This is a genomic window from Rhodoferax sp. (assembly GCF_030653815.1).
Classification (GTDB): Bacteria; Pseudomonadota; Gammaproteobacteria; order Burkholderiales; family Burkholderiaceae_C; genus Rhodoferax.
On the sequence record NZ_JAURYQ010000042.1, the window covers coordinates 1 to 114,176 of the forward strand.

Below are 114,176 nucleotides of genomic sequence, written 5' to 3' on the forward strand. Positions count from 1 at the left end.
ATAAGGTGTGCTGAGTCCATGGCGAACGCAGTTCTGGTGATGCTCGACACCGCGCCTCGGCGCGTTTTTGCATTTTTAAGCGCGACCTGCGTCGCCATGTTGGCGTTTGGCATGTACCTGCAGCACAGCCAGGGGCTGGAACCCTGCCCGATGTGCATCGTGCAGCGTTATGCGCTTTTCGCGGTCGCACTTGTGGCTGGGCTGCTGAGTGCGAGCGGCAGCAAGCGCGTCCATGTTGGGGGCTCGTTTGCGCTGTTGCTGGCGGCCGGCTTTGGCGCCTTTGTGGCAGCACGGCAAAGCTGGCTGCAGTGGTATCCGCCCGAGGTGGCCACCTGTGGCCGTGATTTTTACGGCATGATCGAAAACTTTCCACTGAACCGCGCCATCCCCATGATTTTCAAGGGCAGTGGCGACTGTTCAGCCATTGACTGGACCTTTTTGGGCGGCTCCATTGCCAACTGGGCCTTTGTTATCTTCAGCCTGGTGTTCGTGCTGGCCAGTCTGATGATCTGGCGCAAGCGTTAAACAGTTGGGGTTAGAGCACGCAGCGATGCGAGTGGTCTGACCCGCAAGGTCTCAGATAGGCAGCGCGTCAAACGACTCGTAGCTTTTACGCAGCCAGTTTTTCACGCGCTGGCGTTCCAGCAGGCCCAACGCATCGTCATCCGTTCGATTGTGGATAGCGGCCCAGAAACTGGCGTTCTGGCGGTCGATCTTGCGCATGCTGGCTTCGTGCAACTGCGTCAGGGTGACGATTTTGGCGCCCATGTCCAGCGCTCTGGCCATGGCAGGTGATGTCTCCAGCTCTGAAAAATCGCTGCCACGCCCCATGTTTTTGACAATCAGGTAATTAGGCCCTTGGCCATAGGCGTCCAGCAGGCGCTCCAGCAGGTCGACCGAGTCTTTGCCGGCGTCGGCCACATGCCAGAAGTTCACCGCAACCCCCATGTCGGCCAGCAGGCTGAGCAGGTCGGAGTCCTTGATCCAGCGCGCCAGCGGGGCCGCCGTTTGGGCTGCCAGGTCAACGATCACGCGCGGCGTGTCAGCCTCGTTGGCGGCCTCGAACACGCTGACCACCCGGTCCAGACCCTCGTAACTGTCGACCAGCACCGGCGCGGCGTAATCGGCATAAAAGCGGGTGAACGAGGTGTGCGAGCGGTCGGTGTCAAAACCCATGAAAGGCCGGTCCTTGTCGATCAGGTACTGGGCCAGCAAGCGCGCCACCACCGATTTGCCGACACCACCTTTTTCGCCGCCGATGAAATTGAGAGAGCTCATGAATTTCCTGTTGTGTGGGTTGAAATTGTTGCTGTAGCGAGGGAGAGCAAGCAAGAGTCGTGCACAGCGCCTGAAGGCGGGCGGTTTCAGTGCCTCAGGTGATTTTTTTGACCAGCACCTGGCTTTTGCGGTCCCAGTTGTATTTGCGTTTGCGCGCCTCGGGCAGCCAGTCGGCATCCACCTGGACAAAACCGCGCTTGAGGAACCAGTGCATGGTGCGTGTGGACAGCACAAAAATACTCTCCAGGCCGGCCAGTTTGGCACGCTGCTCGATGCGTTTGAGCACGCGCTCGCCGTCACCCTGGCCCTGCACCTGCGGCGACACCGTGAGTGCAGCCATTTCGCCAGTGCGGGCTTCGGGGTAGGCGTACAGCGCGGCGCAGGCAAAAATCACGCCGTCGTGCTCGATCACGGTGTACAGGCCGACATCACGCTCTATTTCGGTGCGGCTGCGTTTGACCAGGGTGCCGTCGTTTTCGAACGGTTCGATCAGTTGCAGGATGCCGCCAACATCGTCCACCGAGGCCTCGCGCAGGCTCTCCAGCTTTTCGTCGACCACCATGGTGCCAATGCCGTCGTGCACATAGACTTCCAGCAGGATCGAGCCGTCGACGGCAAACGGGATGATGTGGCTGCGCTCGACGCCGCCTTTGCAGGCCTTGACGCAGTGCTGCAAATAAAACGCCGTGTCGCGGGGCGTGTTGGCACCGGGCAGGTCGGCCAGCAGCTTTTCAGCGGCGGCCAGCGGCAACTCGGTGTCTACGGGATTGTCTTCACTCACCGGCTGACCGACCTGGGTCGGAATGCCGGCCACCTCGGTGACAAAAATCAGCTTGTCGGCTTGCAGCGCGGTGGCGACCGAGGTGGCGACCTCTTCCATGGTCAGGTTGAAGGCTTCGCCGGTGGGTGAGAAGCCAAACGGCGACATCAGCACCAGCGCGCCCATGTCAAGCGAGCGCATGATGCCCGCGGTGTCGATCTTTCGCACCACGCCCGAATGCTGAAAGTCCACGCCATCGACAATGCCGACCGGTCGCGCCGTCAAAAAATTACCCGAAATCACCCGTACCGTGGCACCCGCCATGGGGGTGTTCGGCAGACCCTGGCTGAACGCAGCCTCGATTTCATAGCGCAACTGGCCGGCGGCTTCCTGCGCACAATCCAGCGCCACTTCATCCGTGATGCGAATGCCCCGGAAATAACGCGGTGTGTGTCCCTTGGCTGCAAGTTGCTCATTGACCTGCGGCCGAAAGCCGTGCACCAGCACCACCTTGACGCCCATGCTCTGGATCAGCGCCAGGTCCTGCGCCAGATTCGGCAGCTTGCCCGCCGCAATCGCCTCGCCACAGACCCCCACCACAAAGGTCTGATGGCGGAACTTGTGGATGTAGGGTGCCACCGAGCGGAACCAGGGCACGAAGGTGAAGTTGAAGACAGATGGCATGACAGCGTACTGAAGTGAAAAGGGTTGGGATAATCACCGATTCTCTACGAAGTTATTGCCTTGACTGCTCCACCCCTGAAAATCGAGTTTCCCGAATCGCTGCCGGTCTCCGCCCGCCGCGAAGAGATCATGGCCGCCATTGCTGCGCACCAGGTCATCATCGTCTGCGGTGAAACCGGCTCGGGCAAAACCACCCAGTTGCCCAAGATCGCCCTGGCGCTGGGGCGCGGCAAGCTCAATTACCCGGCGCTCAACCCGGATGGCACGCGCGCGTCGCCCGGCAAGCTGATTGGCCACACCCAGCCCCGGCGCATTGCCGCCAGCAGCGTGGCCAAACGGATTGCCGAAGAGCTGCACACCACGCTGGGCGACGTGGTCGGTTTCAAGGTGCGCTTTCAGGACCGCTTGAGCCGGGACAGCTCGGTCAAGCTCATGACCGATGGCATTTTGCTGGCCGAAACACAAACCGACCCGCTGCTCAAGGCTTACGACACGATCATCATCGACGAGGCGCATGAGCGCAGCCTGAACATCGACTTTTTGCTGGGTTACCTCAAGCAGATTTTGCCGCGTCGGCCTGACTTGAAGGTCATTGTGACGAGCGCCACGATTGATGCCGAGCGCTTTGCCGAGCATTTCGCTTCAAGAAAAGGGCCGGCACCCATCATCATGGTGTCGGGGCGCATGTTCCCTGTGGAGCAGCGTTACCGGCCGTTTGAAGAAGCGCGTGATTACGATTTGAACAACGCGATCGCCGATGCGGTCGACGAGCTCTGGCGCGACGCCCACAACAGCGGTGATATCCTGGTGTTTCTCCCGGGTGAGCGCGAGATCCGCGAGGCTGCGGATCACCTGCGCGGCCACCTGAGCCACCAACCGGTCTTTCGGGGTGCCGAGGTGCTGCCGCTGTTTGCCCGCCTGAGCCAGGCCGAGCAGGACCGTATTTTTGACAGCCACAGCGGGCGCCGCATTGTGCTGGCCACCAACGTGGCCGAAACCTCGCTCACGGTGCCGGGCATCCGCTACGTCATTGACGTCGGCACGGCGCGCATGAAGCGCTACAGCTTCAGAAGCAAGGTCGAGCAGTTGCTGGTCGAGCCGATCAGCCAGAGTTCGGCGAATCAGCGTGCCGGTCGCTGCGGCCGGGTGGCCAACGGCATTTGTATCCGGCTCTATGACGAAAAGGATTTCAACAACCGGCCCAAATTCACCGACCCCGAAATTTTGCGCAGCTCACTGGCCGGGGTGATTTTGCGCATGAAGTCGCTGCACCTGGGTGTGGTCGAAGACTTCCCGTTCATCGAGAAACCCTCGGGCCGCGCGATTGCCGACGGCTACCAGTTGCTCAACGAGCTCGGCGCCGTGGACGACGCCAACGAGCTCACCGCCACCGGCCAGGAACTGGCCAAATTGCCGCTGGACCCGCGCGTGGGCCGCATGATTTTGGAGGCGCGCACACGTGAGGCGTTGGACGAGGTTCTGGTCATTGCCTCGGCACTGTCGGTGCAGGACGTGCGCGACCGTCCGATGGAAGCCCAGCAGCAGGCTGACCAGGCACACGCCAAGTTTGACGACGAGAAGAGCGAATTCAGCGGCTACCTGAGGCTTTGGAAATGGATCAACGATGGCAAGGGCGGGGTAGGGCAGCACAAGCTGAGCAACCGCCAGTATGAGCAGCTTCTGCGGCAAAACTTCGTCAGCATGCGCCGGGTGCGCGAGTGGCGCGACATTTACTCGCAGTTGCACACCGTGGTGGCCGAGCACAAGTGGCGGCTCAACACCTTGCCGGCCAGTTATGAGCAATTGCATTTGTCCATGCTGGCGGGGTTGTTGGGCAACATTGGCTTCAAGCTGGAAACGGAAGGCGCTGGCAGCGGCGGCGAATATCTGGGCGCGCGCGGCATCAAGTTTTACCCGCACCCGGGCGCCCATCTGGTCAAAAAGCCGGGGCGCTGGATTGTGGCCGCCGAGCTGGTCGAGACCACGCGCCTGTTTGGCCGTGGCATTGCATCAATAGAGCCGCAGTGGCTGGAGCAGGTGGGTGGCCATTTGCTGAAAAAACAGCTGCTCGACCCGCATTGGGAAAAGAAGACGGCCGAGGTCAACGCGCTGGAGCGCGCTACGCTTTATGGCATCGTGGTCTACAGCGGCCGGCGGGTCAATTACGGCCGGGTCGACCTGGTCGGTGCGCGCGAGATTTTCATCCGCGAGGCTCTGGTCAACGGTCAGTGGGACTGCAAGTGGCCGTTTTTGCAGGCCAACCAGAAACTCATCAAGCAGGTGGAAGACCTGGAGCACAAGGCACGCCGCCAGGACGTGCTGATCGACGACGAGTTGATCTACGCCTTTTACGACCAGCAGTTGCCCGCTGACGTGTGCAGCGGCTACAGCTTCGATGCCTGGTACCGGGACGCCTGCAAAAAGCCCGAGTACCTGATGCCCATGCCGGTGCGCGGTGCGGCGCCCACCGGCAACAGCAAGTTGCTGCTGTTGACGCGCGAAGAGCTCATGCGCCATGAGGCGGCGGGCATCACCACGCAGTCGTTTCCCAAAGTCATCCGCCTGGGCGGTGTCGACTGTGCGGCCACCTACCTGCACGAGCCCGGCGACGCCCGGGACGGCCTGACCGTGACCGTGCCGCTCTTTGTGCTGAACCAGGTCAACGAGGAACCCTGCGAATGGCTGGTGCCCGGCATGCTCAAGGACAAGATCCAGGCGCTGCTCAAGACCCTGCACCAACGGCCGCGCTCAAGGCTGGTGCCGCTGCCCGAAAGCGCCCGCAAAATGGCTGAAACCTTGAATGCGCCCGAAGTTTTTGGCCATGGCGCGCTGCTCGATGCCGTGCTGAAACTGGTGCGCGCCGCCACCGCAGTCGATGTGGTGCGCGCCGACATCAAGGCAGACATGCTCAGCCCGCACTTTTTCATGAATTTCCGGGTGGTCGATGAACATGGCCGCCAGCTGGGGCAGGGGCGCAACCTGGGCGCGCTCAAGGCCGAACTGGGGGCCAAGGCGCGCGGTGCGTTCCAGGCGCTGGCCGGGCTCAAGCTGGGGCAGAGTGGTGGCAGCGCTGGCACCGGACCCGTCATGGCGAGCGAAGCGCGGCAATCCAAGACATCCGCAGGCATGGATCACCACGGCCTGCGGCCTCGCGATGACGGACCTGAGCGCACCTCGGTAGCCAGCCAGCGCTACACCGCCTGGACCTTTGGCGAACTGCCCGAGCTGCTCGAAATTCAAAAAGGCGGCCAGACCCTGATCGGCTACCCCGGCCTGATTGACGCGGGGGATGCGGTGACCATCGAGGTTTTTGACGAGCCTGATGTGGCCGCCGCCAAACACCGCGCCGGCCTGCGCCGGCTGTTTGCCCTGCAGATCAGGGACGCGCTCAAGTACCTTGAAAAAAATGTGCCCGACCTGCAAAAAATGGCCGTCACCTACATGCAGGTGGGCAAACACCCCGACGGCACCAGCACCGGCGGCACGCTGGAAGAACTGCGCGAACAGATCATCCAGGTGGCACTCGACCGCGCCTTTTTGCTCGACCCCCTGCCCACCGATGAATTTGCCTTCAAGAAACGCATCGACGAGGGCCGCGGCCGCCTGACCCTGATCGCCACCGAAGTGGCGCGCCTGGCGGCGGCCATCCTGGCCGAATACGCGGTGGCGGCGCGCAAGATCAAGGACACCAAAAATGCCCCCGAGGCCACGGCTGACGCCGCCCAGCAACTGGCGCGCCTGATGCCCAAGCGTTTTTTAAGCGTCACGCCCTGGGCTTCACTGCACCACTTCACGCGCTACCTGAAAGCCATCACGGCGCGGCTCGACAAATACCGTGCCGACCCGGCGCGTGACTTGGCGCGCCTCAAAGAACTGCAGCCGCTGGAGCAGCGCTACATGCGCCTGCTGGCCGAGCGTAAGGGCGTGGTCGACGAGCGCCTGCAGGAATTCCGCTGGTTGCTGGAAGAACTGCGTGTGAGCTTCTTCGCGCAAGAGTTGCGCACGCCGCAGCCGGTCAGCGTGAAACGGCTGGAGAAAGCCTGGGCGCAGCTGGGGTGACAGAGTGCTGCGGCGTCATCGGCTTAGGAGAAGGAAATGGCTGGAATACCGTTGTCATGCCGGACCTGATCCGGGGCCGCAATGACAAACCGGGGGACTATGGGTGCTTTTGCAATGGCCATCTCCCTTACACCCTCTGCTTCATCGTGCCGAAGCAATGCCCCGCGTTGTACTGCAAGATCAAATCCGTCACTTGTTCAGCAAGCAGCGGCCGGGCAATGTGGTAGCCCTGTATTTCGTCACACCCCTCGGTACGCAGAAAATCCAGATGATCACGCGTCTCGACCCCCTCGGCAATCGTCTTCAAGCCCAGGGCTTGCGCCATCGCGATGATGGCCCGGACAAGACTGGCGTCATTGGCGTCTGTCAACACCTCACGCACGAATGACTGGTCGATCTTGAGCTTGTCGATCGGAAACCGCTTGAGATAGCTCAAGGACGAGTAGCCGGTCCCGAAATCGTCGAGCGAGATCATGATGCCGGCCTGCTTGAACTCCCGCAAAATCGTGCTGACGGATGTCAGGCGATCGACCAGGATGCTCTCGGTGATCTCCAACTCCAGGTACTGGGGGGCCAGTCCTGTTTCATTCAATATTTCCAGAACGCGTTGGGAAAACTCTTTCTCCCTGAACTGGCGGGCTGACAGGTTGACGGCCATATGCACGAACGCCACCCCCTGTTCCTGCCAGGCTTTGGCTTGTAGACAGGCGGTGCGCAACGCCCATTCCCCCAGTGGCACGATCAGGCCGCTTTCTTCGGCCACAGGAATGAACTCCGCGGGCGGTATCAGCCCCTTCTGCGGGTGCTGCCAGCGCACCAGCGCCTCGACGCCGATGATGCGGTGGCTCACGATGTCAAGTTGCGGCTGGTAGTGAAGAATGAACTCGCCGCGCTCCAGCGCGCGGCGCAGCCCGGTCTGCAAGGCCAGATGCTGTGTGGCGCGTTCGGTCATGGCGGTGGCATAAAACCGGTAGCCGTTGCGGCCCGTGGCCTTGGCCGCATACATTGCAGAATCAGCATTGCGCAGCAGCTTGTCAACGTCGCCGTCATCGAAGGGGTAGAGGGTGATGCCTATGCTGAACGTCACGAACAGCTCCTGCCCGAGGATGTCAAAGGGTTCCTTGAACCCGTCAGCCACGTGTTGCGCCACCCGAACCACATCGTCCACGTGCCCGACATCCGCCAGAACCACGGCGAATTCATCGCCCCCGAAGCGCGCCACCGTGTCACCGGGCCGCAAACAGCCCTGCAGCCGCCCGGCCACCGCCTGCAACAACACATTGCCCACTTCATGCCCCAGGGTGTCGTTCACGTCCTTGAAGTGGTCGATGTCCATGAACATGACGCCCACCAGGCGTTCCTTGCGGTTCGCCTCGATGAAGGCCTGGGACAGGCGGTCTTTGAACAGCATCCGGTTGGGCAACCCGGTCAGGTCATCGTAGTAGGCCAGATAGGTGATCCGCTCTTCGGCATGTTTGCGCTCGGTGATGACTTCAGAAAACATGATCAGCCCGCCGATGTCTCCCTGATCCGTGTACCAGGGACGGACCTCCCAGCGAACCCAGTCGGTGGAGCCGTCCGCGCGGGGAAACACATCCTCCTCTCTTTTTTCAACCGCGCCGCCGAGACAGCGCCGATGGATGTCCTTCCAGCGCTGCGGGATATCTGGAAAAATATCGTAATGACTGCGGCCGATGATGTCCTGTTCGCCGAGCCGGTAGTCGGTCAGCCACCGATGACTGGCCTTCAGGTAGCGCATGCTGCGGTCCAGCATGGCGATGGCCGCCGGGCTATGTTCGATGAAGAGGTGAAGCTGCTTCTCACTCGCCTCCAGTTGTGCTGTCCTGTCGCGCACGCCCTGCTCCAGCAGTTCGTTGTGCTCGCGGATCGTCCGTTCGGCCTGCCGCTCAAGGGTCACGTCGCGAAAGACCAGCACCACACCCTTCACCCGCCCGCCGACATCGCGAATCGGTGCCGCGCTGTCGGCGACCGGGCACTCATGACCATCGCGCGAGATCAGCACGCTGCGGTTGGCCAGGGCCTGGGTTTTACCGGTGGCGAGCACCTGCGCCACCGGCACCACAGCAGGCGCGCGCGTTTGCTCGTGGATGATGCGGAACACTTGATCGATGGACCTGCCCTGCGCCTGGCCGAGGGGCCAGCCGGTGAGCCGCTCGGCCACCGGGTTCATGCGGGTGATGCGCCCTTGGGTGTCGGTCGCCAGCACCGCGTCGCCGATCGAGTGCAGCGTGGTGGACAGGTTTTCCTCGCTCTGGGCAAGCGCCTGGCGGCTGGCCTCGGTCGCCCGCAGTTGCCGCCGTATCAGGATGTAGGTGGCCCCGAGCAGCGCGGTCAGTGCCAACGCAGAGAGGGCGCCGGAGGCAACCACGATTTGGCCCGCGCGCTGTTGGGCAGCACTATGTTCATCCAGCAGCCGGAGCTCCTCTTCATCCATCTCGCGAAACAGCTGGTACAAGCGCTCACGCGTTTCCTGCAGCGGAGCGCTGGCCACGTAAGCGCTTGCCGCTGTGAGGCCTTCGGTTGTGCGCAGCAATTCCGTGCGCCTGGCAATCGCGAGGCGCTCGTCGACCACCTCGCGCAGTCGCATCCAGCGCTCTTGCTGGCGGGCGTTGGCGGCGGTGAGCGCCTGGATGCGGCGCAGCGTGGTTTCCCGCGCTGCAATCGCCGCGTCGCGCTCGGCGAGTTGCGCCGCGTCGCCCGAAAGCTGGTAGCTTTGCGTGCTCAACTCGATTTGAAGCGAGTCTGCCTTGATGTGGTCGAGGCTTTCCAGCACTTCATGGGTGTGCGACACCCGGCGCGCCGCAACGACCGCGTCTTGCGACATCTTCCAGGTGGCGAAGGCGAGCCCCGCGACCACCAGCACGGCGGCGGCAAACGCGGCCAGCACCCTGGTTTCGAAATTAAAGGCGGCTTTCATCGGACGCCCCTTTCCTCACGTTGCCACACGTCCCAAGACCCTAACGTCGTGCGTACAGAAGGAAGGCAGCCATAAAACGGCCTTCAGGTTGAAAACTGCGACTGCCTGCGCTGATTGCGCTCATGTTTGATTTCATACCTCCCCCTATTCCTGCTCAACTGTATAAAACGAAAGAGAGTTCAGACCCCATTCAACAATGCCCGGAAATCGACAGGGGTGCGTTGATATTTATCAACGTGGCAACGTCAACAAATTGGACATCCCAACTCAATGATCCGAATTCATCCATTTTGGGCCATGACCGTCCGCTCCCAATTCATCACAAGCCCTGCGGAAAATGACAATCGTCAACCGCTGAATCAGCCGTTCGTCTTTATGATGACCCTTGTAAGAAAATGGGTTCAATAATGACAAAAGAATTCACGCCTCCCGATAAAAATATTGCCTGGCACACCTTGGAACGAGATCAGGCGCTGGCGCATTTGGCAGCTAACGCGAGCACCGGCCTGGCGAGCGACGACGTTGCCCGGCGTCTCGCCACTTATGGGCCCAACAGCCTGCCCGAATCACGCCGGCGCGGCCCCTGGCTGCGCTTTGCCCTGCAGTTTCACAACCCGCTGATTTATGTGCTGCTGGCCGCGGGTATCGTCACCTATGGCTTGAAGGACTACGTCGATGCGGGCGTGATAGCCGCCGTGGTGCTGATCAACGCGCTGATCGGCTTCATTCAGGAGGGCAAGGCAGAAAAAGCGCTGGACGCCGTGCGCGCCATGCTGGCCAGCCGGGCCATGGTGATCCGTGACGGCGAGCGGCAAGAAGTTGATGCCTCGCAGTTGGTGCCGGGTGACATCGTGTTGCTCGAATCCGGCGCCAAAGTGCCTGCCGACCTGCGTTTGCTGCATGTCAAAAACTTCCGCGTCAACGAGGCCGCCCTGACCGGTGAGTCGGTGCCGGTCGAAAAAAATGAAGCGCCTGCGGCTGCTGCGGCCGCGATTGGCGACCGAAGTGGCATGGCCTTTGCGGGCACCGTGGCCAGCTTTGGCCAGGCGCAAGGTGTGGTGGTGGGCACCGGGCGAGACACCGAAATTGGCCGCATCAGCACCCTGGTGGGTGAGGTGCAGTCGCTTGACACTCCGCTGACGCGCCGTCTGGCGCAGTTTGCCAGCCAGATCACCGTCTTTATTCTTGGCGCGGGGCTGCTCACCTTTGTGTTCGGGTATTGGGTGCGCGACATGCCCATGCTGGACATTTTCCTGGCGGTGGTTGGCTTGACGGTGGCCGCCATTCCTGAGGGTCTGCCGGCCATCGTGACCATTGTGCTGGCCATTGGCACCCGCAACATGGCGCGCAACAAGGCCATCATCCGCCGGCTGCCGGCGGTTGAAACATTGGGTTCGGTCACGGTGATCTGCTCGGACAAAACCGGCACACTGACCAAAAATGAGATGACGGCGGTGCAAGTGATGCTGCCTTTGAACACCCTTGAGGTGAGTGGCGCAGGCTACGCGCCGGAGGGCGGCTTTCATCAGGATGGTGCGGTGGTGGATGCCGCCCAGGAGGACGCCTTGCAAGCGCTGGCGCAATGTGCGCTGCTGTGCAACGACGCCAGCCTGCGGCACAAGGCTGGCACAGGCTGGCATCTGGTGGGTGACCCCACCGAGGGTGCCTTGTTGACGTTGGGCCACAAGGCCGGACTGGACCCGGTGGATGCTGCCGCCGCTGCGCCCCGTCTGGATGCCATTCCGTTTGAGTCTGAACACCGTTTTATGGCCACGCTGCACCACGACCATGCGGCCCATGCCTTTGTGTTGCTCAAGGGCGCACCCGAACGCGTGCTTGACTTGTGCCAGACCGACGCCAGTGGGCAGCCGCTTGATCACGCGGCGTGGAACGCTCGTATGGACGCTGCAGCCCGTGTCGGCCAGCGTGTGCTGGCGCTGGCGCGCGCTGATATGCCCGCTGGCACCACGGCGCTGTCCATGGCCGACATCACCCAGCGCTTCACCTTGCTCGGGCTGGTCGGGCTGATTGACCCACCACGCGAAGAAGCCATTGCAGCCGTAGCAGAGTGCCAGGGGGCAGGCCTACGTGTCAAGATGATCACCGGCGACCACGCCGTTACCGCTGCCGCCATTGGGCGGCAACTGGGCCTGAGTGCCGACCACGCCGTCACTGGCGACGCGCTGGGTAGCCTGGACGCTCTGGCATTGCAAAAGGTGGCGATTGAAACCGATGTGTTTGCCCGCGCCAGTCCGGAGCACAAGCTGCGTCTGGTAGCCGCCATGCAGGCCCAAGGTGAATTGGTGGCCATGACCGGAGATGGGGTCAATGACGCCCCGGCGCTCAAGATGGCCGACATTGGCGTGGCCATGGGGCACAAGGGGACGGACGCCGCCCGCGAGGCGGCTGACCTGGTGCTCACCGATGACAACTTTGCCACCATCGCCCATGCCGTGCGCGAAGGCCGGGTGGTGTTTGACAACATCAAGAAGTCCATTTTGTTCATGTTGCCCACCAATGGTGGCGAGGCCGGGGTGATCTTGCTGGCGGTGTTTTCCGGCCTGGCGCTGCCGGTTACCGCGGGCCAGATTTTGTGGGTCAACATGGTCACCGCCGTCACCCTGGCGTTGGCGTTGGCGTTCGAGCCGGCCGAGCCGGGTGTCATGCAGCGCCAGCCGCGCAGCCCCTCGGAGCCGCTGATCACGCGCGCCCTGGGGTTTCGCATTGCCTACGTGAGCCTGTTGATGATCATCGTGACATTTTCGGTTTTTGAATGGGAGCTGTCGCGCGGCAGCAGTCTCGAGATGGCGCGCACCGCAGCGGTCAACATGCTGGTGGTGGGGGAGCTGGTGTACCTGTTCAACGTGCGGCATTTCACCAGCTCGGCCTTTGTGCGCGGTATCCTTACCGACAATCCGGTCGCGCTTTGGATGAGCGTGCTGCTGATCGGCTTGCAGTTGCTGTTGACTTATGCCCCGCCGATGCAAGGTGTTTTTCAGACCGAAGCGCTTGATGCGACGTCCTGGGCCGTGATTTTGGGACTGGGTGGGCTCAAATTTTTGGCAGTCGAGGCCGAGAAAGCGATTCTGCGACGCATGAACATCAGGAATTTTTGAATGCGCTTGTTGCAACGCCTGAAAAGCCGCTTGCCCAGCCGTGAGCAGATCGCCCGCAACCGCTGGCTGGCCTGGCTTGGTCCCTGGTTGCACAGCCCCAAGTTGTGGCATTGGTCGCGGCGCGGCGTGGCCATGGGCGTGGCGCTCGGGGTGTTTTTTGGTTTGCTGATCCCGATTGCGCAAATTCCGCTGTCGGTGGCTGCCGCCATCGTCATGCGGGCCAACATCCCCACCGCCGTGGCCAGCACCCTGGTGACCAACCCGGTCACCTTTGGGCCGATTTATTACGGCGCCTATCGGCTCGGGGTCTGGGTCACGGGCAGCAAGGAACACCCCAAAAATATCGACCTGAACCATCCGCAGTCCGCCGTGGCAGATAAAGACGCCAGTTTCTGGCAGCGCATCACCAACCTGGGCAAGCCCCTGCTGGTGGGTCTGGCCCTGAGTGCCGTGATGATGGGTCTGCTGACCTATGCTCTGATCTCGCTCATCTGGCGCTGGCGCACGGTGGTCAAGCGGCGCGGCAGAATGCGCGCGCCCCCAAGCTAGCAGCAGCCACCCGGACATCGAACACCATGAACAGCGTGTACCACGAATTTGCCTTGTTGCTGTTGCTGTCCGCGGTGGTTGGCGCCATCGCCGTGCGACTGCGCCAACCGCTCTTGATGGCCTACATCATTGTCGGTATCCTGGTCGGGCCGTCTGTTTTTGGCTGGGTCGGCGCGCACGACCAGATCGACCTGCTGGCGCAGATCGGCATCACCGTGCTGCTGTTTGTGGTGGGCCTCAAGCTCGACCTGCGCCATGTGCGCCAGATCGGCCCGGTGGCGCTGGCCACCGGCCTGGGGCAGCTCGGCTTTACCATTTTGTTCGGCTTTTTCATCATCCTGGCGCTGGGGCGCGGCTGGCTGGAAGCGCTTTACGTGGCGGTGGCGCTCACTTTTTCCAGCACCATCATCATCGTCAAGCTGCTGTCGGACAAGCGCGAGCTTGAATCCCTGCACGGCCGCATTGCGGTGGGTTTTTTGATTGTGCAGGACCTGGCCGTGGTGATCGCCATGATGGTCATGAGCGGCCTGGGCGGCATCGGTGGCGAGGCTGTCAGTGGCAGCACACTGGCTCTGAGCTTGCTGGCCCGCCTCGGTGGCGCTGCGCTGCTGCTCTACCTGCTGATGCGCTTTGTTTTGCCGCGGGTCGTCGACACGTTGGCGCGCTCGCAGGAATTGCTGCTGATCTTTGCCATTGCCTGGGGCACAGCGCTGGCCGCTTTGGGTGAATACGCTGGTTTCAGCAAGGAGGCGGGCGCTTTCATTGCCGGTTTTTCTTTGGCCTCCACCGCTTACCGCGAGGCCATCAGCGCCCGCATGGCCAGCATTCGCGATTTTTTGCTGCTGTTTTTCTTCATCGACCTGGGTGCCAAACTCGATTTTTCCACACTCGGCGCTGAAGTTGGCACCGCCATTGCGCTGTCGTTTTTTGTGCTGATCGGCAACCCGCTGATCGTGATGGCCATCATGGGCTACATGGGCTACCGCAAGCGCACCAGCTTTTTGGCGGGCCTGACAGTGGCGCAAATTTCCGAGTTCTCCATCATCTTTGTCGCCATGGGCATCAGCCTGGGCCACATTGGCGCCGGCGCGCTGGGGCTGACCACGCTGGTGGGTCTGATCACGATTGCCCTGTCGTCCTACATGATCCTGTACTCGCACCGCCTTTACGGCTGGCTGGCGCCCTGGCTTGGCATCTTTGAGCGCAGCACTCCCTTTCGGGAACTCGCCGTGGAAAGCGCGCCCAGCCAGACGCAGCGCCCCGACGTGCTGGTGTTTGGCCTGGGCCGCTACGGCAGCCGTCTGGCCCTGAAACTGCAGGCGCAGGGCATGCGCGTGCTCGGCGTTGACTTCGACCCCGAGGTCGTCAAGGAACAGCAGCGCAGTGGTCTGGATGCCCGTTTTGGCGACTGCGAGGCACCCGACTTCATCGAGAGCCTGCCGCTTGCCGGCGTCCCTTGGCTGGTCAGCAGCCTGCCCGAGGTCGAGGCCAACCGTGCCTTGCTGCATGCCCTGGCTGAAAACCATTACCGGGGCCATCTGGCGGTGGTGGCACGCCACGAATCCGATGTCGAGGCGTTGTCGGCGTTGGGCCCGCTGGAGCTGATCATGCCGTTCCACCAGGCCGCCGACTTTGCCGCGCTCGACATTGCCGCCCGCATTGCCGCTGCTGAAGTCAACCAAGCCACCCAAGCCAAGGAGTCCTCATGAACATGGTGTTGTTACCGCTGGCCGCCACCGATTTGTCTGCCCCCTCGCGCCATGCGGCCCAGCGCGCCGCCATGCTGGCGCGCCAGTCTGCCGGCAAACTGGCCTTGCTCCACGTACTTGAAAAAAATGCGCTGATTGAACTGCGGCGGCTGTTTGCCCCCAACGCCGAGGCGCTGGAGCAAAGCATGCACAAACAGGCCCAGCAGGCGCTGGCGGAGCTGGCCGTCGAACTCGGGCGCGTGCAACCCGGCGCGCAACCGTTGTGTGTGGACTGCCACCTGCATGAAGGCACGGTGCTGACCAGCATTGCCGAACAGGCTGAGGCACTGGGCTGCAACCTGGTGGTGGTGGGTGCGCATGGCGCGGGGTTCATGCGCCACTGGCTGCTCGGCGCCACGGCGGAGCGCCTGCTGCGCAAGACCCTGCAACCTGTGCTGGTGGTCAAGCAGGCACCGCAGCTGGGCTACCGCAAAGTCCTGGTGGCGGTGGATTTTTCACACTGGTCCTTGCGCGCCATCGCGTTGGCGCGCTCAATCGCGCCGCAGGCCCCACTGGTGCTGCTGCATGCCTGTGAAATTCCTTTCGAGGGCAAGATGCGTTTCGCGGGTATCGAGGAGGAAACCATCCAGCAGCACCGGCAAACCATCAAGCGCGAGGCACTGGCCCGGCTGGATGAACTGGCGCTTGACGCCGGCCTGACGCCGGCGCAATGGCAACCCCTGGTGGCCTTTGCCAACCCGCCGGACTTCATTCTGGAACAAGAAGAAGAGCAGGGCGCCGACCTGATCGTGCTGGGCAAGCACGGCACGGGCATGACCGAGGAACTGCTGCTGGGCAGTGTGACCAAGCATGTGCTGGGCCAGGCGCGCGCCGATGTGCTGGTGGTGCGCTGAAGCCCGAGGGGGCCGACTTGCCTGGGCCATCTCGCCCGGCCTTGATTATTCGCACGCCCTGTTGCGCTGAGCGGACTATTCTGGTGCCCTAAAGCGGAGTTTTCCGCAAAAGGAGTCACCATGGCAACGAAACTCAAGGAGTTTGCGACCACCCTGGTCGCGGTGGTTGAGCCGGAGACCTCGGCGCGGGTGGTGGCGCAGCTCATGCGTCGTCACCACATCGGCGCTTTGGTGGTGGTGGATGCGCTCGACAAAAACAAGCCGGTCGGCATTGTCACCGACCGCGACCTGGTGCTTGAACTCATGGCCGAAGGCCTTGACCCCGCGGTGTTCACGGCGGGCGACATCATGTCGGTCGATCTGGTCACCGCCAGCCCCGAAATGGACGCCATGGATGCCGTGCAGTTGATGCGCAAATACCGCTTGCGGCGTCTGGTCATCACCGACACTGACGGCCATCTGGCCGGTATCGTGACCCTCGAAGATGTGCTGGCCCTGATGACCCGTGAGTTGGCAGACTTTGCGGTCGATCTGGGCAGCGCCCGGGACCGCGAGACCCGTGCGCGGGCGACTGAAACCCTCTGAGGGTGGTTAGCCATGACCAGACCCACCGTCATTCACAAGGAGCCTGTCAGGCGGGGCCTGTTGCCCAACTGGACTGACTACGCGCAAGAACGCAGCCGGTTTTCGTGGGACCAGGCGCGCCTGGCGCTGCAAGGACTTCCCGGGGGCGGGCTCAACATGGGTTTTGAGGCGGTGGACCGGCACGCGGCCGGGGTGCTGCGCTACCACGCCGCGCTGCGCTTTGTGTCAAAAGATGCCCCGGCCATTGAGCTGACTTACGCCGAATTGGCGCGCCAAACCAACCGCTTTGCCAATGTCTTGCAAAGCCTGGGTGTCGGCAAAGGCGACCGGCTGTTTTTACTGGCCGGACGCATCCCTGAACTCTACGTGGGGCTGCTCGGCGCGCTCAAGAACGGCACCGTGGTCACGCCGCTGTTTTCGGCCTTTGGCCCGGAGCCCATTGCCACCCGCATCCAGTTGGGTGCCGGCCTGGTGCTGCTGACCACCGACACCCTCTACCGCCGCAAGGTGCGCCAGCTGTGTGACCAGTTGCCCAGCCTGCGCCATGTGCTGCTGGTGGCCGAGGAAGGCGGCGTCACCCACGAACCCGACACGCTGGACCTGGCCACCCTGATGGCCGCTGCGTCCGACAGTTTCACGACCGTGGAGACCACCGAGGATGACCCCGCGCTGCTGCATTTCACCAGCGGCACCACCGGCACGCCCAAGGGCGCACTGCATGTGCACGGCGCGGTGGTGGCGCACGAGGCCAGCGCGCGTTATGCGCTGGATCTGCACCCGCAAGACCGCTACTGGTGCACCGCCGACCCGGGCTGGGTCACCGGCACCAGTTACGGCATCATCGCGCCGCTGCTGCAGGGTGTGACCACCCTGGTGGACCGCGAGGAGTTTGATGCCGAGCGCTGGTACGGCCTGCTGGTGCAGGAGCATGTGAGTGTCTGGTACACCGCGCCCACGGCCATCCGCATGCTGATGAAAGCCGGCCCCGAGTTGGCGCAGCGTTACCGTTTCCCCTGCCTGCGCTTCATTGCCAGTGTGGGTGAGCCACTCAACCCCGAGGCGGTGTGGTGGGGCCAGGAGGTGCTGGGTCTGCCGATTCATGACAACTGGTGGCAGACCGAAACCGGCGGCATCATGATTGCCAACACGCCGGCCTTTGACATCAAGCCGGGCTCGATGGGGCGCCCGCTGCCGGGCATTGACGCCTGCATCGTGGAACATCTGGAGGCCGAGGGCGAGCTGCCCCGCGTGCGCGTGATCGAGGCGCCCAACGTCGAAGGCGAGCTGGCGCTCAAGCGCGGCTGGCCGTCGATGTTTCGTGGCTACCTCAACAACGAGGCGCGCTATGCCAAGTGCTTTGCCGGCGAGCTGTACCTGAGCGGCGACCTGGCGCGGGTGGACGAAGACGGCTACTTCTGGTTTGTCGGGCGTGCCGACGACGTCATCAAGTCGGCGGGCCACCTGATCGGCCCGTTTGAGGTGGAGAGCGTGTTGATGGAGCACCCGGCCGTGGCCGAGGCCGGCGTCATCGGCAAGCCCGACCCGCTGCTGGGTGAAGTGGTGAAGGCCTTTGTCTCGCTCAAGAGCGGCCTGGAGCCTTCAGACGCCTTGCGTCTTGACATCATGGCCCATGCGCGCAGGCGCCTGGGCGCCGCGGTGGCGCCCAAGGAAATCGCTTTTCTGGCGGTGTTGCCGCGCACCCGCAGCGGCAAAATCATGCGCCGCCTGTTGAAGGCGCGCGAACTCGGTCTGCCCGAGGGCGATACCTCGACGCTGGAGGCTGGCGGATGAACCTGAACACGACCCGGCAAGCGCATGCATTTGACGTGCCCGCACCGCCGACTGGCCCGGTGCCCTGGGAAAAACATTTTTCAATAGCCACCTTGTCCGACATGCTGCGCATTCGCCGCATGGAGGAAAAGGCGATCGAGCTGTACGGGCAGCAAAAGATCCGTGGCTTCCTGCACGTCTACATTGGTGAGGAAGCCGTGGCCACGGGTGCCCTGCGCGCCCTGCAGCCGCAGGACAACGTGGTGGCGACCTACCGTGAGCATGGCCATGCGCTGTTGCGCGGCCTCAAGATGAACGCCATCATGGCCGAGATGTTCGGCAAGCAGGAAGGTTGCTCGCGCGGCCATGGCGGCTCCATGCACCTGTTTGACCGGGCCGCCCGCTTTTATGGTGGCCAGGCCATTGTGGGCGGTGGCCTGCCGCTGGCGGTGGGGCTGGCGCTGGCTGACCAGCTCAGCGCCCGAAATGCCCTGACCGCCTGCTTTTTTGGTGAAGGCGCTATGGCCGAAGGCGCCTTTCATGAGGCCATGAACCTGGCCGCCTTGTGGCAGCTGCCGGTGCTTTTTTGCTGCGAAAACAATTTGTACGCCATGGGCACGGCGCTGGCGCGCTCCGAGTCGCAGACCGACCTGTGTGCCAAGGCTGCGTCCTACAACATGGCCGCAGTGTCGGTCGACGGCATGGACGTGGTGGCGGTGCACGAGGCCATGCTGGGGGCGGCGCAGCAGGTGCTGCAACTTCAGCGCCCGGTGTTCCTGGAGTTCCGGACCTTCCGCTTTCGCGCCCACTCCATGTTCGACCCTGAGCTTTACCGCGACAAGCAGGAAGTTGCGGCCTGGAAAACCCGTGGCCCGATCCACACCTTCAGCGCGCGCCTGAAAGCGCAGGGCGACCTGAATGAGGACGAATTTTTGGCGCTCGATGCCGCCGCGCAGGCCGAGGTCGACGCCGCCGTGGCTTTTGCCGAAGCCGGCAGCTGGGAGCCAGTGGCCGACTTGCTGCGCGATGTGGTCACCGCGCACGGAGCTGCATGATGACCCAACGCATGAGCTACCGCGAAGCCCTGCGCGAGGCCCTGCGTGAAGCCTTGCAAACCGACCCGCGCGTGTTTTTGATGGGCGAGGATGTCGGGCGTTACGGCGGCACTTACGCGGTGTCCAAGGGCCTGCTCGATGAATTCGGCCCTGAGCGCATCCGTGACACCCCTTTGTCCGAGCTGGGTTTTGTCGGTGCCGGCATTGGGGCTGCCTTGGGCGGCATGCGCCCGGTGGTGGAGATCATGACGGTCAATTTCAGCCTGCTGGCGCTCGACCCCATCGTCAACAGCGCGGCCATGTTGCGCCATATGTCGGGCGGCCAATTTTCGGTGCCGGTGGTGTTTCGCATGGCGACTGGGGCCGGGCGCCAGGTGGCGGCCCAGCATTCCAACAGTTTCGAGGCCTGGTACGCGCACGTGCCGGGGCTGCGTGTGCTGGCGCCCGCCACCGTGGAAGATGCGCGCCACATGCTCAAACCCGCGCTGGCCGACCCCGACCCGGTGCTGATCTTCGAGCACGCCCAGCTCTACAACCTGGAAGGTGAATGGCCCGAACCCGGCGGGGTCGACATTTGCAGCGCGCGCGTGCGCCGCGCTGGCAGCGACATCAGCCTGATCACCTATGGCGGTAGTCTGTTCAAGACCCTGCAGGCCGCCGATGAACTGGCCAGGCTCGGCGTCTCGGCCGAGGTGATCGACCTGCGTGTGCTGCGCCCGCTGGACGATGCCACCGTGATGGCCTCGGTGCGCAAGTGCCACCGCGCCGTGGTGGTGGCCGAGGGCTGGCGCTCGGGCAGTCTGGCTGCTGAAGTGATGGCGCGCATCAGTGAGCAGGCATTTGCCGAGCTGGATGCACCGCTGGCCCGGGTCTGCAGCGAGGAAGTCCCCATTCCCTATGCCCAGCACCTGGAGCAGGCGGCCTTGCCGCAGGTCGACAAAATTGTGGCGGCGGTGCAGGCCGTGATGGAGCAGATCACATGATCGAGTTCAAGTTGCCTTCGCTCGGCGCCGACATGACGGAGGGCAAGCTGCTGGCCTGGCATGTGCAGCCCGGCGACAGCGTCAAGCGCGGCCAGGTGGTGGCCGTGGTCGACACTTCCAAGGCGGCCATTGACGTCGAGATCTGGCAGGACGGCGTGGTGCAGGAACTGCGGGTGCCGGTGGGCGACAAGGTGCCGGTGGGCACCGTGCTGGCCACGCTGCTGGCGCCCGGTGAAACGCCTCAACAAGCCTCCCCGGAGGTTTTAGCCGTGGCCACACAAGCATCGCCAGCCAGGCCGGGGGGTGACGTCGCCACCGCGGCCGACGGGAAGATGGCGCCGGCGCCGTCGCAGCGTCAACAAGACATGCGCCAGGCCATTGCTGCGGCCATGAGCCGCTCCAAGCGCGAGATTCCGCACTATTACCTGGCCGAAACCTTTTCCCTGCAGGCGGCGCTGGACTGGCTGCAACAGCGCAACGCCGGCCTGCCCATCACCGAGCGCCTGCTGCCGGCTGTACTGCTGCTCAAGGCCGTGGCGGTGGCGCTCAAAGACAGGCCAGAACTCAATGGCATTTATCTGGATGGCCAGTTCCATCCGGGCGCGGCGGTGCATGCCGGCGTGGCCATTTCGCTGCGCGGTGGCGGGCTGGTGGCGCCGGCGATTCACGACGTGCAGCGCAAATCACTGGAACAGCTGATGCATGATTTATCGGACCTGGTGAAGCGCGCCCGCGCAGGTTCACTGCGCAGCTCCGAGATATCGGATGCCACCATCACCATCACCAACCTGGGCGAGCAGGCCATCGGGTCGGTGTTTGGCGTGATCTACCCGCCCCAGGTGGCGCTGGTGGGCTTTGGCGGGATCGTGGCCCGGCCCTGGGTCGTGGATGGCGTGGTGTGTGCCCAGCCAGTGCTGTGCGCCACGCTGGCCGCCGACCACCGGGTCTCCGATGGCCACCAGGGCGCGCTGTTTCTGGCCGAGCTGCGGGATGTGCTGCAGCAGCCGCACATGCTGGCAGGGGCTGTGCCGTGAACCCGGAACCCCTGTCCACCACCGTCATGAACCTGCTGCGTGCCATCGCGCCCGAGCTGGAGCCTGACACGCTCGACCCAGCGCGGCCGCTGCGCAGCCAGGTGGACCTGGACTCGATGGACTGGCTCAACTTCCTGGTGAGCTTGCACGAGCACTTCGGGGTGACGATCCCCGAAACAGACTACGCCCGATTGGTGTCGTTCAACGACGTGCTCGACTATTTGGCTGGTAAAACAGCGTAGGGCGCCTTGCGTCCCACCGTTTGCGACAACAGCACCTGTTGTTCATGACCCAGCCCCATGGCCTTGGCCAGGGCGTCGCGGTCGAGCCAGGCCCGGATCACGGTGGCCAGGTTTTCCGAGGCGCAATACAGGTAGACGTTTTGCGCGATGGCGCCAGCACTGGCATAGGCGTAAGCCATGCGTTGCGCCACCGGCACCAGCTTCATGCGCGAAGTGTCGGCCACCAGGATCAGGTCCAGCGGCGCGGTGTCGACAAAGTCCTGGTAGCCGGTGATGCGGCGCACGTCCATGGCACGCACCAGATGCAGCGCGTGGCCCAGCGCGGCGTAGCGGTACAAGCCGGCGGGCAGGGCCACATAGACATCCACTTCCTGCGCGTTCATGGCGCTGGGTATGGTGCGCCCGCCCAGCTCCGGGCGGTTCAGGCCGGCGGCGGCCCACAGCAGGTTGGACAGCAGGTTCAGGGGCAGGGGCTCGGGGGCAAACTCGCGCAGCGACTGGCGCTGCGCCAGCGCCTGCATCAGCGGCAAGCCACCGTGTGTGTTCGCTGCCGGCAGCGTGATGCTGTCGGCGGCGTCACCCTGGGCTGGCCCGGGCTTGTTTTGTCCGAGCAGGCCCAGGGCCAGTTTGGTCAGGGTGTTCATACGTTGATGTCGCCGCCTGGCCTACTGGATGTCCAGTTTTTTGGACGACGAGGTGGCCTTTTTGGGCAGATCCAGCGTCAGCACGCCATCTTCGTATTTGGCTACGGCCTTGGCGTCGTCCACTTCCTGTGACAGGGTAAAGACGCGTGACACCGTGCCGTAGTAGCGCTCGCTGCGCACCACTTTGCCTTTTTCCTTGACGTCTTTTTCACGCTTGGCTTCGGCGTCGATGTGCACCCGGTTGCCGTCGATGCGCACGTTGATGTCTTCCTTTTTGACGCCCGGCAGGTCGGCATGGACCTGGAACGCGTCATCCTTCTCGACCACATCGACCCGAATGTCAAGCTCGTCAGCGCCGCGATCAAAACGTACCGGCGCGAGGAAGCCGCGGAACATGGATTCAAAGGGATCATTGAGGGCCGGGTCAGTGGTTCGCAAGTTGTTCATGATGCACTCTCCTTCGGTTACAGGTTAAAAGTTTGCCGGACCCTGGCGCGCTGGCCAGAGCCGCACCCGAAGAATAAGATTCGCCCTGGCTGTCCAGATGACAATTCTCAATCGCGCTGCAGTCTGCCACCAGAATTCATGAAAATCACCTTGACGCCACTTCCACGCAGGCGTTCCCGCATGTACCATGTTCACCAACAGGAAGCCGGAGGTCAGGATGCTTGCCAGTATCAACAGGGTCAGTGGGCGGGGGAGTCAAGTCAATGAATACGCTTGCTAAGGCCGGCGCCTTGCGCCTGCGCAAAGCGCGGCAGGGGCGCGAGCACGACTTGCTCGATGCCGTCCTCAAGCTGGTCCCTGACGCCGTTATCAGCGTTGATCTTGCCGGGAAAATCAAAACTTTCAATCCGGCCGCCGAGCGCATCTTCGGCCGCAGCAGCGCCAGCGTGCAGGGTGAACCGCTGGACATGCTGATGCCCGAGCGTTTCCGCGCCGGTCACCACGAGGCTATGCAGCGCTTTGCCCGCCAGGGCACTGACGCACGCATGATGGGCTTGCGGCGCATCAAGGGCTTGCGCGCCGACGGCCAGGAAATCGAGCTCGAGGGCCTCATCAGTCACGTTAGCCTGCCGCAGGGCGATCGCTCGCTGGTCACGCTGCACGATGCCACGACGCGGGCGCAGGCCGAGATGCAGTTACAGCATTCGCGCGCCCAGCTGGCCGAGCTGACGCGCAAACTCATGACGCAGGAACGGGTATTGGTGAAGCGCCTGGCGCAGGTGCTGCACGACCAATTGGGGCAAACGCTGGCCGCCATCCGCATGTGCCACGAGACCATTCTGGCGCTGCAGACCGCCCAGGCCGCCCCTGACAGCCAGCACCTGCATGATCGCATGGGCATGCTGATCGGACAGGCCATTGCGCAGGTCCGGCAGGTGCTGCAAGACCTGCGCCCCCCCTTGCTGGAGGAGCAGGGACTCAGCGTGGCACTGGACAACGAGCTGCGCAACCGCGCGCAGGGTGCACCGCGAATGGACATCTCGGTCACCGTACCGCACAAGCTCGAGCTGATGCGCTGGCCCGCCGAAGTCGAGTACGCCGCCTTCATGGTGGTGCGCGAGGCCGTGGAAAACGCCTTGCGTCATTCGGGCGCCAGCGCCATTGCCGTCGAGTTGAGCGGTAACGCCTTGTCGCTGCATGTGACGGTGAGCGACAACGGCGTCGGGCTCCCCGAAGGCGTTGGCCTGGGTGTGGGGCACCTGGGCATTCTGGGCATGCAGGAGCGAGCCCAGGCCGTGGGCGCCAGTGTCAGCTACGGCCGGGGTCCGGAGCCGGGCACCCGCGTGGCTTTTCATTGGCAGTGCGCGTCATGAGTCGGGTCTACCTGGTGGAAGACCATCAGATCATGCGCGATGGCCTGCGTGCCCTGCTCGAGGCGCGCGGCCACACGGTGGTGGGTGAGTCTGCCGACCCCACCCAGGCCCTGGCTGACCTGCTGCGCCTGGAGCCCGAGGTCCTGCTGCTCGACCTGAACCTGGGCGGTCGTTCCGGCTTGGAGCTGCAGGCCGAGTTGCAGCGCCGGCATTTGCCGGTGCGCACCGTGGTCCTGACCATGTCGGCGCAGCCGCATCAGGTGGTCGAGGCGATGCAGCTGGGGGTCAGCGCCTATGTGCTCAAGGGCTCGCCGGCCAGTGAGCTCATGCAGGCCATCGAGCTGGCCGTGAAAGGCAAGAAGTTTCTGGGGGCCAATGTGGCCGATCTGGCGTTGGATGCACTCACCCAGCCTGACGCCGACCCGCTGAACCTGCTGTCGCCGCGTGAGCGGCAAACCATTTTGATGGTGGTGCAAGGCAAGTCCAGCGCGGCGATCGGTGCCACGCTGCATTTGTCGCCCAAGACCGTGGCCACTTACCGCTGCCGGCTGATGAAAAAACTGGGTGTGTCCGATGTGCCCAGCCTGGTGCGGCTGGCCGTGCGCCACAAACTGATCGACGCGGACGACACCCTTGCGACGTATTGACCACTTGCCAGTTGTTGGCTTGCGCTGTTGATGCTTGCCGGCGTGCCTTGTTTAACTCTCCCTACAGACGATTGGCTGGCTGCGACCTAAAGTTATCTGCAAGGATCGTCTTGCTGCCCGTTGGGCGCAGCCTCCTGCCAAAGACACAGAGAGAGGTTTCCCATGCTGAACGTTCAGGCCATGCCCACACCCGCTCAATGGCAACCCACCGGCGGACGCCACGCCATCGAGCCCGCTCCCGATGCGCACTACTCCCCGCTGCAGGAAATTCATGACTTGCTGCGCTACGACAGCCCGTTGCGCACCAGTGGTGAGACGGAATTATTTCAGCGCCGGCGCCTGAAGGCCGGCCAGTCGGCACTGGTCATGGGCCAGCCCTTCGACGGGCTTTATGTGGTGCGTCTTGGCACCCTCAAGACCCTGATCACCAACGTCGATGGTGGCGTTCATGTGCTGGGCTTTCCGATGAAAGGCAACCTGCTGGGTTTCGATGGCATCTACCAGAATGCCTACATGAGCGAGGTGGTGGCCCTGACCGACTGCGACCTGATCCGCATCCCGGCGGCAGAGTTGTTTGCCGATCGCATCAGCAACCATCTGGAGCACATGGCCTATTGGGCCAGCAGCCGTGAGATCACCCAGGAGCAGGAGGCTTATTCGCTGACCCGCTCGGTCAAATCCGAGGCCCGCGTGGCGCGCTTTCTTCACACCATGTCGCGGCGCTTCGAGGCCATGGGCTGGTCGCCCAGCCGCTTTATTTTGCCGATGACCCGGCGCGACATTGGCCACCACCTGAGTGTGACCGTGGAAACCGTCAGCCGGGCATTTTCGGCTTTGGTCCAGGTCGGTATCATCGAAGTGGAGTTCCGCGAAATCCGGATTCTTGACCGTGATGCGCTGCGCAACTTTGAGCGCTGAGCGCGCTGCCCGTTGAGCCATGCCGTCGCTGCGGGCGACTCGCGGCGCCCGTGTTGCCGCCACAGATTTCCTGACAGGCCGTGTGATTAATTGTTCCGCGCTTTTGCTGGCTGCGCTTACAATTTTGTGAATGCTCAGGGTGCAAAACGATGAACCATCACAGGGATTGATTGCGTGAACAATGACGACATCTCCGCGGCTGTCAGTGCGGCCTTTCCAATTGTCGGCATTGGTGCCTCGGCTGGCGGCCTGACGGCCCTTGAGCAATTCCTGTCGCACGTGCCGCCGCTGTCCGGCATGGCTATCGTGGTGGTGCAGCACCGCGACCCGCACAGCGAAGGCATGCTGGTGGAACTGCTGCAGCGCCACACCCCCATGCCGGTGTTGCAGGCGCTTGATCAGATGCCGGTCGAGCCTGACCATGTTTATGTGATTCCGCCGGGCTGGGATTTGTCGCTGTTGCACGGGGTGCTGCATCTGTTCGAACCGACCGAGGCACGCGGTTTGCGTCAGCCCATCGACTTTTTCTTCAAATCGCTCGCCGATGACCGCCAGCACAACAGCATTGGCGTCGTTTTGTCGGGCATGGGCTCGGACGGCACAATCGGCCTGCGCGCCATTCGACAGGCTGGCGGTGCCTCGTTTGCGCAATCCCCGGCTTCGGCCCAGTTTGACAGCATGCCGCGCAGCGCCATTGACGCCGACGTGGTTGACGCCGTGGCACCCGCCGATGAATTGCCCGCCAAGGTCATCGCCTTTGTCAAGCGCATCCGCCTCGTGGGCGACGTCCAGGCCCAGGTCGAAGCCGAATTTCAGCGCACGGCGGCGGGTTTTCTGGACAAGATCCTGGTCTTGTTGCGCACCCACACGGGGCACGATTTTTCAGCCTACAAAAAAAATACCATCATGCGCCGGGTCGAGCGGCGCATGGGCCTGCACCAGTTGCACCGCATCGACGACTACCTGCGCTACGTGCGCGAAAACCCCAAAGAGGTGGACCTGCTGCTGGGTGAGCTGCTCATTGGGGTCACCAGTTTTTTTCGCGATCCCGGGGTCTGGGAGCAGGTTGAACGCGAGGTGCTGCCGGCGCTGCGCGCCAATCACCCCGACGGTGCCTTGCTGCGTGCCTGGATCCCCGGCTGCTCAAGTGGCGAGGAGGCCTACACACTGGCCATGCTGTTCCGGGAGTCGCTGGATGCGCTCAAAACGGCACAACGCTACAAGTTGCTGATTTTTGCCTCCGATCTCGACAAGGAGGCGATTTCCCGGGCGCGCGCCGGGGTGTATCCCGAGAGCATTTCTGCCGACGTTTCCGAGGCCCGCCTGAAGCGTTTTTTTGTGCCCGAAGCGGCCGGCTACCGTGTCAGCAACGAAATTCGCGAGATGGTGATCTTTGCCGAGCAAAATGTCATCGTCGACCCGCCCTTCACGCGCATCGACTTCCTGAGTTGCCGCAACCTGCTGATCTACCTGGAGGCCGGGCTGCAGGAAAAATTGCTGCAGTTGTTCCATTACAGCCTGTCGCCGGGGGGCCATTTGCTGCTGGGCAGTTCGGAGTCGGTCGGTCCGGCCAGTTCGTTGTTTGCAGGCCTGCCAGGGCGCTCGCGCATTTACCGCCGGCTCGATGTGCCAACACCGGCCCTGCCCCCGGGCATGCCCGCGGCCTTCAGCCATGCGGGTTCACGCTCGGCGGCCAGCACCCCGCTCGGGCAGGGCGTATCGGTCATGGCACCCGACCTGGAAATGCTGGTCGAGCAACTGGTGCTGGCCAACTATGCGCCAGCGGCGCTGCTGGTCAGCGCCAAGGGTGAGATGCTGTACGTCAGCGGCAAGACCGGCAAATACCTGGAGCCTGCTGCGGGCAAGCCCAGCCTGAATCTGTTCGCCATGGCCCGTGATGGGCTCAGGCAGGCCCTCAGCGAAGCGTTTTACCGCGCGGTGCGCGAAAACAAGGCCACCACCCTCAAGCGGGTCAGAATCAATAATGTGGGCCCTGCAAATTACGTCGATGTGGTGGTGCAGCCACTGAGCGAGCCCGTGGCGCTGAGCGGCACCGTCCTGATCGTGTTTCGCGATGTGGCCGCTCCCAGCACGCGCCGGCCGCGCCTCGCGACCGCAGAGGTGGTTGTGGGTGAGGGCCAGCGCATTGAGGCCGTATTACAGGAACTGCAGCACGCCCGCGAAGACGCCCGCTCGTCCCGCGAGGAAATGCAGACCTCGCAGGAAGAACTCAAATCGACCAACGAGGAGCTGCAGTCCACCAACGAAGAGTTGCAGTCCACCAACGAGGAGCTGACCACCTCCAAGGAAGAGATGCAGTCGATGAATGAAGAGCTGCAAACCATCAACAATGAGTTGCGGCTCAAGGTGGCCGAGATCTCGCGCGCCAGCAACGACATGCGCAACCTGCTTGACAGCACCGAGATTGCGATCCTGTTCCTTGATGAGACCCTGCATGTGCGCCGTTTCACGCCCTCGACCACCAAACTTTTCAAGCTGATCCCGGGCGACGCCGGGCGCAGCATCACCGACATCGTCTGCGACCTTGACTACCCCGGCCTGGCCGATGACGCGCTTGAAGTGTTGCGCACGCTGGTGTTCAAGGAAAGTGATGTGCCGGCTACCGATGCGCGCTGGTTCAGGGTGCGCGTCATGCCCTACCGCACCCAGGACAATCGCATTGACGGCCTGGTCATCACGTTTGCCGACATCAGCGCCAGCAAACGGCTTGAAATCGAGCTGCAGCAGACCCAGGTGCGCTTGCAGGCGCTGGTAGCCGGGTCGGTTTCGGACTCGAAAGACAGCGGTCATGCCTTACCGTAAAAACCCGCCTGACCTCGATGCCTTGCGCCAGTTGGCCACAGCGCGGCTGTCCGGGCGCAGCGGCGGGCAGGCGGCGGCCTTGCTGGACATGCAGCAGGTCCAGCGTTTGCTGGAAGAGCTGGAAATCCACCAGATTGAACTGGAATTGCAAAACGAGCACCTGAACACAGCCCGGGCGCAACTGGAGCAGGCACTCAACCAAAGCAACGAACTCTACGACTTTGCCCCGGTTTGCAGCGTGCTGATTGATGCTGAGGGCAACATCACCCGGCTCAATCTGGCCGCGGCGCAGCTACTGGCGTCCGAGCGTGCCCGGCTCATCGGCAGCCGCTTCGCCCTGTTTGTGGCCGAGGATCAGCGTGCCCGGTTCAGCGCCATGCTGGCCCAGGCCCAGGCCGAGCACGACAGGCAGACGGCCGAACTGGCCCTGCAGATCAATGGCTGGGAGCCGCTACTGGTGCAGCTCAAGGTGGTCTGGATCGGGCCGGAGCTGGGATGGCAGTTGGTGCTGGTGGATGTGTCCGAGCGCCATCGCATGGAGGTGCAGCTGCGCGCCAGCGAGGAGCGCCTGACGCTGGCGCTGTCGGCCGTGGGTGACTGGGTTTTTGACTGGCAGGTCAGCAGCGGCGAGGTCGTGATTTCCGATACTTATGCCCCGGCCTTGGGTTGGTCCCGCGAGGAGCTGGGCAGCACGGCGTCAGACCTGATGCGCGTTGTTCATCCGGATGACAAATCCTCGCTGATGCTCAAACTGCAGGATTGCATCAATGGCATCAGCGATCGTTATGCCATTTACTACCGCGTGAAACATCGGGACGGCAGCATCCTGTGGCTGCTGGCCCGTGGTGCCGCCGTGCTTCGGGACACGAATGGCAAAGCCTTGCGGGTGCTGGGCACCCTGGTGAATGTGACGCATAACAAGCAGGCTGAAGCCAAGCTGGCTGAGGCCGCGCAGTTCCAGCGTGCCATTCTTGATTCGATCTCGGCACAGGTCGCCGTGCTGGACCGGGACGGCACGATCCTGCAGACCAATGCAGCCTGGCACAAGCACATGGCAGACTGCGCGTTCGAAGAATCCGTGGGCAAAAACTACCCGGCGCTGCTGGCGTCTGTTTTTACCGTTGACCCGGCCCTGGTGAATGCCGTGACAAGCGGCATGGCGGCGCTGCTCACAGCCGGGGATTCCCATTTCAGTTTGCCCATGCCGCTTCAGAGCCGTTGTGGCCGCTGGTGGTTCACCGTCAAAATCACGTCGGTCCAGGACGCCGCGCACCGCATGGTGGTGACGCATGAAGATGTAACGGCCCTGAAGTTCGCCGAACTGGCCAGTCTGGCCCTGGCCAATGTGGACCATCTGACCGGTGCCTTGAGTCGGCAGAATTTCATGGCCCTGGCCGATCAGGAACTGGCGCGCGCGCTGCGCTATGCCTTGCCGCTGGTGGTGCTGATGCTGGATCTGGACCACTTCAAGAACGTCAACGACAGCTATGGCCACCCGGCAGGTGATGCGGTGCTGCGTGGTTTTGTGGAAACCGTCAAGGAAGTGCTGCGTGAGTCGGATGTGATCGGGCGCATTGGCGGCGAGGAGTTTGCCGTGCTTTTGCCCAACACCACACAAGACGGCGCCTGCGCACTGGCGAACCGCATTCTCGCCGCCGTTCGCGCATCTCCTGTGAGCTTCGAAGGCCACAGCATCGCCTACACGGTGAGCATTGGCGCCAGCGACCTCGCCGTGCAGAAGTCGTTTGGTGCGCTTTTGGCTGAAAGCGATACGGCGCTGTACCGCGCCAAAAAAGCCGGCCGCGACCGGCTTGAGGTGAGCTGGGACAACACTTCGCTGCAGAGTTCCGGTGACTCGCCGCACCATGTGGCGATCTGACGAGCTGCCGCTTTATTCTGTCTCTGTGGCTGCGACAGCGGATTCGTTCAGGCAGTCGGAGCGCCAGGCGCAATCAAGCTGGTCGCAGTCACCGCTGCTGGCGCTGCCATAGCAGTCGAAATTGCCCTCCGCCAGCTGGATTTTCCGGATCAGGTTGGTCTTTGACAACTGGCCTGTGTCGACCTGGAGGGTCTTGGCCAGTTGGCGAATCGCTTTCATGTTCATGCGGGTCTCCTGTGTGGGTTGGCTCGTTGAAAAAAGATCGAACGTGAACTTTAAGCAGCCAAGCGCCCCACACCCTTGCGAATTCGCATGTTCCCGGCCCCGCAGGGTCAATTTACGGCAGCAGCAGCCGGATCAGGCTGCCCTGCGCCTGGTCGGTCAGCACATAAATCAAACCATCCGGCCCCTGGCGCACATCACGGATGCGTTGGCCCAGCCCGGCGAGCAGTTTGTGCTCGCGCAGCACGCGCCCACCAAAGGGTTTGGTGAGCTCGATCCGGTTCAGGTAACCAAACTTGAGCGAACCCACCAACAGGTTGCCCACCCATTGGCTGCCGTAGCGCTTGCTGGTGACAAACACCATGCCCGAGGGCGCAATCGAGGGCACCCAGTAGTGCAGCGGCTGGTTCATGCCGGCCTGGGCACTGAGCCCGGCACCAATCGCGCCGCCGCCATAGTTCTCGCCATAGGTGATGACGGGCCAGCCATAGTTGCGACCCGGCGCAATCAGGTTGATTTCGTCGCCGCCCTGGGGCCCGTGCTCATGCGCCCAGAGCGCGCCGTCGGGCGCCACGGCCAGGCCTTGCGGGTTGCGATGGCCATAAGACCAGATTTCCGGCAGCGCCCCGGCGGTGCTGACAAACGGGTTGTCCGCTGGCACCCTGCCGTCCTTGGCCACGCGGATGAGCTTGCCGTGGTGGTTGCCCAGGGTTTGCGCGTCGTCCTTGCGGGTGTAGCGTTCCCCCAGGGTCATGAACAGCAGGCCGTCGGGCTGGCCTGCGGTCTGGCTTTCGGCGATGCGGCAACCAAAGTGCGCGCTGCTGGCCAGCTTGGGACGGGCGCTGAAGATCACCTGCACGGCCTCGAGCCGGCTGCGGTCGCTTGACAACTGGGCGCGTGCCAGCGCCGTGCTGTTGCCGCCCGCACCAGGCTCTGAAAAACAGAAAAACAGCGTTCGGTTGCGGGCAAAGTCGGCGTCCAGCAGCACGTCGAGCAAACCGCCCTGGCCACCGGCCGCCACCTCGGGCAGGCCGGCCAGCGCCGGGTTGAGCCGGCCGTCGGCCTCGATCACGCGCAGGCGCCCCGGGCGCTCGGTCACCAGAAACCGGCCCTCGGGCAAAAAGGCCAGCGCCCACGGATGCGCCAGGCCAGCGCTGACCACCTGGTGCTGCAGCGGCTGGGCAAGAGCGGGCAGCGCCATGCAGGCCAGCAGCAGGTTTTTGATCCATCGCGCCATGGTGAGCCTCCTGGGGTTGTGTGCAGTGGCATGGTAGCGCAGGCGTCGTGCGGGGAGTTGTTGTTGACCATGGTGCCCTCGCAATCAGCCGGGCAATGCGCTTTGCTGCGTGTCCCCCGCCCGCTGCGCGGTCTCCGCCTTGACCTGCGCAAAGCGCATCACCCGGCTGATTCCACCCGCTTGTGGGATCAGTTTGCATCGCCCTTGTCAGCCTTGTGCAGTCTTCGGAATCGACAATAGGCCATTTTCAAACGAGATCGAGTCTTGAGATGCTAAAAGTACTGATAGCGGGTGGCGGTATTGGTGGCCTGAGCGCCGCGCTGGCCTGTGTCCGCGCGGGGACTGAGGTCGCGCTGTTTGAGCGCCATGCCGAGTTTTCGGAGTTTGGCGCGGGCATTCAGCTGAGCCCCAATGTGGTCAAACTTCTGTATGGCTGGGGCTTGCAGGAGTCGCTGACCGAGGTGGCGGCTTTTCCTGACCGGCTGCAGGTGCGCAGCGCCAGCTCGGGCGCCGAACTGGGCATGTTGCGCCTGGGTGAGGTCATGGCCCAGCGCTACGGCGCACCCTACCTCACCATTCACCGTGCCGACCTGCACACACTGCTGTTGTCGGCTTTGCAGCGGCGGGGTGGGGCGGCGCTGAGGCTAGGCAGGCCGGTCATCAGTTTTTCAGAGACCGACCGTGATGTGGCGGTGCTGTTGGCCCAGGATCAGATCGAGCGTGGTGACCTGTTGGTGGGCGCCGACGGTGGCTGGAGCGGCGTTCGCCAGCAGTTGCTGGCCGACGGCACGCCGCAAGCCACCGGGCACCTGGCTTACCGCGCGCTGATCTCGCAGGCGCGCCTGCCGGTGCATTTGCGCAGCTTGCAAGTAACGGCCTGGCTGGGGCCGCTGATGCATGTGGTGCAGTACCCGGTGCGCGGCGGCGAATGGCTCAATGTGGTGGCCATCGTGCATGGCCAGGTGCAGGGCGACATGTCGCATTGGGACCACAGCGGCAACGCGTTGGAGCTGCAGCAGCGCTTGCAAAGCTGCTGCAAGCAGCTCAGGGACCTGGTGCAGGCGGTGCCGGACTGGCGTTTGTGGGCCTTGAGCATTCGCCCGCCCATGCGCAGCGGCCGCGAGCAGGCCGGTGGCCGCGTCGCCCTGCTGGGTGATGCCGCCCACCCGATGGTGCCCTACCTGGCGCAAGGTGCCGGCATGGCCATTGAAGACGCGCACGTGCTGGCGCGTGTGCTGGAAGGCGGCGGTCCGGAAGCCCATGCCCGGGTGCCGGCCCTGTTGCGCTACTACGCGCTGCAGCGCTGGCAGCGCAATGCCCGGGTACAGGCCACAGCCATCCGCAATGGCAAGATCTTTCACGCCCGCGGGCTGATGGCGTTTGGCCGCAACGCCGCCATGAAAATTCGCGGCGAAGGCCTGATGGACCAGCCCTGGCTCTACCGTGGTGTCTGATGGGTAGTTAAAATCCGGCTACTTTTTGCATGGTGACGCCCTGTTGCCGTGCTTTTTAATCCATTCGTCAGTCTCTCCCTGAGGCCCTCCAATTGACTCTGCACATCACCCCTTTTGAGGGCGGTAGCGCTCTTGGCGCTTTCCGTGTCCAACAACTTCTGCCGGGTCTGCAAGCCGTGCATGAAAAAATCAGTGGCATCGCCGCGCGCCATGTGCACCTGGTGTGCTCGGACCAGGCCCCCAGCGCCGCGCTGCAACAGCAACTGGCCGCCTTGCTGACCTACGGCGAGCCCTACGCCGGCCCGCAAGACGGCCCGCTGATTGTGGTGACACCGCGTTTTGGCACCGTGTCGCCCTGGGCTTCCAAGGCCACTGACATCGCCCACAATTGCGGCCTGACGCTGCACCGGGTCGAGCGCATCACCGAATACCGCATCAGCCTCAAAGCCGGATTGTTGGGTAAGCCCACGCTGACCGAGGCGCAGCTGGCCGAGGTGGCCGCCTTGCTGCACGACCGCATGACCGAGAGCGTGATGTTCGAGCGCGGCACCGCTTTCAAGCTGTTTGCCAGCCTGCCGGCCGCGCCGATGGCCCATGTCGACGTGCTAACCGGCGGCAAGGCGGCGCTGCTGGCCGCCAATGCAGAGTTCGGCCTGGCGCTGGCCGACGACGAAATGGACTACCTGGTGCAGGCCTTCACCCAGCTGCAGCGCAACCCCACCGACGTCGAGCTGATGATGTTCGCCCAGGCCAACAGCGAACACTGCCGCCACAAGATTTTCAACGCCCGGTTCACCATTGACGGCGAGGCCCAGCCCAACAGCCTGTTCGGCATGATCCGCCATACCCACCAGACCAACCCCCAGCACATGCTGGTGGCCTACTCGGACAACGCCTCGGTGATGGCGGGCGGCCAGGTCGAGCGCTTCAGCAGCCAGGCCAGCCTGACCGACGCTGGCATGCGGGTTGGCAGCTACCAGAAAAGCAGCGCCCTGCAACACATCCTGATGAAGGTGGAAACCCACAACCACCCGACCGCCATTTCACCGTTTCCGGGGGCCTCGACCGGCGCCGGCGGTGAGATCCGCGACGAAGGTGCCACCGGCCGCGGCTCCAAACCCAAAGCCGGCCTGACCGGTTTCACCGTTTCCAAAATCAATTGGGGTCAGACTCCAATTAATTACGGCAGGCCGGCGCACATTGCCAGCCCCTTGCAGATCATGGTCGAGGGGCCGCTGGGCGGGGCGGCGTTCAACAACGAGTTTGGCCGTCCCAATTTGCTGGGCTACTTTCGCGAGTACGAGCAAAGCCTGAATTACACGGTGAAGGACGCCGCTGGTCTGGCGCAGCCGCAGACCGAGCAGCGCGGCTACCACAAACCGATCATGCTGGCCGGCGGCCTGGGCGTGATCGATGCCACGCAGACGCACAAGATTGCGTTTCCGGCTGGCACGCTGTTGATCCAGCTCGGCGGCCCCGGCATGCGCATCGGCATGGGTGGCAGTGCCGCCAGTTCCATGACCACCGGCGACAACGCGGCCCACCTCGACTTCGACTCGGTGCAGCGCGGCAACCCCGAGATCGAGCGCCGGGCGCAGGAAGTCATCAACCAGTGCTGGCTGATGACCGAGGCCAACCCGATTCTGGCGATCCATGACGTTGGTGCCGGTGGTTTGAGCAACGCCTTCCCCGAGCTGACCAATGACGCCGGTCGCGGTGCGCGTTTTGATTTGCGCGCCGTGCCGCTCGAAGAATCCGGCCTGGCCCCCAAGGAAATCTGGTGCAACGAAAGCCAGGAACGTTATGTGCTGGCGATTGCGCCCGAGTCGCTGGACCTGTTCCAGGCCTTGTGCGAGCGCGAGCGTTGTCCGTTTGCGGTGGTGGGTGTCGCCACCGAGGAACGCCAGCTTCAATTGGTGGACGCGGGTGCCGAATCACCCGTCAACATGCCCATGAACGTGCTGCTGGGCAAGCCGCCAAAGATGCAGCGCGACGTCAAAACCGTGCAGCGCACTTTTGCGCCTGTCAATTTGACCGGGGTGACTTTGCAGCAGGCGACGATCGATGTGCTGGCGCACCCGACGGTGGCGTCCAAGCGTTTTCTGGTCACCATTGGCGACCGCACCGTGGGCGGCCTCACGCACCGCGACCAGATGGTCGGCCCCTGGCAGGTGCCGGTGGCCGACTGCGCTGTCACTTTGGCCGACTTCAAGGGTTTTGCCGGTGAGGCCATGGCGCTGGGTGAGCGCACGCCGCTGGCCACGGTCAATGCCCCTGCCAGCGGCCGCATGGCGGTGGCCGAGGCCATCACCAACCTGCTGGCCGCGCCGATGGAGCTCGACCATGTCAAGCTGTCGGCCAACTGGATGGCAGCCTGCGGCGAACCCGGTGAAGACGCTGCCTTGTACGAGACTGTGAAAGCGGTGGGCCTGGAACTGTGCCCGGCGCTGGGCATCTCGATTCCCGTGGGCAAGGACTCCTTGTCGATGCGCACGCAGTGGAAAGATGAGGCCGGTGAGGCGAAAAAGGTTACCTCGCCGGTGTCATTGATCGTGACCGCCTTTGCCACCCTGGCCGATGTGCGCGGCACCCTGACGCCGCAGCTCAACGCAGCGGACGACACCTCGCTGATTTTGATCGACCTGGGCCGTGGCCAGAACCGCATGGGCGGCAGCATCCTGGCGCAAACCCTGGGCCAGATGGGCGACGAAGTGCCCGACCTGGACGACCCGCAAGACCTGGTGAACCTGGTGAATGCCGTCAACACCCTGCGTGCCCAGGGCCGGATTCTGGCCTACCACGACCGCAGTGACGGCGGCCTGTTTGCCAGCGCCTGCGAGATGGCTTTTGCCGGCCATGTCGGTGTGGCGCTCAACGTCGACATGCTGGTGACCGAGGGCGACGGGATTTCCGACAGCCGCATGGACTGGGGTGACGCCAAGAACTGGGCCGGCCAGATCAGCGGCCGCCGTGATGAGCTCACACTCAAAGCCTTGTTCAGCGAGGAGCTCGGCGTGCTGCTGCAGGTACGCACCGCTGAGCGCGACGCGGTCATGCAGGTGCTGCGCGAGCACCATCTGAGCGCCTTCAGCCATGTGGTGGGCAAGACCCGCCCGGCCGATTCCAGCATCAGCGCCGGTGTGGGTGAGGTGCAGGTGTGGCGCGACGCCAAGACCATTTTCAGCGCCAAGCTGGCTGACCTGCACCAGGTCTGGGACGCCACCAGTTGGAAGATTTGCCAGCAACGCGACAACCCGGTTTGCGCCGATGCCGAGCATGCCGCGGCCGGTGACCCGACCGATCCGGGGCTGCATGTGCACCTGGCCTTGCTCGAACCCACAACCCGCCCCCGGGTCTCAGCCCCAGCCCTCATGTTGTCGCGCCCCAGGGTGGCCGTGCTGCGCGAGCAGGGCGTCAACTCCCATGTGGAAATGGCCTACGCCTTTACCGAGGCGGGTTTCGAGGCCTTTGACGTGCACATGACCGACTTGCAGACGGGGCGCGCCAAGCTGGCTGATTTCACGGGCGTGGTGGCCTGCGGCGGCTTCAGTTATGGCGACACGCTGGGGGCCGGCATTGGCTGGGCCCGCTCCATCACTTTCAATGCCGTGCTGGCGGATCAGTTCAAGGCCTTTTTTGGCCGCACCGACACTTTTGGCCTGGGCGTGTGCAACGGTTGTCAGATGTTTGCCGAGCTGGCCGACATCATCCCCGGCGCTGCCGAGTGGCCACGCTTCACCACCAACCAGAGCGAACGCTTCGAGGCGCGCCTGAGCATGGTCGAAGTGCTGGATTCACCGTCCCTGTTCTTCAAGGGCATGGCGGGTAGCCGCTTGCCGATTGCCGTGGCGCACGGTGAGGGCTATGCCAACTTCAAGCACCGGGGCAATGCCGCCAAAGCCATTGCCGCCATGCGCTTCACTGACAACCATGGCGCCGCCACCGAGGCCTACCCGTTCAACCCGAACGGCAGCCCGGGCGGCCTGTCCGCAGTGACCACGGCGGACGGCCGCTTCACCGCCATGATGCCGCACCCCGAGCGCGTGTTCCGCAACATCCAGATGAGCTGGACCAGCCAGGACCGTGATGCCTTCAGTCCCTGGATGCAGTTGTGGGAGAACGCCAGAAGGTGGGTGCGCTAACCCCCATCGTTCGCAGCCTGTCTGGCGCCGTGGTGGCGCTGGAGACAGTGGCCATTGTGCTCACGCTGGGCTTGCTGGCGTTTGCGCCCCTGGGTGCGTCGGCGCCGCTGGGGATTGCTGCGGCTTTTGTGGCGGTGATGACAGGCGGCCTGGTGTACGCCCTGCTGGGCAGCGCGGCATCGCCGTCGGCAGGACCCACTTCGGCCACGGCGCTGATTCTGGCTGGCCTGGTGGCACAGTTGGTGCAGGATGTGCGCTTTGACCTGCAAAGTCCTGAGGGACTCGCCATGCTGATGGCGCTGGCCGCGAGCAGTGTCGTGTTGATGGGCCTGTTCCAGATTTTGATGGGATGGGCGGGCTTGGGACGCCTGGCCCGGTTTGTGCCACAACCGGTGCTGGCTGGCTTCATGAACGGCGTGGCGCTGTTGATCCTGTTTTCGCAAATTCCGATCCTGCTGGGACTGCCACCGCTGACCCGGTTGACCGACCCGACCGTGCTGTCGCAAGCGCAACCGTTGGCCCTGTTTGTCGGGCTTGCGACGGCGGGCACGGTCTGGCTGGTTAACTGGAAATGGTCCCGGGCTTCTGCCAGTTTGATCGGTTTGGCGTTTGGTTGCATTTTGTTCGCGATCCTGTTGGCCGCTGTCCCGGGTTTGCACCTGGGTGACGTCGTTGGTCCTCTGCCCCTGGGACAGGTCAGGCTCGACGGCCTGCAACCGCTGGCAGACAGTGGCGCCTGGGAACTGCTGCGGGATCACGGCAAATCGGTGTTTTTAACCGGTGCCATTCTGGCTGTCATTGGCTCGCTGGAGTCGCTGCTGGTGGCGCTGGCCTCGGATCAGCGTGGTTATTCCCAACATGATCCGGGTCGTGAACTGCTGTCGATGGGGGCGGCCAATATGGTCAGTGGATTGTGTGGCGGTGTGCCACTGGTGCTTTCCAACGCGCGCTGTGTGTTGCTGTTCAAAAATGGCGCCGTTGGTCGCGGTCCGGCGCTCGCCTCGGTCATCGTTTACTTTCTCATTTATGTCCTGGCTGGTCCATTGCTGGCCATGCTGCCCAAGGTGGTGCTGGCCGGCATGATGGTGACCATTGCCGTGGCGCTCAGTGACCGCTGGACGCGCCAGTTGCTGGGCCAGTGGTGGTCTGGCGAACGTTCGCCAGACTTGCGGCACAGTCTGGTGGTGGTCGCCTTGGTGGGTGTTGTCACGGTGCTGTTTGGCTTTGTGGCGGCGGTCGGCATGGGGTGCTTGCTGGCCATGCTGATGTTTATCAGTGCCATGAACCGTTCCCTGATCCGCGGCCGCTTCAGCGCTTTGGAGCGGCCCTCGCGCCGGATCTATGGCCCTGCGCAAGCCCGGCTGCTGCAGCTTGAGCGCCAGCGCGTGGTGCTGATAGAACTGGAAGGCGCCTTGTTTTTTGGCAGTGCCGAGCGACTGGGCATTGCAGCGTCGGCACTGGCGCCCGATTGTCGTTGTCTGGTGCTCGACCTGAGCCAGGTCAGCATGATCGACGCGTCGGGTGCCATGCTGCTGCAACAACTCTCGGCCCAGCTTGAACACCGGGGGGTGTCCCTGCTGCTGGCCGGTGTCAGCGCCGACAACGACCGTGGCAAACGACTGCGCAACTTTGGCTGTTTTCGTGCGAGTCTGCCCGGTGGTGGACGGGCCGACTGGTGGCCGGATGCCGATCGGGCCATTGAGGCGGCCGAGCAGATGCTGCTGAGCGCGGCGGGTATCGACGCGTCGCAGACGGTCGTGCCCCTGGCCGACGCCTCATTGATGCGAAGCCTGAGCGCAGATCAATTCGCGCGCGTACGGCAACACATGCAAGCGCATTCTTTGCGCGCTGGCGAAATCCTGTTTCACCAGGGTGATCCGGGCGACCGGCTTTATGTGCTGACGCAGGGGTCGATCTCGATCATCGGTGGCAAGGGCCCGGTCAGGCCACGTTTTGTGAGTTTTTCACCCGGCATCATGATTGGTGAAATCTCGATGCTCGACGGCGCAGGACGCAGTGCCGATGCCATCGCCGACACCGATGCCGTGGTCTGGTCGCTGACGCGTGACAGCTTTGACGCCCTGGCCCTGGCCGACCCGTTGCTGGGCGAGCGCCTGACCCGCAACATCGCGATCCATCTGGCGGATCGCCTGCGCGGACCCCGCTAACGCGCTTCAGTGGCCGAATTCGCGGCCGCCAGCCGCCGGGCGGGTCTTGAAAAATGTCAGCGGGGTCGTCGTCCCTGCCCGTGCGCTGGCCAGCTCCTGGCGGGACTGTTTGGCCACCGCCGGTTTCATTTTGCCCACCACATGCATTTCGCAGGGTTTGCAGTCAAAGCGCAAGGTGAGTTTTTCTTTGCCGTTGATCAGTTGCAGGGGCTCGGCCTTGACCGTGCCCTGCACGCCGGTCACGCCCTTGGCCTGCTTGGGGCACAGGCTCAAGGAAAAACGCACGCAGTGCTTGGTGATCATCAGGCTGACCTCACCCGGCTCTTCGATGGCCTCATAAGCAGCAGCGATCAGCTTGACGCCGTGGCGCGCGTAAAACGTGCGCGCGGCGCGGTTGAACACGTTGGCCAGGTAGCTCAGCGTATCTTCGGGGTAGGGTGCCGGGGGCGCCACCGCCTGGCCCGGCAGGAAGCGCACAAAACCGGCGCTGCGCGCTGCCTCCAGCGCTTGCACCGCTTCACGGCGCAGCGGATTCAGGATGGAGGCCGGCACAAACCAGGGTTGGGCAAAGGCCACCTGCACGTCACTGGCGGAAAAAATCGTGTTGCCGAGCTTGGACACGTTGTCCACCAGCGTCTCCAGCGCGCCGCTCTTGTCCTTGGCCGGCGTGAGCGCCAGGGTGGCGTGCGCGCTGGCACTGAAACCGTCTTCGTCGGTCAGTGTCAGGGTGATGCCATGGGTGTCGTCCGTCAGATGCGCCCAGAGCTGGATGCGCCGCTCACTGGACTTTTTGTCGAGCCCATGCAGCCAGTCGACGTCGCGGTTGCGATTGACCTCCACACCCTTGCGCAGGTCTTTCAAGCCCGCCAACTCGTCTTTGGGGAAGACACGCCAGCTGCCTTTTTTGGCGCTGACGAGTTCGGCGCGGTTGATGGCCAGGCCGACCAGTTCTTTTTGCAGGTCGTAGTAACACAGGCCGTCACCGTTGTGCAGCACAGTCTGGCGGTCGTTCAATTCCAGGTCGACCCAGTTGGGGCCGACCTGGGTGACAAAACCGATGGGCTGACCCGGGTTTTTCGGCGTGTCGAAGGCGCCAATGGTCTCCTGGCGGCCGTTGACAAAGTAGTCGGTGAATTCGCGGTTGAAGTTCTGGTTCGGGTCAGGCGTGAAGCTGAAGGTGGTGAGTCCGCTGCTGGACCGAGCCAGCGGGTCGCCCGAGTGCTGGCGTGCCTCGATGACGTCGTCGAGCAGCTTGCGGTAATGCGCCGTGATGTTTTTCACGTAGGCCATGTCCTTGTAGCGGCCCTCGATCTTGAAGCTGCGCACGCCCGCATCGATCAGCGCGGCGATGTTGTCACTCTGGTTGTTGTCTTTCATGCTCAGCACATGCTTGTCGTGCGCGACAAAACGACCCTTGTCATCGACCACCTGGTAGGGCAGGCGGCAGGCCTGGCTGCATTCGCCGCGGTTGGCGCTGCGCCCGGTGTGCGCCGCACTGATGTAACACTGGCCGCTGTAGGCCACGCACAGCGCGCCATGGACAAAAAATTCCAGCGTGCTGCGGGCCGGGTCGGTGGCGGCGCGAATGGCCGCAATTTGCGGCAGCGTGAGCTCGCGCGCCAGCACCAGCTGGGTCAGACCCACATCCTGCAAAAAGCGCGCTTTCTCGGGCGTGCGGATGTCGCACTGGGTGCTGGCATGCAATTGCAGCGGTGGCATGTCCAGGTTGAGCAAGCCCATGTCCTGCACGATCAGCGCGTCCACCCCGGCCTCATACAGTTGCCAGGCCAGGCTGCGTGCGCCTTCCAGTTCGTCGTCGCGCAGAATGGTGTTCATGGTGACAAAAATGCGGCTGTTGAAGCGGTGCGCGTGTTGCACCAGCCGGGCAATGTCGGCCACCGAGTTGTCGGCGCTGGTACGCGCGCCAAACGACGGCCCGCCGATGTAGACCGCGTCAGCCCCGTGGTTGACGGCTTCGATGCCAATGGCGGCATCGCGTGCCGGGGCTAACAGTTCGAGTTGGTGGGGCAGGAGTGACATGGGGCATGATTATCGGGGCTTGCAACTCGTCACGCGATGGCGCTTGAATTGACTTTAAAATGTTTGTCAATACACTGTCCCTACATCTGAAGATTCAAAGGAAGCACCATGGCACACGACACGACCGTTCAATTCCGGATTGATTCGACTGTCAAGGAGGAGGCATTTGCCGTCTTTCAGAAAATGGGTATCAGCCCGTCTGAGGCGGTACGCGTCTTCCTGAAACAAGTTCAACTGACTCAGACCTTGCCTTTCCCCGTGGCGGTGGCTAACGAGAAGGACCTCGATGTGGACGATGATTACACACAATGGTTGCGCGAGCGCCTGGCCACTGCCGTCAAGCAGCTTGACAGTGGCAAGATGAATCGCTATGACCTCCCGCTTGCAAGGACCCTGCTTCGCGAGCGTTTGGTTGCGCGCCGCAGTGTTTTGCTTGCCAATGGCGCACCTGGTCACTGAATCATGGCCTTGCAATTGTCAGAACTTGCCTTGCAAAGCATCGAAGAAATCATTCTTTATTACGAGCTTGAGGCGGGGCTGGCAGTGGCAGATGCCGTTGAACGACGCATCTTTGAACAAATTGAAGCCATCGAGCCTTGTCCGATGAGCATTCCCGAGAGTGAAATTTTCCCCGGAGCCCGCAAATTGGTGATCAGCAAACTGCCTTACGTGGCATTTTTCCGGCAAATCGATGCGCAATTGTGGGAAGTGGTGGATGTGGTTCACACCTCACGCAAGCTACCCAAAAGCGCGCGGTAGAAACCCCTCGAATCCAAGCCAATCATCGTACTTGTACGCCACAGGACAACCCATCGTTTTACACCCTGGATGCCCTGCGCGGCCTGGCCATGGTCTGGATGACGGTGTTCCATTTTGTCTTCGACCTGAACCACTTCAAGCCGGTCACCGAAGACTATGTGCCGCTGTTCCCCCGGCTGGGTGTGATGTGGTGGGCGCGGAAACGGGCGCTGGAGTCTGAGCTACTACTTGCTGCACAAACCGGTGCTGATTGCGCTGGTAGGTGGGTTTAGTCTGCTTTTCTGAAGCAAAAAAAGCCGGCGCAAGCCGGCTTTCCGTGGGCGATCAAGTGACCGGCTTATTCAACCTTGGCTTTGGCGCGCAGCGCTTCCTGGTATTGGGTCAGTTTCTGTTGTTGCAGTTGTTGCGACACTTGGGGCTTGACTTCTTCCAATGCAGGCAACTGGGCCTCGCGCACGTCATCGAGGCGAATGACATGGTAGCCAAACTGGGACTTGACCGGGGTTTCGGTCAGCTTGCCTTTGCTCAGTGCGGTCAGGGCCGTGGCGAATTCAGCCACATAGTTGCCGGCAGGTGCCCAGTCGAGGTCGCCGCCCTTGGCGCCGGAGCCCGGATCCTTGCTTGATTTCTTGGCAATTTCTTCAAACTTGCCGCCCTTTTTGAGCTGGGCAATGATGGCCTTGGCTTCTGCTTCTTTCTCGACCAGGATGTGGCTGGCGCGGTACTCCTTGCCCGCATTGGCCGCCTTGAACTTGTCGTACTCGGCCTGGATGTCGGCATCGGTGACCGGGTTGGTCTTTTGGTAATTGGCGAACAGTTCGCGGATCAGGAGGGTCTGGCGCGCCAGTTCCAGCTGGTTCCTGAAGTCGGCCGTGGTGTCCAGGCTCAGTTTCTGGGCTTCCTGCATGAAGATTTCACGGGCAATGACTTCGTCCTTGATCTGCTGCTGGATTTCCGGGGTCACCGGGCGGCCGGAGCGGGCCACTTGTTGGCTCAAGGCCTCAACGCGGGTGAGGGGCACCGCCTTGCCATTGACGATGGCCACATTTTGCGCCACGGCCGCGCCAGACATACCGCCCAGAAAGGCGGCCAAGGCAAGACCGGATACCAGTTTGTTTTTCATGCAAATTTCCTGCAAATAATTAAATTAGAAAAGCGAGATTGTCGATCCGGGCCGTCAGGCCTGGGGTGTCTGGGCTTCGATGGCCAAGGCGTGCAAGCCCTGGTCCATGAAATCTTGGAGCGCATCATACACAAGGCGGTGCCTTGCCACGGCGGACTTGCCGGCAAAAGCCCCGGCTGTGATGCGCACCCTGAAGTGGGTGCCGAAGCCGCTGCCGTTGGCGCCAGCATGGCCGTTGTGCTGGTGGCTTTCGTCAAGCACTTCGAGCTGGCTGGGTTGCAGGACCTGTTGCAGGCGTTGCTGCAGTTGTTCGGCGGTGGGGGCTTGGCTCATGGTGTGGGTGTTTTGGCGTCGTCAGCCGTCAGGTAGCGTGAAATGTAAAACCCCTGGCCGACAATGAAGACCAGCGGGAAGGCGTAACCCCATAGTTTGAAGTTGACCCAGGCTTCGGTGCTGTAGTAGGCGGCCACATAGGCGTTGAGGAGCGCCATGAACGCGCTGTAGACGATCCACAGGATGTTCAGGCGCATCCACACCGGCTCGGGCAGGGTCATTTGGCTGCCCAGCAGCATCTTCAAAAAGTTCTTCTTGTAAACCCAGACCGCCACGGCCAGCGCAATGGCCATGGCGGCGTACAGCACGGTGGGTTTCCATTTGATGAAGCGGTCATCGTGCAGCACCAGGGTGAGCGTGCCGAAAACCAATATCAAAGCCAGCGTGATTTTGTGCATGGCCTGCAGCTTGCGGTCAATGCCGTAGATCAGCGCCATTTGCAGCACGGTGGCCACCATCAGCACGCCGGTGCCAATGTAGATGTCGTACAGCTTGTAAGCGCCAAAGAACAGCAGGATAGGGAAAAAGTCGATCAGTATTTTCATGTGGGGGTGAAGTTTAACGAAGCCGAGTTCATGCAGTAGCGCAGACCGGTGGGGGCGGGGCCATCGTCAAACACATGGCCCAGGTGCGCGCCGCACTGGGTGCACACCGTTTCGACCCGCGTTAGCCCCAAGCTGCGGTCGGTAATTTCGGTGATGGCGCCCGGCACGGCCAATGAAAAACTGGGCCAGCCGCAGTGTGCGTTGAACTTGGTGCCAGAGTCAAACAGTTTGGCGTCGCAACAGATGCAGTGGTAGCTGCCGTCGGCTTTCAGGGCTTCGTATTTGCCGCTGAACGGGCGCTCGGTGGCGGCGTGGCGCGTGACCTGGTAAGCCACGGTTTCGGCACCCTTGGCCTGCAAAATGGCTTGCCACTCGGCGTCGGTTTTCTGGATGGGGTAAGTCATGGTTTTGTCCATTTTTCGGGGCTCATGTCAGGAACTGCAACTGATTTCGATTTGGCTGGCCCAGTCGGGTGGCAGGCCGGCATACGAGTCGAAGGCGGCGTGTTCGTCGAAAGGGCGCTCCAGCAGGGCCAGCAAATGGGCCACCACCGAGAAGTCTTTGCCTTTGGCGGCCTCGATGGCCAGTTCACCCAGGTAATTGCGCAGCACGTATTTGGGGTTGGTGCTGCGCATCAGGTCAGCTGCCTGCTGGGTGTCAAGTCCATCCAGCCGCGCTGAATAACGCAGCAGCCAGGCGTCCCAACCCGCGCGCTCCAGAAACAGGTCGCGCACCGGCGCGAACTGCTGGCTGGCCACCGCCTGGCTCAGACGGCGCCAGAACAAGGTGTAGTCAACCCGGTCCTGCGCCAGCAGCGCCAGCAGGTCGTCAACAAGGGCCTGATCTGCGCCGGTGTCGTCGCCGTCCCCGCCCGCAGTCAGGCCCAGTTTGGCGCGCATCAATTGCAGCCAGTGGCCTGCAAAGAGCGGTTTATAAGTGTCCAGCGCTTGCAAGGCCAGCGCCTGATCTTCGATCAACGGCATCAAGGCCTGGGCCAGCGCGTACAGGTTCCAGTGGGCGATGTCGGGCTGGCGCGCAAAGGCATAGCGGCCACCGCGGTCGGTGTGGTTGCAGATGTGGTCGGGGTCAAAGGCGTCGAGGAACTGGAACGGACCGTAGTCGATGGTCAGGCCCAAAATGCTCATGTTGTCGGTGTTCATGACGCCGTGGCAAAAGCCCACCGCCTGCCAGTGCGCGACCATCACGGCGGTGCGTTCGGTCACCTGTTGCAGCAAATTGGCATACGGGTTGGCGCTTAGGGTGCTGGCCGTTTGACAGTCCGGGTAATAGCGGCTGATGACGTAGTCGGCCAGGATTTTCAGCTGCGGCAACTGCTGGCGCGCGGCAAAGTGTTCAAAATGACCAAAACGAATGAAGCTGGGGGCGACCCGGGTCACCACGGCGGCGGTCTCCAGGCTCTCGCGCGCCACTTCTTCGTCGGAGCCCACCACGCACAGCGCACGCGTGGTTGGAATGCCCAACCCATGCATGGCTTCACTGCATAAAAATTCGCGGATGCTGCTGCGCAACACGGCCCGGCCGTCGCCCATGCGCGAGTACGGCGTCGAGCCCGAACCCTTGAGCTGCACCTCCAGGCCATTGGCCTCGCCCAGCAAGCACGCCCGGCCGTCGCCCAACTGCCCGGCCCAGTGACCAAACTGATGGCCGCTGTAGACACTGGCCAGCGGTTGCGTGCCGCTGATGGGCTGGTTGCCTGCCAGCGCATGCAATAGCGCGTCGGTCTCCAATTCGTCAGCGGGCAGGTTCAGAACTTGCGCCACCGCCACCGACCGGCCGACCCAGTAGGGCTCAGGTAAGGCCTGCGGCGCCAGGGCGGTGTAAAAGTCTGGCCCCAGGCGATGAAAATGGTTGTCCCATTTCAGGCCGGTGGGCGTGATTTGGAAAGGCTGGCTGATCGCATTCATGCGTGAATTGTGTCGTGGCGCGTTCAAGCCCAAGGTTTACAGGGGCATCGGGCGGTTTATCACTTACCATTGCGGCTCTTTTTGCTGAGTTGATTTTTTTGCAGGCCTTGGTAAAAATCATCTTAAACCATGCTGTTTCATCGTTTCTCGCCGCAGTCGCTCAAAACCCGGATCACCTTGCTGACGCTGCTGATCGTTGTTTTTGGCTTTGGGATTCTGGGTTTCTACACCAAAAACCTGTTGCGCCAAGAACTGCTCACCTACACCGGTGCGCAACAGCGCTCGGCCCTGCGTTTGCTGACGTCCGAGGTGAACCACGGGCTGGACAACCGGATTGCCGCGTTGCAGGCGGCGGCCCTGCAGATCACCCCTGAGCTGCAGAAAGATGCGCCCGCGCTGCAAGATTTTTTACGCCAGCAGTCATTGTTGGCAGGGTTGTTCAACGGGGGGGTTGTGGTGTGGAACGCTCAGGGGCAGTTGCAGACCGAGCTACAGTACCTGGCGGATGCTTTGGCCACCCCGGTGCTGGCGCAGCAGGACTTGACGCAGGTGCTGGCGCAGGGGCAGCCTGTGATTGGTCAGGTGCAGGCTGATAACGAGCGTAAGGCCGCCTGGTTTGCCATGGCCGTGCCGGTTCGTGGTCCGACGGGCACGGTGTTGGGTGCTTTGGCTGGGGTGATTCGGCTGGACCAGCCCAATTTTTTGACCCAATTGACCGCGCACCGTTATGGCGAGTCCGGTAATTTCTTTTTGGTGGCGGCAAAACAGCGGCTGATTTTTGCCACCTCGAATCAGACCCGCGTGCTTGAGGTCTTGCCGCCCCTGGGTGCGAGCCTGTGCACCGACAGTTTTGTGCAAGGCCATGAAGGCACCACGCTTTCGGTTGATCCGAAGGGCGTCGAGGTGCTGGTCAGCACCCAGCAAATTCCGTTGGCGCACTGGTATGCGTCGGTGACCCTGACTCCCGAAGAGACGTTTGCCCTGATCGACGCGGTCAAATGGCGTGCCAGGCTGGTGGCACTGGCGTTGGGGCTGATGTGCCTGGGCTTGATCTGGTTCATGCTGCGCCGCCAGTTGGCGCCCATGACTTCAGCCGTCCAGACACTCGATGGTTTTGTGCGCCAGAACCAGGCGCCGCAAGCACTGTCCGTGGAGCGCAATGACGAGGTGGGCCAACTCGTGGCCGGCTTTAACCGGCTCCTTGAGCGTTTGGTGCAGCAGCAAAATGTGTTGCGCCAACGGGAGTTGTTCAACCAGGCGGTCATCAATTCGGTGAGTGCCGGTATTGCCGTGCTGGACCAGGACGGCGTGATTCTGGAAGTGAATGAGGCCTGGCGCCTCCAGGAAGTCAATGGCACAGGAACCGTCGACCCAAGTCGGCAAGGCACCGATGTGGGCGGCAATTTTCTGCTGGCAAGCGCTGCGCTTGTGGTCAATCAGGCAGGGGCTGACGCGCTGCGCGCGCAAGACGGTATTCGCGCGGTGCTGGACGGCCGCTCGCCACGTTTTTACCTCGAATACGCCAGTCACCTGCCGCAGCAAGAGCGCTGGTACAGCATGAACGTCACGCCTTTTGTTGATGCAGACAGGCGCGGTGCGGTGGTCTCGCTGGAAAACATCAGCTTGCGCATGCAGATGCAAAACCAGGTGCGCGAGATGGCCTTCTACGACCCGCTCACCAAGTTGCCCAATCGCCGCCTGGCGCTTGAGCGGCTGTCACAGCAACTGGTGCGCGCGCGTCGTGTGCAGGGTCGGCTGGCCTTGTTGTTCATTGACCTCGACAAGTTCAAGCCGATCAACGACGAGCTCGGACACGCCGTGGGCGACTGGCTGCTGCAAGCCGTGGCCGAGCGTATTCTGGGCTGCGTGCGTGCCTCTGACACCGCGGCGCGCATTGGTGGTGATGAATTCGTGGTGTTGCTGCCTGACTTGCAGTCGACGGAGGCCGCCATCAGCGTGGCAGAAAAGATCCGTCGTGCGCTGGCTCAGGAGTTTGTGACCGAGCAGGGCGTGGCGCTCAAGATTTCGTCCAGCATCGGGGTGGCCTTGTACCCGGACCACGGTGCCAACGAACAAGACTTGTTGCGACTGGGCGACGAGGCCATGTACTTTGCCAAAAAGCAGGGCCGCAATGCGGTCCACTTGTGCAAACCCCTGCTTGTCATGCCTGGCCCTGACGCCGAGGCCACGGCGGCGCACGCCTACGTGCACCTGCGCTGGAAAGACGCCTTCAATACCGGGAACGCGGAACTCGACTCCGAGCATCAGGCGCTGTTCGTGCATGCCAACACGCTGCTGGACACGGTGGCTTTGCGGCACCAGCAGCCGCTTGTTTTTGAGGCCGCCTATGATGCGCTGCTCGCGCACACAGCGGCCCATTTTGCGCATGAAGAAGCCCTGTTGCGCACGCTGGGCTTTGCCGATCTGAATCACCACGCACAGCAGCACGGACAGTTATTGATGCGCGCCAGAACGCTGTACCAAGAGTTGCAGCAGGCACCGGATGAAACCCTCGCAGAAGGTAAATTGATCAGGTTCCTGGTGTCCGAACTGGTGGCGGGTCATTTGCTCAAGTCCGACCGGGAGTTTTCGGGCTTGTTCGCAAAGCCTGGGTGAAAGCTTGGTCAAGGCTGGTTTGGCTTGATTCAATCATGGCTTTTTTTACCATTTCACTGCTCAACGGCCTCAGCTACGGCTTGCTGCTGTTCTTGCTGAGCTCGGGGCTGACGCTGATTTTCAGCATGATGGGCGTGCTCAACTTCGCCCATGCCTCGTTTTACATGCTGGGCGCCTACTTTGGCTACAGCGTGAGCACATGGCTGGGCTTCTGGCCGGCTTTGGTGCTGGCTCCCTTGATCGTGGGTGGCCTGGGCGCCTTGTTCGAGCGCTTTTTGCTGCGTCGGGTGCACCGGTTCGGCCATGTGGCCGAGCTGCTGATGACCTTTGGCCTGAGTTACCTCATTCTGGAGGTGGTGCAACTGGTCTGGGGTCGCAGCTCGGTCGATTACCGCGTGCCGGTGGCGTTGGATGGCCCCTTGCTGACGCTGTTTGGCATCCAGTTTCCGGCCTACCGCGCTTTCATGATGGGCGTGGCCGTGGGCATGCTGGCCGCCTTGTGGCTGTTGCTCAGGCACACCCGTGTCGGGCTTGTCATCCAGGCGGCCTTGACGCACCCCGGCATGGTCGAGGCGCTGGGGCACAACGTGCCGCGCGTGTTCATGTGGGTGTTTGGCGGCGGCTGCGCGCTGGCCAGTCTGGCGGGCGTGCTGGGCGGCAATGCCTTTGTCACCGAACCGGGCATGGCGGCAGCGCTCGGTGGCATTGTTTTTGTTGTTGTGGTGGTGGGGGGCGTCGGCTCGCTGGGCGGCGCCTTTTTGGCCTCCCTGCTGATTGGCCTGATGCAAACCTTTGCCGTCGGTCTGGATGTGTCCGTGGCGCCGATCCTGCCCTATCTGTTGATGGTGCTGGTGCTGGTCTTTCGGCCCCGGGGCCTAGCTGGCGCGCGGGGCGACTGATGGGGCGCAGCGTGGTCTGGGGCCTGTACGCGCTCATTCTGGCGTTGGCGCCGCTGGTGTTCACCAGCAGCCTGAGCCACACGCTGCTGAGCCAGATGGGCATCGCCATCATCGTCTGCCTGAGCTACAACATCTTGCTGGGCCAGGGCGGCATGCTCAGTTTTGGCCATGCGGTGTATTCGGGCATGGGCGCATTTTTGGCCATTCACACGCTCAGGCTGGTGAGCGGCGGGCTGGCGCTGCCGGTGAGCCTGATCCCGCTGGTGGGCGGCGTGGCCAGTCTGGTGCTGGCGCTGCTGCTGGGCTGGGTCACCACCAAAAAGGCCGCCACGCCGTTTGCCATGATCACGCTGGGAATAGGTGAATTGGTGTGGGCCATGGCGCTGATGTTCCCCGGTTTTTTTGGCGGCGAGGCCGGGCTGTCGGGCAACCGGGTGGCCGGCAGCCCGCTGCTGGGCATCACCTTGGGTCCGCAAATCGAGTTGTATTACCTGATTGCGCTCTACACCCTGGTCTGCACCGCGCTGATGTACGCCTTTACCCGCACGCCACTGGGGCGCATGCTGAACGCGGTGCGCGACAACCCGGAGCGCGTCGCCTTTGTCGGCTACAACCCGCAAATGGTGCGCTACCTGGCGTTTGTGATTGCCGCATTTTTTGCCGGGATTTCAGGGGGCTTGGCGGCACTCAATTTCGAAATTGTGACCTCCGAAGTGCTGAGCGGTCACCGTTCGGGCGCTTACCTGCTGTTCACCTTTCTGGGTGGCACCACTTTCTTTTTTGGCCCCATCATCGGCGCCATTTTGATGGTGCTGGCGTTTGTGCTGCTGTCCGAGCTGACCCAGGCCTGGCTGCTGTATCTGGGGCTGATCTTCATCGTGATGGTGACGCTGGCGCCTGGCGGTGTGGCATCGCTGGTCATGCTGAACCTGCGATGGGTCAGGAGCGGCGGGTGGCGGCGACTTTGGCCAGTCTATGGGGTTCTGCTGGCCACGGGTTTGCTGGCTCTGTCGGGTGCTGCCGCCCTGCTGGAAATGCTGTACCACCTGCAACTCGGCGCAGCGCTGGGGCCAGAGTTGCCCTTTTTCGGGGTCACGCTCAACATTGACGAGTCTTACAGCTGGCTAGGGGCTGCTGCTGTTCTGCTGATTGGCCTGATGCTGTTCGAGCTGAGTCGGCGCAGGTTCATGCAGCACGGGCAGGGCGGGGGGGGCGCATGAAACCGACCGCCCAGACCGATGCCCTGGTCTTGCAGGACCTGCACAAAAGCTTTGGCAACACCGACATTCTGCGTGGCATCAGCCTGGCTGTGAAGGCGGGCGAGCGCATCGGCATCATCGGCCCCAACGGGGCGGGCAAGTCGACCTTGTTCAACCTGATCAGCGGCCGCTTGGCCCCCACGCAAGGCCAGGTTTGGCTCAACGGGAGTCGCATCGATGGCAAGCCACCGCATGCGGTCAACCGCATGGGCTTGTCGCGCAGTTTTCAGATCACCAACATCTTCCCCACGCTCAGCGTGTTCGACAACCTGCGCTGCGGCGTGCTCTGGCGTCTGGGCTACAAGTACAGCTTTCTGAAATTCCTGGCGCGTCTGGACGACGCCAATGCGCAGACGCAAGCCCTGATGGAACAAGTGCACCTGGGCCCGCAGCGCGACACACCGGCCATGCACCTGAGCTATGCCGAACAGCGCGCGCTGGAGCTGGGCATCACCATCGCCAGCGGGGCCAGCGTGATTTTGCTGGACGAGCCCACCGCCGGCATGAGCCAGTCCGAAACCAGCCGCTTCATTCCACTGATCAGGGAAGCCACAGAAGGTAAAACCCTGTTGATGGTCGAGCACGACATGGGTGTGGTGTTTGACCTGGCTGACAAGATTGCGGTGCTGGTTTCTGGCGAACTGCTCGCCTTTGACACGCCTGATGCGGTGCGTGCCGATGCGCGGGTGCAAGCGGCCTATTTGGGCGCTCCGGTCGCTCAAGCGGGACTGGCGTCATGCTGAAAATCGACCACCTGCACGCCTTCTACGGCAAAAGCCAGGTCTTGCATGGGGTGTCGTTGCAACTGGTCGGGGGTGAAATTGTGGCGCTGCTGGGGCGCAACGGCTCGGGGCGCAGCACCACCGCCAAAACCATCATGGGGCTGGTGGATGCCCGTGGCTCCGTCCTCTGGCGCGGCCAGCAGTTGCTGGGAAAAAAAACTTACGAGATCGCGCAGATGGGCTTGGGCTATGTACCCGAAAGCCGCGACATCTTCCCCACGCTGACGGTGGAACACAACCTGATGCTGGGGCAAAAGCCGGGTCAGAAAACAGGCCGTTGGTCCATGGGCGACATGTATGCCATGTTCCCACAACTGAAAGCGCGTCAGCATGCGCCGGCCGGCGTGCTGTCAGGCGGCGAGCAGCAAATGCTGACCCTGTGCCGCAGCCTGATGGGCGACCCTGACCTGATCATCGTTGACGAACCCACCGAGGGCTTGGCGCCCCAGGTGGTCATGTTGCTGGGGCAAGTCCTCAGGCAACTCAGGGCGCGTGGTATCGCGGTGCTGCTGATCGAACAAAAGCTGACGATTGCCCTGGACGTTTCCGACCGCTGCTACGTGATGGGCCACGGCAGCGCGGTGTTTGAAGGCACGCCCGAAGCGCTGCGCCAGGCCGACGCCATCCGCAGGGAATGGCTGGAGGTGTGAGTTGAAGCCAGCACAGTTGGTTGTCACTCGGCTTTGCTGACTACTGACATTGATCGATCAAGCCAAGTAGTTTTCAAAGCTAAGCGGCAACGCTTTTGCGCGGTTTCCGACCTGCACGACCTGCTAAACCCTGCGTTTCTTGCGCAAAGGCCAACATGCTTGCCAGCGCCTTGTTGACTGCTTCAGAGGTAGGGAAAGCCTTTTGAATTTCGGGCTGTAACACCACGACATTGCTGCCTTGGACGAAGTGTTTCAGATACTTGCCTCTGACACCCTTGCCAAGTTGATCACGCTTCAATTCGGGAATGTCTTGGTCAGCCATTTTCGTAGATGCTTTTTTCATATCGTGTTGCCTTTCTCGCGCTGATGATTCGAATGCCGCTGCGCCGTTCGGTGTGGACTACCACCAAAAGTCGCGCCTGGTTTGAGATGCCGTAAGTTCGACTTCGATCTTCGAATTCGCTGTGATCGCTGTCTGAAAATGTCAGTGCCCGAGCATCGCCAAAAACGCTGACCGCTTCGTCGAACGATACACCGTGTTTCAGCAAATTGCTGGCAGCCTTTTGATCATCCCATTCAAACTTGAACATGCAAAACTACCTGAAGGGTTTAACGTTGGACTTGTTAGGTGGCGTCACTCGCATTTTTTCCCTTGACGAGCTGGACGAGTTCGACCAAATTCGCCTTGGCCGCCTTGTACGCGACACGAAATTCTTTCAATGCATCTTCCCGCCTTTTGCGGGTGACCTTGCCGCTGGAACTGATGATATGTAGTTGATAGTGTGCGGAGCTTTGGGCGGGGGTCTTTCCCACCACAAATAGGGGATGCGAATCTGTCTCATGATGCGCAAACGCGTTGCGCAGAGACAAGATGTTGTGAAGTTGAGAGGCGTCCACTTTGAATTTGAGCTGCTGGGCAATAGCTGACACCGCCTTGACCTTACCGCCGAGAGGCAAGATGGAACTATCCAACAAGATGCTCCAGAAGAAGTCGAACCGATCGCGCCTAGGCTGGCAATACCCTTCAATAATTTGATTGAGCAGATTTTCGACCAAAGCCGTCCCGTCGATTACCTCGATGAGACCCTGATCGTCTGGAGGAAGCACGTCGCTCAATTGAAGCCACTTAACGTTCAAGCTCAGGCACGCTGCGCGGCTTTATCGCGCAGCGTCCCTTGGAGCGCAGTGTTAGGCATTGGTTGCCCCCACCAGTGCTCCAATGGGGTTTGCGCGTATTAGCTCGACAGCATAGTCAATGGAATAGGCGACGACGATCCCCGTGTTGTACTTAACCGCCAAGTCGGTTTCCTTGTCTTGGATGAACACTTTGTCCCACACGAATTTGTACCCAGAGATCACCCCAGCGACTCTTACATTCTGAGGTTGCCCATGAGGTGAAAATATTACCGGACCACCTGAGAACCCTGGGTTGTTGTGCCCATCGAGCAGTAGGTATTTGGTCTTCCCCGGAGCGAATGTAAGCATTGATACGCACGCCTTCTTTACTAGGGGTAACGGAAAGTCGGCGTTTAACCCTCCCACTTCAGCTTGAAGTCCGTAAGGAAAGCCCAAGAAGTATGCGTCCTGACTCAGGAACATGTCCTTTGTTGTTGGCTCAAGGGGGTGAGAAGGAGAAATGGGGTGAGGTGGAGCCAACACGGCGATATCGACTTCGTCAGGGGCAATTCCAACAAGGCTGCAATTCAAATCTTTCCACCGCCCCTCGTGCTGAAGTTGAATAGTTACGGCTTGCCCAATACCGGGCAGGGCGTGTCTGGCAGTCACGATGTACTGTTTGCCATCGATATCGACAGTAAAACACGTTGCTGTTTCGTGGCCAAACTGCATACGAAATGTGCGTTGAAGTGCGTTGGATGGAACCATGATGTATGCCTAACGTGAAAATGACCGGACCACAACACCAGCGGCGAAGCCGCAGCCCTGCAGTTGTGGGTCCGTGTCGATTGTCATGTTAGCGCGCATTACTTGACGCTGAATTTGGTGCGGAGAGAGGGAATCGAACCCTCTGCGCCCCTCTTGGCGGGTAGCAAATTTCAATACACGCAATCTCTCGCTTGGGTTGGAAGATTTTTCTCACCAGAGCTCCGCAGGAACGCAATTCCGCACCAAACACATGCCATCAACTGCAAGAAGAAAGCGATTGAGTTTTCCATAAACACCTCCATGAAGACTGAAACCAGACCAAAGAAAGCGAAGACTTCCAACCCAAACGAGATCGCAGCGTGTACCTCAATCTGCACCCGGATCTCCAAGCCGGTTGTTCGATAACAATTCTAGCGGGCTAACGTGATGTAGATCGTCGAATATTCTGGTATCCCAGGATATCCGACGGGATATACCAGAATTCAACCCACTGGTATCGCTGCCCCTTCAAGCGGCAAACCGCATGGCGCCGACGTTTGCAGCCAATTTCACAAGAAATCAAAGTCATGACCGCCCCTTTTAAAACCTGTCGCCTATCCTGGCGAAATCTGGTCAACGCCGAGTTCACTCCTTCGACGTTTCATTTGACACGAACTATAGCCCAGTGGAACAAGCACATCGTAAATGCGCGGCATATCCGACATTAACTTTGCACCGGAATGTTTACTGCGTGCCAAAAATCCGATCCCCCGCATCGCCCAGGCCCGGCAGGATGTAGCCGTGGCTGTTGAGTTGGCGGTCGATGGCGGCGGTGTAGATGGGCACGTCCGGGTGGGCTGCGCGCAGCGCCTTGACACCTTCCGGGCAGGTCAGCAGGCAGACGAACTTGATTGACTTGGGTTGCAGCACCTTGATGCGTGTGATGGCGGCAATGGCCGAGTGGCCGGTGGCCAGCATCGGGTCGACCACCACCACGTCGCGCTCGGGCATGTCCTTGGGCATCTTGAAGTAATACTCGACCGCCTGTAGTGTGGCCGGGTCGCGGTACAGGCCGATGTGGCCGACGCGCGCGCCCGGCACCACCGCCAGAAAGCCGTCCAGCAGCCCGTTGCCCGCACGCAAAATGGAAGCCAAAGCCAGCTTTTTGCCGTCGATCACCTTGGCGGTCATGGTTTCCAGCGGGGTTTCAATCTCGATGTCCTGCAGTGGCATGTCGCGCGTGACCTCGTAGGCCATCAGCATGGCCAGTTCGTTGAGCAGCGTTCGAAAGCTGGTGGTGCTGGCGTCCTTGCGGCGCATCAGGGTGAGTTTGTGCTGCACCAGCGGGTGGTCGATGAGGTGAACCATCGGGTCTTGGGGAGTGGTCATGGAATTTCTTTCTTTAAGTTCGGGCCTAGCGCTTGGAGCCACCAAAAATACCGCCCAGTACGCCGCGGATGATCTGGCGGCCGACTTCGCGACCGATGGAGCTGGCGGCGCTCTTAAAGAGCTGCTCACCCGCCGAGGTGCGCCGGCCACCGCCACCGCCCAGCAGGCCGCCCAGGCCCGAGCTGATGCTGTCGAACATGCCGCCACCTTGCGCGGCGGGGGCCTCGCCGGCACTGGCCGCCTTGTTGTCGGCTTGCGCCGCCCGTGCTGCGGCGTGGCCCTTGAGCTTTTCATAGGCCGAGTCCCGGTCCAGGGTTTTTTCATAGACCCCGGCAACGATCGACTCGGTCAGCAGGACTTGGCGTTGTGCCGGCGTGATGGGGCCGATCTGGCTGGCCGGTGGCAGCACGAAGACGCGCTCGCTGGGGCAAGGGCGACCTTTGACATCCAGAAAACTCACCAGCGCCTCGCCCACACCGAGCTCGGTGATGGCCGCACCCACGTCCAGACCGGGGTTGGGGCGCATGGTGTCGGCGGCGGACTTGACCGCCTTCTGGTCGCGCGGGGTAAAGGCGCGCAGCGCATGTTGCACCCGGTTGCCCAACTGGGCCAGCACGCTGTCGGGAATGTCGAGCGGGTTTTGCGTCACAAAATAAACACCCACGCCCTTGGAGCGCACCAGGCGCACCACCAGCTCAATGCGCTCCACCAGCACCTTGGGCGCGTCGTTGAAGAGCAGGTGCGCTTCGTCAAAGAAAAACACCAGCTTGGGTTTGTCCAGGTCACCGACTTCGGGCAGGTTCTCAAAGAGTTCGCTCAGCATCCACAGCAAGAATGTGCTGTACAGGCGCGGCGAGTTCATCAGCTTGTCGGCGGCCAGGATGTTGACCATGCCGCGACCCGCGCTGTCGGTCTGCATGAAATCGTCGATGTTGAGCATGGGCTCGCCAAAGAACTTGTCGCCGCCTTGGGCCTCGATCTGCATCAGGCCGCGCTGGATCGCGCCAATGCTGGCGGCGCTGATGTTGCCGTACTCGGTGGTGAATTCGCGGGCGTTGTCCCCGACCGACTGGCACATGGCGCGCAGGTCTTTCATGTCGAGCAGCAACAAGCCATCGTCGTCGGCGATCTTGAACACCAGTTGCAGCACCCCGGCCTGGGTTTCGTTGAGGTTGAGCATGCGCGCCAGCAGCAGCGGCCCGAGGTCGCTCACGGTGGCGCGCACCGGGTGGCCTTGCTCGCCAAACACGTCCCACAGCGTGGTGGGAAAGGCGCCAAAGTCGGGTGTGGGCAGCTCGCGTTCCGCAATGATTTTGGCCAGCTTGGGCGTGGCCGAGCCGGGCTGGGAGATGCCGGTCAGGTCGCCCTTGATGTCCGCCATGAAGACCGGCACGCCCAGTTTGGAAAAGCCTTCGGCCAGGGTTTGCAGCGTGATGGTCTTGCCGGTGCCGGTGGCGCCGGTGATCAGGCCGTGGCGGTTGGCTTTGTCGGGCTGCAGAAAGCACTGGGTCTGGCCGTGCTGGGCAATCAGGATGGGTTCTGGCATGTCGGGCTCCAAAAGTACAATTCAGCCAGTAGCGTAACGAACTTTTGAAGGATTTCACGTGGCAGGACACAGTAAATGGGCCAATATTCAACACCGCAAAGGGCGTCAGGACGAGAAACGCGGCAAGATCTGGACCCGCATCATCCGTGAAATCACGGTGGCCGCGCGGGCCGGTGGCGGTGACCTGGGCACCAACCCGCGCCTGCGCCTGGCCATTGACCGGGCCAAAGCCGCCAACATGCCAGCCGATCGCATCAAGTACAACATTGACAAGGCCACGGGGTCGCTGGACGGCATCAGTTACGAGGAAATCCGTTACGAAGGCTACGGCATTGGCGGTGCGGCCCTCATCGTCGACACCATGACCGACAACAAGGTGCGCACCGTGGCCGAAGTGCGCCACGCTTTCTCCAAGTACGGCGGCAACATGGGCACCGAGGGCTCGGTGGCGTTCCAGTTCAAGCATTGCGGCCAGATCATTTTTGCCCCTGGCACCTCGGAAGACAAGGTGATGGAAGTGGCGCTGGAGTCCGGCGCGGAAGATGTGATCGTCGACGACGAGGGCGCGATCGAGGTGCTCACGTCAGTGGCTGACTTTGAAGCCGTCAAAAATGCCCTGGAGGCCGCTGGCCTGACGCCTGAGGTGGCCGAAGTCACCATGCGCCCGGAAAATCCGATTGAACTCGGTGGCGACGAGGCCGCCCGCATGCAAAAGCTGCTGGATGCCATTGAAGACCTGGACGACGTGCAAGGCGTCTATCACAACGCCGAATTGGACATTGAATGAAGATATTGGTCATTGGCGGCGGTGGCCGCGAGCATGCGCTGGCCTGGCGCTTGGTGCAATCGCCCAAAACCCACAAAGTTTATCTGGCCCCTGGCAACGGCGGTACCGCGCAGGACGACCGGTTCGAGAATGTGCCCATCACCGATGTGAACGAATTGTGTGCCTGGGCGCTGGCGCAAAAAATTGTGCTGACCGTGGTCGGGCCGGAAGTGCCGCTGGCGGCGGGTGTGGTCGATGTGTTTCGCAAGCAGGGTCTGCGCATTTTTGGCCCCACGCAGGCGGCGGCCCAGCTGGAGAGCTCCAAGGCGTTCTCCAAGGCCTTCATGAAGCGCCACAACATTCCCACCGCCGAGTTCGAGACCTTCACCGACGCCGCAGCAGCCCACGCTTACATTGACCAAAAAGGCGCGCCGATCGTGGTCAAGGCCGACGGCCTGGCTGCCGGCAAGGGCGTGGTGGTGGCCATGACAGTCGCCGAGGCCCACGAGGCGGTGGACTTCATGTTGCTGGACAACAGCTTGGGCGTGGTGCACAACGCCGGGGCCGATGGCGCGGCGGTGCCGCGGGTGGTGATTGAAGAATTTTTGCAGGGCGAGGAAGCCAGCTTCATCGTCATGGTGGATGGCAAGAATGTGCTGCCATTGGCCACCAGCCAGGACCACAAGCGCTTGCTCGACGAGGACCAGGGGCCCAACACCGGCGGCATGGGTGCGTATTCACCCGCGCCGGTGGTCACGCCCGATGTGCACGCGCGCGCCATGCGCGACATCATTTTGCCCACCGTGCGCGGCATGGAAAAAGACGGCATTCCTTTCACCGGCTTCCTCTATGCCGGCCTGATGATCGACGCCCAGGGACGCCCCAAAACACTCGAATTCAACTGCCGCATGGGTGACCCCGAAACCCAGCCGATCATGATGCGGCTCAAAACCGACCTGGTTGATGTGATGATGGCCGCGACCGAGCCGGGTCCGCATGGCCGGCTCGATCAGGTCGAGCTGGAATGGGACCGCCGCACGGCCCTGGGCGTGGTGCTGGCGGCACACGGCTACCCCATGACGCCGCGCAAGGGCGATGCCATCACCGGTATTCCCCCGGAAGTCGAAGATGCCTGCGTGTTCCATGCCGGCACGGCCTTGCAAGACGGTGAACTGCTCACCTCGGGCGGCCGCGTGCTGTGCGTCACGGTTTTGGCCGACAACGCACGACTGGCGCAGCAGCGCGCCTACGAGGTGCTTATGGGCATTCGTTTTGACGGCATGCAGTACCGCCGTGACATTGGCCACCGCGCCATCAAGGGCGCGCAGGCATGACGACGGCGCAGGCTTTGCCGAGCGAACGGGTGAGCACTTACCTGCGCAGTCTGCAGGCCCGCATCACCGGGGCCATTGCCGACCTGGACGGCTCGACGTTTCTGACCGATCCCTGGCAAAAGCCGGCGGGCGAGACCTTGCAAGGGCAAGGCATCACGCAAATTCTGGAAGGCGGGGCTATTTTTGAGCGCGCCGGCTGCGGGTTTTCGCATGTGACCGGCCCCAAATTGCCGCCCTCGGCCACGCAACACCGCCCGGAGCTGGCGGGCGCGCCGTTTGAGGCCATGGGTGTGTCGCTGGTGTTTCATCCGCGCAACCCTTACGTGCCCACGGTGCACATGAATGTGCGCATGATTTCCGCCAAGGCGGCCGATGGCCGTGAGGTGTGCTGGTTTGGCGGCGGCATGGACCTGACGCCGTATTACGGTTTTGCAGACGATGCCGTGCATTTTCACCAGACCTGCCAGTTGGCGCTGGCCCCTTTTGGTGACGACAAGTACCCGCGCTTCAAGACTTGGTGCGACGAGTATTTTTACTTGAAACACCGCAACGAGCAGCGCGGCGTGGGTGGCGTGTTTTTTGACGATTTCTCGGAACTCGGCTTTGAGCCCAGCCTGGCCATGATGCAGGCCGTGGGCGACTCGTTTTTAAGCGCCTACCTGCCCATTGTGCTGCGCCGCAAGGACACGCCCTACGGCGAACGCGAGCGCAATTTTCAGCTGTACCGGCGTGGCCGTTATGTGGAGTTCAACCTGGTCTGGGACCGCGGCACGCATTTTGGCCTGCAGTCCGGTGGCCGCAGTGAGTCCATTTTGCTGTCGATGCCGCCCTTGGTGAGCTGGGCCTACCAGCAAGTGCCGGTCGCAGGCACGCCCGAGGCGGCGCTGTACAGCGATTTCCTGGTGCGCCGGGATTGGATGTGATGCCGCCCATGCCGCAACTAGCCAAGGCGCGGCGCATCGGGGTGTTTGGCGGTGCGTTCGACCCGCCGCATTTGGCGCATCGGGCCTTGCTTGAAACCGCACTGCATGAGCTCAGGCTCGACACCGTGCATGTGGTGCCCACGGGCGATGCCTGGCACAAACCACGCCAACTGAGCGCGGCTAATCATCGCCTGGCCATGGCGCAACTGGCCTTTGGCGATGTGCCCAAAATCTGTATCGACAACCGGGAAATAGCGCGCGCCGGCCCCAGCTACACCATCGACACCCTGCGCCAGATCGCCGCCGAGGCACCCGGGGCCGAGTTGTTATTGATCATGGGTGCAGACCAGGCCGCCGCCCTGACCCGCTGGCACGAATGGCAGGCCATTGTTCAGTTAGCTATAATTTGTGTAGCTACTCGTGCCCATCTGTCAAATACCAACGACTTGTTTGAAGCTGAAAAACTGTTCCCCGAGCGGTTTTTGCACTTGGGCTTGCCCGCCCTTCACGTGAGCGCCACCCAGATTCGCAGCAACATTGTCAACGGGCAACCGGTACAAACACTGGTGTCTGAGCCCGTTGCGCGTTATATTGCCGACCATCACCTCTACCTTTCACATTGATGACTACCAAAACTACTGCCCCAAGCACTGCCAAGAAACCTGCCAAGGCCGCTGCCAAATCCGCCGCGCCCACGGCAAGCAAATCCACGACAAAGCCTGTTGCCAGGCCGGCGTCGGCCGCGGTCGAAAAAAAGGACGTGAACAAGTTGCAGCGCGCCATTGTGGACGGTCTCGAAGACGTCAAGGCGCAGGACATCGTGGTGTTTGACACCGAGCACTTGTCGTCGCTGTTTGAGCGGGTCATTGTGGCCTCGGGCACCTCCAACCGGCAAACCAAGGCACTGGCCATGAGCGTGATCGACGCCGTGCGCGACGCCGGCTTTCCCAAGCCGCGTGTGGAAGGTGAAGCCAATGGTGAGTGGATCATTGTGGATTGTGGCCAGGCCGTGGTGCATGTGATGCAACCCACTTACCGCACTTATTACAACCTGGAAGAATTGTGGGGCGAAAAGCCGGTGCGCCTGAAGTTTGGCGCTGCCAAACCCGTGGCGGCCACCGAGCCCAGCGCGGCACAGGTCAAGGCGGCCAAGGACGCAGCCAAGCCAGTCGCCAGCCTGCGCCGCTCCAGTGCCGCCAAGCAGGGCGTGCAGGAAGCCTTCCCGTCGCGCGCGCAGATGGCCAAAACGGCTGCAGCAGACGCCGCGGCTGCCAAGAAAGCCGCCGCCAAGAGCGCTGCCACGCCGAAACGCAAAGTGGCAGGTGCTGACGCCGTGGCCAAGCCCCGCCTGAAAACCCTGGTGGTGAATGCACCGGTCAAGCCGGCTGCCAAAAAAGTCGCCGCCAAAGCGGTTGCCAAGAAGGCGCCAGCCAAAAAAGCCACTGTGCGTAAAGCCTGACGCCGCGCTGTGCGTCTGCTGATTGTTGCTGTCGGTCAACGCGTGCCCGACTGGGCGCAAACAGCGTGGGACGACTACGCCAAGCGCTTCCCCTTTGAGCTCAAGGTCGAGCTCAAAGCGGTCAAGACCGAGCCCCGGTCCTCCAAGTCTCTTGAGACCTTGCTGGCGGCCGAGCGTGCCCGCATCGAGGCGGCCATTCCCAAGGGCTTCAGGGTTGTTGCGCTGGACGAGCGCGGCACCGCCTTGACCACCATGGCGCTGGCGCACAAGCTGGAAAGCTGGCAGTTGTCGGGCGACGATGTGGCGCTGGTGATTGGCGGCCCCGACGGCCTGGAGCCCGCCTTCCGGCAAGCCGCGCACGAGCGGGTGCGCTTGTCTGATCTGACGCTGCCGCACGCCATGGTGCGCGTGCTGCTGATCGAGCAGCTGTACCGCGCCTGGTCCATCAATGCCAACCATCCGTACCACAGAGAATGAGCCATTTTGTTTACCTGGCTTCGCAAAGTCCGCGCCGCAGGCAATTGCTGGAGCAGTTGGGCGTGGCTTACGAGTTGCTGTTGCCTGCTGACGATGAAGACGCCGAAGCGCTGGAAGCCGTGCTAAGCAATGAAGCGCCGCTGCGCTATGTGCAACGCGTGACCCAACTCAAGCTCGATGCCGCGCTGCAGCGTCTGCAGGACCGGAACCTGCCACCGGCGCCCGTGCTGTGTTCCGACACCACCGTGGCGCTGGGCCGTACCATTTTGGGCAAGCCTGCGGATGCCGCAGATGCCGAACGCATGCTGGCCACGCTGTCCGGTAAAACGCATCGGGTCTTGACCGCCGTTGCCATCGGTACGCTGCAGGCTCGCCAGCAGGTCGTGTCCATTTCCCGGGTGAGCTTTGCACCGATGACGCCCAAGCAGATTCGGGCTTATGTGGCCACCGGTGAACCCATGGGCAAAGCCGGCGCCTACGCGGTGCAGGGCAGGGCGGCGGCGCACATCTCGCATTTGAGCGGCAGCTATTCCGGCATCATGGGCTTGCCGATGTATGAAACAGCCCAACTGTTGCGAGCTTTTGACTTTCAAACCTAACGTTTACGAAACTCCCAGTCCATGCAAGAAGATATTTTGATCAATTGGTCGCCGCAGGAAACCCGGGTGGCGGTGGTGGAAAACGGCGTGCTGCAAGAGCTGCACGTGGAGCGCACGCTGGAGCGCGGCCTGGTGGGCAATGTCTACCTGGGCAAGGTGTCGCGTGTGTTGCCGGGCATGCAGTCGGCGTTCATTGACATTGGCCTGGAGCGTGCTGCGTTTTTGCATGTGGCCGATGTCTGGCATCCACCGGCGGACGGCGAAACCATTTCGGCAGCGCGCAATGCGGCCACCCAAATCCCGATCGAGAAGCAGGTGTTCGAAGGCCAGAGCCTGGTGGTGCAGGTCATCAAGGACCCCATTGGCACCAAGGGCGCCCGGCTGTCCACCCAGATCAGCATCGCAGGGCGCATGCTGGTTTTTTTGCCGCAGGACGACCACCTGGGCGTGTCGCAAAAAATCCCGCCCGAGCAGCGCGACGAGCTGCGTCGCCGGCTGGAAGCGCTGGTGGGCGAGCAGGGCGGCGGTTTCATTTTGCGCACCAACGGTGAAGAGGCCACGGATGAGGAACTGGCAGACGACATCGTCTACCTGCGCAAGGCTTGGGCGCGCATTCGCCAGGCAGCCACCAAACTGCCCGCCACCTCGCTCTTGCACCAGGACTTGAGCCTGCTGCAGCGGGTGCTGCGCGACCTGACCACCGAGTTCACCCAGTTCATCAAGGTGGATTCACTGGAGCAGTTTGCCATGATGAGGGCGTTTGGCCAGGAGTTCATGCCGGCCGCCGCGCAAAAGCTGGTGCACTACAAGGGCGAGCGGCCCATTTTTGACCTCTATGCCATTGACGAAGAAATCGCCAAGGCGTTGGGGCGGCGGGTTGAGCTGAAGTCGGGCGGCTATTTGATGGTGGACCAGACCGAAGCACTGACCACGGTGGACGTGAACACCGGTGGTTTTGTCGGTGCGCGCAATTTTGATGACACCATCTTCAAGACCAATCTGGAGGCGGCACAGGCCATTGCCCGGCAATTGCGGCTGCGCAACCTGGGCGGCATCATCATTGTCGATTTCATCGACATGGCCCCCGAAGAGCATCGCGCGGCGGTGCTGGCCGAGATACGCAAGCAGTTGGCGCGCGACCGCGTCAAAACCATGTGCGGTGGTTTTTCGCAACTGGGACTGGTGGAAATGACGCGCAAGCGCACCCGCGAATCGCTGGCGCACATGCTGTGCGAACCCTGCCCGGTGTGCGCGGGCAAGGGCATTGTGAAAACCGCCCGCAGCGTGGCCTACGATATTTTTCGCGAGATCCTGCGCGAAGCCCGCCAGTTCAACCCCAAGGAGTTCCGCGTGGTGGCGTCCCCCAAGGTGATCGAGCTGTTTCTGGACGAGGAAAGCCAGCACCTGGCGGGCCTGAGCGAGTTCATCGGCAAGCCGGTGTCGCTGCAAAGCGAGAGCGCGATGGGGCAGGAGCAATATGACATCGTGCTGCTGTAATGTCGATGCGCCTGTTTCGTCAATTCGTTTCTTTTTGATCAAGAGTTAAGACTTTGTCGCAGCTTGAATTGATTCACGTGGTGCGTCGGTACGGGCCGGTGGGTGGCATGGAGCGCTATGTTTGGGAGTTGACGCGCGAGCTGCAACAGTTGGGCCACCATGTGACGGTGGTCTGTGAGCGCTGCCACGTTGAAAAGCCGGCAGGTATTGACGTTCATGAGTTGGGTGAAATCGCACCTCGCCCACGGTGGCTTGCGCTGTTGCGTTTTGGTCGGCGAGTCGAGCGGTTTTTGCTTGCGCATCCGCATGACGGCAGTGTGATCCATAGCCATGAGCGGCTGCGTATTCACCACATCACGACTTTTCATGGGCCGCCGTTTGCAACGGTCTTTGAAAGACCTTGGTGGCGATGGCTGTCGCTGCGCGTGGCGATGCAATTGTTTTTGGAGCGCCGTGAGTTGTCGCAGCCGCAGTTTGTTGTGCCCAATTCACAGTTCATCAAGACATTGATTGCGCACTATTACCCAACCCTGGCCCAGAAAATGACGGAACCTATCGTGCCTGGCGTGCTCGCCGGCGCGGTACGTGCATCACGAGCTGTGCCGCCACGGGGTGGTGTCGTCGGTTTTGTTGGCAAGGAATGGCAACGCAAAGGCCTGCCTTGGGTGGTGAAGCTTGTCGCCGCCTTGCGCGTTCAACGCCCCGAGTTGCAACTGTGTGTGGTGGGGCCGGAGCCCGCAGAGGTGGCCCATTTGTTTGCAGACTGGCAGGGCGGTTACACACTGGCGGGCTGGAGCGATCAGTCACCGTACCCCGGCTTTGATGTGTTGTTACACCCCGCCAAAGCGGAACCGTATGGCATGGTCATCAGCGAGGCCATGGCTGCCCGGGTGCCCGTGGTGATTTCCGATGTGTGTGGTGCGGCAGTGCATGTCACATCAGAGTCAGGTGCTGTGCTGCCGTTGTCGGCGCCACTGGATGCCTGGGTGGACGCGGTGGAGCAACAATTAAGCCGTTGCGACCCTGTTCCACAATTTGAGCGGAGCTGGGGGTGGGTGGCTAAGGAATACGAACAACTGTATTCAAAAATATTTGCTGATAGACAGATGTGCTAGACGCTGGCGTTTGCCCAGCAGAATGTCCAGAGACTAGGCATCCGTACAATAGGCATCACTTCACCGGCAGGCTATTTCTTTGACAAACACATGACCGAGCAACCCCGGCAACGCTGGTTAATCCTGGCACACGCCTTCAACATGGACGGACGGGCCGCCAGCCAGACCATCACCGACAAATTGCCGCATCTGTACCATGCTGGGATCGAGGTCGTGGTGCTCAGCGGTGTTTCTGGCACTAAAGACAAGTTTGTCGAGCATCACCAGCTCTGGCCCGCTGGGCCAGCCGGCATTCGTTTCGAGTTGCGTCACGTGTTGCGTCGTCAGTTTGGCAAAGGGGGGATCTATCGATCGTTGATGACGCTGGCCTCGCTGGTCCTGCTTCCGGGCCTATTGATCGAAAAACTTCTGCGCCCGGTGGAAAGTTCTTGGTCTTGGTGGCTCAGCGCCTACATCAAGGGCAGGGCGCTGGCTCGGCAGCAACCGTTTGACTTGATTTATTCCACTGGCGGCGCGTTTTCCGCCCACTTGGCTGCAGATGCCTTGAAAAAAACCACGGGCACGCCTTGGCTAGCCGAGGTACATGACCCGTTTATCACCCCCGGGGCAAGCCCGCGCACCCAGCAACAAAAAATGCAAGCGCGCGTGGAGGGCGTGATTTGTCGCGACGCTGACCTTGCGGTGTGGTTCACCCAGCAAGCCGTTGCCAGCGCGCAAGCCCGACACCCCGAGCTCGGCTCGCGTGGCAGGATGTTGCTACCCGGCATTGATTCACCATTCCAGACGCTGCCGCCCTATCGACCAGGCACAAAATTTATTGTTGGCCACTTTGGCTCGCTCTCGGTTACCCGTAACCTGCTGCCCATCATCGACGCGTTGGAAAGTTTGAAGACGCTCCGCCCTGAGCTGGTGGCCGCTACCGAGCTGCAGGTCTATGGCGGTCCGCTCGATGACGTGTCTGCCGCGCGGTTGGCGATTTCGCCGGTGCGTGACAACGTGCGCCACTTCGGCCGTATTGAAGCTGATCCAGCCACGGGCTTGAGCGGCCGCGAGCAGATTCTGCGTCGTATGCGAAGCGTGGACGTGTTATTGCTACTTCACGGCGAAGAACCCATTTGTGAAGAGTACATCCCTTCCAAGCTTTACGAATACCTGTGGATGCAGCGCCCCATCCTCGCTACTGTTCACCGAAACCCGCAGATGGCGGCGATGTTGCGGGGGGAGGGGCACATGGTAGTGATGACTGGCATGGCAAGCATTCGGGATGGTGAGTCCTTGCCAGGACCGTCGTTGGCAACTGAGTTGACACAATTGTTCGATTGCTGGCACACCGGCTGTTTATCGGACAACGAACGGATGAGTCCGTACACCACTCAGGCTGCAGTAGTTCAGTTGCTCGGCTGGGCTCAGCAAATATATAGGCATCCGCTTTGACTCAGCCGCTTCTTTCACTGGTAGTGCTGGGGTTTCGTAATTTTGATGTGACGACGCGAGCCTGCCTGGAATCACTCGTGGCGTGGCTTGATGATCCGGATGTCGAAGTGCTGGTGGTCGACAACGGTTCGCCTGACGACTCAGCGCTGAAGACGGCGCAATGGTGCGCTGAGCACCCCCAGACCAGGTGTTTGTTGAGCGAGAGCAACCGCGGCTTTGCCGGCGGCATGAACTGGGGTGCGGCACAGGCAAGGGGGCAGTGGCTACTATTGGTCAACAACGACACCGTTTTTCCGGTTAGCACGCTGGACGCGCTAATGCAGGTGATTCATGAGGTGCCGTCTGATGTTGCCATGCTCGGCCCAATCACCAATGCGGCTGGTAATGGCCAACGGCTTTGGAAACCGGGCGCTGACCACTCGCAATGGCTGGAGATTGGCCAGTGGCTTAATGAACATCCGACGCATCAGCTGATGCCTACCTATCGGTGCGACTTTTTCTGCATCGCTGTTCGCCGCGATGTCTGGGATCAGCTAGGTGGCTTGGACCAGGCTTTTGGCATGGGTTACTACGAGGACTTCGATTTCAGTCTGCGCGTAAATGCAGCTGGTTACCGTCAGATGATTACAGAGGATGTCTTTATCTTGCACTTGGGCAGTGCGACGTTTCAGGGCAGTGCCTCGGCGCGGGCCCTGATCAAGCGCAATAAAAAATTGTTGAAAATGAAACATCCTGACGCACGGTTCGAGCACACGCGCATCGGAAATTTGGTCGTTTTGCAATCGTATAAAGCCTTGGAGCAGATTGGTCTCTGGAGTTCAGCCTTGGCGGTCAGAAGAGAGTTGCGCCTTGGGGCCTTGACTGGCGACGCTCCACGCAGTTTTTTAAAAAGGTGGTTATGGAAGAAAAAAGTAGCACGTTCGCTTTGAAGCTTAGCATGGCCGAACCGACGAGCTGGTCGATTTTATTTGCTTCGACTTATCTCGCAGTATTGTCCACGTCAAACACCATGGCACTCCGCAATGTGGCGGTCGTAGGGCTGCTGATTAGTCTTGTGTGGCAATTTTCCAAGATGTGGGGTGTGCTGAGGATCGGCCTGCCTGTGTTGTTGTGGGCCGCATATCTGTTTCTTTTCCCCTTCATTTCAGACGACATCATTGTTGCCTGGGATAGCTTTAGTAGCCAGTGGGGTCGCGGCTTGTTGGCTATGCTGGTTGGTGCGGGGGTCGCCGCGATTGTGATCGATCGACAGAGGGGCGTTGTGTTTTATCTGGGTGCAATCAGCTCAGTACCAGTCTTGATACATTTGGTTTTGTTTGCCTTGAATGCATGGCAGACAAGTTCGTTGCCCATTGGCTACTGGGGGCGTGAGACACACCATGCCGATCTGGGCTACGCCGCTGGGCACACGGTGATACTGATGTCAGCCACCATTGTCGCTGCTGACCGGAAATATCGTTTTTGGGCTGTAGCCTTTATTTTGGCTGCGCTGTTGAGCACTGTCTTAGCGCAATCCCGCGCCGGTTTTGCCTTTGCTGCTTTAGGTGGCCTTTTTGTTTTTTTGTTAGCTCACTTCAATCAATTACCTAAAAAAAATTACCATGTTGCTAATATCGGCTTGGTGACTTTACTGGTCGCTGTGGTGATAATGGCCTTCTTTGCCATTAAAGAGGATTCGCGTTGGCGCAGTATGGCTCAGGAGCTTTCCGCTGGCTGGATGGGTAATGCTATTCAGATTGAGTGTGAAGGAACGGCTTCTGTCGAGCAGGAAATCATCTCTAAGTATGGTGTAGGGGACAACTCTCAAAGCGTGATCAACAACGTGCGAGGCGGTGATGCGTCACGCGTGTTAGTTGTGCGTGCGGGCGTTGAACTAGCCGCAAAGCACCCGTGGGGAAGTGATGGTTCCCGTCAGGGGTTTCAGAAGCTCTTAATGCAAGTATGCCCAAACCCGGCGATTTCCATGGCGCACACTCACAACGGTTGGGTTGATACTTTGCTTGCGATTGGGTGGCTTGGTGCGGTTTTATATTTGGCCGTTTTGCTTCAGTATTTTCGGCTTGGACTAGCTGGTTTGCGAGACAGGCAGGTGTTGAGCCCATGGGCATTGGTTTTAACGGCCCTATCGATATTCTGGATTACCAGGGGGCTTACCGACTCAGTGTTTCGTGATCACATGCTCCAAATGCAGGGCTTCGTGCTGGCTTTTTCTGCAACTGCATGGCGATTGCAGCGGCACCAAAAAAAGTAACTCTCAGATCCGACCTAGCCCACGCCGCAATCGCCGACCTATCCGTGATGACAGTGTCCCGCCTTCTGCAGGCCAATCCATCTCGCGCTCCCAGGCAGATTGATAAATAGCGCCGCAGTAGAGTTGAGCTAGTTGATCGTTGTTGATTTTGGCACGACGGTCCCTATCAAACTGCCAAGCGTAGTGATATACCTTAAAGAGAGGCTGGCAGGGCATGAGCTGAATCGCTCGGTAACTCAGCAGCGCTTCGCCGTACCAGCGTGACTCCATAGGGGCCGAGACGATAGCATCCAAGAGGTTCATACCCCTAGGTCGGAGATACTGTTCCTCAAGACTTTCCCACACAGACCTGTGCCAAAGAAGTGGCAAAGGGCCAAAAGCGTAGGCTTTTCCTGGACGATCGAACAATCGCTGAACGCGCTCGGCTTCATTACGAAAGACGGTCAAAATGCGCTGCTTTCCGACCTGCAGGGACGCCTCAAGAAACTCCCGACTCTCGTCAATGACCGTGTAAGGAATATTGTCTTTCCAGAGAAAGTCATTTCGGGAGAATGGTCGAATAAACACTGCATCTGAATCGAGACACAGATAGGTGTCTGAAATCCCCAGTCGCCAAAATTCCGATTTGACGATTTGCTGAGAAATGCTGCCGGGCAGGCTGTGCAGCTTCTGTTTATCGATGCTGGAGTTGTGCGAGACGATGAGATCGTCATCAATGATCTCTATCGACTGATTTGTCAAGTGTTCCCTGAACAATGCGAGATCGGCTCCTGGGACAGATAAATAAAACGGAATACGATCGACATTGAATTTGGCGATTGAGTCCGCTAACCTAATCACACGCTTCAGGTCTGTTCTGTAGCTCTTGCAGTAAAGTGCGATGGGCGTTGACATGGTCGTAACAATGTTTTCAGGCTAATTTCCTAGATCAGCCGAAGTTAACTAGGCTTCCTTGCGGCTATCACAAATTGCTTCGCCAAAAGATCCCCTAGTCCGAGTAGAGTAAGCAGGCGTTTTTGCCATCGACGTGTTTCGGTGCCCAGCACTTTGCTAACGCTGGCGCCGCTAGTCTCAGCAAGTTCAATAGCACTCGAGCGGGTGAAAAACCTCAGATGTGTACGATCCAAAATACCGGATTCAACGTAGTCAAATTTACCCTTGAAAGCCAGGTCAGCCAGAACGTGATAGTTCCGCAAGTTGGGTACGCTGATGATCCAGTGTCCACCAGGTTTGAGCAGTGAGTCAAGACGTCGTATGGTTTCCCAAGGGTTGACCAGGTGTTCCAGAACATCGAGACAAAGTATGAGGTCGACTGACTCCAGGGGTAGTTCAGGCGTTGCTTTTTCAATGTCAATCTTGAAGAAGCAATCAACCGCGCCAGGGCCAACGCGCAGATCTGCATAGGGCTCAACCCCGGCGGTCCAATTGCTGTAGCCGGTTTTCTTAAGCCATTCAAGGGTGTGACCTTCTGAACACCCAATCTCGAGGACTCGCAGGGGTCGGCCGGATGACACAGGTAAAAGTGGAGCGATCTCTATGCGTGCCCTTGAAAAATATTCACTGGTTTTTTCGTCGTAGAGATTGGGACGGGTATCAGCCACGGTGGTTGTCATGTCAGGTTTCGACCTTCGATTCAAAGTGCAAGACGTGAGTTATCTTGTAATGCGCAAACAAAACGGCCAAGCCCAAGGATCAAAGTTTTCATGTCTGTGCACGAACTAGGTTGGCGTAATAGCCGCCGGCCGCTTTCAGTTCGGCATGGGTGCCACTTTCGACGATACGACCCTGGTCCAACACCAGGATGCGGTCTGCATGTTCAATGGTACTTAGTCGGTGAGCAATGACGAGGGTTGTGCGACTTTTCATTAGCATGAGCAGAGCTGTTTGCACCTGCCGCTCGCTTTCGGTATCCAGCGCCGAGGTAGCCTCGTCCAAAATTAATATCGGGGCATCCTTGAGCAGCGCGCGTGCAATGGCTATGCGTTGACGCTGGCCCCCTGAAAGACGTGCGCCATTTTCGCCGATCATCGTGTCGAGAGCTTGTGGAAGTCGTTCGATGAACTCCCAGGCCTGGGCTGACTGGGCAGCTTTGATCACTTCCTCCCGGGTGTGTGTGCCCAGTGTGCCGTAAGCGATGTTGGCTTCCACCGTGTCGTTAAATAGGACCACATCTTGGCTTACTAGAGCGATGTTCTGACGCAGGCTGCGCATGGTCAGGTGTTGAATATCAATGCCATCCAACAAAATTTGACCACTGGTGAGCGGATAAAAACGCGGTATCAAAGCGCCGATCGTCGTCTTACCGCCACCAGAGGCGCCTACCAAGGCGACCGTCTGCCCGGGTGCTATGTGCAAGCTGACGTCACTGAGTGCCATCCGTTCGACGCCAGGATAACTAAAGCAAACATGATCGAAAGTGATGTCTCCCTGCGCGCGATTCAGTGATTTGTTGCCTTTGTCGGCTTCGCCGGGTAAGTCAATCAGGGCAAATACATTCTCAGCAGCGGCTAACGCTTTCTGAAGCATGGTGTTGACAGTGGTCAGTTGCTTGAGAGGTGAAATGAGCAGCAGCATCGCCGTAATGAAAGATACGAAGCTGCCAACTGAGCCGCCGCCTTGATCCATAGCCTGGCTCAAGGCCAAATAGGTGATCAGCGCCACGGCTATTGATGCCGCGATGTGAGTGATTGGCGTGGTGGCTGAAGCTGGGATGGCCTCGCGCATTTGGGCGCGGCGGAATTGTTCTGTGGCGTCTGCAAAGCGGCCTGTCTGATGTGCTTGCCCACCAAATATCTTCACTACTTTTTGTGCTTTGGCTGATTCTTCAATGACGTGAGCTATCAGCCGCATGGACTGCATACTTTGCTGACTGGCTGTACGCATACGTTTACCAAAAGTCTTCACGGCAAAAGCGATCACCGGACCAATCGTCAGTGTGATTAGTGTCAGCTTCCAGTCAAGGTAGAGCAAGTAGGCTACCAGCGCAACTGCCGTGAGCGATTCACGAACCAGTGTGACAAGGGCACTGGTGGCCGCTTCCGAGACATGGCTGACGTCGTAGACGAGGCGCGATATCAGCTGGCCAGCCGAGTGCTGGTCGAAATGCTGTGTGGGCAGGGTAATGAGCTTGGCAAACATGGCGCGCCGCAGGTCGGTCACGACCCGACTGGAGACCCACATCATCAGGTAACCGGTTAGATAAACAAAGATGCTGCGAACCAAGAAGAGTGCCACGATACCCATCGGTATCATCCACACCATACGTGTGTCTTCCGTCTGGAAACCCTTGTCGAGCAGGAATTTCATAATGGCTGGAAACACTGGCTCGGTCGCGGCGGTTGCGACCATGCCGCCCACCGCCAGCGCCATGGGCTTCCAGTATGGTCGCACATAGCTCAACAGCCGTAAGTACAGGTCGCGATTGCTCGGCGGCATCAGCGGGGCACTTTCAGTGTTTTAGGCACTTGCCAGGTCTGGCCCTTCTGCATCTCCAGCGCCTTCACATACCGGTAAAACGTGCCTTCAAAATTCCCCAGCGCGATGACGAAACCGGCCCAGCCGTCCAGAAAACCCAGCTTGAAAACATAGTGCTTCACGAAGGACCACAAGCCGTGCGCCAGCGCTGAGCCCATGCTGATCTTCTTGTGCACGATCTTCTCGGCGCCCAGGCTGGAATAGCGGTTGGCCTTGTGCATGACCTCGCTCATGTTTTTAAACGGAAACTGCCAAATGGCATTTTTCAGGTGGCCAATGGGGTGGGTGGAGTCCAGAACATAGCCCTCATGCACTGGCTTCAGGTCATATTGCATGCGACCCTTGCGGAACAGTTGGGGCTGGCGGTAGTTGGGGTACCAGCCGGAGTGCTTGATCCAGCGGCCCATGAAGAAGTTGCGGCGCGGTACCCAGTAGGCATCCACGGCCGCAGGGTCCTGCGTGATGGCGCGGATTTCATTTTCAACTTCGGGCGTGCAGCGCTCGTCCGCATCGAGGCTGAAAATCCATTCATGGGAGCAGGCCGCAATGGCCTGGTTTCGCAAATCGCCAAACCCTTTGAAGTCCACCTGAACAACACGGGCGCCCAGCTTGGCGGCTATTTCGGGTGTGCCGTCCGTGCTCCAGGAGTCAACCAGAATGATTTCGTCAGCCCACGGCACGCTCTCGATGGTCGCCGACACCTTTTCGGCTTCGTTGTACGCGATGATGTAGACAGAAATTTTGCTCATGGGTGATGTTAGTATTCTGCGTCGCATGCGCTCTTTTGAGCCAAGGCAGCTCTGTAGTCTAGTCCAAAATGAATGCTTCCGATCCCGTTTCCGTGGTGATCACCACCTACAACCGCAGTGATGCATTGCTCGCCGTTCTGGACGGCCTGTCGCGTCAGAGCGATCGGCATTTTGAGGTGATCGTTGCCGACGATGGCTCCCGTGAGGAACATGTACGGCCCATCGTTGAATCTGCCAACGCCAAAGCGCTCAAGTTGGTGCATGTTTGGCATCCCGATGTTGGTTTTACCGCCGCGTGCATCCGAAACCGTGGCGTGGCCTTGGCGAGCAGTCCGTACATCATTTTCCTGGATGGTGATTGTGTGCCAGAGCGTGACTTTATTGCGCAGCACAAGGCACTCGCCCAAACCGGCTTGTTTGTCAATGGCAGTCGTGTTTTGCTGTCGCCCAAGCTGACGCAGCGCGTGTTGGCAGGCTCCGAGCAGATTTGTGGCCGTTCCTGGCTTTTCTGGCTCGGGCAACGCGTCCTTGGCCATGCCAGCAAGCTCACGCACCTGTTGCGTCTGCCGGATTTACCTCGTCGTATCGAACGTGCGTTTTCCTGGAAAGGCATTCGCAGTTGCAATATGGGGGTGTGGAAAGCCGATTTTGAACGGGTCGATGGATTTGATGAATCGTTCAGTGGTTGGGGGCATGAAGATGCTGACTTCGTTCTGCGCCTGCATCACAGCGGGGTGCTGCGCAAAAACGGGTTTTGCGCTACCGAGGTGTTTCACCTGTGGCACCAGGAAGCAAATCGTAACAAGGCGTCACAGAATGCCCAACGTGTCAAAGAGCGTGTTAAAAATGGGTTGATTCGATCCACTTTGGGCTATTCTCAGGCCCGGCTCAATGACAATGCCCGGATCTCAAGACTGTAATAATGGACCAATGATTAAACGTTTCCTTTGCTATTTCCTGACCTGCCTGGTTTGTAGTCCGGCCCTCGCCCAGTTCCGCATCGAAGTCTCCGGTGTGGGTTTGACCCAGGTCCCCGTGGTGATCGCACCCTTCAAGGGCCAGGACGCGCTGCCGCAAAAGATCTCTGAAATCATCAAGGCCGACCTCGAACGCAGCGGCCAGTTTCGCGTGATCGCGTCGCCAGCGGGTGTTTTTGACGAGGCTTCGCGGCCTGAGCTTTCCGCCTTGCGGCAGTCCGGCGCTGACGCCTTTGCCTCGGGCAGCGTGACCAGGCTGGCCGACGGCCGTTTTGATGTGCGTTTTCGCTTGTGGGACGTGGTGAAAGGGCAGGACATGGGGGGCCGCAGTTTTGCCGTCACCGTGCCTGACTTGCGCCTTGCCGCGCACCGCGTGGCCGATGACATCTATGAAAAACTCACCGGCGACAAGGGTGTGTTTTCAACCCGCATTGCCTACGTGACCAAGGCGGGGCAGCGTTACCAGCTTTGGGTGGCCGATGCCGACGGCGAAAATGCGCAGTCGGCGCTGGCCAGCCCGGAGCCCATCATTTCCCCGGCCTGGTCCCCTGACGGCAATCAGCTGGCCTATGTGTCCTTCGAGTCGCGCAAACCCGTGGTTTACGTCCACAACGTGGCCACTGGCAAGCGCCGCCTGATCGCCAATTTCAAAGGCTCCAACAGCGCGCCTGCCTGGTCGCCCGATGGCAGCACGCTGGCCCTGACGCTGAGCCGGGACGGCGGCTCGCAGCTGTTTTTGCTGGCGGCGGCAGGCGGTGAACCCCGGCGCCTGATTCAGTCAAGCAGCATTGACACCGAACCCGTCTTTTCACCTGACGGCCAACATATTTACTTTGTCAGCGACCGTGGCGGTTCGCCCCAGATCTACCGGGTCTCGGCACGCGGTCAAAACGTCGAGCGCATTACTTTTGCGGGTACTTACAACATTTCGCCGGCCATCAGCCAGGACGGTCGCTGGCTCGCTTACATTTCGAGACTGGGCGGCGCGTACAAGCTGCACCTGATGAATCTGGCCGACGCCACGGTGAGCGTCATCACCGACTCTGCTGCCGATGAAAGCCCCAGTTTTTCCCCCAATGGCAAGATGCTGGTGTACGCAACCCAGCAGCAGGGCCGGGAGGCTTTGATGACCAGCACGCTCGATGGCAAGGTCAGGGCGCGCCTCAGTGGGCAGCAGGGGGACATCCGGGAGCCGCACTGGGGTCCATTTTTTAAATAGCAGTTTGGAGTGATTCAGGATGAAAAAATTTGTTTTGGCTGGTCTGGTGTCGACCCTGTTGGTCGCTTGTGGTACCTCGGTTCCACTCAACGATGTGCCGGTGGAAGATGCCACGGCAAGAGCCGTAGGTGCTGACGCCGGTGCCGGTGCTGCCGGTTCAGGTGTTCAGGGGAGCGGCGTTGCGCCGGTTGATTTGGGCCGCGCGGCTGATCAAGCGCCGGCGCCAGCTGATTCACGTTTGGTCTATTTTGACTACGACAGCTTTGTCATCAAACCCGAGTTTCAAGCCGTGGTTGCCGCGCATGCCCGGTTTCTGCGCGCCCAGCCCAACCGCAAGGTGGCCATTGAAGGCCATACCGATGAACGCGGTGGCCGGGAATACAACCTGGCTTTGGGCCAGAAACGCGCCGAAGCCGTGCGCGATGCCTTGGCCATTTTGGGTGTGACCGCAGGCCAGATGGAAGCGGTCAGCTTTGGCAAGGAAAAGCCGGTTGTCGTTGGTGCTGAAGAAGCCGCTTTTGCCAAAAATCGCCGTGCTGAAATCCGTTATCCATGAAGTCTGAACTAGCCATGTCATCCTTGTTTTCAAAGCCCGCAGCCTTTCTGCTGGCGTGCTTGTTGTCGGTGGGCAGCACGCAGGCTGCCTTGTTTGAAGACGATGAAGCGCGCAAGGCCATTCTTGATTTGCGCCAGCGCGTGGAGGTCGTGCGCGGTGAGGCCGATCAAGCCCGCCGGGCCTCGGCCACCGAGCTGACGGGGCTGGGCAACAGCCTGCTTGATTTGCAGCGTCAGATTGAACTGCTCAAGGCCGAGATTGCGACGCTGCGCGGCAGCAACGAGCAAATCGCGCGCGAGCTGTCCGAAATCCAGCGGCAACAAAAAGACCAGTTGCAGGCGATTCAGGCGCGCTTCAGCAAAATTGAACCGGTGATGGTCCAGCTTGATGGTGTCGAGTTCCTGGCAGATCAAAGCCAGACGCGGGACTTTGAGGCGGCGCTGGCCGTGTTTCGCAAAGGTGATTTTGCCAACGCAGAAGGGCTTTTTTCGAACTTTGTCTCCCGCTATCCGCTCAGTGGTTATGTGGTGCCGGCGCTGTTCTGGCTGGGTAACGCCCAATATGCCACGCGCAACTACAAGGACGCGATGACCAATTTCCGGTCCCTGATTGCCAAAGACCCCGAGCATGTGCGCGCCCCAGAGGCCGTGTTGTCGGTGGCCAATTGCCAGTTGGAGTTGAAGGACAGCAAAGGTGCGCGCAAAACCCTCACGGACCTGCTCAAGGCCTACCCGCGCTCCGAAGCCGCCGTGGCTGCCAAAGAACGGCTCGCGACGCTTAAATGACCGGCTTGTCGGATCGCCGTTTTGGCGGGCTTGAGCGCTTGTATGGCGTGTCTGGCGCTGACCGCATTCGCAACGCGCATGTGGCCGTGGTGGGCATTGGCGGCGTTGGTTCCTGGGTGGCGGAGGCGCTGGCGCGCAGCGGGGTAGGGCGCATCACGCTGATCGATTTTGACCAGGTGGCAGAGTCCAACATCAATCGCCAGATTCAGGCGGTTGATGCCAGCCTGGGCCAAGCCAAGGTCGACGCCATGCGCGAGCGCATCCACGCTTATTCTCCAGAATGCCAGGTCAACTGTGTGGAGGCCTTTGCCGAGCCGGACAACTGGCCGGCCATCCTGCCCGCGGGTGTGAATGCGGTGGTTGACGCCTGTGACCAGGCCAAGGCCAAGCTGGCCATGGCGGTCTGGGCCAAAAAATCGGGCGCGCTGCATGTGATGGTGGGCGCGGCCGGCGGCAAGCGTCACGCCGAGCGGGCGGCCGTGGCCGATGTGCTGGACGTGACGCACGACCCCTTATTGGCCAAGGTACGCTATCAGTTGCGCAAGGCGTTTCCGGCATTGCGCGCTGCCAAAAAGCTGGGTGTCACCTGTGTGTATAGCCCCGAAGCCGTGGCCCCCCCTGATGCCTCCTGCGGCGTTGAAGGCGACGGCAGCCTGAACTGCAGTGGTTTTGGGTCGGTCGTCACGGTCACGGCAAGCTTTGGTTTTTGCGCTGCCGGTGTAATTTTGAATAAATTGAGCTCTGCCAGCAAATAAGGGCCAAGAATTTGTTTATAATTTGAGGCTTGCTAGAACGCGACGTCAAGAAGCGTTTGGGATGTTAGCTCAGTTGGTAGAGCAGCGGACTTTTAATCCGTTTGTCGTGGGTTCGACCCCCGCACATCCCACCAAAATACAAACGAAAAAAGCACTTCCAGGAAACTGGCAAGTGCTTTTTTTTTGGCGTACCCCGTGGGAGCGGCTTGCCAATCAGCGCTCTTCGCGCAACTACTGCACACAGCCCCTGAACCCTGTGGGGCGGACTTCAGTCCGCCGGCAAGTAAAGCGTCATCGGTGAATCTGTGCAGGGTGTGAACCCGTAGTGCTGGTAAAAGGTCTTGGCTTGCTGATTCTTGGCATCCACGAGCAACGCGAATGCCGCCACTTGCCTGCGGGCCTGCAGGCAGCGGTCAACAGCACAACCCATCAGCAGTTTGCCCAAGCCCTGGCCTCGCTGGTCGACGCGGCAGGCCAGCCGCCCCATCCGAAAACAGGGAACAGGGTAGCGCGGCAGCTTCTTTCGGTCCGCGTCACTGAGTTGCAGCACGTCGACCTGTGCTGCACTGAGGGTGTAGTAGCCAAGAATCAGGCCAGGGCGGTCGGTGTCCACCAACACATGAACCGTACTCACACCCTTGCGGCTATGTTGCACTGCAAATCGGTGAAGGTACGCATCAAGCTCGGGCACGCCACAGCTGAAGCCAGCGCGGTCATGAAGCGCTGAGTCCAGCGCCTGCTCTTCAAGCACGCTTCACCTTGGCTGCCGCTGTCAAAGCGCCTTTGAGGGCAGCGTTAGGGGTGAATGCGTTGTTGAGTGCCGCGGTAAAGTCGGCAAAATCGCGCTGCGAAAGCGTGACTCGCGATTCGCTGTCCAGCAAGGTCAGCGCCTTCTCTTTGGCGGCCACACGGACGAAACCAGCCATCGTCGTACCCAACAGCGTTGCTGCACGGGAAACGATGTCCTTGTCTGCGGCATCCAACTTCAGATCAAGACGGGCGGTTGCGGTCATGGCAGGTCCTTCATGTGGTACGGTGTTTTACCGTATTTATTCTACAGCAATGACGATAAAAGAGTTGCGTCCCCTTTATGCCCAATTTATCCGTGCATCAACACTTGACTTCAACTAAATTCGGTACTAAATTCAGACTCATCGTTGCGCCGAGGTCAACATGCAGTCCATTGCCAACATCAAGTCTATTTCCTACTTAAAAAGCCACGCTGCCCAGATTTCCGAAGACCTGGCACAGAACGGCAATCCGTTTTTCATCACACAAAATGGGGAAGCCAGCATGGTGATTGAAAGTGTCGCGCAGTTTCAGGAAAAGGAAGCTCTGATTGCGGCTTTGAAAATCATCGCCCTGGGTGAAAAAGACCGCTTGCAAGGCAAAGGCATTTCGGCCGCTGATTCACGGGCGCAGTTGCTGGCTGCACGTCAGAGCCGCAAGTAATGTCCCTCATCATTCTTCCCGGTGCGCAAGACGACTTGCTTTCGCTGCAGGAATACATGTTGGACCATTGGGGCGAAGCGTCCTGGCTGAAAGCCGAAGATGAAATTTTCGCCAAATTGGCAAAAGTCGACACTGGTCTTTTCAACGGCACGCCAGTCCAGGTACTGGCTGCGGTTGGCATTGCGGACTATCAGAACGTCTACACATCGCATCACAAGCTTGTTTACCGACGGGTAGCCAACGACACCTACGTGTATCTGGTCGCGGGGCATCGGCAGGACTTTCCGGCGCTTTTGATCAAGCGACTGCTGAAACTCTGACCCCCAACAGCGGACTCAATGCGACACCCCATCGCGCCGCAGCACCTTCACAAAGGTCAGCCACAAAATCCGAATATCAAACCATAGCGACTGGCGCTGCAGGTATTCCACATCAAGCTTCACCTTGTCCGGAATCGGCAACTCATCGCGCCCGTTCACCTGCGCCCAACCCGTCAGCCCCGGCACCAGTGCATGCACACCCTGCTGCGTGCGCAATTCAATCAAATCGTGCTGGTTAAACAGGGCAGGGCGCGGCCCCACAAAACTCATGTCACCCACCAGGATGCTCCACAGTTGCGGCAACTCGTCCAGACTGCTTTTGCGCAAGAAAGAGCCAATGGGCGTGAGATGCGCCTTGGGGTCAGCCAACAGGTGCGTGGCCACGGCGGGTGTGCCGACCCGCATGCTGCGGAACTTGGGCATTTTGAAAATGGTGTTGTTGCGCCCCACTCGGTCAGACCAATACAGCGCGGGCCCTTTGGACGTCAACCGCACCAACGCCGCAACCACCAGCACAGGCACCAGCAAAATACAGCCAGCCAAAACGGCCAGCATCAAGTCAAATAGTCTTTTCATTATTGTCAAATATCGTCATTGCAAGCCTCCCGGATCCGGCCCGATACCGCACACGAATCTTGAACAAAGTTTTTGTCACTTTACCGTATTTGTTTCACAGACAACCCAAGCTTGGCATCAGCGTCACACGGTGTATTAAAATCTTCGCATCGCCGAGTTACTGAACTACTTGCAGGGCGATTCATAAATTCTGCTAAAGCGTTCGCCGAAGCCTCCAAGCTCAAGCAGCGCGATGTTTGAACTGCTTATTGGAACTTTAAATCATGGCGAACGATTTCCTCTTTACTTCCGAGTCCGTATCAGAAGGCCACCCCGACAAGGTGGCTGACCAGATTTCTGACGCAATTCTCGACGCAATCTTCCAGCAAGACCCCAAGTCCCGCGTTGCCGCCGAAACCTTGTGCAACACCGGGCTGGTGGTGCTGGCCGGTGAAATCACCACCAATGCGCATGTGGACTACATCCAGGTGGCACGCGACACCCTCAAGCGCATTGGCTATGACAACACCGAGTACGGTATCGACTACAAAGGTTGCGCCGTGCTGGTGGCCTATGACAAACAAAGCAATGACATCGCCCAAGGCGTTGACCATGCCAGCGACGACCATCTGAACATCGGCGCCGGCGACCAGGGCCTGATGTTTGGTTATGCCTGCAACGAGACCACCGAACTCATGCCAGCCCCCATCTACTACGCACACCGGCTGGTGGAGCGCCAGGCACAGTTGCGCAAGAACGGTCACCTGCCTTTTTTGCGGCCAGACGCCAAAAGCCAGGTCACCATGCGCTACGTGGACGGCAAGCCGCACAGCATCGACACGGTGGTGCTGTCGAGCCAGCACAGCCCCGAGATGAGCAACGGCCTTACGATGAGGCCCGCCTTCATTGAGGCAGTGATCGAAGACATCATCAAACCCGTGTTGCCCAAAGAATGGCTGACCGCTGACACCAAGTATTTGATCAACCCGACCGGTCGCTTTGTGGTGGGTGGCCCGCAGGGCGATTGCGGTCTGACCGGGCGCAAGATCATTGTGGACACCTATGGCGGCGCTTGCCCGCACGGTGGCGGTGCATTCAGCGGCAAAGACCCCAGCAAGGTCGACCGCTCAGCCGCCTACGCCGCTCGCTATGTGGCTAAAAACATTGTGGCAGCCGGTTTGGCCCGGCAATGCCAGATTCAGGTGGCCTACGCCATTGGCGTGGCCAAGCCCATGAACGTGACCGTGTACACCGAAGGCACTGGCGTGATCCCTGACGACAAGATCGCGGAACTGGTTCACGAGCATTTTGACCTGCGCCCCAAGGGCATTATCCAAATGTTAGACCTGTTGCGCCCGATCTATCAAAAGACCGCCGCTTATGGCCACTTTGGTCGTGAAGAGCCCGAGTTCACCTGGGAGCGCACGGACAAGGCGCAGGCATTGCGGATTGCTGCAGGGCTGAAGTAAGTACGTTTCAAGCGTCCGTTAACTTGGTGGCTTGATCAGTACGACACCCCATAGCGTCGCAGCACCTTGACAAAGGTGAGCTACAGGATGCGAATGTCAAACCATATGGACTGGCGCTGCACGTATTCCACATCCACCTTGACCTTGTTCGGAACAGGCCGGCAGCAGATGTGCTGCAGCGTTATAAAAGTCTGGCTGATATTGAGGTTGGCCTTCGGGTGCTAAAGTCCGATCTCGAAATTGGCTCGCTGCACCACTCCTGAGAACTACCAGTATTTTTACGAAAAATTTAGTAACATTCAGCTTCCGACAGCAATTTACCTACTGCATCCTTAGACGAAACTAAAGGTTCATTCTGCAATGGCCATTTAATACCAATCGTCGGGTCATTCCAATAAATGCAACGCTCATGCTCGGGCGAATAGTAATCAGTAGTTTTATATAAAAAATCTGCTGATGCACTCATCACTAAAAATCCGTGAGCAAAACCTGGAGGAATCCATAGTTGACGACGATTTTCTGACGATAACTCGACACCAAACCATTTGCCGAAATTCGGTGAAGATGGACGAATATCAACAGTCACATCAAATACAGCACCATCGATGACTTGGACCAGTTTACCTTGAGCATTTTGAATTTGATAATGTAGTCCACGCAAAACGCCTTGAACCGATCTACTGTGATTATCTTGAACGAATCGAAAATCTGAATTAGTTATTTTCTGAAATTCCGATAAATTGAAACTTAATCCTACTTCATCTTGCGCTAGTTCAGGAGGTTCAAGAATGAGCACCTCGGGAAATGAAGTTTGTATAACTTTATATTTCATGCAACCCTCTGCTTCTTGATCGCATCATGATAACCAATTAAATTGGACTGATGCTGTCTGTAATTAACCAAACTCTTAGATATTTCATAACGGCGCCACCCGCGTTCTGCATGTTCACAGATAAATTCATCATGTGCATCAACAAAAAATCCTTGTTGCATAGTTATTTTTTTTAAGTTTGTAAAAAATCTTTTTGTGATAGAAATTGCAAAGCCAGGATAGAATTTTTCTCGTAATATTTCTGAACCAAAAATATTATCTTTTACGATATCATGATATCGTGAGCCGGTAAAATTCAAGGTCTCGTTAACTACTTCTGCCGAATGCACAACAAAATCAGCTTTGTGCACCATTATGGCTTCAACAACTCGCACTAGCTTATCTGGCGACCATTCATCATCTTGATCGCAAAATGCAATAGCATCCCCACTACAAAAACCAGCAGCCTTTAGAAAATTCAATCCATAGCCTAGTTTGGTTTCATTTTTATAAATACGCACTGGAAATGAAACGTTAGAAGCAAAGTTCTTGACAATTTCCAAAGTTTCATCAGTAGAACCATCATCTACAACAATGACCTCATAAGGAAGCAATTTTTGACAGGCTAGACTTATTAATTGATCATTTAGATATTTCGAACCGTTAAATGTAGCAAGAGCAATTGAGATTTGCATAAATTCTATTAAATATCAGCCATTAATCAAATTGAGTAAATATTGACCATCCACTGTTTTGCACAGGGATTCGCCAACTTATGACACTGCTCAGTATCAATCCAACCTTGCCTGAAGACAATCTCTTCGGGGCAGGCACCATTAGCTCGCTCTCCGCACGTTCTTCACCCACTCCTGGGTGTTTAGATACCACTGCAGCGACTTGCAGATGTCAAGATTGATCGCCGGTTTACCGGAACCAGCGATCCAGTCGAACACGACATTTGCGTCAATGAAGCCGTTACCGTCTGTGACGAGAATTGGATTCAAAACCACCTTGATTTCTTTAACAATTTTTCAATGCAACCCCTGGCTGCAAAATGGATCCCGCAGTCACGGAAACACCATAACCTAGAGAAGAGCCCGCTTGCATCCATGCGCCCCGACCCAGCACTGAGCCGCCAGCCATGCAAGCGTTCACCCCCAGATGCCCAAAATCCTCAACTTGCGCATGGTGATCTACCACTGCACCACAGTTCACAATAGCCCCCACACCCAACTGGGCTTCGGTACCCACAATCGCTCCTGCCATCACAGCAGTCCCATGCCCGACTAATGCACGAGGCGACAGAAAGGCCCTAGGGTGAATGACCGTAGCCAATTCGATGCCAACATTAACCATCTGCTTCATCAAAGCTTCACGCACAAAGTTATTGCCGATAGCCACGATGCCTTGATCGCAAACCTCTCGGTGCAATGGCATACTTTCAACAGCCCCAAGCAATGGATAACCCAATACGCGCTCACCAGCAGGCAGTGAGTCATCCAGAAAACCAATAACTTGAAATACTCCAGTCAATTCTGCAGCCTCAGCAACCGACCTGCCGTGGCCACCGGCCCCCAAGATCATTAGCCTGGTCTTGCCCATCAGTGCGACACCCCGTCACGTTGAACCACCTTCAAGAGGGTCATCCACAAAATCTTGATATCAAACCAGAAGTTTTGGCGTACTAAGTACTCCGCGTCCAGGTCCACCTTTTGGGGAATCGGCAGGTCATCCCGACCATTCACTTGTGCCCACCCGGTTAACCCTGGAACTAAGGCATGAACGCCTCTTTTCGTACGCAACTCAATCAAATCGTGTTGGTTAAACAGGGCAGGACGCGGCCCCACAAAACTCATGTCGCCCATCAAGATGCTCCATAACTGTGGCAGCTCGTCCAGGCTGCTCTTGCGCAAAAAGGAACCAATCGGTGTCAGGTGCGCCTTGGGGTCTGCCAGCAAGTGGGTAGCCACCGCAGGTGTGCCCACCCGCATGCTGCGGAACTTGGGCATTTTGAAAATGGTGTTGTTGCGCCCCACCCGGTCAGACCAGTACAAGGCTGGACCTTTGGACGTCAAGCGCACCAACGCCGCAACCGCCAGCACAGGCATCAGCAAGAAGCACCCAGCCAAAGCCGCCAGCATCAAATCAAATAGTCTTTTCATTTCTGTCTGATATCGTCATCGCGCATTTCTGCCGTCATTGCGAGCGAAGCGCGGCAATCCATGACCCCCCATAGCCCGTATCAACCCCTCTTCAACCGAAACCGGCGGCACCCATCCCAAAAGCTTACGCGCCTTATAAATATCAACCTGCAAATTCCCACAAAGCCTTTGCACTGCATCGCCCTTGCCCAGCAGCGTTGCCCCCGCTTGCATCGCCCACACCGGCACTGGCAGAAAACGTGCGGGCACCCCGGCTGCGTGCGCCATGCCACGCACCAGCTCGGTGGTGGACAGGTCTTGCCCATCACTCACTAAAAAAGTCTGGTTGGCCGCTTGGGGGTGGGTGATGCAGGTGATGATGAAATCCACCAAATTGCTAAGGGCCACCAAGCTGCGCTGGTTGTGCACCGCACCCAGCGGCAAGGGCCAGCCGCGCTGCACGGCGCGCATGAGGGCGGCAAAGTTGGCCTTCACACCGGGACCATACACCAGCGGCGGGCGGATTACGACCACCTCCATGCCGGTGTCCACAGCCAGCTGGCGTAGCCCCTGTTCGGCCTCATGCTTACTCTGTCCGTAGGCATCTTGCGGGTTGGGTGCATTGGATTCATTGAACGCTTGCCCGGGATGTGTGGACTCGCCATTCACCTTGACCGAGCTAATGAATACAAAGCGCTTTACCCCTGTGGCTGCAGCTTGGCGGGCAAGATTCAAGGTGCCTTCAACGTTGACGACACGAAACGCAGTCAGCGGATCGGCCTCGGTGTCGTGCATGACGTGGACCCGTGCGGCGCAATGCACCACAGCGGACACGCCCTCAAGCGCAATCGACCAGCCGGTAGAGGGTTCCAAGTCACCTGTCACGCGGGGTAGCACCTGCCCTGGCCACGGCTGCCCACCTTTACGCACAGCCACCGCCACCCGCTGCAACTCGTCGTCAGCCAGCAAGCGCTGGACGACTTCTTTACCAACAAAGCCTGTTCCACCGGTAACCAAAATCACGCCGTCTCCTTTGTTTTCTTATAGATGTCTGCTGCTTCATGCAGCAGCTCTTCCAATCGGTCCATCAGCAGCCCGCGACCGAACTCTTTCTGTGCAAAAGCATGGCCATTCGCACCAAGCTGAAGCCGTCGATCAGCAGGCATGGCCGCCATCTGAAGTACCGCTGCGGCAAGCCCGCCCGAATCACCCGCTGCGCAAACCAGGCCAGCATTCGCCTCTGTGATGACCTTTGCACCCTCACCATCGAGCATTCCCAAAAGTGGGACACCCGCCATCAGGTAAGACTGCACCTTGCCTGGAATGGTCATGCTGAACACCGGGTCTTTTTTCAACGACACCAGCAGCGCATCCGCATGCGCATAAAAAGACGGCATGCGCTCCACGGGAAAACGACCCAATAACAGCACGTTACCCTGCAATCCACGGCGCGCCACCTCTTCTAGAAGCCAGCCAGACTTTCGCCCATCGCCCACAATCAGCCAACGGATGGCGGCGTTGTGCTTCAACGACTCGGCAGCGTCCAGAACAGCAGGTAAGTCCTGCGCCTCACCAATATTGCCAGCGAAAAGCACATTGAACACGCCATCCAGCACGGGTACCTCAGGCGCTGGCACCAAATCAGGCTGATTAAAAATCTCTTCCGCCCAGCTTGGGAAATAGCGAATCTTCTGGGCGTCTGAACAATACTTGGCAATGCTCGCCAGAAAGGCGTGCGATTGACCCAGCACCAAGGTGCAGCGCTCATAAATGAACTTCACCAAATGCCCGATCCAGCCCAATACCCTTGGAGAGCGCACAACCCCAATTGCAGCCAACGTTTCCGGCCACAAGTCCAACGCCCAGAATACAACTGGCGTACCCTTGATCCGGCCAAGCAAGATAGCTGGCAGGCCCACCGTCACAGGTGATGGCTCAAAAACAAAGATGACATCCGCTTGTTGGCCCCGCAACCACCATGGCCCATGTAGGCAGGCCCCAAGAACAAAGCTCAGGTAATTCAAAAACAAGCGCACTGCACCTTGGCCCCGCGCCAACATGGGAACCCGCCACACCCGGGCTCCGCTGTATTGTTCAAATGCCTTGGGGTCCTGTCGGTACGCGTCAAACACACGCCCGGCCGGGTAATTGGGAATGCCCGTCAACACCGTCACACTGTGCCCACGCTGCATGAGCTCTTGCGTAAGATCATTGATTCGGAAGTTTTCGGGCCAGAAGTATTGACTGACGATCAGAATTTTCACGCGTCTGTCGTCTCAGTATTGCTTCCACACCACACGGTTCACATAGTCCGTGTAGCTGTGGATGATGCGCAGCACCTTGTCAGAGACATTGGGCATGCTGTAGTCAGCCACTTGGCGGATGCCATGCGGTTCGGTGCGGTCGGCTCCGCGCGGCTGCGTGGCCAAAATCGCCAACCCCTGACGCACACGCTCCACCTCCAGCCCCACCATCATCACGGCGGCTTCTTCCATGCCCTCGGGCCGCTCGTGCGCCTCGCGCAGGTTCAGCGCCGGAAAGTTCATGATGGACGACTCTTCGTTGATGGTTCCACTATCTGACAACACCGCACGCGCCGAGAGTTGCAGCTTGTTGTAGTCATGAAAGCCCAGCGGTTTAAGCAGTCGCACCTGCGGGTGAAAGATGGCGCCGGTTGCGTCAATGCGCTTTTGCGTGCGCGGGTGCGTGGACACAATCACTGGCAGGCCATAGTCTTCAGCCACTGCGTTCAACACCGCCACAAGCTTGGTGAATGATTGGGCCGATTCAATGTTCTCTTCACGGTGCGCACTCACCACAAAGTAGCCCTCGACCGTCAACCCCTGGCGCTCCAGAACGTCAGACGCTTCGATGCGCGGCCGATAGTGCGTCAGCACCTCAAACATCGGGCTGCCGGTCTTGATGACCAGATCCGGTGGCAAGCCCTCGCGCAGCAGGTAGTCGCGCGCAATGGTGCTGTAGGTCAGGTTCACATCAGCCGTATGGTCGACGATGCGGCGGTTGGTTTCCTCAGGCACGCGCTGGTCAAAGCAGCGATTGCCTGCTTCCATGTGAAAGATCGGAATCTTGCGGCGCTTGGCCGGAATGACCGACAGGCAGCTGTTGGTATCACCTAGCACCAACATGGCCTCAGGCTGCACTTCAGCGAGCACCTTGTCCACTGCAATGATCAGGTTGCCAATGGTGTGAGCCGCACCACTGCTGCATTCAGCGCTATTCAAAAAGTAGTCTGGTTTGCGCACGCCCAGGTCGTTAAAGAAAACTTGGTTGAGTTCGTAGTCGTAGTTTTGCCCGGTATGCACCAAGGTGTGTTCGCAATGCTCGTCCAGTCGCGCCAGCACGCGCGACAGGCGAATGATTTCCGGACGGGTGCCTACCGCTGTCAAGACTTTAAGTTTTTTCATGTTTTTTCTTACACTGGGCAAGCAAACGTATCGGGTCGCGCGCGGTCAAACACCTCGTTGGCCCAGAGCATCACAATCATCTCATCCGTGCCAATATTCGTAATGTCATGTGTCCAGCCCGGCACGGTTTCAACCACCTCTGGCTTGTCACCGCTAGTCACCAGATCATGCGTCTGGCCGGTTTGCATGTGTCGAAACTTAAATCGTGCTTGGCCTTTGATCACCAAAAACTTCTCGGTCTTGCTATGGTGATAATGGCCGCCACGAGTAATGCCGGGCACGGCGGTAAAGTAAGAGAACTGTCCGCAATCCGATGTTTTCAACATCTCGACAAACACACCACGCGCGTCTGCATGTTGAGCTAGGGTGTAGGCAAACAGCTCCGACGGCAGATAGCTCAGATAGGTGGCATACAGCGCCCGAACCAGCCCGGTGCCGACGCGCTCGGTCATAAGCGTGTCGCGGCTGTCTTTAAAAGCCTGAATCTGGCGGGCCAGCTCACCCACTGTCGTGGTGTATTGCGGCGCGACAGTAGCAAAGCCCGCGGCATCTGCGGTTGCATCGATGCCGTCCATCAATTGCAGAAAGCGTTCGATCACATCATCCACATACACCAGCGTGACCGGTGCGGTCGGGTCGTTGATCTGTATAGGCAAGCGGCGCGCAATGTTGTGGCAAAACGTCGCCACGGCCGAGTTGTAGTTGGGCTTGCACCATTTGCCAAACACGTTGGGCAGCCGGAAAATATGCGCCGGCACGTGGTACTCACGCTGCATTGCAAATAAAGCATTTTCAGCACCTAGTTTGCTAGCGCCATAGGCGTTGTCGCGGTCAGCCTGAGTGGATGAGGTGTAAACAACGGGCACCTTTCTACCTGTGGCTGCTACTACTGCGCGCACGGCCTGACACAGTGCCTGCGTCAATCCTAAATTCCCCGACACAAATTCAGTCGGGTCTTGTGGCCGGTTGACGCCAGCCAGATGAAACACGAAGTCCACCCCCTGTAGCAGCACGGGCAGTTGGGCCAACTCATCGCCACGCGTGAAGCACACTACTTGCACGTTTTTGCGCTCAGACAAATGCAACTGCAGATTTTTGCCGACGAAGCCATTGGCCCCGGTAATCAGTACCTTCATGATGCTATTCCTCAGTCACAGCTGCCTCACCTCGAGCGATGGCTTGCATAAAGCGCAGCTTCATTAGCAGCGCCTTCATTCCATGCAAATCCAACCGGGTGGTGTTGTGCGAGTTGTAATCCTCGGCCTGCGATATTTTTTGCTCACCTTGCTCCACAAACTTGCTGTAGTTCAAGTCACGCAAGTCGGGTGGCACACGGTAATAATTGCCGAGGTCTTGGGCTGCCACCATTTCTTCTCGGCTTAGCAGTGCCTCATACAGCTTTTCGCCATGGCGTGTGCCGATGGTGTTGACCTGATGCGCTGGCACATTCAACAAAGCCTTTAGCGCCTCGGTCAGCGTGCCAATGGTGGCCGCTGGGGCCTTTTGTACAAAAATATCACCGGGGTTGCCGTGCTCAAAAGCGTACAGGACCAAGTCAACCGCGTCGTCCAAAGTCATCATGAAGCGCGTCATGTTGGGATCGGTAATCGTGAGCGGCTTATCGGCACGAATTTGATCTACAAACAGCGGAATCACCGAACCGCGCGATGCCATCACATTGCCATAACGGGTGACACAAATGGTGGTGGTATCACTCTCACGCGACTTGGCCACCGCCACCTTTTCCATCATGGCCTTGCTGATGCCCATGGCGTTGATGGGGTACACCGCCTTGTCAGTGCTCAGGCAAATCACCCGCTTGATTCCGTGCGCAATAGCGGCCTCCAAAACATTCTCTGTGCCCAGCACATTAGTTTTGACCGCCTGCAACGGGTAAAACTCGCATGATGGCACTTGCTTGAGAGCAGCCGCATGAAACACATAGTCCACCCCACGCATGGCGGTGCGCACACTGTCCGAGTCGCGCACGTCACCAATGTAAAACTTCAGTTTGGCATGGTGATACCGCTTTCGCATGTCGTCCTGCTTTTTCTCATCGCGGCTTAGTATGCGTATTTCTCGCAGTTCAGAATCAAGAAACCGGCGGAGAACGGCATTGCCGAAAGAACCGGTACCACCGGTAATTAATAGCACTTGGTTGGTAAACATATTGTCATTTCCTAAATTTCTAAGGCATCGCGACATAACTGGTATTTTTGTGCGGGCGTTGGGTAGTTAATCAGTACCGCACGATACTTGCCTTTGAATACAAACAAGCTGCCCGCGGCAGCACCCACTACCCCTAAGCTGGACACCAAGTGGCCCACATGCTCCAGAGAGCCAGCGCCGCCCATGATTGTCAAGGGAACTTTAAGCACCGCCCTGAATTGGCTGGCTAAGTCCAAGTCGTAACCTTGCATGAAACCATCGCGGTCTATCGAATTGATCACGATTTCACCCGCGCCTGCGTCTTGCAACTGCTTGGCCAAGGCAACAGGGTCGGTTTTATGGACCGTTTTACCGTTGTTGGTGCAAACCTCATATTCCTTGGAAAACAGCCCGGATCTTTTACGCACATCCACCACTACCACCACCGATTGTCGTCCAACTGCTGCTGCCATCTCGGACAACAGTGCCGGGTTGGCGATGGCAGCAGCACTCACAGCCACTTTTTCCACCCCCATGTCCACAATTCGTGCCGCCTGATCCGCAGTCTTGACGCCACCGCCGTAGCACAGCGGCATGCGGCACTCTGCGGCCAGTTTGGCAATCAAACCAAAATCGGGTTCACGGCCAAGAACCGTGGCATCGATGTCCAGCACAATCAATTCGTCCGACTCTTTCTCGTTAAAGATCTTTACAGCGTTGATCGGGTCGCCTACATACTTGGGGTCTTTAAAACCCTGCGTTTTAACCAGCCCACCTTGGTGGATCAGCAAACAAGGAATGATTCGCGGACGTAGCATGGGTCAAGATACCACAAAGTTCTTTAACAGCTGCGCACCCCAATGATGACTTTTCTCGGGGTGGCATTGCACTCCATGAATGTGCCCATGCGATACCACGGCATCAAAGTCAAAACCATAGTGCGCCGTAGCGGCCACGTCGGCCTTGTCTTGCGCATCAAAATAATATGAATGCAAAAAGTAAAACTGCGGAGTTTCGTCAAACCCTTCTTTGAACAGCTCGGCACCTGCAGTGGGCTGCAAGTTGTTCCAGCCCATGTGGGGCATAGGCAAACTGGCGGCAAGCGAGTTGCTCGCAAAGGACTTTACGCGTCCAGGCACCCAGTTCAGGCCAGGCAACGTGCCTTCATCAGAGCCAGCCGCCAACATTTGCATACCAACACACACACCCATAATAGGCACGCACTTGCTCAGCACCGTTGCCTCAAGGGCTGGCCGCATGCCAGATTCATTGAGCCGCAGCATCGCGTGGTCAAAGTGTCCCACGCCCGGCAACACCAAGCGCGTCGCACCTTCAAGTTCTTGCGGTGTTTGAGCGCGCTGTGCGTCCAACCCCATGCGCTTGAACAACGTCATAAAGGCCTGAATGTTCCCTACCCCGTAGTCCACCAGCTTGATCATCGAAAATGCCTCTTTTCCAGACCCAACCATCTCAGTGCATTGGTACCCAATCTGATCAAGTCACGTTTGTTTTTGTATTCCCGAAATGTCTTTTTGGGCATATCAAACAATTGCTGCAGCTCATCCACCGTCAAGCCCAACTTGTGCGCCACATATTCAAACTCCTGCGTGAGAAAGTGCTCATCCATCTCTGGGCGCGAAATCCGATCCAGCGCTTGGTCGCGTGTCATCTGCTCCGTCATGATCAAGCTGGAGAAGTGAGCGCGGCGCTTTTCGTAGCCAAAACGGCGTGGCAACCAATAGTCTTCATAGAACCGAGTGAAGCGCGACTCGTGATGCTTGTGCAGAAAGCGCTGCCAACCAAAGTGGCGTTCCAACTCATCCTCGGCATCCTTCTTGACATAGGGCACCAAGTTCAACGGGTGATACACCTTCATGCCCAGCACTTTTTGATACCACAGCTTGTAAACCAGAATGTCCACCAGTGGAAACTCATCATTGGGTTTGCCGTCACCAAATCTTTTCCAAATATCACCAAATAGAGTTTTGTCGATGCCCAAATAACCACCCCATTCTTCCGGTTCGCGGCAACATTCGGTCGAGAAATTGGAGCCTGTGATAATGTGCTTGATCTTGTATTTGCGGGCAAACTTGTAGAGGCCGGAAAAAAAGGCCGCATCCTGCACAAGGTCCTGGTCTGGAATACCAGCCCGCAAAAAAGCCACCTGCATGCGCTTGACGGCTTCCCAGTTCACCACATCCGTATACAAATCCAAGCCCAAGCCATCGACAAGTTTTTCGATGTTGCCAACGGCTTGGTCAGTATTCCAACCTGCGTCAACGTGGAAGAGCAAAGGTCGCAAGCCCATTTTCTCTTTGGCCACATAGGCTACGTAGGAACTGTCGAGTCCACCGCTCAGACCGATAATGCAATCGAAGTCCTTGCCTTTTCCTGCTAGGCGTATTGCATCAGCCATTTGTGCCAACCGGCGCTCACCTTCGGAATCAGTATTCCAATTCGGCTTAATCAACTCTTCAAAGTTGTTGCAGTAATCACACCACCCACGATCATCGAAAGTGACATTTTGGTCAGATAAATCCATGATGCACTTAGTGCACATTGTTGTAGGTTGAAGTGTCTTCATTACTTTTTCATTTTTTCATTATCTTGGTTTTCAAACAAATCGCGAAATTCAGAGATGAATTGTTCAGGATTTTTTATATATTTGGCCAGATAGTTAAGACTTTGTTCATCAAGGAGCCACCACTTTGAATCCTCCAGTGCGGAAACCAGATCAGAAGAAAATCTATATCGAATCAATTTAGCCGGATTCCCTGCAACAATTGCATAGGGCGGCACATCTTTTGCAACGATGGCACCTGCACCAATAACAGCTCCATTTCCAATTCTCACACCTGACATGATAATTGCCGATCGACCTATCCAAACGTCATTGCCAATAGTCGTATTAAGCGGCGTGTCTAATGTATACTTAGAAAATTTTTTATTGATACTATCTCGACCAGCATAAAAAACTGGTGACATCCCAACCCAATCCATTGGATGACTCGCACCACCAATAACAACTTGATTTGCGATTGAAGTAAAACTCCCAATGTTTGCATAATAAATATCACAATCGTAACCGCAAAAACTATACCTACCCATAGTAGATGAAAAAAAAGACGTACCTGATTCTATCTTTGAGGTTGGATCAACATTTGAATAACGTATCGATGAGAGTCGCGCTTTTTTCAGAATCTTGGAGAGAAAGCTCTTTAATTTTGTAAACATGCTATTCTTAATTGCTTCTGTTTTTGTTGTGCGAAACGAAAAAATATAAAAAAATAGAATAAATAGAAAAAATCTAAAGTACTAGGAAAAAATATTGGTTCTGTAGTCGCCCTGATCCAAGCGAAGAAGATCAGACATATCGCCACGATCTTTTGTGTAACGAGTCTATTTGAAATGGCAATAAAAATTGGTGTGGTCAAAACAAAAATTAAACCTGCAACTCCATAAAACGAATGAACACGTATAAAAGAGTTATGAGGATTGCCATCAAAGTAGTGAGCTATAGATGTATTATCATAGCTTGCTCCAAATATAAGCGTCCATTCATTAATTTTATTCATATAATCAGCAATAATTTGGCCCCTAGACTCGTCGAAGACGCCTTGAGAAAACTTTGATTGTTCAATTAGCAGTTCTAATGCAGAACCAATTTTCTCATAATTGCTATAGAGATACACAGAAAGAAGTAGTGCAATTATCCCTACAAAGCGGATCGTGATTTTTCTGTCTGATTTTGATGTACTAGCATTGACGAAAATGCTGAATATTAAGATTAGTGCGCCGATTAATATCGATCCTCGACCTAACCCAAAAAATGCAACGAGCAAAGTGGCGATCGATGAAGCGATAGGTAGGCGGTTAAATTTTAGGTAACTTGTAAGTGAGTAACCGATTTGAACTACTATTAAATAGCTAGGAAGACCATTTCCGCCGGCACCAGGAATCATCAACTCAAATGGTTCCGGGTCACCCCAGTGCGCTGCAAGACCAATTGCGATAGCGAAAACAAAAATCCAGTAAAAGTATTTAAGACAAAGTAAAATATGCCCATGATCCTTTTTACTCAATTGCTGTGCTGCAATAAATATTATAGGGGCGACAGCTAAATAAAAAATCGGTGCAATCCCATGATTAAGGCTTGCCGCAGCGGGCAAGCATATTAACGCGGCCCCACTAAAAACTAATGCGTCAACTTTATTAATGGATATATATTTTCTTTCGTTGATTATATATACTAAAGCAATTATATAAGATGCAGCAATTGTTATTGGCGTCTGAAAAGCGAAGGCGACCATCAAAAGGCACAGGAAGGAAGTATCAAAAGCGATTTTTTTCATTGCTCTAATTAATTTGCGAACACATTAAATGTCTTTACTTAATTACAGCACTTGCCCTATATCCATCCTTGGGTACGCATCTAAAAGACTTTCAGGGGTAAGGTTTATAACTTTAACATCCTTTTCTCTGGCCAATTTTGCAACCAAGTAATGGAATTCCGTTGTTATCCAATAAAACTTAAGATAAAATGCCAAATTATAATTTACCTGCGAGACTTCTGATTTATCATCGTAACAGTGCCCTTTTCCGGCCGTGCAGAATGCACTATAATCGCAACCCAAAAGATATATCTCTTTAAAGCCCATATAAATAGCTGTTAAAATTGAAAAAGATATTACATTCATGGCTCCATATATGTTTTCATCAATTTTTTCAGACATCGTTGATACAGGATATTTTTTTGAATAAATATAGATGCTAGGGATATTTATTTGAAGATTGTCTAAAATTTTCTTAGCTCTAATATCTGTGACAAAGATTGGTGGCTTTTTTTTGTATTTCTCCACTACTTCTTTGAAGGTGTGGTTCCATTGCTCCCAATATAAATTGTCCATCAATGCATAATAGTTTGGATTGATACCTGAAACTATTTCTGATTTATATAGTGAATTTACGCCAAAAATGACTTCACTTCTTAGGGCGTCCAATTCGTCGACTTTTAAGTCATTAAGTGAAGGTCCTGTGCCTAGTATGAAGCATCGCTCTCCATTGTGAATGTTTCGAAAATCTATATTTTTTTTTAAAACTTTTTTAGCGGGAAAGTCTAAATAATATATTATTTCGCTTAGTATATTGTAAGTTTTATATATAAGTGCATCAATCTTATCTTTTACATCAAATTTGCTCATTTATTTTCCATTTTTTTAATAAGATCAAACGAGAGCGGTGTTCCATACCTAACATTTGAAGAGACTTGTCTACCTAAAGCTTCATTTAAATATTTAGGCGGCAAACCATATCCAGGTCGCACACTGCGAACACAATCTACAGTAATAACTTGCCCCACCTGCATGTCCTTAACAAAGTACAGTGATCTTCTGAATTTCACATTTCCTTGCTCGCTAGATTTGCAACCATAGTCAACACGTCCCAATGCTGACCATGCAGTTTTAGCGCCTTGGCAAAGTGCCGCCAATTCAGTGGGTTCCAGCGAAAAGCTGTCGTCCGGCCCACCGCCGCTACGGTCCAGAGTGAAGTGCTTTTCGATGATGCTGGCCCCCATGGCCACGCTGGTGATGGCCGTGGTGTTGTCCAAGGTGTGGTCTGACAGGCCCGTGACCAAGCCAAAGCGCTCGATCATGTCGGGAATGGTGCGCAGGTTGTAGTCTTCTGCCGGGGCGGGGTAGCCGCTCACGCAGTGGAGGATGGCGAGCTCCTTGCAGCCGCCTTCGCGCGCGGCGTCGATGGCTTCCTGAATCTCTTCAGCATCGGCCATACCGGTGGATATGATCATGGGCTTGCCCGTGCTGGCAGCGTATTTGATCAGCGGGAGGTCTACCGCTTCAAACGATGCGATTTTGTAGGCTGGGGCGTTCAGGTCTTCCAGCAGGTCGATGGCAGTGTTGTCAAACGGCGAGCTGAAGATGGTGATGCCGTGTTTGCGGGCGTGCGCAAACAGCGGCGCGTGCCACTCCCACGGCATGTGAGCCTCTTGGTAAAGGTCAAACAGCGTGCGACCGTCCCACAGGCCGCCGTGAATGCGAAAGTCATCAGAGTCACAGTCCAGCGTGATGGTGTCAGGGCGGTAAGTTTGCATTTTGACGGCATCAGCACCGGCCTGTTTGGCAGCCTCAATAAGTTTGCAAGCGGTTTCAATGTTGCCGTTGTGGTTGGCGGACATTTCGGCGATGACGTAGGGGTGGTGATCAAGGCCAATGTTGCGTCCAGCGATCGATAACTGCGGATTCATGCTTGGATACTCGATTCGGTCGAAAAGTAATTGGGATTTAGACACGCGACACAAACTCTATCCTCTGCTACACCATTCATCCAGTAGAAGCCTTTAAATGTGCCCTCGATAAACCAATTGGCCCTTGTGTACGCCTTTATTGAGGAGATATTGCTAGCATACATACCACCATGCAGACGGCGAATGTCATGCGTTTGAAAAGCAATTAAATTGGCAATTGCGATTGCTTTCGTTGCAATACCTTTACCAAGGTAATTTCGATTGCCAAGTAAGCAAACAAGATCAGATGTTTTATTTTTTATATCTATTGGCCCAATCTTTACATTACCAATTTTTTCACCAGAGTCACTTTCAATAAGGTAATAGAACCATTTGCCGGTTTTCAAACCCTCCTCGAAGTCTTTCACTAGAACATCATGACTGAATATTCGTCCACTGCCAGTAAAGAAGTTAAGATGACCATCATCATTTTCGTACCAACGACAATAGTCACTATCAATATCAGCTAACTCAAGGGATCTAAGTTTTATTTCGATGCTCATATATTGCCCCTAATCTAGTGCACCGAAGTGGCGCAAGTTAAAATTTCATCGACTACAAACGTAGCACCTGTTCCATTGCAAATACTCGACGCCGCATCTGAGCAGATTTTAAGTGAGTGAGGTATTGCGAGAAATGACGACAATTGATCCGGCAATCGTTTTTCTACGTGTTCCAGTTTTCCAATAATCTCGGCTGCACCTACAGCGCCTAGCTCAGCACAAGAGCTATTCTGGTTGTCAGCAAGGATCACCAGTATTGACGGCAGCCCCAAACAGCACCGCTCCCACGAGGTGCTACCCGCAGCACCAATCGCCAGATCACTGTCGGCCATTCGCTGGGCCATGTCATTGACATTGACCACCACTGCTGTAGGCCATGGCATTTGTGCTGCCAACTCCTTAACGCTTTCCAACCAGGGCGCTGTCAGCCCCATGACCACGGTGATCCGGCTTTCTCTCGGCAAAGCGCAGGTTTTTAGGACTTGCAACACTTTTCCGGTGGCGTTGGGTTGATCGACACCGCCCATCGTTATCAGCAACTGGCGCAAGGCCGGCTGCGTCTTACGGCGCTCCATGCTGTACGCACGCAAGGCCGAGAATTCAGGGCGCAACACGGCGTAATGCGAACCGGTGAGCACCTGGCAGTGTGGGGGAACCAATTCATTGTAGTGCTCGGGCCGGCGCCCCAGGTTCTGATCGAGCAGCAGGTCGCATTGGTGGGGTCGATCTGCCAGATCGTCAATCACCAGAATGCTTCGGGTGTGCGGGCGCAGGGCTTGTTCCCAGCGGCGGTCCAGCGCGTAATGGTCCACCACCAGACAATCCACCACTTGGCCCCCCAGGGCTTGTCGGGTTTGCTCGGCATCGCGGGCCCAGTCGGTGCCCAGCCATTGGGCATGGCTTGGGTCTGTGGGGGCGGTAAATGCATCGTCTGCAGGGGCCAGCGCTGTCGCTGAGTGGCCGCGCTGGTGGATCAAGTTTTGTAAGTGGCCGGCGTGCGGGCGGCAAATGAAGGTGCTTTGTGCACCGCGCTCGCGCAGGGCATCGGCCAGCGTAAGGCAGCGCATGACATGGCCTGTGCCGATTTGCAGCGATGCATCGGTGCGGAATGCGATGTGCATCAGTCGTTGGCCTTTGGGGGAGTGGTCTTGTTGGCGTGTTGCATGGCCTTGAACATCCATTCGGCACGTTCCCAGTCTTCTGGTGTGTCGATGTCTTGAACGCGATGACGTGGCAACGGCACAGGTGCTGAGCCTTGGCTGAACAGCGGTTTGCCCTCCAGCCAGGCTTGAGCTTGGCCCCAGTAAAACTGGCCCGCGTCGTGCCAGGCTTCTGCCAGGTCTTGTGATCGGGTGTTGAAGTGTTCGGGCTGGAACATTTCGACCCGTTGTTCTGCGGTGATGCGTATGGCACGTTGGATGGGGAAGGCGTAGCTGGTAACGGAAAACGCGTAGTCAGCATCCGTGCTTTGAAGCGCTTGCAGGCCGCGCTGCAGGTCAGCGGCTTGAACAAAGGGGGCAGTAGCGTAGATGCAGCAGACTTGCGTGGCCGCTGGTCCGTGCAGGTTTTGCCAGTCGATCGCGTGAGCAATGACCGGGATGGTTCCTGTGTGGTCGTCCGACAGATTGGCAGGACGCTCAAAGGGCACGTCTGCGCCGTGCTCTTTGGCGACTGCGGCAATTTCTTCATCGTCGGTGCTGACGATGAGGCGGTCAAAACATTGGCTTTGAATGGCGGCACGAATCGACCACGCGATCATGGGCAAGCCGCCAAAGGCTTTGATGTTTTTGCGCGGGATGCGTTTGCTGCCGCCACGCGCTGGGATCACCGCCAGCCTCATAGGCCCATGGCCTCGCGCAGGCAGCTGGCCACAAACTGCAATTCCGGATCGGTCAAGTTGACGTGCATGGGGATGCTGATGGCTTCGCGGTAGTACTGCTCGGCTTGCGGATAGTCACCTTGTTTGAAACCCATTTGTTGGTAGTAGGGCTGGGTGTGCACCGGGATGTAATGCAGGTTGACCAGGATGTCTTTTGCTCGCAGGGCTTCAAACACTTGGCGGTGGGTGGCGCTGATTTTGTCCAGCTGAAGGCGGACCACATACAGGTGATAGGCACTGTAGCTGTCGGGGTGATGCCAAGGCAGCGTGAGCGGCAAGTCGGCCAGCAGTTCGTTGTAACGCTGAGCGATGGTGTGGCGGCGTTTGACGTAGTCGGTCAGGCGTGTCATTTGGCTCACGCCGAGTGCGGCCTGCATGTCAGTCATGCGGTAGTTGAAGCCCAGCACCACCTGCTGGTAATACCAGGGGCCGTGCATGGGCTCGGTCATGAGCGCTGGGTCGCGGGTGATGCCGTGGCTGCGCAGCAGGTCCAGGCGGGTGGCGAGTTCGGCGCTGTTGGTCAGGGCCATGCCGCCTTCGGCGGTGGTGATAATCTTAACTGGGTGAAAGCTGAAGACTGTGATGTCGCTATAGCGGCCATTGCCAATGGGTTCTCCTTTGTACTTGCCACCAATGGCGTGCGAGGCGTCTTCAATGATTTTGAAGCCATATCGCTGGCCCAGCGCGTGAATGACGGCCATGTCGCAGGGTTGGCCTGCAAGGTGCACCGGGATGACCACTTTGGGCAGGCAGCCGACCTTCTCGGCTTCGATGAGTTTCGCTTCGAGCGCCAGGGGGCAGAGGTTGTAAGTGCGTGGGTCAATGTCTACAAAGTCAACTTGGGCGCCGCAATACAAGGCGCAATTGGCAGATGCAACAAATGTATTCGGAGTGGTCCAAAGCCTGTCTCCAGGGCCTAGACCTAATGCTAGGCAGGAAATATGCAAAGCAGAGGTAGCACTGTTGACAGCCACCGCATGTTTCGCATAAGTGTGATCGAGTACGCTCTGCTCAAAAAGTGGGATGTTAGGCCCTTGGGTGAGATTAACCGATTTAAGCACTGAAACGACCGAATCGATGTCAGCTTGTGTAATGTCTTGTTGCCCGTACCGTATCATTATATTTTCTCGTAAATTATTAATTTTGATTTGAATTAATGAAGATTAACACCTAAGAATAAAATTGAATTCAAACACAACAAATTACGTATTTTATTCACTGCCGAGTATACTATCCAGAGAAGTAGGGACGGTTTGAGTAACTAAAACCCAGATGTGTTACCGCGCTCATCAGTAACAGCGGGGTCAGCACCAGGGCGTTTTTCAACACCTTGATAGCCGGCATCAGCCCAGACGTTTTTCTCTTGTCCCTGCAACAACCGGTGTGCCTGGGTGATGTCATGTTCAGTGCCACTGGTGCAGCGCACCATGTGCCCCAGCCCAGAGTCGGCATCGACACTAATATGCGCTTTCATTCCGAAATACCACTGGAGACCCTTTTGACTGGAGTGCATCTCGGGATTTGTCTTTGTTTTTGGTAGCCCATGACACGACTTGTTCGATCTGCTCCAGGAACACGAGTTTATGAGTCTTATTGAGGTGAGAACTAGGTTCAAAATAGTTACCAATAGAAATGAACGTAATCCGACCAGACTTGTTGCACACTCATCCGCCCTGAAGGGAAAAAGTGACGTGCGGGTTTGTACCATAGATATGTAACCAAAAGGGCGCACATCAAGAATTACGGACATTACCCAAGTAAATATGTTTCCAATCGTCAATGACCTTGAGTCTAAATCCAAATATTATTACTGAATATGTTATTATATAAGCGAATCCAATACCTATTGACATGACGATATTATTTTCATATTTAAATATTATTATTGAAAATAAAATATATAAAAAAGAATTAATATATAATGTTGGCAAAGTATCACTCATTTGCTCCTTGAAAGAATATTTTATATATTCTCTACTGGGAACTGCGTTAATAAATATCGAGACTATCGCAACAAAAAGCATCCCCCAGAGAAGAAATTCAACACCATGGGATATAGTCAGCGCTATAGTAAGAAATCCTATTGTTTTCTTTAAAATCTCAAACTTCAACGTTGCTAAGCTATGTCCTAGTGCATTAACGTAATACGATGCAGTACTAGATATGTGATGCAAGCCATAAATTATAGCGAAAATTTTTAAATAAATAACACTTGGAAGCCATTTATCCGTCAAAAGAATATTTACCATATCATCTGCCAATAAAATTGTGAGGCATGAAATTGGAAAAAATAATACGTTCATTGTTCTAATCGATTTTCTCAATAATTCCTTACCTTTAGGTATATCATCTTGTAATCCTGAAAATATTGGGAAAAATACGGTGGCAACTGTTGCATTCATTGTCGATGAAACAAAAGCAGGTATCTGTCTTCCCATATTAAAAAACCCCAAAGTTTGGCTATTATAAAATTTACCCACTGCGATGATGGTTGATGATCTATAAATTTCGTCCAAAACACTTGCGAGAAACATATTGCTTGAATATGCCATAGACCCACGAGCAATATTAAAATTAAAACTCAACTTTGGGAATGGAATATAAAAATATGCACAGAATATAATACTAATTAAACTTGTAAGTCCAGTATTAATAATTAATGAATAAATACCAAAACCAGCGTAGGCTAGGTAAATACTAACGCTTCCGGATATTAATGTTGGAACTGTAGAGCAGAAAAATATTTTTTTAAATTCGAGATTTTTAGATAATTCACTTATCTGTAAAGCATTAATGGCTGTAAATAATATAGTAAGACCGTATACTCTTAAGTAATCAACTAACAAATCAGTGTAGTCAAAAAAATTACTGACATATGGCGCACTTATATAAATAACGAAATAAAAGAAAAAAGACAATAAAACACTTGTGTAAAAAATAGTGGGATATCCATCATTACCCGATCTTTTATTTTGTATATTTGCTGATCCAAGACCGGCGGTTGCGAACATGTTGCAAATATTAATAAATACTGCTAGTGAGGCCACTATACCAAAATCTGATGGCTTCAAAATTCGTGCAAGAAGTAAATAAATTACAAACTGACTTATATTGCCAATGAATCTAGATAAAAAACTCCATGATAAGCTCTCAAATATGCTAAGGGAAAATTTTTTTACTGTCATTTCGTATATATTTATTGGCATCTAGCTGCCACATTTTTTTAGTTAATTTTTCCATCAAAGAGAAAATATACAATATTTGAATTAATATGGGCATTACTGCCAATTCTCTTTTAATACTTTGTTCAATATTGAAGATCGTTTACCCGCTGATTAACTTATAATATTTAAGGACGGTCTGGATATCTAAAAGACAGATGTGTTATCGCACTCATCATCATAGTCATTCCGTTTTCCGTGGTTTGTGGGTTTTTTCGTACCCCGCTTTAACCTTCCTGGCCCAACTTGGACGCACTCATGTTCGCGCTCCCATCAAATCATGACGTGCCATCCACAAATTGGACAGAGCAAAGAGCGCGGCAATCTGCGCCGTGTTTTTCTTCAGGCCCCGGTAGCGGGTTTTCATGTGTGGGAACTGACGCTTGATCACCCGAAACGGATGTACTACCTTGGTGCAAATGCCAGCCTTGAGCTTTTCGACCTTGTCCAGCAACTCCCCCATCTCACTGGCGTGCTTGAGATTTTTGCGCTTGACTGGGCGCATGGCCACGTACCAGGTCACAGCGGGGTCAGCACCAGGGCGTTTTTCAACACCTTGATAGCCGGCATCAGCCCAGACGTTTTTCTCTTGTCCCTGCAACAACCGGTGTGCCTGGGTGATGCTATGTTCAGTGCCACTGGTGCAGCGCACCGTATGCACCAGCCCAGAGTCGGCATCGACACCAATATGCGCCTTCATTCCGAAATACCACTGGATACCCTTTTGACTGGAGTGCATCTCGGGGTCTCGGGACTTGCCTTTGCTTATTGTGCTAGGTGCGGCAATCAGGTTGGCATCGACAGCGCTGTCTTGTTTGAGCAGCAAACCGCGCTCAGTAAGAATCGCACTGACCTCAGCGAGTATCTTGTCAGCCAAATCATGCCTTTCCAGCCGATGGCGGAAACGCAAGATGGTGCTCTCATCGGGCAAGCGCACGTTGTCATCCAAGCCTACAAACTCGCGGTACAGCGGCGTGTCAAAGAAGGCCTCTTCCATCGCCGGAACAGACAAGTTTAACCAGTGCTGCAGGAAATGCGCAGGCAGCATTGTCTCCAGTGCAAACGGTGTCCGTCCGGTGTGGCCTGCAGGGTAGTGCGGTGCAATCAGGTCAACCAAACGCGCCCAAGGAACAACGCGACCAATCTCGTCAAGAAAGATAGCTTTGCGGGTCTTGCGGTTGCACAGAGAAAAAGCGACCTTAGGCTGATTGGTGTAAAACTTCATGCTATGATTTTTATATCAACTAGGCCATATTCAGCAAGAGATGTGGTATGTTTTCCTTAACAAATTCTGGAGGACTTTTGTAGAGTTTCCTCAAGTCTTCGTTCTGCGCATTTGTTGATTTATAAACATTTTCTTTCTTATAAAATTCGTTATCATCGTTGGCAGTTTAGGCACTTGCTTAAATATGTATACATACACTTTCTTTTTGTCATTTGACAAGCTATAGATATCTTTAAGACATCTCCAATTATGCGACGACGGATATCTGATAATATAAAGAATTGACCACCACACATAGTAAGGCATTCGATCTTCATGTCTTATTTCTCGCTTAAATTCTTCGCGACAATATAGCTCAAGCATTTTCAGAAACTTAATTCTATCAAGCATTTGATTTTTTTTCGTGATAGATGAAGACCAGTTTGTTCCCCCTTTTACTTGAAAACTCCTATAACTAGTCATAACATCATCAGACACGTAGATTTTTCCGAGACATGTAAGAATTAAACATAATGTTATGTCACATATAAATCTGTCTGCCTTAGTAATGATCGTATAATCATACTGCGGCTCTAAAAATATGTTTCTGAAGACAAGCGTGCCAGGATGGCCATAGTAGATGTATTTAGTGAAATCGTTTATTGTATAGTCACCACTTTCAGGTCTACCCGGACCGCTATATGTTTCTTGTATAACATTATTGTCCTGATCAACAACATTGTATCGTTGTGTGCAAGCGATGTAGTTTCTATTGTTTTTTAGAAAATTTGTTTGAGTTTTTAGCTTTTCGTTATCTGTCCAAAAATCGTCGCCATCTAAAATAGCGATGTACTTTCCTGTACATTTTAAAAAACAATCATATTGGTTTTTTGTTGCTCCAACATTAACGGATCTTAAGGTTGGTTTAATTATATGAGGTACTCTTTGTTGGTATTCTTTTATAATTTCTGTCGTTTGATCTGTTGAACAATCGTCTCCAATAATAATTTCAATAGAAAAATTGATATTTTGCATTAGTATACTATCTAAGCATTGTCTAATGTATTTTTCATGCTGGTAAGTTATTACAACAACACTTACCAGATTCAAATTATCATAAGTTTTCATAATCTATCTAGCCCCCAATCCCGATTTTTTAAAACGGATTTCGCAAGGTTAGTCGATACTTGCATATGTCTTGGTGTTGTGCTAATTTGCTGCTAACTGACGATTCAGCGCAGCGAATGCTGTGGGCGCTAGAGTTGTATAGAATCATGGACTTCTTTTAGAAACAAGAGGTACTATTTATGGGGAGGCGCAGGTCAAATCAACTTACAATTTCAACAAAGGGCAATGGAAAAATGAATTTAGTTCCGTTGTAGATAGTTTCTTTTTCACGTAACAGAATATCGCTTCTAAAAGCCCAAGGTAAAACCAAAAAATAATCCGGTTTCAAAGCTTTGGCTTTTTCCATTGAGATGACTGGGATTTTTGATCCTGGAGTAAACACCCCATCTTTAAATGGAGTGATATCACCTATAAACGGCAACAGGTCAGGTCCGATACCACAGTACTGCAAGATGACATTTCCTTTGGTTGAGGCTCCGTAACCAATCACCGTTTTTCCCGACTTTTTAAGTTCTTGGAGAAGCCTTACCAAATCGAGCTTTTGTCTTTGCACATTTTCTTGAAAACTTTCAAAGGAATTTTTGGAGTAAATGTCATGGTTTTTTTCTTGCTCTATAAGCCAAGTTGCCTCCGAAGAGATCTTATCAGCAAATGGACCTGACTCATGAACAGCGGCTAACCTTATGCTTCCACCATTGACCTCATTTTGAGAAGCGTCTATGATGGTCATTCCAGCCTGCTGAAGAATATACTGAATGGCGGTCAGAGAGTAATATTCTAAATGTTCATGACATATGGTATCGTACGAATTAGTTCGCAACATTGCCGGAAGATAGCTTTGTTCAAAAACCCAGACACCATCAAAAGAAAGAACACTTGCGATAGCTTTGGCAAATTCAACAGGTTTCTCTAAATCGTAAAACATTGAAATGGATGTCACGACTTTAGCTCTTTCAGAAGCTACAGAAAAATAGCTTTCTTTTGTAAAAAAATCGGTTACGACTTTGGCATCTTTTGGATACAAATCCAAATATTTTTTGGCCACAGGATCAATACCAATCCGATGATACATATCATCAGAATACTGATGCAAAAGAGTCCCATCATTGGAACCAATATCCAATACATAGTCACCCTTTTTTAAAGATATTTTCTCAATTGCAAAGTCGAGAATTTTCTTAAGATGTTGACTCATATAAGCGGTAAGACCTGAGCGATATCCGTAACCTTCATTGTACATCTCATCTAATGGATAAGAATGTTGTAACTGTACCAACTGACAGTTATCGCATCTTACGAGAGTCAGAGGCCCAGAAATGATATCGTCGAGATTTGCCGAACGAAAAACTCCAGAAAGCATCTGCTCACCAAGATCAAATACAGCTTCAATGTTTGAAGAACCACAAGAGCGACAGTTTTTAATACAAGTTTTCATAATTTGATTATTCTTTCGATTTACTTTTAAGTTAGTTTTTTAAGGAAGTCTTTAATAACGGCCGCATAAGCGAGAGTTGATCAAGAACAGTTCACCAGACGAACCTTCGTTCCTCTGATTTACGAATTTCACAGGTCTTATGTCCATTTGCGGGCCTCTTGTACCTCCTTTTGGGCATCTGCTTACGCTGCAGGCGCACTCATCCCGCAGTTCCCTGAATAATGCGTTTTCTCACCATTGACAAGTAGCTCAGCGCAAAAAGCGTGATCAGTTGCGCCATGTATTTGATCAAGCCCCGATACCGAATCTTGCGATATCCAAGCTGACATTTTATGACACTGAACGTGTATCCCGCTTTGGCCCAAATGCTCGCGTTGGCCTTTTTCAACTTGTCGATCAAGGCGTCTACAGTTTTCCTCTTCTTGAAATCCCGGCGCTTGCCATGCATCGTGGCAACTTGCCAGTCCACACTTGGGTGCTGCGCTTGAATCTTTTCGCGTTTAGTGATGCCGCGATAGCCGGGATCTGCAAACACAACATCCTCTTCGCCGCGCAGCAAAGCATGGGCTTGTGTGAAGCCGTCCTCATTGGCAGGAGTGCCCGTAACCGTATGAACCAAGCCGGATTCAGCGTCTGCGTCAACTTGGGCCTTGATATCGAAGTGCCAATGGTTGCCTCTATTGGTTTGGTGGATCTCTTGGGCAAGCTCATGCGTGCTTTTCTTGGTGGAGCTGTGTGCTGTAATCAAAGTAGTATCAGCAATGTGCAAATGGGAAATGGCAGGCGTCAATTTTTCGCATGCAGATTCAAAAGGTTTGATCAAGTCAGTCAACTCAGTCCTGGGCACAACAAGATTCATATCGCCAAGAAACTCACGTTGCATGTTCTCTTAGTGACTAATTAAAATCCGGTGGTGACGAAGGTGGCTTGTTTCAGTTATTACGATGACGATTGCAGAGCTTTCCTAGATTTTAATAACCTATTTTTAAAATCTTCTCAACTCATTTAAAGCGATTTCAAAAGAAGTTGTCGTGATACCAAGAGAGTTAATTTTTGAAATATTTAGGCTTGAATCATGGGGTGGCTTTAATAGCCAATTGGAGTTGTCAACAATAGTTACTTTATTTTCTGCATGTATTATTGACGCAAGGGTTTTTAAAAAATCTATCCATTTCATTTTCCGAGGACCCGCAATATGAAAAATACCACTCTGATTATTTTCAATCAAACTTTTGATAACTTTTGGAATATCATTTATATAAACTGGATTTCGTAATATATCTGGATATCCGACTGCAATATCACTTTCAAAAGTATTTGTTCCAACTTTAATTTGATTATCCTTCTCATCATATCCATATAATGGTTCGATTCTGATCACGAGCGCATCTTTTAACTTTAAAACCAATTTTTCCGCTCGAATTTTTGACCTAGCATATTTGTTTGTAGAATCTGGAATATCTGTTTCAGAGTAATTTCCAATTTTTCCATTAAACACATATGATGATGATATAAAAATCATTTTTGCATTTATTTTTCTGCATATTTTGGCGATATTTTTTGCAGTATCATAATTTAACGTTTTACAAAGCTTTGGATCTTTTTCACACAAAAAATAGCTTGAAAGAGCAATTGTGTCAATTACAATATCCGGTTTCTCAATATTTAGAAATTCTTCAAGTCTATTTATATCTGTTGCATCAATCTGTTTAACAAAACTATCATGTGAATTTTTACTCGCCCCGACTACCTCGAATTCATTAGAGAGATACTTCATTAGTTTACCCCCCAAAAATCCAATTCCAAATATTGCTATTTTCATAATTGTCCAAATTTTTGGCGTTCTCGCTGGAACCTTACTGCAACGGGCTGTACAGGTCGCATAAGAAGATGGCCAGCTTAAGGTCTGCGCTAAGGTTTGGTGCAGCGCCATCTCCGAGCCTTAATCGTAAGTCAAGGATTTACTTAATTTCATTGAGCCTTTTCAAACAATTCTTCTATTAACCGTGCTTGATTAATATTTTGCATGTACTCATCATCTAAACCAACTTTTGAATGAACTAAATTATAAAAGTATATTAACATTTTTTTGAAATGATCATCAGGCGAAAGTTTTATGCATTCTATCTTTCCATCAGATTCTAGAATTATTGATGGTTCGAACCCAGGTGCTGCTGTAAAAATTCTGGGGGCAGTAATTTTGCCATTACTCCCCCATATCTCGATACTATTTTGGTAGTAATTATCGAATCCAAATGTTACCTGTGAAGTAAGCTTACCATTTTTCTGCTTCAGGAAAGCACTACCCCATATATCAACATTCTTGTCTGATGAAAATTCGAGACTAGCGCTATCGACATAGATTTCACTCCCCAAGAACATTTGTGATATTTTCAAGGTGTACGCGCCCGCGTCAAGCAGTGCCCCACCACCTAGATCCTTTTGGTATCTTATATTTTCCTTGTCGCGAAATGGTGGAAAACCAAATGATGATCGTATAGATCTTAATTCCCCAATCCGGCCGCTCTCTAATAGGTTTTTGATAAATAATAGCTGGCAATGAAAGCGAAACTGAAAATTTTCAACAAGGACAACGTTTTTTTGCCTTGCCAAGTCATTGAGTTCAACAACCTCATTCAATGTGCAAGCCAATGACTTCTCCACCAATACATGAATATTTTTATTGACAGATTTTTTAATCCAATAGTAGTGTAAACTATTGGGAAGTGGTATGTAGACTGCGTCCAAGTCCTCATCTAAAATTTGATTATATCCATTAAACGCTTTTGTCTTAAATATTTTGGCATACTCTTCAGCTTTACATGTTGATCTGCTTGCAATACCGTGGAGTTTGTATTGCTCTAGATCGTTAATTGCGGGAAGAACATATCGTTTCGCAATATTCGCACAGCCCAATACTCCAATATTTATTTTCTTCACTTTGTTACTACTTGAACGTTATACTGGCTATTAAATTTCGAGCCTGAATATTCAAATAATTATTATATTTAATAAATATTGCAAGTTGGCTCAAAGTCATCCATATGAAATTTTCTGGCAATTCGATAGGTATCTCGTCACCTGCTATCACAATCATGTTGCGGTTTTGTTCTTTATAAAATCTACCGCCTTCTTCTGATTGATTCGTATCTAAATATATTTTTTCGCGAGGCGCGGAAAGTAAATATTCCAAAAACGGGATGCTGGCTTTCTGCAACCTATAGTCACCAGTAAGAGTCTGAACTGTTGGTGCGAACTCCACAATATCGTAATTCCCACATTCAAATTTTGTTTGTACTGCAAAATGCAATTTTTCATTAATTTCTTTGCAAACGAATGCACATAACCCCTCTTGGGCTGGCTCGACCATCGGCTGCGACCAACTCGCCACCTCTCTATTGCTAATTTCTACGTCTACTCCAATGATTTTGAAAAATCTATTATCAATTCTCTTTATTTCAGTATCAGTTATTTGCCAACCATTCATATCGATGAGAGGGATTTTTACAATATCTAAACTATTTCCGCTTTTGATCTCAGTTATAAAAGTTATGATTTGCTCAATACTATTAAAACTATCTGAGGAATCTAGAGCCGACTTTAACATCCGATTTCCATTAAAGCTAAGATTTCCTAGAAAACCATAAATATCAATAATTTGCGGATCGAAAGATCCCATTGGAATTCCCGAAATTACCGTTCGAGTATCCATGTTTACAAGATTTTCGGTCTGCATGAGTGATTTAAGTTGTCCAAGCGTCAGCCAGATGTAATTCTCAAGTAGTGGTACTTCTTCATTTACCTGAATAATGATGTTTCTATTTCTTTTTTTTAAAAATCGACCCCCCTGCTCAGACTGTAGCTGATCTAATAAAATTTGACTTTTATCTGCATTTTGAAAATAGTCAAGGTATGGTGGCTTCTTGCCACCATGTATTTGCTTATAATTGCTTCTAGTTGCTTGCAAGGTCGGTGACAATTGCACACAATTTACGTTTCCCGGTTCAATCTTTGCTTGAACTAGAAACTGCAATACTCCATTTATTTCTTTTGTTATGAATCCGAGATATCCAACTTCAGGTTGATTTATAATTGGCTGATCCCAGGATTTTATATTCCCCATTGTTGTATTTATTCTTATTCCATCAATGGAGAAAAATTGGCCTGATTCATGTCTTAAATTTCCCAGCTTGGCATCAAGATGCCATTTCCGCAATTTAGAAAAAGGTACTTTTTGTACAGAGACATTAACGGCGTTGTTTTGTTGGTTTATCCATGATATTACTTTTCCAATATCTGTCGTATCGAGAGCACTTTTTAGAAACTTGTAATTAATTTTTGATTTGTTCATATATAGCTTGCTTCGTTTTATGAAAATAATGTCTTTTTCAATTAAGGTTTAACCGGCTCGTAAGTGTCTTCAAATGTCACTGTTGGCTTCATTGAGATAGTTGCCTGACTGCACTTTGATAATTCTGGAATGCTGCTGGGGGGACTATCTTTAAGTCCCACTAAACCTTAATATCGTGATCTGAACAGCCCGCTAAAACCCAATAACGGCGCTGCTTTGTTTGCAAGGGATGCCTAAAGCCAACAGGCCGGCAGCTAGGGGGGCGAGGATGAGCAGGCGGAGGTTGTCAGCTACGACCTGGAGGAGGTCTAGTAGACTGATTTCGTCGTCTTCAGAAGTCATGGATTGCTGCGCTTCGCTCGCAATGACGGATTCGGGGGTTTGAGGCATAGGTTCATTCATGGGGTTTGCCATCCTTCAAAGCATCCTGCTTTTGCGTTTCTCGCTCTAAAAGTGCTATTTCTTCACGCAGCTTTTCATATTCAGCCATCTTGCGTTGCAGAAAGCGTTTGGTCAGCGCGGCTTTTTCAGCCATGCCAATGGGGGTGAGCAGGTAGGCATAGCCCAGTTTGTTGGGGTTTTTGCTGAAGTTGCCCATCTTGATCCAGCCTTTTTCAAGCAAGGCTTTCAGGCAAAAATTGATGCTGCTGACGTTGATGCCAACTTCTTTGGCCAGGGTCCGCTGGGTCATGCCGGGCTTGTCCTGGAGCAATTTGAGCGTCCAGAATAAGGTGTCGTCGTTGGCAGACTGGCGGCGGGTGGGCATGTGGGATTTGGAATGGCTACCGCAGCCAATGCGCGCCCGGGTGAGCGTGTGACAGATTGGCCGATAGCGTGCGTTGTTTTATTTTCAAACGATTGTAGCTTCAAGAGTAGCCCCCATATTTGGCAAATTTGTTACTTTCCGTTCGCACAAGGGCGCGCTGCAGGTCGTAACATCCGGGGTCTTAAGGAAACACCATGTCTGCCATTCTCTCCTCCCTGAACGACGACTTGGGCACCGACCGCCAGGTAGCCCAGTTGCGTATTCCGCCGCATTCCATCGAGGCGGAGTCCAGCGTGCTCGGGAGCTTGCTGCTCGACAACGCCGCCTGGGACCGGGTGAGCGATGTCCTGTCGGAAAACGATTTTTACCGCTTTGAGCACCGCCAGGTGTTTGCCGCCCTGAGTTTGCTGATCAACAGCGGCAAACCGGCCGATGTGATCACGGTGTATGAGCAGTTGCAGAGCTCGGGCAAGGCCGAAGAAGTGGGTGGCCTGCATTACCTCAATGCGCTGGCGCAGTACGTGCCCAGTACCGGCAACATTCGCCGTTACGCCGAGATCGTGCGCGAACGCTCCATTTTGCGCAAACTGGTTTCCACCAGCGAAGAAATTTCGGCCAACGCCTTCAACCCCAAGGGCCGCCCGGTGGCGGCGATTCTGGACGAAGCCGAACAAAAGATTTTCAATATTGGCGAGGAGGGCGCCCGCACCAAACAGGGCTTTCAGACCATGGACACGCTGGTGGTTGAGTTGCTCGACCGGGTGCAGGAAATGGCTGACAACCCCAATGACGTCACCGGTGTGCCCACCGGTTTCTATGACCTGGACCGCATGACGGCCGGCTTGCAAGGGGGTGACCTGGTGGTGCTGGCGGCGCGCCCGTCGATGGGCAAGACGGCGCTGGCCATCAATATTGCCGAGCATGTGGCGCTCAATGAAGGCTTGCCGGTGGCCGTGTTTTCGATGGAAATGGGCGCGGCGCAACTGGCCGTGCGTATTGTGGGCTCCATTGGGCGCATTGACCAGGGTCATTTGCGAACCGGCAAGTTGACCGATGATGAATGGCCGCGCCTGTCGGAAGCCATCGAAAAGCTGCGCACCATTTCCCTGCACATCGACGAGACGGCTGGCCTGACGTCGAGCGAGTTGCGCGCCAATGCACGCAGGTTGTCACGCCAATGCGGGCAGTTGGGCCTGATTGTGGTGGACTACCTGCAACTGATGAGCGGCTCCAACGGCAGTGACGGCGAAAACCGTGCGACCGAGCTGGGTGAGATTTCCCGTGGCTTGAAGATGCTGGCCAAGGAACTGAAATGCCCGGTGATTGCCTTGTCGCAGCTGAACCGAAGCGTGGAACAGCGCCCGGACAAGCGCCCCATGATGAGCGACTTGCGTGAGTCGGGCGCCATTGAGCAGGACGCCGACATCATCATGTTCATTTACCGCGACGAGTACTACACCAAGGATGCCTGCAAGGAACCCGGCGTGGCCGAGGTCATCATTGCCAAGCAGCGTAACGGCCCCACCGGGGTCGTCAAGCTGACTTTCCTGAACAAGATCACCAAATTCGAGTCGATGGCCAGTGGGGCGAGTGGGGACTTCTGACCCCAACTAATTAAAGTACTTCACTCGCAAAATCCGCCAACCGTGAACGCTCGCCGCGCGCCAGCGTGATGTGGCCGCTGTGTTGCCAGCCCTTGAACTTGTCTACCGCATAGGTCAGGCCGGACGAGCCTTCGGTGAGGTAAGGCGTGTCGATTTGTGCGATGTTGCCCATGCAAATGATTTTGGTGCCGGGGCCAGCGCGGGTGATCAGGGTTTTCATCTGCTTGGGCGTCAGGTTTTGCGCCTCGTCGATGATCACGTACTTGTTCAAAAAGGTGCGACCGCGCATGAAGTTCATGCTTTTGATCTTGATGCGGCTGCGAATGAGTTCGTTGGTGGCGGCGCGGCCCCAATCACCGGCGGCGGTGTCGGTTTTGCCCAGCACTTCCAGGTTGTCGTCCAGGGCGCCCATCCAGGGGCCCATTTTTTCTTCTTCGGTACCCGGTAAAAAGCCGATGTCTTCGCCCACGCTCACGGTGGCGCGGGTGACAATGATTTCGGTGTAGCGCCGCTCATCAAGCACCTGCGTCAGGCCCGAAGCCAGTGCCAGCAGTGTTTTGCCGGTGCCGGCCGTGCCGGTCAGGGTGACAAAGTCGACCTCCGGGTCCATCAACAGGTTCATGGCAAAGTTTTGTTCCCGGTTGCGGGTCGAAATGCCCCACACCGCATTTTTCAGGTGGGTGAAGTCTTTGAGGGTCCTGAAAACCGCTGTTTTTTCGCGAATTTCCGTGACCTTGGCGTACAGGCTGGGCTCACCCGGTGCTTCAAAATACACAAACTGGTTGATCAGCAGTTGCGGCACCACCGGCCCGGTGACCCGGTAAAAGGTGTGGGCGCCTTGCTGCCAGCTTTCCACCGTGCTGCCATGGGTGTTCCAGAAGTCGGTGGGCAGGGCATAGGCGCCGCTGTACAGCAGGTCGCCGTCTTCCAGGGTTTTGTCGTTTTGGTAATCTTCGGCGCTCAGGCCCAGTGCGCGGGCCTTGACGCGCATGTTGATGTCTTTGGAGACCAGCACCACGTCGCGCGGGGCGTGCTGTTTGCGCAGGGCTTCCACCACGCCCAGAATCTGGTTGTCGGCCTTGCCTTGTGGCAGGCTGGCGGGGAGTTCGTAGCTGAGCAGCTGGGTCTGAAAAAACAAGCGCCCACGCGCTTCGGTGTGCCCGGTGGAGTTCAGCGGCAAGCCGGTGCGGATGTCCGAGCCCTGGTGCTCGGCCAGGGCATCGAGCGAACGGCTGGTTTGACGGCCGTTTCTGGCCACTTCGGTCATGCCTTTTTTGTGCCCGTCGAGCTCTTCGAGCACGATCATGGGCAAAAAGACGTCGTGCTCCTCAAAGCGGAACAGGCAGCTGGGGTCGTGCAGCAGCACATTGGTGTCCAGCACAAAAAGCTTGCTGGGGCCTTCCAGCCGGCGTTTGGGGCGGCTGGTGGCTTGCACGGCGGGCGCTGGTTCACGCCGGCGCTTGGCCGGGGCGGGTGGCAGCGCTGCGGGTGCGGTGGTTTGCTGGGCAGGCGCGGCCAGGGTGACGGGCGGCTGCTCGGCCACCAGGGCTTCTGGCAACTTGGCTGACGGCGTTTTTTGCGTGCTGCTTTTGGTTCTGGGACGGGCTGGCACGTTGAAGTCCTGTTGCGACAACAAGGCGGCGCGTTTGGTCGGGGCAGTGGGCAAAGGCATTTGAAACTCCTGCGCGTTGGAAAATTGTGAGGTCAAAAATAAAAAAGCCGCCAGGTCAACCGGGCGGCTTTTTCAAAATACAG

105 protein-coding genes, 2 tRNA genes and 2 pseudogenes are annotated in these 114,176 nt (G+C 57.1%); 50 read left to right on the forward strand and 59 right to left on the reverse strand.

All coding sequences use genetic code 11. The features are described 5' to 3' along the window. Positions 1–18 precede the first annotated feature (18 nt). Positions 19–525 carry a disulfide bond formation protein B gene (locus Q7U49_RS16015; protein WP_304766020.1) on the forward strand — a complete coding sequence of 169 codons (507 nt, stop codon included), beginning with the start codon at positions 19–21 and terminating at the stop codon, positions 523–525. A 51-nt stretch (positions 526–576) separates the two neighbouring features. Here Q7U49_RS16015 and Q7U49_RS16020 read toward each other — a convergent pair whose 3' ends face one another. Together Q7U49_RS16020 and argA are read right to left on the reverse strand one after the other, a co-directional pair. After that, positions 577–1,278 carry a mobilization protein gene (locus tag Q7U49_RS16020; protein WP_304766023.1) on the reverse strand — a complete coding sequence of 234 codons (702 nt, stop codon included), beginning with the start codon at positions 1,276–1,278 and terminating at the stop codon, positions 577–579. Positions 1,279–1,372: 94 nt separating this feature from the next. Then, on the reverse strand, positions 1,373–2,722 hold the full coding sequence (gene argA, locus Q7U49_RS16025) for an amino-acid N-acetyltransferase (protein WP_304766025.1): 1,350 nt from the start codon (positions 2,720–2,722) through the stop codon (positions 1,373–1,375). A gap of 129 nt (positions 2,723–2,851) precedes the next feature. Between argA and hrpA the strand changes: the two genes are divergently transcribed. After that, the gene (hrpA, locus tag Q7U49_RS16030) at positions 2,852–6,781 is read left to right on the forward strand and encodes an ATP-dependent RNA helicase HrpA (protein WP_370654029.1); all 3,930 of its coding nucleotides are present in this window, start codon (positions 2,852–2,854) and stop codon (positions 6,779–6,781) included. 127 nt (positions 6,782–6,908) lie between these two features. On the opposite strand, the gene Q7U49_RS16035 is transcribed toward hrpA, so the two are convergent. Beyond that, the gene (locus tag Q7U49_RS16035) at positions 6,909–9,719 is read right to left on the reverse strand and encodes an EAL domain-containing protein (protein WP_304766031.1); all 2,811 of its coding nucleotides are present in this window, start codon (positions 9,717–9,719) and stop codon (positions 6,909–6,911) included. 395 nt (positions 9,720–10,114) lie between these two features. Between Q7U49_RS16035 and Q7U49_RS16040 the strand changes: the two genes are divergently transcribed. The 10 genes from Q7U49_RS16040 to Q7U49_RS16085 all read left to right on the forward strand — a co-directional run bounded on the left by Q7U49_RS16040 (position 10,115) and on the right by Q7U49_RS16085 (position 21,655). Then, positions 10,115–12,835, forward strand: a complete 2,721-nt coding sequence (locus Q7U49_RS16040) for a cation-transporting P-type ATPase (protein WP_370654026.1) — start codon at positions 10,115–10,117, stop codon at positions 12,833–12,835. Then, complete coding sequence (locus tag Q7U49_RS16045) at positions 12,836–13,384, forward strand: DUF2062 domain-containing protein (protein WP_304766037.1); 549 nt, start codon at positions 12,836–12,838, stop codon at positions 13,382–13,384. Between the two features lie 26 nt (positions 13,385–13,410). After that, positions 13,411–15,093, forward strand: a complete 1,683-nt coding sequence (locus Q7U49_RS16050) for a cation:proton antiporter (RefSeq protein ID WP_304766039.1) — start codon at positions 13,411–13,413, stop codon at positions 15,091–15,093. Continuing rightward, a complete protein-coding gene (locus Q7U49_RS16055) occupies positions 15,090–15,986 on the forward strand; it encodes a universal stress protein (RefSeq protein ID WP_304766041.1) in 897 nt (298 codons plus the stop codon). The genes Q7U49_RS16050 and Q7U49_RS16055 overlap by 4 nt, the downstream gene beginning before the upstream one ends. 120 nt (positions 15,987–16,106) lie before the next feature. After that, positions 16,107–16,571, forward strand: coding sequence for a CBS domain-containing protein (locus Q7U49_RS16060; RefSeq protein WP_304766044.1), 465 nt, complete (start codon positions 16,107–16,109; stop codon positions 16,569–16,571). Positions 16,572–16,583: 12 nt separating this feature from the next. Continuing rightward, positions 16,584–18,362, forward strand: a complete 1,779-nt coding sequence (gene acsA, locus Q7U49_RS16065; RefSeq protein WP_304766047.1) for an acetate--CoA ligase — start codon at positions 16,584–16,586, stop codon at positions 18,360–18,362. Further along, positions 18,359–19,396: a pyruvate dehydrogenase (acetyl-transferring) E1 component subunit alpha gene (gene pdhA / locus Q7U49_RS16070; protein WP_304766050.1), complete on the forward strand. Its 1,038-nt coding sequence runs from the start codon at positions 18,359–18,361 to the stop codon at positions 19,394–19,396. Before acsA ends, pdhA begins: the two co-directional genes overlap by 4 nt. After that, positions 19,396–20,379, forward strand: a complete 984-nt coding sequence (locus tag Q7U49_RS16075) for an alpha-ketoacid dehydrogenase subunit beta (protein ID WP_304766053.1) — start codon at positions 19,396–19,398, stop codon at positions 20,377–20,379. The genes pdhA and Q7U49_RS16075 overlap by 1 nt, the downstream gene beginning before the upstream one ends. Next, the gene (locus Q7U49_RS16080) at positions 20,376–21,413 is read left to right on the forward strand and encodes a dihydrolipoamide acetyltransferase family protein (RefSeq protein WP_304766056.1); all 1,038 of its coding nucleotides are present in this window, start codon (positions 20,376–20,378) and stop codon (positions 21,411–21,413) included. Before Q7U49_RS16075 ends, Q7U49_RS16080 begins: the two co-directional genes overlap by 4 nt. Continuing rightward, positions 21,410–21,655, forward strand: coding sequence for an acyl carrier protein (locus Q7U49_RS16085; RefSeq protein WP_304766058.1), 246 nt, complete (start codon positions 21,410–21,412; stop codon positions 21,653–21,655). Before Q7U49_RS16080 ends, Q7U49_RS16085 begins: the two co-directional genes overlap by 4 nt. Here Q7U49_RS16085 and Q7U49_RS16090 read toward each other — a convergent pair. Together Q7U49_RS16090 and Q7U49_RS16095 are read right to left on the reverse strand one after the other, a co-directional pair. Then, positions 21,631–22,299 (reverse strand): SagB/ThcOx family dehydrogenase, encoded by a 669-nt coding sequence (locus Q7U49_RS16090; protein WP_304766061.1) that lies wholly within the window; start codon positions 22,297–22,299, stop codon positions 21,631–21,633. The genes Q7U49_RS16085 and Q7U49_RS16090 overlap by 25 nt on opposite strands. A gap of 21 nt (positions 22,300–22,320) precedes the next feature. After that, on the reverse strand, positions 22,321–22,746 hold the full coding sequence (locus Q7U49_RS16095) for an Hsp20/alpha crystallin family protein (RefSeq protein ID WP_304766064.1): 426 nt from the start codon (positions 22,744–22,746) through the stop codon (positions 22,321–22,323). A 263-nt stretch (positions 22,747–23,009) separates the two neighbouring features. Between Q7U49_RS16095 and Q7U49_RS16100 the strand changes: the two genes are divergently transcribed. From Q7U49_RS16100 to Q7U49_RS16120, 5 genes are all read left to right on the forward strand, one after another. Continuing rightward, the gene (locus Q7U49_RS16100) at positions 23,010–24,119 is read left to right on the forward strand and encodes a PAS domain S-box protein (protein WP_304766067.1); all 1,110 of its coding nucleotides are present in this window, start codon (positions 23,010–23,012) and stop codon (positions 24,117–24,119) included. Next, positions 24,116–24,766, forward strand: coding sequence for a response regulator transcription factor (locus tag Q7U49_RS16105; protein WP_304766069.1), 651 nt, complete (start codon positions 24,116–24,118; stop codon positions 24,764–24,766). Before Q7U49_RS16100 ends, Q7U49_RS16105 begins: the two co-directional genes overlap by 4 nt. A gap of 162 nt (positions 24,767–24,928) precedes the next feature. Continuing rightward, the gene (locus Q7U49_RS16110) at positions 24,929–25,684 is read left to right on the forward strand and encodes a Crp/Fnr family transcriptional regulator (protein WP_304766072.1); all 756 of its coding nucleotides are present in this window, start codon (positions 24,929–24,931) and stop codon (positions 25,682–25,684) included. Between the two features lie 174 nt (positions 25,685–25,858). Then, the gene (locus Q7U49_RS16115; RefSeq protein WP_304766075.1) at positions 25,859–28,507 is read left to right on the forward strand and encodes a chemotaxis protein CheB; all 2,649 of its coding nucleotides are present in this window, start codon (positions 25,859–25,861) and stop codon (positions 28,505–28,507) included. Then, positions 28,494–30,386, forward strand: coding sequence for a sensor domain-containing diguanylate cyclase (locus tag Q7U49_RS16120; RefSeq protein ID WP_304766077.1), 1,893 nt, complete (start codon positions 28,494–28,496; stop codon positions 30,384–30,386). Before Q7U49_RS16115 ends, Q7U49_RS16120 begins: the two co-directional genes overlap by 14 nt. Before the next feature lie 12 nt (positions 30,387–30,398). Here the strand turns inward: Q7U49_RS16120 and Q7U49_RS16125 are convergent, their stop codons facing one another. Next, positions 30,399–30,611, reverse strand: coding sequence for a hypothetical protein (locus Q7U49_RS16125; RefSeq protein ID WP_304766080.1), 213 nt, complete (start codon positions 30,609–30,611; stop codon positions 30,399–30,401). 112 nt (positions 30,612–30,723) lie between these two features. Continuing rightward, positions 30,724–31,809: a PQQ-dependent sugar dehydrogenase gene (locus Q7U49_RS16130; RefSeq protein WP_304766386.1), complete on the reverse strand. Its 1,086-nt coding sequence runs from the start codon at positions 31,807–31,809 to the stop codon at positions 30,724–30,726. A gap of 305 nt (positions 31,810–32,114) precedes the next feature. On the opposite strand from Q7U49_RS16130, the gene Q7U49_RS16135 reads away from it, so the two are divergent. From Q7U49_RS16135 to Q7U49_RS16145, 3 genes are all read left to right on the forward strand, one after another. Further along, positions 32,115–33,299, forward strand: a complete 1,185-nt coding sequence (locus Q7U49_RS16135) for an FAD-dependent monooxygenase (RefSeq protein ID WP_304766083.1) — start codon at positions 32,115–32,117, stop codon at positions 33,297–33,299. Between the two features lie 92 nt (positions 33,300–33,391). Further along, positions 33,392–37,441, forward strand: coding sequence for a phosphoribosylformylglycinamidine synthase (gene purL / locus Q7U49_RS16140; protein ID WP_304766085.1), 4,050 nt, complete (start codon positions 33,392–33,394; stop codon positions 37,439–37,441). Beyond that, positions 37,411–39,609 (forward strand): SLC26A/SulP transporter family protein, encoded by a 2,199-nt coding sequence (locus Q7U49_RS16145; protein WP_304766087.1) that lies wholly within the window; start codon positions 37,411–37,413, stop codon positions 39,607–39,609. The genes purL and Q7U49_RS16145 overlap by 31 nt, the downstream gene beginning before the upstream one ends. Positions 39,610–39,615: 6 nt before the next feature. Here the strand turns inward: Q7U49_RS16145 and Q7U49_RS16150 are convergent, their stop codons facing one another. Continuing rightward, positions 39,616–41,649: a U32 family peptidase gene (locus tag Q7U49_RS16150; RefSeq protein WP_304766090.1), complete on the reverse strand. Its 2,034-nt coding sequence runs from the start codon at positions 41,647–41,649 to the stop codon at positions 39,616–39,618. A gap of 108 nt (positions 41,650–41,757) precedes the next feature. Here Q7U49_RS16150 and Q7U49_RS16155 point away from each other — a divergent pair, with 108 nt between their 5' ends. The 3 genes and pseudogenes from Q7U49_RS16155 to Q7U49_RS17470 form a co-directional block, all read left to right on the forward strand. Then, positions 41,758–42,108: a type II toxin-antitoxin system RelB/DinJ family antitoxin gene (locus tag Q7U49_RS16155; protein ID WP_304766093.1), complete on the forward strand. Its 351-nt coding sequence runs from the start codon at positions 41,758–41,760 to the stop codon at positions 42,106–42,108. Positions 42,109–42,111: 3 nt separating this feature from the next. Next, the gene (locus Q7U49_RS16160; RefSeq protein WP_304766096.1) at positions 42,112–42,408 is read left to right on the forward strand and encodes a type II toxin-antitoxin system RelE/ParE family toxin; all 297 of its coding nucleotides are present in this window, start codon (positions 42,112–42,114) and stop codon (positions 42,406–42,408) included. An 89-nt stretch (positions 42,409–42,497) separates the two neighbouring features. Continuing rightward, positions 42,498–42,546: pseudogene (locus tag Q7U49_RS17470) on the forward strand (hypothetical protein); the annotation flags it as partial. Between the two features lie 199 nt (positions 42,547–42,745). Here Q7U49_RS17470 and Q7U49_RS16170 read toward each other — a convergent pair. From Q7U49_RS16170 to Q7U49_RS16190, 5 genes are read right to left on the reverse strand one after another with little or no spacing between them, the layout of a single operon-like run. Continuing rightward, entirely contained in the window at positions 42,746–43,531 is a 786-nt protein-coding gene (locus Q7U49_RS16170; RefSeq protein ID WP_304766099.1) for a peptidylprolyl isomerase, read from the reverse strand. A 54-nt stretch (positions 43,532–43,585) separates the two neighbouring features. Continuing rightward, the gene (locus Q7U49_RS16175) at positions 43,586–43,864 is read right to left on the reverse strand and encodes a BolA family transcriptional regulator (protein WP_304766102.1); all 279 of its coding nucleotides are present in this window, start codon (positions 43,862–43,864) and stop codon (positions 43,586–43,588) included. Next, the gene (locus tag Q7U49_RS16180) at positions 43,861–44,409 is read right to left on the reverse strand and encodes a septation protein A (protein ID WP_304766105.1); all 549 of its coding nucleotides are present in this window, start codon (positions 44,407–44,409) and stop codon (positions 43,861–43,863) included. The genes Q7U49_RS16175 and Q7U49_RS16180 overlap by 4 nt, the downstream gene beginning before the upstream one ends. Beyond that, positions 44,406–44,813, reverse strand: a complete 408-nt coding sequence (msrB, locus tag Q7U49_RS16185; RefSeq protein ID WP_304766107.1) for a peptide-methionine (R)-S-oxide reductase MsrB — start codon at positions 44,811–44,813, stop codon at positions 44,406–44,408. The genes Q7U49_RS16180 and msrB overlap by 4 nt, the downstream gene beginning before the upstream one ends. Positions 44,814–44,840: 27 nt before the next feature. Next, entirely contained in the window at positions 44,841–46,334 is a 1,494-nt protein-coding gene (locus Q7U49_RS16190) for a YdiU family protein (protein WP_304766110.1), read from the reverse strand. A gap of 129 nt (positions 46,335–46,463) precedes the next feature. On the opposite strand from Q7U49_RS16190, the gene Q7U49_RS16195 reads away from it, so the two are divergent. The 5 genes from Q7U49_RS16195 to Q7U49_RS16215 are packed head-to-tail and all read left to right on the forward strand — an operon-like array spanning position 46,464 to position 52,540. Continuing rightward, positions 46,464–48,950, forward strand: a complete 2,487-nt coding sequence (locus tag Q7U49_RS16195; protein ID WP_304766113.1) for a diguanylate cyclase domain-containing protein — start codon at positions 46,464–46,466, stop codon at positions 48,948–48,950. A gap of 35 nt (positions 48,951–48,985) precedes the next feature. Continuing rightward, positions 48,986–49,849 (forward strand): branched-chain amino acid ABC transporter permease, encoded by an 864-nt coding sequence (locus Q7U49_RS16200; RefSeq protein WP_304766116.1) that lies wholly within the window; start codon positions 48,986–48,988, stop codon positions 49,847–49,849. Next, positions 49,849–51,069, forward strand: a complete 1,221-nt coding sequence (locus tag Q7U49_RS16205) for a branched-chain amino acid ABC transporter permease (RefSeq protein WP_304766119.1) — start codon at positions 49,849–49,851, stop codon at positions 51,067–51,069. Before Q7U49_RS16200 ends, Q7U49_RS16205 begins: the two co-directional genes overlap by 1 nt. After that, positions 51,066–51,851, forward strand: coding sequence for an ABC transporter ATP-binding protein (locus tag Q7U49_RS16210; RefSeq protein WP_304766122.1), 786 nt, complete (start codon positions 51,066–51,068; stop codon positions 51,849–51,851). The genes Q7U49_RS16205 and Q7U49_RS16210 overlap by 4 nt, the downstream gene beginning before the upstream one ends. Continuing rightward, positions 51,845–52,540: an ABC transporter ATP-binding protein gene (locus Q7U49_RS16215; protein ID WP_304766125.1), complete on the forward strand. Its 696-nt coding sequence runs from the start codon at positions 51,845–51,847 to the stop codon at positions 52,538–52,540. Before Q7U49_RS16210 ends, Q7U49_RS16215 begins: the two co-directional genes overlap by 7 nt. A 79-nt stretch (positions 52,541–52,619) precedes the next feature. On the opposite strand, the gene Q7U49_RS16220 is transcribed toward Q7U49_RS16215, so the two are convergent. The 7 genes from Q7U49_RS16220 to Q7U49_RS16250 form a co-directional block, all read right to left on the reverse strand. Continuing rightward, on the reverse strand, positions 52,620–52,883 hold the full coding sequence (locus Q7U49_RS16220) for a hypothetical protein (protein WP_304766127.1): 264 nt from the start codon (positions 52,881–52,883) through the stop codon (positions 52,620–52,622). Further along, positions 52,855–53,130: a BrnT family toxin gene (locus tag Q7U49_RS16225; RefSeq protein ID WP_304766130.1), complete on the reverse strand. Its 276-nt coding sequence runs from the start codon at positions 53,128–53,130 to the stop codon at positions 52,855–52,857. The genes Q7U49_RS16220 and Q7U49_RS16225 overlap by 29 nt, the downstream gene beginning before the upstream one ends. A 34-nt stretch (positions 53,131–53,164) precedes the next feature. Then, entirely contained in the window at positions 53,165–53,656 is a 492-nt protein-coding gene (locus Q7U49_RS16230; RefSeq protein WP_304766133.1) for a hypothetical protein, read from the reverse strand. Between the two features lie 72 nt (positions 53,657–53,728). Further along, complete coding sequence (locus Q7U49_RS16235) at positions 53,729–54,424, reverse strand: trypsin-like peptidase domain-containing protein (RefSeq protein ID WP_304766136.1); 696 nt, start codon at positions 54,422–54,424, stop codon at positions 53,729–53,731. A 115-nt stretch (positions 54,425–54,539) separates the two neighbouring features. Continuing rightward, positions 54,540–54,649 (reverse strand) — tRNA-OTHER (locus Q7U49_RS16240). 498 nt (positions 54,650–55,147) lie between these two features. Then, the gene (gene upp, locus Q7U49_RS16245; protein WP_370654030.1) at positions 55,148–55,771 is read right to left on the reverse strand and encodes a uracil phosphoribosyltransferase; all 624 of its coding nucleotides are present in this window, start codon (positions 55,769–55,771) and stop codon (positions 55,148–55,150) included. 46 nt (positions 55,772–55,817) lie between these two features. Next, complete coding sequence (locus Q7U49_RS16250) at positions 55,818–57,338, reverse strand: helicase HerA-like domain-containing protein (RefSeq protein WP_304766142.1); 1,521 nt, start codon at positions 57,336–57,338, stop codon at positions 55,818–55,820. A gap of 58 nt (positions 57,339–57,396) precedes the next feature. Between Q7U49_RS16250 and Q7U49_RS16255 the strand changes: the two genes are divergently transcribed. From Q7U49_RS16255 to Q7U49_RS16310, 12 genes are all read left to right on the forward strand, one after another. Continuing rightward, the gene (locus Q7U49_RS16255; protein WP_304766144.1) at positions 57,397–58,125 is read left to right on the forward strand and encodes a YebC/PmpR family DNA-binding transcriptional regulator; all 729 of its coding nucleotides are present in this window, start codon (positions 57,397–57,399) and stop codon (positions 58,123–58,125) included. Continuing rightward, the gene (gene purD, locus Q7U49_RS16260) at positions 58,122–59,438 is read left to right on the forward strand and encodes a phosphoribosylamine--glycine ligase (protein WP_304766146.1); all 1,317 of its coding nucleotides are present in this window, start codon (positions 58,122–58,124) and stop codon (positions 59,436–59,438) included. The genes Q7U49_RS16255 and purD overlap by 4 nt, the downstream gene beginning before the upstream one ends. Then, complete coding sequence (hemF, locus tag Q7U49_RS16265; RefSeq protein ID WP_304766149.1) at positions 59,435–60,361, forward strand: oxygen-dependent coproporphyrinogen oxidase; 927 nt, start codon at positions 59,435–59,437, stop codon at positions 60,359–60,361. The genes purD and hemF overlap by 4 nt, the downstream gene beginning before the upstream one ends. Positions 60,362–60,369: 8 nt before the next feature. Beyond that, positions 60,370–60,984, forward strand: a complete 615-nt coding sequence (gene nadD, locus Q7U49_RS16270) for a nicotinate (nicotinamide) nucleotide adenylyltransferase (protein WP_304766152.1) — start codon at positions 60,370–60,372, stop codon at positions 60,982–60,984. Next, complete coding sequence (gene rsfS / locus Q7U49_RS16275) at positions 60,984–61,820, forward strand: ribosome silencing factor (protein WP_304766155.1); 837 nt, start codon at positions 60,984–60,986, stop codon at positions 61,818–61,820. The genes nadD and rsfS overlap by 1 nt, the downstream gene beginning before the upstream one ends. 9 nt (positions 61,821–61,829) lie before the next feature. Then, positions 61,830–62,297: a 23S rRNA (pseudouridine(1915)-N(3))-methyltransferase RlmH gene (gene rlmH, locus Q7U49_RS16280; RefSeq protein ID WP_304766157.1), complete on the forward strand. Its 468-nt coding sequence runs from the start codon at positions 61,830–61,832 to the stop codon at positions 62,295–62,297. Further along, positions 62,294–62,896: a nucleoside triphosphate pyrophosphatase gene (locus tag Q7U49_RS16285; protein ID WP_304766158.1), complete on the forward strand. Its 603-nt coding sequence runs from the start codon at positions 62,294–62,296 to the stop codon at positions 62,894–62,896. The genes rlmH and Q7U49_RS16285 overlap by 4 nt, the downstream gene beginning before the upstream one ends. A gap of 21 nt (positions 62,897–62,917) precedes the next feature. Continuing rightward, positions 62,918–64,393: a ribonuclease G gene (rng, locus tag Q7U49_RS16290; RefSeq protein WP_304766161.1), complete on the forward strand. Its 1,476-nt coding sequence runs from the start codon at positions 62,918–62,920 to the stop codon at positions 64,391–64,393. 107 nt (positions 64,394–64,500) lie between these two features. Further along, positions 64,501–65,508, forward strand: coding sequence for a glycosyltransferase family 4 protein (locus tag Q7U49_RS16295; protein WP_304766389.1), 1,008 nt, complete (start codon positions 64,501–64,503; stop codon positions 65,506–65,508). Positions 65,509–65,598: 90 nt separating this feature from the next. Beyond that, the gene (locus tag Q7U49_RS16300) at positions 65,599–66,942 is read left to right on the forward strand and encodes a hypothetical protein (RefSeq protein ID WP_304766164.1); all 1,344 of its coding nucleotides are present in this window, start codon (positions 65,599–65,601) and stop codon (positions 66,940–66,942) included. Continuing rightward, positions 66,939–67,871 (forward strand): glycosyltransferase family 2 protein, encoded by a 933-nt coding sequence (locus tag Q7U49_RS16305; RefSeq protein ID WP_304766167.1) that lies wholly within the window; start codon positions 66,939–66,941, stop codon positions 67,869–67,871. The genes Q7U49_RS16300 and Q7U49_RS16305 overlap by 4 nt, the downstream gene beginning before the upstream one ends. 8 nt (positions 67,872–67,879) lie before the next feature. After that, a complete protein-coding gene (locus Q7U49_RS16310) occupies positions 67,880–69,193 on the forward strand; it encodes an O-antigen ligase (RefSeq protein ID WP_304766170.1) in 1,314 nt (437 codons plus the stop codon). A gap of 3 nt (positions 69,194–69,196) precedes the next feature. Here the strand turns inward: Q7U49_RS16310 and Q7U49_RS16315 are convergent, their stop codons facing one another. The 4 genes from Q7U49_RS16315 to Q7U49_RS16330 form a co-directional block, all read right to left on the reverse strand. Further along, complete coding sequence (locus Q7U49_RS16315) at positions 69,197–70,087, reverse strand: DUF6492 family protein (protein WP_304766173.1); 891 nt, start codon at positions 70,085–70,087, stop codon at positions 69,197–69,199. Between the two features lie 44 nt (positions 70,088–70,131). Then, positions 70,132–70,806: a bifunctional 2-polyprenyl-6-hydroxyphenol methylase/3-demethylubiquinol 3-O-methyltransferase UbiG gene (locus tag Q7U49_RS16320; protein ID WP_304766176.1), complete on the reverse strand. Its 675-nt coding sequence runs from the start codon at positions 70,804–70,806 to the stop codon at positions 70,132–70,134. A gap of 88 nt (positions 70,807–70,894) precedes the next feature. Further along, entirely contained in the window at positions 70,895–72,628 is a 1,734-nt protein-coding gene (gene msbA, locus Q7U49_RS16325) for a lipid A export permease/ATP-binding protein MsbA (protein ID WP_304766179.1), read from the reverse strand. Continuing rightward, the gene (locus Q7U49_RS16330; RefSeq protein ID WP_304766182.1) at positions 72,628–73,416 is read right to left on the reverse strand and encodes a glycosyltransferase family 2 protein; all 789 of its coding nucleotides are present in this window, start codon (positions 73,414–73,416) and stop codon (positions 72,628–72,630) included. The genes msbA and Q7U49_RS16330 overlap by 1 nt, the downstream gene beginning before the upstream one ends. Positions 73,417–73,484: 68 nt before the next feature. Here Q7U49_RS16330 and Q7U49_RS16335 point away from each other — a divergent pair, with 68 nt between their 5' ends. The 6 genes from Q7U49_RS16335 to Q7U49_RS16360 all read left to right on the forward strand — a co-directional run bounded on the left by Q7U49_RS16335 (position 73,485) and on the right by Q7U49_RS16360 (position 77,842). Further along, the gene (locus Q7U49_RS16335; RefSeq protein ID WP_304766185.1) at positions 73,485–74,336 is read left to right on the forward strand and encodes a glycosyltransferase family 2 protein; all 852 of its coding nucleotides are present in this window, start codon (positions 73,485–73,487) and stop codon (positions 74,334–74,336) included. A gap of 10 nt (positions 74,337–74,346) precedes the next feature. Next, complete coding sequence (tolB, locus tag Q7U49_RS16340; RefSeq protein ID WP_304766188.1) at positions 74,347–75,612, forward strand: Tol-Pal system beta propeller repeat protein TolB; 1,266 nt, start codon at positions 74,347–74,349, stop codon at positions 75,610–75,612. Between the two features lie 19 nt (positions 75,613–75,631). Continuing rightward, positions 75,632–76,168, forward strand: a complete 537-nt coding sequence (pal, locus tag Q7U49_RS16345) for a peptidoglycan-associated lipoprotein Pal (RefSeq protein WP_304766191.1) — start codon at positions 75,632–75,634, stop codon at positions 76,166–76,168. A 14-nt stretch (positions 76,169–76,182) separates the two neighbouring features. Then, on the forward strand, positions 76,183–76,953 hold the full coding sequence (gene ybgF / locus Q7U49_RS16350; protein WP_304766194.1) for a tol-pal system protein YbgF: 771 nt from the start codon (positions 76,183–76,185) through the stop codon (positions 76,951–76,953). Next, positions 76,950–77,708, forward strand: coding sequence for a tRNA threonylcarbamoyladenosine dehydratase (locus Q7U49_RS16355; RefSeq protein WP_304766197.1), 759 nt, complete (start codon positions 76,950–76,952; stop codon positions 77,706–77,708). The genes ybgF and Q7U49_RS16355 overlap by 4 nt, the downstream gene beginning before the upstream one ends. Positions 77,709–77,766: 58 nt before the next feature. Beyond that, positions 77,767–77,842 (forward strand) — tRNA-Lys (locus Q7U49_RS16360). Positions 77,843–77,976: 134 nt separating this feature from the next. Here Q7U49_RS16360 and Q7U49_RS16365 read toward each other — a convergent pair. Next, positions 77,977–78,459 (reverse strand): GNAT family N-acetyltransferase, encoded by a 483-nt coding sequence (locus Q7U49_RS16365; protein ID WP_304766201.1) that lies wholly within the window; start codon positions 78,457–78,459, stop codon positions 77,977–77,979. Further along, a complete protein-coding gene (locus Q7U49_RS16370; RefSeq protein WP_304766204.1) occupies positions 78,452–78,721 on the reverse strand; it encodes a DUF1778 domain-containing protein in 270 nt (89 codons plus the stop codon). Before Q7U49_RS16370 ends, Q7U49_RS16365 begins: the two co-directional genes overlap by 8 nt. 160 nt (positions 78,722–78,881) lie before the next feature. Here Q7U49_RS16370 and Q7U49_RS16375 point away from each other — a divergent pair, with 160 nt between their 5' ends. Both Q7U49_RS16375 and Q7U49_RS16380 read left to right on the forward strand, forming a co-directional pair. Further along, positions 78,882–79,160 carry a type II toxin-antitoxin system Phd/YefM family antitoxin gene (locus Q7U49_RS16375; protein WP_304766207.1) on the forward strand — a complete coding sequence of 93 codons (279 nt, stop codon included), beginning with the start codon at positions 78,882–78,884 and terminating at the stop codon, positions 79,158–79,160. Then, on the forward strand, positions 79,160–79,480 hold the full coding sequence (locus Q7U49_RS16380; RefSeq protein WP_304766210.1) for a type II toxin-antitoxin system RelE/ParE family toxin: 321 nt from the start codon (positions 79,160–79,162) through the stop codon (positions 79,478–79,480). Before Q7U49_RS16375 ends, Q7U49_RS16380 begins: the two co-directional genes overlap by 1 nt. A gap of 15 nt (positions 79,481–79,495) precedes the next feature. Here the strand turns inward: Q7U49_RS16380 and Q7U49_RS16385 are convergent, their stop codons facing one another. Then, positions 79,496–80,056: a sugar transferase gene (locus Q7U49_RS16385; protein WP_304766213.1), complete on the reverse strand. Its 561-nt coding sequence runs from the start codon at positions 80,054–80,056 to the stop codon at positions 79,496–79,498. 263 nt (positions 80,057–80,319) lie between these two features. On the opposite strand from Q7U49_RS16385, the gene metK reads away from it, so the two are divergent. Further along, positions 80,320–81,504 carry a methionine adenosyltransferase gene (gene metK, locus Q7U49_RS16390; RefSeq protein WP_304766217.1) on the forward strand — a complete coding sequence of 395 codons (1,185 nt, stop codon included), beginning with the start codon at positions 80,320–80,322 and terminating at the stop codon, positions 81,502–81,504. A gap of 289 nt (positions 81,505–81,793) precedes the next feature. On the opposite strand, the gene rfbC is transcribed toward metK, so the two are convergent. From rfbC to Q7U49_RS16550, 31 genes and pseudogenes are all read right to left on the reverse strand, one after another. Continuing rightward, positions 81,794–82,336, reverse strand: a complete 543-nt coding sequence (gene rfbC / locus Q7U49_RS16400) for a dTDP-4-dehydrorhamnose 3,5-epimerase (protein WP_304766220.1) — start codon at positions 82,334–82,336, stop codon at positions 81,794–81,796. After that, on the reverse strand, positions 82,333–83,010 hold the full coding sequence (locus Q7U49_RS16405; RefSeq protein ID WP_304766223.1) for a glycosyltransferase: 678 nt from the start codon (positions 83,008–83,010) through the stop codon (positions 82,333–82,335). The genes rfbC and Q7U49_RS16405 overlap by 4 nt, the downstream gene beginning before the upstream one ends. Before the next feature lie 325 nt (positions 83,011–83,335). Then, a complete protein-coding gene (locus Q7U49_RS16410) occupies positions 83,336–83,917 on the reverse strand; it encodes an acetyltransferase (RefSeq protein ID WP_304766226.1) in 582 nt (193 codons plus the stop codon). Further along, complete coding sequence (locus tag Q7U49_RS16415) at positions 83,917–84,477, reverse strand: sugar transferase (RefSeq protein WP_304766229.1); 561 nt, start codon at positions 84,475–84,477, stop codon at positions 83,917–83,919. Before Q7U49_RS16415 ends, Q7U49_RS16410 begins: the two co-directional genes overlap by 1 nt. 15 nt (positions 84,478–84,492) lie before the next feature. Next, positions 84,493–85,479 carry an SDR family oxidoreductase gene (locus Q7U49_RS16420; protein WP_304766231.1) on the reverse strand — a complete coding sequence of 329 codons (987 nt, stop codon included), beginning with the start codon at positions 85,477–85,479 and terminating at the stop codon, positions 84,493–84,495. After that, complete coding sequence (locus tag Q7U49_RS16425; RefSeq protein ID WP_304766234.1) at positions 85,476–86,720, reverse strand: glycosyltransferase family 4 protein; 1,245 nt, start codon at positions 86,718–86,720, stop codon at positions 85,476–85,478. Before Q7U49_RS16425 ends, Q7U49_RS16420 begins: the two co-directional genes overlap by 4 nt. A 12-nt stretch (positions 86,721–86,732) precedes the next feature. Beyond that, positions 86,733–87,881, reverse strand: a complete 1,149-nt coding sequence (locus Q7U49_RS16430) for a UDP-N-acetyl glucosamine 2-epimerase (RefSeq protein ID WP_304766237.1) — start codon at positions 87,879–87,881, stop codon at positions 86,733–86,735. A gap of 8 nt (positions 87,882–87,889) precedes the next feature. Further along, entirely contained in the window at positions 87,890–89,017 is a 1,128-nt protein-coding gene (locus Q7U49_RS16435) for a capsular polysaccharide biosynthesis protein CapF (protein ID WP_304766240.1), read from the reverse strand. Positions 89,018–89,021: 4 nt separating this feature from the next. Then, the gene (locus tag Q7U49_RS16440; RefSeq protein WP_304766392.1) at positions 89,022–90,050 is read right to left on the reverse strand and encodes a polysaccharide biosynthesis protein; all 1,029 of its coding nucleotides are present in this window, start codon (positions 90,048–90,050) and stop codon (positions 89,022–89,024) included. An 11-nt stretch (positions 90,051–90,061) separates the two neighbouring features. Continuing rightward, positions 90,062–90,847: an AglZ/HisF2 family acetamidino modification protein gene (locus tag Q7U49_RS16445; protein WP_304766243.1), complete on the reverse strand. Its 786-nt coding sequence runs from the start codon at positions 90,845–90,847 to the stop codon at positions 90,062–90,064. A 3-nt stretch (positions 90,848–90,850) separates the two neighbouring features. Then, positions 90,851–91,468: an imidazole glycerol phosphate synthase subunit HisH gene (hisH, locus tag Q7U49_RS16450; RefSeq protein WP_304766245.1), complete on the reverse strand. Its 618-nt coding sequence runs from the start codon at positions 91,466–91,468 to the stop codon at positions 90,851–90,853. After that, a complete protein-coding gene (locus tag Q7U49_RS16455; protein WP_304766248.1) occupies positions 91,465–92,613 on the reverse strand; it encodes an N-acetyl sugar amidotransferase in 1,149 nt (382 codons plus the stop codon). Before Q7U49_RS16455 ends, hisH begins: the two co-directional genes overlap by 4 nt. Continuing rightward, positions 92,613–93,263, reverse strand: coding sequence for a CatB-related O-acetyltransferase (locus tag Q7U49_RS16460; RefSeq protein ID WP_304766251.1), 651 nt, complete (start codon positions 93,261–93,263; stop codon positions 92,613–92,615). Before Q7U49_RS16460 ends, Q7U49_RS16455 begins: the two co-directional genes overlap by 1 nt. Further along, positions 93,248–94,381: a hypothetical protein gene (locus tag Q7U49_RS16465; RefSeq protein WP_304766254.1), complete on the reverse strand. Its 1,134-nt coding sequence runs from the start codon at positions 94,379–94,381 to the stop codon at positions 93,248–93,250. The genes Q7U49_RS16460 and Q7U49_RS16465 overlap by 16 nt, the downstream gene beginning before the upstream one ends. Positions 94,382–94,423: 42 nt before the next feature. Further along, entirely contained in the window at positions 94,424–95,230 is an 807-nt protein-coding gene (locus Q7U49_RS16470) for a 6-hydroxymethylpterin diphosphokinase MptE-like protein (RefSeq protein ID WP_304766256.1), read from the reverse strand. Then, positions 95,227–96,291, reverse strand: a complete 1,065-nt coding sequence (pseI, locus tag Q7U49_RS16475) for a pseudaminic acid synthase (protein WP_304766260.1) — start codon at positions 96,289–96,291, stop codon at positions 95,227–95,229. The genes Q7U49_RS16470 and pseI overlap by 4 nt, the downstream gene beginning before the upstream one ends. After that, entirely contained in the window at positions 96,288–96,833 is a 546-nt protein-coding gene (locus Q7U49_RS16480; RefSeq protein ID WP_304766263.1) for a GNAT family N-acetyltransferase, read from the reverse strand. The genes pseI and Q7U49_RS16480 overlap by 4 nt, the downstream gene beginning before the upstream one ends. A gap of 14 nt (positions 96,834–96,847) precedes the next feature. Then, entirely contained in the window at positions 96,848–97,954 is a 1,107-nt protein-coding gene (gene pseG / locus Q7U49_RS16485) for a UDP-2,4-diacetamido-2,4,6-trideoxy-beta-L-altropyranose hydrolase (RefSeq protein WP_304766265.1), read from the reverse strand. Next, positions 97,954–98,661: a pseudaminic acid cytidylyltransferase gene (gene pseF / locus Q7U49_RS16490; RefSeq protein WP_304766268.1), complete on the reverse strand. Its 708-nt coding sequence runs from the start codon at positions 98,659–98,661 to the stop codon at positions 97,954–97,956. The genes pseG and pseF overlap by 1 nt, the downstream gene beginning before the upstream one ends. An 8-nt stretch (positions 98,662–98,669) precedes the next feature. Further along, on the reverse strand, positions 98,670–99,830 hold the full coding sequence (gene pseC, locus Q7U49_RS16495; protein WP_304766271.1) for a UDP-4-amino-4,6-dideoxy-N-acetyl-beta-L-altrosamine transaminase: 1,161 nt from the start codon (positions 99,828–99,830) through the stop codon (positions 98,670–98,672). A gap of 194 nt (positions 99,831–100,024) precedes the next feature. Then, positions 100,025–100,240, reverse strand: a pseudogene (locus Q7U49_RS16500) (transposase); the annotation flags it as partial. Positions 100,241–100,445: 205 nt separating this feature from the next. Beyond that, a complete protein-coding gene (locus Q7U49_RS16505) occupies positions 100,446–101,918 on the reverse strand; it encodes a lipopolysaccharide biosynthesis protein (protein WP_370654027.1) in 1,473 nt (490 codons plus the stop codon). Between the two features lie 271 nt (positions 101,919–102,189). Next, on the reverse strand, positions 102,190–103,158 hold the full coding sequence (locus tag Q7U49_RS16510; RefSeq protein WP_304766276.1) for an IS5 family transposase: 969 nt from the start codon (positions 103,156–103,158) through the stop codon (positions 102,190–102,192). 90 nt (positions 103,159–103,248) lie between these two features. Further along, positions 103,249–104,265 (reverse strand): glycosyltransferase, encoded by a 1,017-nt coding sequence (locus Q7U49_RS16515; protein WP_304766278.1) that lies wholly within the window; start codon positions 104,263–104,265, stop codon positions 103,249–103,251. A 199-nt stretch (positions 104,266–104,464) separates the two neighbouring features. Then, on the reverse strand, positions 104,465–105,700 hold the full coding sequence (locus Q7U49_RS16520; protein ID WP_304766281.1) for a class I SAM-dependent methyltransferase: 1,236 nt from the start codon (positions 105,698–105,700) through the stop codon (positions 104,465–104,467). Between the two features lie 199 nt (positions 105,701–105,899). Continuing rightward, complete coding sequence (locus tag Q7U49_RS16525; RefSeq protein WP_304766284.1) at positions 105,900–106,583, reverse strand: transposase; 684 nt, start codon at positions 106,581–106,583, stop codon at positions 105,900–105,902. A gap of 102 nt (positions 106,584–106,685) precedes the next feature. After that, entirely contained in the window at positions 106,686–107,633 is a 948-nt protein-coding gene (locus Q7U49_RS16530; protein ID WP_304766287.1) for a sugar nucleotide-binding protein, read from the reverse strand. A gap of 38 nt (positions 107,634–107,671) precedes the next feature. After that, complete coding sequence (locus tag Q7U49_RS16535) at positions 107,672–108,640, reverse strand: Gfo/Idh/MocA family protein (RefSeq protein WP_304766290.1); 969 nt, start codon at positions 108,638–108,640, stop codon at positions 107,672–107,674. Between the two features lie 7 nt (positions 108,641–108,647). Further along, entirely contained in the window at positions 108,648–110,051 is a 1,404-nt protein-coding gene (locus tag Q7U49_RS16540; RefSeq protein WP_304766293.1) for an NDP-hexose 2,3-dehydratase family protein, read from the reverse strand. Positions 110,052–110,243: 192 nt separating this feature from the next. Further along, positions 110,244–110,453, reverse strand: coding sequence for a hypothetical protein (locus Q7U49_RS16545; protein ID WP_304766295.1), 210 nt, complete (start codon positions 110,451–110,453; stop codon positions 110,244–110,246). Beyond that, positions 110,446–110,817, reverse strand: coding sequence for a MarR family EPS-associated transcriptional regulator (locus Q7U49_RS16550; protein WP_304766298.1), 372 nt, complete (start codon positions 110,815–110,817; stop codon positions 110,446–110,448). The genes Q7U49_RS16545 and Q7U49_RS16550 overlap by 8 nt, the downstream gene beginning before the upstream one ends. Positions 110,818–111,011: 194 nt before the next feature. Here Q7U49_RS16550 and dnaB point away from each other — a divergent pair, with 194 nt between their 5' ends. Next, positions 111,012–112,421: a replicative DNA helicase gene (gene dnaB / locus Q7U49_RS16555; protein ID WP_304766300.1), complete on the forward strand. Its 1,410-nt coding sequence runs from the start codon at positions 111,012–111,014 to the stop codon at positions 112,419–112,421. Between the two features lie 10 nt (positions 112,422–112,431). On the opposite strand, the gene Q7U49_RS16560 is transcribed toward dnaB, so the two are convergent. Beyond that, entirely contained in the window at positions 112,432–114,093 is a 1,662-nt protein-coding gene (locus Q7U49_RS16560) for a PhoH family protein (protein WP_304766303.1), read from the reverse strand. Positions 114,094–114,176 lie beyond the last annotated feature (83 nt).

Coding starts and splice junctions, on each gene's coding strand:
- Q7U49_RS16380 (WP_304766210.1), top strand. CDS start 79,160: ATGTCCCTCATCATTCTTCCCGGTGCGCAAGACGACTTGCTTTCGCTG.
- Q7U49_RS16525 (WP_304766284.1), bottom strand. CDS start 106,583: ATGCAACGTGAGTTTCTTGGCGATATGAATCTTGTTGTGCCCAGGACT.
- Q7U49_RS16445 (WP_304766243.1), bottom strand. CDS start 90,847: ATGCTACGTCCGCGAATCATTCCTTGTTTGCTGATCCACCAAGGTGGG.
- Q7U49_RS16180 (WP_304766105.1), bottom strand. CDS start 44,409: ATGAAAATACTGATCGACTTTTTCCCTATCCTGCTGTTCTTTGGCGCT.
- dnaB (WP_304766300.1), top strand. CDS start 111,012: ATGTCTGCCATTCTCTCCTCCCTGAACGACGACTTGGGCACCGACCGC.
- Q7U49_RS16210 (WP_304766122.1), top strand. CDS start 51,066: ATGAAACCGACCGCCCAGACCGATGCCCTGGTCTTGCAGGACCTGCAC.
- Q7U49_RS16480 (WP_304766263.1), bottom strand. CDS start 96,833: ATGAGCATCGAAATAAAACTTAGATCCCTTGAGTTAGCTGATATTGAT.
- Q7U49_RS16330 (WP_304766182.1), bottom strand. CDS start 73,416: ATGAGCAAAATTTCTGTCTACATCATCGCGTACAACGAAGCCGAAAAG.
- pseC (WP_304766271.1), bottom strand. CDS start 99,830: ATGATACGGTACGGGCAACAAGACATTACACAAGCTGACATCGATTCG.
- Q7U49_RS16035 (WP_304766031.1), bottom strand. CDS start 9,719: ATGAAAGCCGCCTTTAATTTCGAAACCAGGGTGCTGGCCGCGTTTGCC.
- Q7U49_RS16110 (WP_304766072.1), top strand. CDS start 24,929: ATGCTGAACGTTCAGGCCATGCCCACACCCGCTCAATGGCAACCCACC.
- nadD (WP_304766152.1), top strand. CDS start 60,370: ATGCCGCAACTAGCCAAGGCGCGGCGCATCGGGGTGTTTGGCGGTGCG.
- Q7U49_RS16200 (WP_304766116.1), top strand. CDS start 48,986: ATGGCTTTTTTTACCATTTCACTGCTCAACGGCCTCAGCTACGGCTTG.
- Q7U49_RS16135 (WP_304766083.1), top strand. CDS start 32,115: ATGCTAAAAGTACTGATAGCGGGTGGCGGTATTGGTGGCCTGAGCGCC.
- Q7U49_RS16080 (WP_304766056.1), top strand. CDS start 20,376: ATGATCGAGTTCAAGTTGCCTTCGCTCGGCGCCGACATGACGGAGGGC.
- pdhA (WP_304766050.1), top strand. CDS start 18,359: ATGAACCTGAACACGACCCGGCAAGCGCATGCATTTGACGTGCCCGCA.
- Q7U49_RS16505 (WP_370654027.1), bottom strand. CDS start 101,918: ATGCCAATAAATATATACGAAATGACAGTAAAAAAATTTTCCCTTAGC.
- Q7U49_RS16470 (WP_304766256.1), bottom strand. CDS start 95,230: ATGAGCAAATTTGATGTAAAAGATAAGATTGATGCACTTATATATAAA.
- argA (WP_304766025.1), bottom strand. CDS start 2,722: ATGCCATCTGTCTTCAACTTCACCTTCGTGCCCTGGTTCCGCTCGGTG.
- Q7U49_RS16020 (WP_304766023.1), bottom strand. CDS start 1,278: ATGAGCTCTCTCAATTTCATCGGCGGCGAAAAAGGTGGTGTCGGCAAA.
- Q7U49_RS16310 (WP_304766170.1), top strand. CDS start 67,880: ATGGCCGAACCGACGAGCTGGTCGATTTTATTTGCTTCGACTTATCTC.
- Q7U49_RS16410 (WP_304766226.1), bottom strand. CDS start 83,917: ATGGGCAAGACCAGGCTAATGATCTTGGGGGCCGGTGGCCACGGCAGG.
- Q7U49_RS16130 (WP_304766386.1), bottom strand. CDS start 31,809: ATGGCGCTGCCCGCTCTTGCCCAGCCGCTGCAGCACCAGGTGGTCAGC.
- Q7U49_RS16015 (WP_304766020.1), top strand. CDS start 19: ATGGCGAACGCAGTTCTGGTGATGCTCGACACCGCGCCTCGGCGCGTT.
- ybgF (WP_304766194.1), top strand. CDS start 76,183: ATGTCATCCTTGTTTTCAAAGCCCGCAGCCTTTCTGCTGGCGTGCTTG.
- Q7U49_RS16220 (WP_304766127.1), bottom strand. CDS start 52,883: ATGAAAAAAGCATCTACGAAAATGGCTGACCAAGACATTCCCGAATTG.
- rsfS (WP_304766155.1), top strand. CDS start 60,984: ATGACTACCAAAACTACTGCCCCAAGCACTGCCAAGAAACCTGCCAAG.
- Q7U49_RS16460 (WP_304766251.1), bottom strand. CDS start 93,263: ATGTTTACAAAATTAAAGAGCTTTCTCTCCAAGATTCTGAAAAAAGCG.
- Q7U49_RS16545 (WP_304766295.1), bottom strand. CDS start 110,453: ATGAATGAACCTATGCCTCAAACCCCCGAATCCGTCATTGCGAGCGAA.
- Q7U49_RS16075 (WP_304766053.1), top strand. CDS start 19,396: ATGACCCAACGCATGAGCTACCGCGAAGCCCTGCGCGAGGCCCTGCGT.
- Q7U49_RS16405 (WP_304766223.1), bottom strand. CDS start 83,010: ATGCAAATCTCAATTGCTCTTGCTACATTTAACGGTTCGAAATATCTA.
- msrB (WP_304766107.1), bottom strand. CDS start 44,813: ATGACTTACCCCATCCAGAAAACCGACGCCGAGTGGCAAGCCATTTTG.
- hemF (WP_304766149.1), top strand. CDS start 59,435: ATGACGACGGCGCAGGCTTTGCCGAGCGAACGGGTGAGCACTTACCTG.
- Q7U49_RS16385 (WP_304766213.1), bottom strand. CDS start 80,056: ATGAAAAGACTATTTGACTTGATGCTGGCCGTTTTGGCTGGCTGTATT.
- Q7U49_RS16235 (WP_304766136.1), bottom strand. CDS start 54,424: ATGGTTCCATCCAACGCACTTCAACGCACATTTCGTATGCAGTTTGGC.
- Q7U49_RS16440 (WP_304766392.1), bottom strand. CDS start 90,050: ATGTTTACCAACCAAGTGCTATTAATTACCGGTGGTACCGGTTCTTTC.
- pseI (WP_304766260.1), bottom strand. CDS start 96,291: ATGAATCCGCAGTTATCGATCGCTGGACGCAACATTGGCCTTGATCAC.
- Q7U49_RS16060 (WP_304766044.1), top strand. CDS start 16,107: ATGGCAACGAAACTCAAGGAGTTTGCGACCACCCTGGTCGCGGTGGTT.
- Q7U49_RS16300 (WP_304766164.1), top strand. CDS start 65,599: ATGACCGAGCAACCCCGGCAACGCTGGTTAATCCTGGCACACGCCTTC.
- pal (WP_304766191.1), top strand. CDS start 75,632: ATGAAAAAATTTGTTTTGGCTGGTCTGGTGTCGACCCTGTTGGTCGCT.
- Q7U49_RS16150 (WP_304766090.1), bottom strand. CDS start 41,649: ATGTCACTCCTGCCCCACCAACTCGAACTGTTAGCCCCGGCACGCGAT.
- Q7U49_RS16515 (WP_304766278.1), bottom strand. CDS start 104,265: ATGAAAACTTATGATAATTTGAATCTGGTAAGTGTTGTTGTAATAACT.
- Q7U49_RS16170 (WP_304766099.1), bottom strand. CDS start 43,531: ATGAAAAACAAACTGGTATCCGGTCTTGCCTTGGCCGCCTTTCTGGGC.
- upp (WP_370654030.1), bottom strand. CDS start 55,771: ATGGTTCACCTCATCGACCACCCGCTGGTGCAGCACAAACTCACCCTG.
- Q7U49_RS16435 (WP_304766240.1), bottom strand. CDS start 89,017: ATGAAGGTACTGATTACCGGGGCCAATGGCTTCGTCGGCAAAAATCTG.
- Q7U49_RS16155 (WP_304766093.1), top strand. CDS start 41,758: ATGGCACACGACACGACCGTTCAATTCCGGATTGATTCGACTGTCAAG.
- metK (WP_304766217.1), top strand. CDS start 80,320: ATGGCGAACGATTTCCTCTTTACTTCCGAGTCCGTATCAGAAGGCCAC.
- Q7U49_RS16315 (WP_304766173.1), bottom strand. CDS start 70,087: ATGTCAACGCCCATCGCACTTTACTGCAAGAGCTACAGAACAGACCTG.
- hisH (WP_304766245.1), bottom strand. CDS start 91,468: ATGATCAAGCTGGTGGACTACGGGGTAGGGAACATTCAGGCCTTTATG.
- Q7U49_RS16250 (WP_304766142.1), bottom strand. CDS start 57,338: ATGCCAGAACCCATCCTGATTGCCCAGCACGGCCAGACCCAGTGCTTT.
- Q7U49_RS16125 (WP_304766080.1), bottom strand. CDS start 30,611: ATGAACATGAAAGCGATTCGCCAACTGGCCAAGACCCTCCAGGTCGAC.
- Q7U49_RS16335 (WP_304766185.1), top strand. CDS start 73,485: ATGAATGCTTCCGATCCCGTTTCCGTGGTGATCACCACCTACAACCGC.
- Q7U49_RS16050 (WP_304766039.1), top strand. CDS start 13,411: ATGAACAGCGTGTACCACGAATTTGCCTTGTTGCTGTTGCTGTCCGCG.
- purD (WP_304766146.1), top strand. CDS start 58,122: ATGAAGATATTGGTCATTGGCGGCGGTGGCCGCGAGCATGCGCTGGCC.
- Q7U49_RS16520 (WP_304766281.1), bottom strand. CDS start 105,700: ATGAAAACTTGTATTAAAAACTGTCGCTCTTGTGGTTCTTCAAACATT.
- rfbC (WP_304766220.1), bottom strand. CDS start 82,336: ATGAAATATAAAGTTATACAAACTTCATTTCCCGAGGTGCTCATTCTT.
- Q7U49_RS16190 (WP_304766110.1), bottom strand. CDS start 46,334: ATGAATGCGATCAGCCAGCCTTTCCAAATCACGCCCACCGGCCTGAAA.
- Q7U49_RS16215 (WP_304766125.1), top strand. CDS start 51,845: ATGCTGAAAATCGACCACCTGCACGCCTTCTACGGCAAAAGCCAGGTC.
- Q7U49_RS16225 (WP_304766130.1), bottom strand. CDS start 53,130: ATGTTCAAGTTTGAATGGGATGATCAAAAGGCTGCCAGCAATTTGCTG.
- hrpA (WP_370654029.1), top strand. CDS start 2,852: ATGGCCGCCATTGCTGCGCACCAGGTCATCATCGTCTGCGGTGAAACC.
- Q7U49_RS16100 (WP_304766067.1), top strand. CDS start 23,010: ATGAATACGCTTGCTAAGGCCGGCGCCTTGCGCCTGCGCAAAGCGCGG.
- Q7U49_RS16095 (WP_304766064.1), bottom strand. CDS start 22,746: ATGAACAACTTGCGAACCACTGACCCGGCCCTCAATGATCCCTTTGAA.
- Q7U49_RS16550 (WP_304766298.1), bottom strand. CDS start 110,817: ATGCCCACCCGCCGCCAGTCTGCCAACGACGACACCTTATTCTGGACG.
- pseG (WP_304766265.1), bottom strand. CDS start 97,954: ATGCACATCGCATTCCGCACCGATGCATCGCTGCAAATCGGCACAGGC.
- Q7U49_RS16090 (WP_304766061.1), bottom strand. CDS start 22,299: ATGAACACCCTGACCAAACTGGCCCTGGGCCTGCTCGGACAAAACAAG.
- Q7U49_RS16510 (WP_304766276.1), bottom strand. CDS start 103,158: ATGAAGTTTTACACCAATCAGCCTAAGGTCGCTTTTTCTCTGTGCAAC.
- Q7U49_RS16455 (WP_304766248.1), bottom strand. CDS start 92,613: ATGAAGACACTTCAACCTACAACAATGTGCACTAAGTGCATCATGGAT.
- Q7U49_RS16530 (WP_304766287.1), bottom strand. CDS start 107,633: ATGGCGCTGCACCAAACCTTAGCGCAGACCTTAAGCTGGCCATCTTCT.
- Q7U49_RS16055 (WP_304766041.1), top strand. CDS start 15,090: ATGAACATGGTGTTGTTACCGCTGGCCGCCACCGATTTGTCTGCCCCC.
- Q7U49_RS16295 (WP_304766389.1), top strand. CDS start 64,501: ATGGAGCGCTATGTTTGGGAGTTGACGCGCGAGCTGCAACAGTTGGGC.
- Q7U49_RS16375 (WP_304766207.1), top strand. CDS start 78,882: ATGCAGTCCATTGCCAACATCAAGTCTATTTCCTACTTAAAAAGCCAC.
- Q7U49_RS16105 (WP_304766069.1), top strand. CDS start 24,116: ATGAGTCGGGTCTACCTGGTGGAAGACCATCAGATCATGCGCGATGGC.
- tolB (WP_304766188.1), top strand. CDS start 74,347: ATGATTAAACGTTTCCTTTGCTATTTCCTGACCTGCCTGGTTTGTAGT.
- Q7U49_RS16355 (WP_304766197.1), top strand. CDS start 76,950: ATGACCGGCTTGTCGGATCGCCGTTTTGGCGGGCTTGAGCGCTTGTAT.
- msbA (WP_304766179.1), bottom strand. CDS start 72,628: ATGCCGCCGAGCAATCGCGACCTGTACTTACGGCTGTTGAGCTATGTG.
- Q7U49_RS16560 (WP_304766303.1), bottom strand. CDS start 114,093: ATGCCTTTGCCCACTGCCCCGACCAAACGCGCCGCCTTGTTGTCGCAA.
- acsA (WP_304766047.1), top strand. CDS start 16,584: ATGACCAGACCCACCGTCATTCACAAGGAGCCTGTCAGGCGGGGCCTG.
- Q7U49_RS16045 (WP_304766037.1), top strand. CDS start 12,836: ATGCGCTTGTTGCAACGCCTGAAAAGCCGCTTGCCCAGCCGTGAGCAG.
- rng (WP_304766161.1), top strand. CDS start 62,918: ATGCAAGAAGATATTTTGATCAATTGGTCGCCGCAGGAAACCCGGGTG.
- Q7U49_RS16415 (WP_304766229.1), bottom strand. CDS start 84,477: ATGAAAAGACTATTTGATTTGATGCTGGCGGCTTTGGCTGGGTGCTTC.
- Q7U49_RS16040 (WP_370654026.1), top strand. CDS start 10,115: ATGGGTTCAATAATGACAAAAGAATTCACGCCTCCCGATAAAAATATT.
- Q7U49_RS16160 (WP_304766096.1), top strand. CDS start 42,112: ATGGCCTTGCAATTGTCAGAACTTGCCTTGCAAAGCATCGAAGAAATC.
- Q7U49_RS16370 (WP_304766204.1), bottom strand. CDS start 78,721: ATGACCGCAACCGCCCGTCTTGATCTGAAGTTGGATGCCGCAGACAAG.
- Q7U49_RS16465 (WP_304766254.1), bottom strand. CDS start 94,381: ATGAAAAAAATCGCTTTTGATACTTCCTTCCTGTGCCTTTTGATGGTC.
- Q7U49_RS16120 (WP_304766077.1), top strand. CDS start 28,494: ATGCCTTACCGTAAAAACCCGCCTGACCTCGATGCCTTGCGCCAGTTG.
- Q7U49_RS16320 (WP_304766176.1), bottom strand. CDS start 70,806: ATGACAACCACCGTGGCTGATACCCGTCCCAATCTCTACGACGAAAAA.
- Q7U49_RS16175 (WP_304766102.1), bottom strand. CDS start 43,864: ATGAGCCAAGCCCCCACCGCCGAACAACTGCAGCAACGCCTGCAACAG.
- Q7U49_RS16430 (WP_304766237.1), bottom strand. CDS start 87,881: ATGAAAAAACTTAAAGTCTTGACAGCGGTAGGCACCCGTCCGGAAATC.
- Q7U49_RS16285 (WP_304766158.1), top strand. CDS start 62,294: ATGAGCCATTTTGTTTACCTGGCTTCGCAAAGTCCGCGCCGCAGGCAA.
- Q7U49_RS16195 (WP_304766113.1), top strand. CDS start 46,464: ATGCTGTTTCATCGTTTCTCGCCGCAGTCGCTCAAAACCCGGATCACC.
- Q7U49_RS16540 (WP_304766293.1), bottom strand. CDS start 110,051: ATGAACAAATCAAAAATTAATTACAAGTTTCTAAAAAGTGCTCTCGAT.
- Q7U49_RS16205 (WP_304766119.1), top strand. CDS start 49,849: ATGGGGCGCAGCGTGGTCTGGGGCCTGTACGCGCTCATTCTGGCGTTG.